This is a genomic window from Rhodococcus sp. PBTS 1, assembly GCF_001620025.1.
GTDB lineage: Bacteria > Actinomycetota > Actinomycetes > Mycobacteriales > Mycobacteriaceae > Rhodococcoides > Rhodococcoides kroppenstedtii.
Window position 1 is genome coordinate 1 of sequence record NZ_CP015219.1, and the last position, 115,343, is coordinate 115,343.

Genomic DNA, 115,343 nt, shown 5'->3' on the forward strand with positions numbered 1-115,343 from the left:
CATGCGCATCAACGCCGTTCGACGATCGACCACCGCGGTCGTCGCCCTCACCGCCGCCGTCGCTCTGACAGCCTGCTCCGCCGACACCTCGACCACGTCGGACGCTGCGACCACGTCCGACGGCGCCACCGCCGAGCCCGGACCCCGCGTCGTCGTGTCCTACGCGGGCGGGCTTCGCGTCCTCGACGCCGAGACGCTCGCCGACGTCGCCGACTTCACGTCCGAGGACTACACCCGCCTGAACGCCGCCGGCGACGGGCGTCACGTCATGGTCACCACCAGTGCCGGATTCCAGGTGCTCGACACCGCGGCGGGCACGGCGGACACCCCGGAACTCACCGACACCGTGTTCCCCGCGAGAAGCCGGGCCACGTGGTCCACCACGCCGGGCGCACCGTGCTCTACGCCGACGGCACCAGCGACACCACCATCCTCGACACCGCCGCTCTGGGTACGACCGACGGCATGCCCGAGACGGAGACCGTCCCCGGCACGGAGGCTCATCACGGCGTCTCCGTGGTCCTGTCCGACGGCACTCTGCTGACTACCGTCGGAAACGCCAACGGGCGCACCGGTATCGAAGCCCGGTCCGAGAACGGGGACGTCGTTGCTCGAGCGACCGCTGCCCGGGCATCCACGGCGAGGGCACAGCGCAGGACGAACGGGTCGTGTTCGGGTGCGAGAACGGCGCCCTGGTCTACGACAGGGGCGAGGTCACCAAGCTCGACGCACCGGACCAGCCGTACGGCCGGATGGGCAACACGTACGTGAGCGAGACCAGCCCCCTCGTCGTCGGCGACTACAAGGACGACCCCGACGCGGAAGGTCTGCTGCTGGACCGGGTGACCGTCGTCGACACCGAGGCCAAGACGCTCGACGTGGTCGACCTCCCCGCCGGAGTCGAGTACACCTGGCGCGGCGTCACCCGCGGCCCGAACGATCTGGCCTACCTGATCGGCACCGACGGCGCGGTCCACGTCTTCGACCCGACCACCCGCACGGTCACGGCGTCCTACCCGGTCATCGGAGAATGGGACGGCCCCGCTCGGTACCAGGACGCGCACCCGGGGATCTCCGTGGTGGGCGACACCGCGTACGTCACCGAGCCCGCCACGAACACCGTCCACGCCCTCGATCTGACGACCGGCGAACGTCGTCGCCACCGCGAACCCTGGACGTCACGCCCAACGAGTTCGTCGCCGTCGCCGGCTGACGACGGTTATCGACGGAACCGCCCTCGGAGTCGATGACCTGCCCGGTGATCCACGCGGCGTCGTCGGTGCAGAGCCAGGCGATCAGCCGGGCGGCGTCGTCGGGTGATCCGATGCGCCCCGTCGGAAAGCGCGCCGCTACTGCGGCGCGGTCGGCCGGGGACAGGTACCCGGTGTCGGTGGGGCCGGGGTTGACGGTGTTGACGCGGATTCCGACGTCGGCCAGCTGGTCGGCGACGGTCACCGTCACCCCGGCCAGCGCCGCTTTGGCCGCGGCGTAGGCGATCTCACCGGGCATCGGGCCGAGGTGTTGGCCGGAGGTGAGGAAGACGATCGATCCGGGACGGCCCGGGACGTGGCGAGCCGAGAAGCCCTGGGCCAGCAGGATCGACGTGCGCGCGTTCACGGCGAAATGTCGGTCCAGATCGGCGGCGGTCAGGGCGCCGAGGGGACCGTCGGACCCGGACAGAGCCTGGTTGCAGACGAGGACGTCGACCGCGCCGAATTCCGCTGCGGCGCGGTCGACGATCGCCTCGGGCGCACCGGGGTCCGTGAGATCGCCGGACACCTCCATCACGCGAGCGCCCGCCACCAGTCGGGAGCGCACGCTGTCCACGACCGCCGCGACGTCGTCGCCGCCCCAGGGTTGCTCCGCGTCGTGCGGCGAGTGGTGATGGCACACCACGTTCGCCCCGAATGCCGCGAGCCGACAGGCGACGGCGTGGCCGATCCCCACCCGCCGGCTCACCCCGGTGACCACGGCGGTGCGACCGAGCAGGGGGTACGGATCGCGCACGCTCACGCCGGCCAGTACACCAGACCGCGCGAGGATCGCCACACGATCGGCGCGGAGTCCGCGGATTCGCGGATCGGCGCGCGATCGTGTGGCAGAACTCGCGGCGACTCCTACGCCCCGATCCGATCTCCCGTCTCCGGGTGGAACAGGTGGGCCGAACCCTCGCGCTTGCGCAGCGTCACGGTCTCACCGATCCGCGCCGGGGCCCGCTGCGGGGACCGCGCGACGATGGTGGCCGAGGTGCCGTCGATCGCGCGGATCTCCCGGTCGGGGAAGCTCGCGTAGAGGTAGCTCTCGTTGCCCAGCTCTTCCACCAGGTCCACTTGCACCAGCAGGCCGTCGTCTTCCGCGCTCCCGATCTCGAGCTGCTCGGGACGCAGGCCCAGGGTCACCTCGTCGAGGCCCGCCGCCGCGATGGCGGTCAGCTGATCGCGCTCCAGAGCCACGAGACGCTCACCCACCCGGACCCCGCCGGACGCGACGGGCACCGTGAACAGGTTCATCGCGGGTGAGCCGATGAAGCCGGCCACGAACGCGTTCACCGGGTGGTCGTAGAGCTCGGTGGGCGAGGCGAACTGTTGCAGGCGGCCGTCTTTCAGGATCGCCACGCGATCACCCATCGTCATGGCCTCGACCTGGTCGTGCGTGACGTACACCGTGGTAGTGCCGAGGCGACGCTGCAGAGCGGCGATCTGCGTGCGGGTCTGCACGCGGAGCTTGGCGTCGAGGTTCGACAACGGCTCGTCCATGCAGAACACCTGCGGCTCGCGCACGATCGCGCGGCCCATGGCGACACGCTGACGCTGACCACCGGAGAGCTTGCCGGGCTTGCGGTCCAGGTACTCGGTGAGGTCGAGCAGCTTCGCTGCTTCCTGCACCTTGCGGTTCCGCTCCTCCAGTCCGACGCCGCGCATCTTGAGCGCGAACCCCATGTTCTCCCCGACGGTCTTGTTCGGGTAGAGCGCGTAGTTCTGGAACACCATCGCGATGTCGCGGTCCTTGGACGGCACGCCGACCATGTTCTTCCCACCGATCTCGATGGCACCGCCGTCGATCTCCTCGAGGCCGGCGAGCATGCGCAGCGCGGTGGACTTCCCGGACCCCGACGGTCCCACCAGGACGACGAATTCGCCGTCCTGGATGTCGAGATCGAGCGAGTCGACGGCGAGCTTATCGGCGCCCTCGTAGATGCAGGACGCGTTCTTGTACGAGATTGCAGCCATGATCGTTTCTCCTACTTGATGGCGCCGAAGGACAGGCCGCGCACGAGCTTGTTCTGCGCGAACCATCCGGCGAGGACGACGGGGAGGGCTGCGAACGTCGCAGCGGCGGAGAGCTGGGCCCAGTAGAGGCCCTGACCGGTGATGAAGCCGACCAGGTAGACCGGAATGGTCTGCGCCTGAACGGCGGTGAGGTTCACGGCGAAGAAGAACTCGTTCCAGGAGAAGATCACGCAGATGAGCGACGTCGCCGCGATCCCGGGCGAGACCAGCGGCAGGATGACCTCCCGCACCGACGTCAACAGCGAGGCGCCGTCCATGCTCGCGGCCTCGAGCAACTCGCTCGGCACCTCGAGGAAGAACGAGCGCATCATCCACACCGCGATCGGCAGGTTCATCGCCGTGTAGAGAACGATCAGCGCCCAGATGTTGTCCAGCAGACCGATGTCGCCAACGATGACGTACAGCGGCACGATCGCCGCCACGACGGGAAGCATCTTGGTCGAGATGAAGAAGAACAGCACGTCCTGCGTCTTCTTCACCGGGCGCAGCGACAGTGCGAACGCGGCCGGAACCCCCAGCAGCAGAACGAGAAGCGTCGAGACCACGGTGGCGAACGCCGAGTTCGCGAGGGTGGTACCGATCCCGCTCTCGAGCACCCGCGGTACTGATCGAGGGTGGGCGTGAAGAAGATCTTCGGGGTGGAGGTGTAGGCGTCCGCCTCCTGCTTGAACCCGGTGATCACCATCCACAGCACGGAAGAAGAAGACGATGCCTGCGATCCAGGCGACGAGGGACCAGATCGACCCCGGTCCCCACGACCGCTTCCGGGACACCGGGGCGGTCGTGCTCGGGGCGCTCCGATCGGTGCCCCGCTCGGTGGTGGTGCTCATCAGCCGCCCCTTCCGCTGACTCGTAGTCAGCGCGCGCCAAGGTGCTTGACGACGATGGGGCACACGGGCGGCGGCCATGGGCGTCGTCACGTGGTGCACCATCGTCGTCAGCACCTTGGCGCTGCGACTGATCTTCAGAGCTTCAGCGGAAGAGGAGGCGGCCTGATGAGCACCACCACCGACGGGCACCGATCGGAGCGCCCGAGCACGACCGCCCCGGTGTCCCGGAAGCGGTCGTGGGGACCGGGGTCGATCTGGTCCTCGTCGCCTGGATCGCAGGCATCGTCTTCTTCTTCCCGGTGCTGTGGATGGTGATCACCGGGTTCAAGCAGGAGGCGGACGCCTACACCTCCACCCCGAAGATCTTCTTCACGCCCACCCTCGATCAGTACCGCGGGGTGCTCGAGAGCGGATCGGTACCACCCTCGCGAACTCGGCGTTCGCCACCGTGGTCTCGACGCTTCTCGTTCTGCTGCTGGGGGTTCCGGCCGCGTTCGCACTGTCGCTGCGCCCGGTGAAGAAGACGCAGGACGTGCTGTTCTTCTTCATCTCGACCAAGATGCTTCCCGTCGTGGCGGCGATCGTGCCGCTGTACGTCATCGTTGGCGACATCGGTCTGCTGGACAACATCTGGGCGCTGATCGTTCTCTACACGGCGATGAACCTGCCGATCGCGGTGTGGATGATGCGCTCGTTCTTCCTCGAGGTGCCGAGCGAGTTGCTCGAGGCCGCGAGCATGGACGGCGCCTCGCTGTTGACGTCGGTGCGGGAGGTCATCCTGCCGCTGGTCTCGCCCGGGATCGCGGCGACGTCGCTCATCTGCGTGATCTTCTCCTGGAACGAGTTCTTCTTCGCCGTGAACCTCACCGCCGTTCAGGCGCAGACCATTCCGGTCTACCTGGTCGGCTTCATCACCGGTCAGGGCCTCTACTGGGCCCAGCTCTCCGCCGCTGCGACGTTCGCAGCCCTCCCCGTCGTCCTCGCCGGATGGTTCGCGCAGAACAAGCTCGTGCGCGGCCTGTCCTTCGGCGCCATCAAGTAGGAGAAACGATCATGGCTGCAATCTCGTACAAGAACGCGTCCTGCATCTACGAGGGCGCCGATAAGCTCGCCGTCGACTCGCTCGATCTCGACATCCAGGACGGCGAATTCGTCGTCCTGGTGGGACCGTCGGGGTCCGGGAAGTCCACCGCGCTGCGCATGCTCGCCGGCCTCGAGGAGATCGACGGCGGTGCCATCGAGATCGGTGGGAAGAACATGGTCGGCGTGCCGTCCAAGGACCGCGACATCGCGATGGTGTTCCAGAACTACGCGCTCTACCCGAACAAGACCGTCGGGGAGAACATGGGGTTCGCGCTCAAGATGCGCGGCGTCGGACTGGAGGAGCGGAACCGCAAGGTGCAGGAAGCAGCGAAGCTGCTCGACCTCACCGAGTACCTGGACCGCAAGCCCGGCAAGCTCTCCGGTGGTCAGCGTCAGCGTGTCGCCATGGGCCGCGCGATCGTGCGCGAGCCGCAGGTGTTCTGCATGGACGAGCCGTTGTCGAACCTCGACGCCAAGCTCCGCGTGCAGACCCGCACGCAGATCGCCGCTCTGCAGCGTCGCCTCGGCACTACCACGGTGTACGTCACGCACGACCAGGTCGAGGCCATGACGATGGGTGATCGCGTGGCGATCCTGAAAGACGGCCGCCTGCAACAGTTCGCCTCGCCCACCGAGCTCTACGACCACCCGGTGAACGCGTTCGTGGCCGGCTTCATCGGCTCACCCGCGATGAACCTGTTCACGGTGCCCGTCGCGTCCGGCGGGGTCCGGGTGGGTGAGCGTCTCGTGGCTCTGGAGCGCGATCAGCTGACCGCCATCGCGGCGGCGGGCCTCGACGAGGTGACCCTGGGCCTGCGTCCCGAGCAGCTCGAGATCGGGAGCGCGGAAGACGACGGCCTGCTGGTGCAAGTGGACCTGGTGGAAGAGCTGGGCAACGAGAGCTACCTCTACGCGAGCTTCCCCGACCGGGAGATCCGCGCGATCGACGGCACCTCGGCCACCATCGTCGCGCGGTCCCCGCAGCGGGCCCCGGCGCGGATCGGTGAGACCGTGACGCTGCGCAAGCGCGAGGGTTCGGCCCACCTGTTCCACCCGGAGACGGGAGATCGGATCGGGGCGTAGGAGTCGCCGCGAGTTCTGCCACACGATCGCGCGCCGATCCGCGAATCCGCGGACTCCGCGCCGATCGTGTGGCGATCCTCGCGCGGTCTGGTGTACTGGCCGGCGTGAGCGTGCGCGATCCGTACCCCCTGCTCGGTCGCACCGCCGTGGTCACCGGGGTGAGCCGGCGGGTGGGGATCGGCCACGCCGTCGCCTGTCGGCTCGCGGCATTCGGGGCGAACGTGGTGTGCCATCACCACTCGCCGCACGACGCGGAGCAACCCTGGGGCGGCGACGACGTCGCGGCGGTCGTGGACAGCGTGCGCTCCCGACTGGTGGCGGGCGCTCGCGTGATGGAGGTGTCCGGCGATCTCACGGACCCCGGTGCGCCCGAGGCGATCGTCGACCGCGCCGCAGCGGAATTCGGCGCGGTCGACGTCCTCGTCTGCAACCAGGCTCTGTCCGGGTCCGACGGTCCCCTCGGCGCCCTGACCGCCGCCGATCTGGACCGACATTTCGCCGTGAACGCGCGCACGTCGATCCTGCTGGCCCAGGGCTTCTCGGCTCGCCACGTCCCGGGCCGTCCCGGATCGATCGTCTTCCTCACCTCCGGCCAACACCTCGGCCCGATGCCCGGTGAGATCGCCTACGCCGCGGCCAAAGCGGCGCTGGCCGGGGTGACGGTGACCGTCGCCGACCAGCTGGCCGACGTCGGAATCCGCGTCAACACCGTCAACCCCGGCCCCACCGACACCGGGTACCTGTCCCCGGCCGACCGCGCCGCAGTAGCGGCGCGCTTTCCGACGGGGCGCATCGGATCACCCGACGACGCCGCCCGGCTGATCGCCTGGCTCTGCACCGACGACGCCGCGTGGATCACCGGGCAGGTCATCGACTCCGAGGGCGGGTTCCGTCGATAACCGTCGTCAGCCGGCGACGGCGACGAACTCGTTGGGCGTGACGTCCAGGGTCGCGGTGGCGACGACGTCGCCGGTCGTCAGATCGAGGGCGTGGACGGTGTTCGTGGCGGGCTCGGTGACGTACGCGGTGTCGCCCACCACGGAGATCCCCGGGTGCGCGTCCTGGTACCGAGCGGGGCCGTCCCATTCTCCGATGACCGGGTAGGACGCCGTGACCGTGCGGGTGGTCGGGTCGAAGACGTGGACCGCGCCGTCGGTGCCGATCAGGTAGGCCAGATCGTTCGGGCCGCGGGTGACGCCGCGCCAGGTGTACTCGACTCCGGCGGGGAGGTCGACCACGTCGAGCGTCTTGGCCTCGGTGTCGACGACGGTCACCCGGTCCAGCAGCAGACCTTCCGCGTCGGGGTCGTCCTTGTAGTCGCCGACGACGAGGGGGCTGGTCTCGCTCACGTACGTGTTGCCCATCCGGCCGTACGGCTGGTCCGGTGCGTCGAGCTTGGTGACCTCGCCCCTGTCGTAGACCAGGGCGCCGTTCTCGCACCCGAACACGACCCGTTCGTCCTGCGCTGTGCCCTCGCCGTGGATGCCCGGGCAGCGGTCGCTCGAGGCAACGACGTCCCCGTTCTCGGACCGGGCTTCGATACCGGTGCGCCCGTTGGCGTTTCCGACGGTAGTCAGCAGAGTGCCGTCGGACAGGACCACGGAGACGCCGTGATGAGCCTCCGTGCCGGGGACGGTCTCCGTCTCGGGCATGCCGTCGGTCGTACCCAGAGCGGCGGTGTCGAGGATGGTGGTGTCGCTGGTGCCGTCGGCGTAGAGCACGGTGCGCCCGGCGTGGTGGACCACGTGGCCCGGCTTCTCGGCGGGGAACACGGTGTCGGTGAGTTCCGGGGTGTCCGCCGTGCCCGCCGCGGTGTCGAGCACCTGGAATCCGGCACTGGTGGTGACCATGACGTGACGCCCGTCGCCGGCGGCGTTCAGGCGGGTGTAGTCCTCGGACGTGAAGTCGGCGACGTCGGCGAGCGTCTCGGCGTCGAGGACGCGAAGCCCGCCCGCGTAGGACACGACGACGCGGGGTCCGGGCTCGGCGGTGGCGCCGTCGGACGTGGTCGCAGCGTCCGACGTGGTCGAGGTGTCGGCGGAGCAGGCTGTCAGAGCGACGGCGGCGGTGAGGGCGACGACCGCGGTGGTCGATCGTCGAACGGCGTTGATGCGCATGCGGTGATCCATTTCTGTGAGGGTGATTCCGGTCAGGGGGCGAGTCCGTCGGCGATGCGATCGGCGTTGGCGCGCATCATGGTCGGGTAGTCGGGGGCTCCGCCCTCGGGTTCGGTGAGGGACTCCGAGAAAAGTTCGACGACGCGCACCTCGAGATCGGCCTCGTCGGCCAGGGCGCGGACGAGTCGGTCGGGTGCGGAGGATTCGGCGAAGACGGCCGGGACCCCGGTGCGCTCGAGTGCGTCGACGAGATCGGACAGGTCGGACGCCGACGGTGCGGCGAGGGTGGTCCCGCCGGGAATCACGGTGCCGACCACGTCGAAGTCGTAGCGGTCCGCGAGGTAGCCGAACACGTGGTGGTTGGTCACGAGGGCTCGGCGATCGCGCGGAATGGCGTCGAACGTCGTCGCCATCGTGCGGTCGAGCTCGGTCAGGCGCGCGGTGTACTCGGCGGTCTGCGCGGCGATCCTGTCGGGGTCGACCCCGTCCAGGCCGGAGAGCACGGGTTCCAGCGCGGTGACCACGTCGATCATCCGCGTCGGGTCGGTCCAGAAGTGCGAGTCCGGCGTTCCCGCCGCGTCGCCGTCCCGGTAGTCGAGGACGTCGACGGCATCGCCGGCGACGAAGGTCGGAACTCGTTCTGCCGCAGCCGCGTCGAGGTGCTGTTGGAGACCTTCCTCGAGTCCCAGACCGTTGGAGACAACCAGATCGGCGGACCGCAGCAGGGCGCCGTCCTGCGCCGAGATCTCGAAGGAATGCGGGTCGGCGTTCGGCTTCATGAGGGTGACCACGCGCGCCTCGTCTCCGACGACGCTCGACACCACGTCGCCGAGGATGTTGGTGGAGACGACGACGGTGGGTCGGTCGTCGTCCGTCGCGGAACACGCTGCGGCGCCGCAGATCACCAGGGCGACCGCGGCGAGGGACAGTAACCGTCGTGTCATGTCAGCGCCCCGTCCCGGCGGTGAACACGGGTTCGGTCGCCGTGTCGAAGGTCCGGGCGATGCGTGCGTCGTCCGCGAAATCGAGTTCGTACAGGGTCTTCTCGACGGGTCCGCTCAGGTAGGCCCGCTGCTGGTCGGCGACGAGCGTCGGCGTGGCACCGGCAGCGACCGACGCCGCGACGAGGGGCGCGGTCTCGGCCAGGACCGCTCCGTCGGTGCCGCGCAGGACGAGGACGCGACCGTCGCGGGCCACCGCGAGCACGTGGTCGTCGCCGTCGTCGACCGCGGTGACGTGCACCAGCGGGGCCGGAGCCGGCAGCCGGGTCCAGGACCTGTCGCGGGTGTCGAGAAGCAGGATCTCGTCGCCGACCAGGCCGGCGACCGTCGGCCGGCCCTCTCGGTTGTCGAACTCGGCCACGGACACACCGGACAGCCCCTCGGGGTAGGGGATGCGCTGCGTCGTCACGTCGTCGTCGGTGGCCGTGGCGAGGAGGGCGCCGTCGGCGCAGCCGATCACGGCGCCGACCCGCGTGGTCCGGGTACCGCCGGCGTCGGGGCACGAGTCGACGAGTCCGGTGGGTGTCCCGTCGGCGGCACGGCCGACGACGGTGCGCGCCGCGCCGCTCCCCTCGGTGACGAGCGCGAACGAACCGACCGGGACGGTCAGGCCGGGACCCGGAGCGCCGGTGACCCGGAAGAGTTCGCGGATCTCACCGCGAGAGAGTGCCTCGGTGTCGAGCAGGACGGCGTCGCCGGACCCGGCGAAGTACAGCCCCGTCCCGCCGGACGTCGACGAGTTCGTCGTGCTCACGGTGACGTCGCCGTCCCCGGGCACCGTGCCGAGGAGGCGCGGCTGCGCCCGGTAGTAGTGGAAGTGGTCGACGTGGTCCCACGTCCACACACCGCTGTCGACTATTTCGACGCCGGAATCGTTCTGCACGAACAGGTATCGACCGTCGGTGTGCACCGCGCGGGGCGGGTCGACACGGCCGAGCTCGGTCGTCGTCTCGTCGAGAAGGTCGAGGTGGGTGACCGTCCCGGCGGCGTCGACGGACGTGAGACCGAGGCGCGGCTCGGCCAGTTCCTCGGCGCCGTCGATCGCGCCGTGGCCGTCACCGCTCGCGTCGACGGCGGTCTCGTCGGCCGCCCGATCGTCGACCGGTGCGGGCTCGGCGCTGCACCCGGACAGGGCGAGCGTGAGAAGAGCGGGCGCCAGGACGGCGCGGGTCAGTCGGTGGTGCACGGTGACCTTTCGGGGACGGGTGTCGACGCGCGTCGACGGGTGGGGAGAGCCGCGTGCGCCGCGTGCGACAGGGCGGCCGCCGCGATGGCCGTGGCCGCGATCGAGGCGCCGGCCGCGGTGGCTGCGTGCCACGAGACCAGCAGGCCGACAACGACACTGGCGACCCCGATCACGGCCGCCAGGACCATGCGGGTCGGGATGCGGTCGGTCCACGGACCGGCCGCCACGGCCGGGGCGAGCAACAGGCCGACGACCAGCAGCGAGCCGACGGCCTGGTACGACGCCACGACGGCGAGGGTGACGAGGGCGACCAGGACCGCGCGGGCCGAGCGGGGGCCGAGGTCGAGGACGGCGGCGATACGCGGGTCGATCGCGAGCGCCACGAGAGGGCGGTGGAAGGCCGTCGCGGCGGCGATTCCGACCGCCGTGGCCACGGCGAGGAGAACGAGGTCGGTCTCGTCGATCGCCAACACGTCGCCGAACAGGATCGTGGTGGCGTCGGTGGCGAAGCTTCCGGAGTGGGACACGACGATGACGCCGAGTGCGAGCATGGCCACGAACAGCAGGCCGATGCTGGTGTCGTACGACAGTCGGCCGCGACGCTGCAGCGCGGTGATACCGACGCTCATGACCGCGGCGCCGAGGGCTCCGCCCACCAGCACGGGAGCACCCAGCACGGTGGCGAGCGCGACCCCCGGCAGCATGCCGTGCGCGAGCGCTTCACCCAGAAAGGCCATGCCGCGCACCACGACCCAGGTGCCGACGACACCGCAGAGCACGGCCACCAGCGCACCGCCCAGGGCAGCGCGCTGGACGAACCCGTGGGCGAACGGGTCCATCAGCGCACCGAGTGCCGGATTCGTCACGGTCGGGAACGTAACAGTATCGAAAACGATTATCAAAACCGTCTATGGTGTGGTGATGACCCTCGTTTCGGCCCACCTCACCCGACTCCGCGTGGAATACGACGGCACCGTGGCGTTGCGCGACGTCGACCTGGACGTCCGCGCGGGCACGGTGACGGTGATCGCCGGACCCAACGGTTCCGGCAAATCGACTCTGGTGGAGACGATCGCGGGCACCGTGGTGCCGACGGCGGGTCGGCGGGTGGTGTCGGGGACGATCGCATTCGTTCCCCAGCGCACCGCCGTGTCCGACGGCCTGCCGCTCACCGTCCGGGACGTCGTGACGGTGGGTACCTGGGGTCGGCTCGGTCGGTGGCGCCCCGCGCGTGCGGGCACCCGGGCGCTGGTGGACGGCGCGCTGCGCCGCCTCGACATCGCCGATCTCGCCTCGGCGTCGTTCGCGACGGTGTCCGGCGGTCAGCGTCAGCGTGCGTTGCTCGCCCAGGGGCTCGCGCGGCGGGCGGACCTGCTGTTGCTCGACGAGCCGACCACTGGACTCGACGCCGCGAGCGCCGAGCGGATCCGGGCCGCGATGGTCGACGAGGCACGTCGCGGCGCCGCCGTGGTCTGCGTCTCGCACGACCCCGCGGTGATCGCCGCCGCCGACCGGGTGGTCCGGTTGGAGGGCGGCCGCCGGATCGAGTGACCCGGCGACGCGCCCGTCCGCGGCTCAGGCGCGACCGAGGAGGAGTTCCGCCGCGTCGCGGGGGTGGGTCCAGGGCCACCAGTGCTTCGCGTCGACCCGCACGATACGAAGATCGGGGGCCCACCGCTCCACGTCCTCGACGAGGTCGGGGGAGAGGAAACGATCCCGCCTCGGCACGACGATCGTCGTCGGCACCTCGCACCGTGGCTCGGGACCGGAGATCATCCGTCGAACGATGTTGGCGCGGTACAACTCCACCCCGCGTGCCATGTTCTCGGGTGTGGCCGCGGGAGCCGGATCGTTCGGTCCGGCCTTGACGAACGCCGTCGGCACGTACTTCCCGAGCACGGGGACGTGGAAGCCCCAGATGTACCAGGACCGACCCAGCTGGCCGATCAACGACGGCCATTGCCAGGGGCGCAGGCCCCGCCGGCGCGACACTGCCCGCAGGTGGTCGATGCTGGGTCCGGACACCGAGGTGTAGGAGGCGACGTCGACACGAGCGCGACTGTCGCGCAACGGCTCCCACATCTGGACCGATCCCCAGTCGTGCGCGAACACGTGGACCGGACCGTCGCGATCGGGGATGGAGTCGACCACTGCCCAGAAATCCTCGGCCAGTCGCTCGAGGGCGTAGGACGCGGTGCGGTCCGGAGTGTCGAGGAGGGTGTCACCACCGCCGCGGGTGTCGTAGGCGACGACGCGAGCGCGGTCGCCGATAGCGGCGATCAGCGGCTCGTACATGCGGTGATCGTCCGGATATCCGTGCACGAGAACGACGGTCGTCTCCGCGTCGCGTCGGCCGTACTCGAAGACCGCGACGTCCGCTCCGGTGGACCGGACCGTCCACTGCGCGTGCGGCTCGGGTGGTTCCTGCTGGGTCAACTCGCCTCGCTTCGTCGATGCACCGAGTCGCCGCGCAACAACCGGGCCACCAGGTCCAGCCGGAGCTGCTCCTGCTCGGGTTGCGGATGCACGACGGCGGAGAGGGCCTCCCCGTCGAGGAGGAATACCACCGAGAAGAGCACGGTATCCACCTCGGCCGGGGGCAGTGACCCGGCGATGGGCAGAGTTCGGCCGAGCGCGACGATCTCCGCGTGGTACCGCTCGGTGAAGGGCACCAGCCGCTCTCGCAATGCCTGATCGCTGCGCGCCGCGATGAGCAGTTCGTACCAGGCGCCGTTGATCGGTGCCCGGCACGCCGCGCGCAACAGGGTCAGGCAGTGTTCGACCGACGCCGATCCGAACGCCGACAGACCCGTCCGGAACTCCTCGAACTGTCGGCGGCGCACCTCGTCCGCCGCCGCCACCATCAGGTCGAGCCGAGTGGGGAAGTGCCGGAACATCGCCCCCGAGGACAGGCCCGCGCGGGTGACCACCTCGGTGACCGTCGTGGCGGCGTAGCCCTTCTCGCACAGCGAGGCGATGGCGGCGTCGACGAGCTTGCCGACGGTCGCGGTCCGGCGTTCCTCCTGGGTCCGCCTCACACTGCTGCCGGTCGGCGGTCGGCGCCCGCGGCGGCCGATCGGCGGTCTTCGCCCGCAGCGGCCGCGCCCGCGGCGGGCGTGCGCACGCCGGCGCGCAGGAACTGCCCGGCGCGCTCGGAGACGCCGAACCACGAGGCGAAGCGGCCGCCGCGGTAGACCACCCGGCCGCCGACGAGCGTGGCGGTGACCGCGTCGTCGTTGCGGTTCACCATGCGGCTCAGGCCGCCGAACTCCGGCATGGTCTCCTCCCGGTACGCGTCGACCTCGTCGGTCAGGCCGGCCGGGTTCACCACGACGATGTCCGCTCGGTCCCCGATCCGCAGGTGACCGGCGTCGACGCCGTAGAAGTCCGCCAACTCGCCGCTGAGCTTGTGCGCGGCCTGCGCGACGGTGAGGAAGCCCTCCCGCGCGTCGTGCACCCGACGCAGCAGGCGAATGCCGAAGTTGTAGAACGCCATGTTCCGCAGGTGCGCGCCGGCGTCGGAGAAGCCGACCGTGACACCCGGTCGGGTGATCAGCTTGTCCATCTGCTTGCGGCGGTGATTGGCGATGGTGGTGTGCCATCGTAGCTTTCGCCCGTGTTCGACCACCAGATCGAGGAAGGCGTCGACCACGTGAATCCCGCGCTCGTCGGCCACCTCGGCGATGTTCTTGCCCACCACCGACGCGTCGGGGCACTCGGTGATCTCGGCGTCCGCGAAGTCGCGGTGCCACACCCGAGAGGAGAACTTCTTCTCGAAGTCCGCGCGAAACCACCGGCGGTAGGCCTCGTCCTGCAGCAACTCGTTGCGGCCCAGCTCTTCTCGCAGGTGCAGCGCAGCCCGGCCGGAACCGAACTCCTCGAACACCACCAGGTCGATGCCGTCGGAGTAGACGTCGAAGGTGGTGGGCAGGTGCTGCCAGCGGAAGTCGCCCCGGCCGGGTCCGTTCACCAGTGCCGCGAGGGGGCCGAAGATGCGATGGATCCACGGGGACGCCTTGGGATCGGCGGCGGCGAGCAGCGACACCTTGAGTGCTTTCCGGCCGACACCCGTGGCGGCGCCGAGGAAGAAGATCATGTCGTACTTGGTGTTGAGGTTCGGGATCGACTGCAGGAGTCGGCCCCGGCGACGCAGGATGCGGTGCAGCCGGCGGAACTCCGACCACGACGCGTACGACGAGGGCAGGGAGCGCGAGCGGTACCGGTCGCCGTCGAGCTTGTCCCACGGGTTGGTCATGGTCGACAAGCCGAGCAGGCCGGCGTCGAGCGCACGGTCGAGCGCCTCGGCCATCTGCGCGCTCTCCCGGCGGGTGGGCCGCTGGCTCGGATCGGTGGACCGATCGAGGCCCATGACCTTCGCCCGCAGGTCCGAGTGGCCCACGAGCGCAGCGATGTTGGGGCCCAACGGGAGACGTTCGAGTGCGGCGATGTACTCCTCGGGGCTCGACCACGTCTTGTGGGTGTCGACGGCCTTCAGCACGTGGTCACGGGGGAGCGCCTCGACGCGGCTGAAGAGGTCGGCGATGTCGACGGGTGTCGAGTACAGGGTGGACAGCGAGCAGTTGCCCAGCAGCACCGTCGTCACGCCGTGGCGGACGGATTCGGTGAGGCCGGGGCCGACCAGGACCTCGGCGTCGTAGTGCGTGTGCACGTCCACGAAGCCCGGCATCACCCACTGGCCGGCGGCATCGATCACCTCGGTGTCGGGGCCGGGATCGAGCGGGGTCGAGGACACCGCGCGGACCTCCCCGCCGCTGATGCCGACGTCGGCGCGGACGCCGGGCCCGCCGCTGCCGTCGAACACCGTGCCGCCGGACAGGATGACGTCGTAGTCGCTCATGTGACCTCCATCACGTGGGATGGCGTCACCGTACAGAAAGAGAGTGCTCGCTCGCAATGGTTCGGGCCGATCGGCCCCGGCGCCATGCTTGCGTGCACAGAAGTCGCCGCGAACGGCGGGATCCCGTCGATTAGGCGCGCCTGTGTGCTCCGGCGCAGCATCGATCGGCCGGGGGGGTCAGAACAGCGACGGCCGCTCCGACTCCCGCACGTAGGTCCAGGTGGACGACGGCCGCACGAGCCCCAGCGACTCCAGGTCCACCCCGTCCGGACCGATGTCGGCGGTCCGGAAGGTGCGGTCCGACTCGTCCAGAGCCCGCGACTGCACCTCGGCGAACGCGTCGATCGCGATGCGGTGGAACTCGTCGAGCGGATTCTCCCGGCCCAGCGCACGCAGGTGGATGCTCTCCCGGACGTCGGCCAGGTGGGCCAGGTAGTCGCTCCACGCGCGGTCGAGGTGGTGCAGCACGATCCGCCGCGCCGCGACCACCAGCGCGTCGTGCGGCACGTCCTCGGCGAGCTGCTCGGCCCGCTCCGGGTTGCGGCCGGCGAGCAGGTCCCACGCCTCGTCGGTGATGAGGAGGGCGTGACGACGGGTGTCGAGGATGTCGCGGTGCTGCGCGGTCAGGCGGTTGTAGCGCCACGTCGAGGAGTGGGTGGCGAGCATGGCGCCCTCGGCGACGCGCTGGGCGTGGTCGATGCGCGACGCTGCGGACGGTGCGGCGACGAAGCCCGACGCGTCGGGCGTACCCGGCCGGTCCTTCGCGTCGAGGAAGGAGGTGACCAGGGGATCGTCCCAGGAGGCGAAGAACACCGACTCGCCCGGATCGCCCTGCCGCCCCGCGCGCCCGCGCAGCTGGTTGTCGAGGCGTTCGGTGACGAAGCGTCCGGTGCCCACCACCAGGAGTCCGCCGAGCTCGCGCACACCGTCGCCGAGGCGAATGTCGGTGCCGCGCCCCGCGATCTGCGTCGAGACGGTCACCGCCCCGCGTTCCCCCGCCCGGGCGACGATGTCCGCCTCCTCGGCGTCGTTCTTGGCGTTGAGGGTGGTCACCGGAATTCCGTGCGCCGTCAGCCGTTCCGAGAGTGCTTCGGATTCGGCCACGTCGTGCGTGCCCACCAGGACGGGCCGACCCTCGGCGTGGGCCTCCGCCACCGTCGTGACCACCGCCGCGGTCTTCTCGGGGGCCGTCGCGTAGACCCGATCGGGCCGATCGACGCGGATCAACGGCTCGTTCGGCTCCACCACCGACACGCCGAGACCGTAGAACGTCCGAAGTTGTTCTCCCGCAGCGAGAGCCGTGCCCGTCATGCCGCACACCCGACGGTACCGACCGATCACGGCCTGCACGGTGATGCTGTCCAGGATGCGGCCGGTGTCGGTGCGTCGCAGCCCCTCCTTGGCCTCCACCGCCGCCTGCAGCCCGTCGGGCCACCGCTGCAGATCCGCCACCCGTCCACGAGACGCGTCGATCAACTGCACCCGGCCGTCGCGCACGATGTAGTCGACGTCGCGGCGCAGCAACACCTTCGCGTGGAGCGCGAGGTTGACTCGCACCAACGTGGTCCCGACGTGCTCCTCGCTGTAGAGATCGATGCCGCCCAGTGCGACCTCGACCTTCTCGGCCCCCGCGTCGGTGAGGAAGACGTTGCGACGCTCGGCGTCGGTGGCGTGGTCGGTGTCCGGATCGAGCGTGCGCACGGCGGCCAGCACGTCGTCGGCTCCGCCGTCCTGCTCGGTGCCGCCGGCCAGGACCAGCGGTACCAGCGCCTCGTCGACGAGGACCGAATCCGCCTCGTCGACCACGGCGACGTCCGCGGTGGGGGCGACGAGATCGGCGGGATCGTCCACCAGATGGTCACGGAGAACGTCGAATCCGATTTCGTTGACCGACGCGTAGGTCACCGCGCAGGCGTACGCGCTGCGCCGCTCGTCCGCGGTGGACTCCGCCGTGACGGCCCCGACGTCGATGCCCAGGGCGCGGTAGAACGGCTCCATCCACTCCGCGTCGCGCCGGGCGAGGAAGTCGTTGACCGTCACCACGTGCACGGTGCGCCCCTGCAGGACGTACCCGGCCGCGGCGATCGCCCCGGCGAGCGTTTTGCCCTCGCCGGTCCCCATCTCCACCACGTCGCCCTCGAGCAACCGGACGGCGGCGTAGAGCTGGGTGTCGAACGGGCGCAGCCCGATCGCGGTGTCGGCGGTCTCCCGCGCGAGGGCCAAGAACCGCGGGAGGTCGAACTTCTCGCGCAACGCGTCGGCAGTCACCGTGTCGACGTCGACCGACCCGGCGTCCGCCACCGCCCGGCGCGACCGCGCGTGTCCCTTCGCGACCGATCGACCGAGCAGGGACCAGAACCGTGACGCCATGAGGGTCAGGCTACCGACGGTCATGCGCGCCCGAGCCAGTGCTGCGGCGTCGACAGCGATGCCGGCAGCGCCGTGGCCGCGTCTCCGTGTGCCGCGTTCACCTGCGACGGCGTGAGGAACAACGCCCCGGTGAGGTCGGCGCCGTTCAGTCGGGCGTCGCGCAGGTCTGCGCCGAGGAGGTCGGCGGCGGTGAGGTCGGTTCCTCGCAGGTCCGCGCCGATCAGGCACGCACCCCGGAGGTCGGCTCCGCACATGCGTCGCCCCCGTAGCCGCGCGCCGGCCAGGTCCGTGGCGGTGGGCATGCCGGTCGGTCGATCCGGATCGGCCAGGTACGACGCGCGGACCTCGGCACTCACCTCGGCGAGGATATCGCCGACCGCAGCGTGGATCGGGTCGACGTCCGCCGCGAGGATCAGGTCGAGGTCGTCACCGACGAGGCGGGTGACGACGGTGGTCAGCCGGTGGACCGCGTCGGCCGTCCCGTCGTCGCGGGTGCGCTGGGCGGCCTCGTGGAGATGCCACAGCATCTCGTGGCAGTGCCGGACGACGCCGAACACCCCGAAGACGGAGCGGCGCGCGTCGGGACCGGCGGCCAGCTCGGCCGCGAACCGACGGGACACCGCCTGCCCGGCGCCGAGGCAGTCGAAGACGGCGCAGCCGCGGAAGCCGCGACCGCGCAGGGAATCGTGGATGGTGCAGGCGTACGACGAGTCGAGGTTCCGGCAGGGCGTGCCGGCCGGCTTGTCGACGGCGAAATCGATCGAGCGAGTGAAACCGAACGCGGTGCAGCACAGGGCGACACACGATCGGCAGTCGGCACGAAGGGTCGACGGACGGGGACCGAGAGACGGCATGGGTGGGCTCCGAGCAGGTGGGGTGCGGGTGTGGGGTCGCGGACAGGGGAACCCGGAATTCGGGGTTCCCCCGGCGGGGGCACACGGGCATCACCACGCGCGGGCGCGGCTGTCGTGACGGGTCAGGATCGTGCAGATGCGGTGTCGATGCGTCGACGGTATCAGCCGTCGATTCCTCGGGCAGGCCCGTTTATCGCGTCGACCCACGGGAACGCCCCGACGATCCCGACGAAGGAGAGACACCGTGTTCGTCCCCGACGAGGCGCCCGGCATCCATCGACTCTGCCGGGCGGTGACCAACATGTACCTGGTCGAGGTCGACGAGGGCATTCTCGTCGTCGACGCCGGTCTGCCGCGGATGTGGGGTGACCTGCTCTCGGCGCTGTCCCGGCTCGGTCGCGCACCGTCCGACGTCGTCGGCGTGATGCTGACCCACGCGCACTTCGACCACGTCGGGCTCGCGGCACGAATCGGTCACACGTGGGGCGTACCGGTGTGGGTCCACCACGCCGACGAAACGCTGGCACACCACCCCTACACCTACCAGCGCGAGCGGTCGCGAGTCCTGTTCCCGCTTCGCCATCCTCGATCGCTGCCCGTCCTGGGTTCGATGGTCCTCGCCGGTGCGTTGAGAGTGAAGGGTGTGCCGGACGTCGTCCCCGTCGGCGTCGACGCCGCGATTCCCGGCTCCCCCCGCCTGATCGAGACACCCGGCCACACGTTCGGCCATGTCGCACTGCACTTTCCGGACCGCGACGCGATCATCGTCGGCGACGCGCTGGTCACTCACGACCCCTACACCGGGCGCACGGGACCGCGCGTGGTCCCGGGTGCGGCCACGGCGAATGTGCCGCAGGCCCGAGCGTCGTTGGTCACGCTGCGCGAGGTGTCGGCCGCCACGGTGCTGCCGGGGCACGGAGAGGCCTGGACCGGGGGGCTCGACGACGCGGTGACCCTCGCGCTACATGCCGGCTGACGTGACCCGGCCGAGCCAGTCGCGCGTGAGGTCGACGGCCTCGGGGGCCGCCACCGCCGTCGCATGGTCGTACCCCGGCAGTTCGACGTACTCGGCGCCGGGGACCAGCGCGGCCGTGCGGCGGGTGTCCGCGATGCGCTGGACGTCCCGCGAGCCGACCGAGAACAACATCGGGACGCTGAGGGCGCGGACGGCGTCGTCGGGCAGGCCGGGATCGGCGTCCGACGCCCGGAAGTAGGCTGCCAGAGCGTCGGAATCGTTGCGCAGGAACGCCGCTCGCGTTCCCGAGTCGACCGGGAACCGGCGGCGCGCGGCCCACTCGTCGACGAAGCCCGCCATGCCCCGCTCGGCCAGAACGTCGGCGCTGCCGTCGAAGAACAGACTGTCGAGCGCGCCGCGTTGACTCCCGGCCCCGGCGCCGCCGATCAGCGCCGAGGCGACGCGGCCCGGATGCGCCACCGCCAGGTGCAGGCCCGAGCGGCCCCCGAACGAATAGCCGACGTAGTGCACCGTGCGAACGTCGACCGCGTCGAGCACCGCCACCAGATCCGCCGTGACGCGGTCCATCCCATACGCGTCCTCGCTCCGGGGCGCGTCGCTGCGCCCGTGGCCGCGCTGGTCGACCAGGATCACCCGGTAGGTCTCGCGCAGCGCGCGCACGTACCCGAACGTGCGCCAGATCTGGTGCGAGAGCAGGCTGCCGTGCACCAGCAACACGGGGGGTCCGTCGGAGGCGCCGGTCACGGTGTAGGCGATGCGCACGCCGTCGACGGGGTTGATCGCGAAATCCACGGTGTCAGTCTGTCAGGTCGGGGCGAGCCCCTCCGCCTCTCAGGTCGGGGCGAGCCCCTCCGCCGACAGATGCAGCCGCCTCGTCACCTCCAGCTGCTCCAGGAAGTCGACGTCGTGACTCACGACGACCAGCGCACCGCGGAACGAGCGCAGCGCCGAGACCAACTGCTCCCGCGACGCGAGATCGAGATCGTTGGTCGGCTCGTCGAGGATCAACAGCTGGGGTGGGGGCTCCGTCAGCAGGAGGGTGGCCAGCGCGGCCCGCACCCGTTCGCCACCGGAGAGGGTTCGGACGGCGGCCTCGGCCCGGCGACCCCGGAAGAGGAACCGAGCCAACCGCGTGCGGATCTCGGTGACGGTCGCGGTGGGGGCGACGGCCGTGACGTTCTCCACGACCGACAGGTCGTCGTCCAGATCGTCGCGACTCTGCGTCAGGTAGGCCGAGGGCACGTCGGGGCGCAGCGCGCGGAGCAGCGACGTCTTGCCGACGCCGTTGTCACCGGTCACCGCGACGCGTTCCGGGCCGATGACGGTCAACCGCACCGTGCGTCCGGGAAAGCGTCCGCCACAGTTCATCTCGACGTCACCGGTGTCGACGACCGTGCGATCCGAGTGCACCTCGGTACCGGGCAGGTCGACGACGATCTCCGCGTCGTCGCGGATCGCGTCGCGGGCCTCGTCGAGCCGCTCACGTGAGGAGGACAGCCGTTTCTCGTGACCCAACCGGTAGCGCGCCGCAGATTCCTGCGCGGCGCTGCGCCGATTGTGGGCCACGATCTTCGGCACCCGTTTCTCGCGGTCGGCCTTGTCGCCCATCTTGCGTCGGCGGTCGATCGTGGTTCGGGCGTCCTGCAGGTCGCGGTGCTGTCGACGCACGTCCTGCTCGGCCGCCCGTGCCGCGGCCAGGGCGGCGTCCCGCTCGGCCTCGACAGCGGCGCGGTAGTGCGAGAAGTTGCCACCGAACAGGGTGATCGTGGCCGGTTGCTCACGGACCGAACGCATTTCAGCGATACGGTCCATGGTCTCGAGCAGGGCGACGTCGTGGCTCACCACGATCACGGTGCCCGACCAGCCCCCGACGGCGCGGCGCAGTGCCGCTCGCGCACGACCGTCGAGATTGTTCGTCGGCTCGTCGAGCACCAGCACGTCGGGACGACGCAGCATCTGCGCGGCCACCGCCAACTGGGTCGCCTCGCCGCCGGACAGCGACTGGACGGTTCGGTCGAGATACGCTGTGCCGCTGCCACTCACGTCGAGACCGACCGAGCTCAACGTGGCCAGGCTGCGTTCCTCGACGTCCCAGTCGGCCCCGACCGTGTCGAAGTCCGACGGCCGGGTCGATCCACGCTCGATGCGGGCCAGCGCGGCCCGCACCTCGGCGATGCCGAGCCGGTCGGCCACCGTCGGGGACGTTCCGACGTCGGACCGTTGCGGGACGTAACCGAGGCTGCCGCGGACGGTGACGGTGCCCGACGACGGCGTGAGTCGGCCTGCGATCAGTTGCAGCAGAGTCGATTTGCCGGAACCATTGGTGCCCACCAGGCCGGTGGTTCCGGCCGGGAACGTGACGGTCAGGCCGTCGACGACGGTGCGCCCGTCGGGAAAGGAATACGTGAGGTCGGTGACGACGACCGACGACTGCTCGGACGAGAGGGATCGAGACATGAGATACCTCGGAAGGAGTGACGTGGCCACCGCGATGATTCGCCGGTGGGATCCGCACTACTGCGAGGTGATCACTCGATGCTGTCCGTTCGTCGGGAACACGGTCGCGTCCGATGCTAGGGGCGGGTGGAACGCACCGTCAAGGTGATTACCGGTTCTCGTTGTCGCTCAACCCAAGTCGGGACCCTTGGCTCGAAGGTCGTCGACCGTGCGCATGGCGTCGCGGAGCTCGGCGAGCCAGGGATCGATGTGGTCGCCGGTCAGGCGGACCGCCCAGGCGAGCGCATCGGCGCGGGATCGCGCGACTCCGGCGTCGACCAGTGTGTCGAGCACCTTGCGCTCCGGCTGACGCAGTCGCGTCATCACCGGCACCGCCAGATGGGTGAACAGGGTGGTCTCGCCGTCGACGACGACACCCCACGCGACCTTGCGGCCGTAGCGGGCCTCGGCTTCGTCGGCGATGCGCATGCGGTCGCCGCGGGTGTCCTCGCGGAAGCGGGCGATGCGGCCTTCCACCGTGGCGGCGGTGGAGTCCGGCACCGACAGCTCACCGACGACGACGATTTCCTCGCGGTCCACCTCGACGGTGACCGCGCCGTCGTACCAGGTATCGGGCAGGCGCCCGAGGAACCATTGCTCGGCGTCGCCGGCGTCGGGGACGTCCTTCTGCTGCCAGCCGCCGGGACGCCCGATGCGTTCCCCCCGCGGTCGGGGGCCGCCGCGACGTCCGCGGTGGCCTCGGTCGAACGGATGCTCGTGAGGTGACATGGGAACCTCCTCGGTTCGGGGTGTTACTTAATTACACCCACACTTACATGATTACACGCCAACGCCGGGACTGTCGACGACTGGCGCGAGACGGCGGGCCTCGATCCGCGCCCGTTGCCGCGATCCGCTGGTGTTGCAGCCGACGCGGACTGCTGGAAGCCACGCGGATCGGACGGCGCGGCGTGGACGGCGTGTGACCGTCGGACCCGTGGGGCACTATCAGCACGTGCCTGCCGCGATCACTCGTCACCCGGTCCGTCGTTCGGCGTCGTTCGGCGCCGCCGCCCTGGTCCTCGCCCTGGTGGCGTCGGCATGTTCCAGCGAGCCGCCGTCGCAGGTCCGGTCGCTCGCGGATCGGTTCGCCGAGGCCCTGAGCACGCAGAACGTCGCGGCCGCGGCCGAGATCACCTCCGACCCGGCCGCCGCCACCACGGCACTGGACGGCATCTACGCCGGCCTCGGGGGCGTCGGCAGCGCTTCCGGCGTCACCGCCACCCCGCGCTTCACGGTCTCCCGAACCGACGAGGAGCAGCAGACGTTCACGCTGTCGGCGTCGTGGTCCTTCACGCCGACGGACGACGACACGCCGGAGTCGGCCGCCTCGACCACCGACACCCCGGAGTCGACCGCGTCGACCACTGCGGCAGCCACGAGCACGTCGGCCGCCCCCACCGCCACCGAACGGGTCTGGACCTACACCACGGAGGGCTCGGTCGCGGACCGGGGCGCCGGCCTGCAGGTGACCTGGAATCCCGGAACCGTGGTGGCCGGACTGACCCCGGACACCACCGTCCGCTACACGACGCTCGCCGCGGACCGCGTCCCCCGCGTTCTCGACGCCTCGGGCGCCCCGCTGATGTCGCAGCAGGTGGTGACCCTGGTGAACCTCGACGCGTCGGCGAATGCCGGAGCCGTCGCCGCGCTGGTGTCGCCCTTCGCGCCCACCGTCACCGCGGAGTCGCTCGGCGAATCGCTGGCCACGGCGGGTGGGTCCCCGGTGACGGCCGTGACCCTGCGCGACGAGGACATCGCCCCCATCGAGTCGCTGCTCGCCGCGATCCCCGGCGTGACCCTGTCGAAGCAGACGCGGCTCCTCACGGACAACCGAGAGCTCACCTCGCCGGCGCTGAACGACGTCGCCGCCGTCTGGCAGGAGCAGCAGGACGCCACGGCCGGGTGGGCCGTGCAGCTCGTCGGACCGGACGGCGCCCCCACCCAGCGACTGACGGGTGAGGACGCCACGACGGGGGACGACATCCGCGTGTCCCTGGACACGTTGCAGCAGCTCAAGGCGGAGAACGCACTGACCGCGCTGCCGAACGCCGCGGCGATCGTCGCCCTCCGCCCGTCGACCGGGGACGTCGTGGCCGTGGCGCAGAACGCCGCCGCCGACGCGCAGGGTCCGGTGGCCCTCACCGGGCTCTACCCGCCCGGGTCCACCTTCAAGACGGTGACCACCTCGGCCGCGCTCCAGGCCGGCGAGGTGACGCCCGAGACCGTGGTGCCGTGCCCCGGATCGGCGAACATCGAGGGGCGGACCATTCCGAACGACGACAATTTCGATCTCGGGTCCGTCCCGCTCACCACGGCGTTCGCCCGGTCCTGCAACACCACGATGGGTCAGCTCGCCGTCGGGCTTCCGGACACCGCGCTGCGGGACGCCGCCGCGCAGTTCGGCCTCGGCGTCGACTACGTGACACCGGGACTGACCACCGTGACCGGCAGTGTCCCGCCCGCCACCACGCCGGCCGAGCGCGTCGAGTCCGCGATCGGCCAGGGCACCGTGACGGCGTCGCCGTTCGGGATGGCCCTGGTGGCCGCGTCGATCGCCGACGGCAGCACCCCCGCGCCGGTCATGATCGTCGGTCGACCGGGAACCCCGGACAGCACGCCGGAGCCGGCTCCCGCCCAGGTCACGGACGAGATTCGGGCGATGATGCGCGAGACCGTCCAGAACGGCACGGCTTCGGAGCTGCGCGACCTCGACGGGCTGCTCGGCAAGACGGGCACGGCGGAGGTCGCCGGCGGCCCGGCGCACGGATGGTTCGTCGGCATCCGCGGCGATCTCGCGTTCGCGGTCTTCGTCGCGGGCGGCGACTCCTCCGCGCCGGCACTCGCTGCCGCGGGGCGGTACCTGCGCTGACGTCGCGGTCGGCTCGGAACCGGCGGTGACACCGATGCCGAACCGAGCGGTGACCGAACCGTGACCGCTCCGAGCGCTGCCCGTGCTGTGTTACTCGTGTGACTGATGTGAACATTGGGGAATGGCTCTGCGTCCCCGGTACGTCGTCGCGCTGCTCGCAGTGTTCGTCTCGCTCGCGACGATCGCCTCGTTCGTGGTGCACAAGCCGCGCAGCGAGGCCGCCGTTCTGGTGGACCGCTTCGTCGCCGCCCTCGACCAGCGCGACGTGGCCGCGGCCGCCGCGCTGACGTCCTACCCCAACGCCGCGGCCCATACCCTCGAGGAGATGTTCGACGCGATGGGTCCGGGCGTCGCCACCCGCCGCGTGTCGCAGTACATCGGTCTCGACGACGCGTCCGGATTCTTCACCGTCGACACGTCGTGGTCCTTCGGTGCTCCCCGTCCCGGCGACGATCGCACCTGGCACGTCAGTACGCAGGGGACGGCGAAGAAGCTCGGCGTCGGCTGGCGCATCGCGTGGGACCCGGCGGTGGTCATGCCGCACTCCGGCGCCGGCGAGACCGTCCGCTACACCCGCACCGACGCGCCCGCGCCTCGTGTCCTGGACTCCTCTGGTGCGGTCATGATGACCGCGCAGAACGTCGCCTCGGTGCGCCTCGACCCCGCCGCCACGTCCGACCTCGCCGCCAGCGCAGCCCGCCTTGCCGACGTCATCGATGTCGTCGCCCCGCTCATCACCGCAGAGTCGTTGCTCGCCGACGCCGCCGCGGCGCCCGGAGCCGTGATCACCGCGGTCAACCTGCGCGCCGACGACTACGCCGTCCTCGAGGACGACCTGCGCGCGATTCCCGGCGTCGTCCTCTACGCCGAGCCGAAGCTGATCGCGACCGACCGGCGACTGAACTCCCCGGTGCTCGACGCGCTGCGCTCCGTCTGGCAGGCCGACCGCGACGGCACGGCGGGATGGGCCGTGCAGGCCACCGACGCCGACGGCGAGACGACGCAGCTGGCCGGGTACCAGGGGCCCGGAACGCCCGACCTGACGTCCTCGCTGGATCCCGCGCTGCAACTCGCGGCCCTGAACGCGGTGGTCAGTGTGGGGACGCCGGCGTCGATCGTCGTCATGCGGCCGTCCAGCGGCGCCGTCGTGGCCGCCGCGCAGAACAGCTACGCCAACGATCAGGGGACGCCCGCGTTCACCGCCCTGCACCCGGCCGACGCGGTGCGCGACGTGGTCGCGGCCTCGGCGGACCGCCAGGGCATCGATTTCGCCGACGCCGCACGGCAATTCGGACTCGGTGTGTCGTACGACCTCGCCGGGCTCGAGACCGTGACCGCGACTCTGCCCGAGGGACGCACCGCCGTCGACCAGATCCGCGGCGCCTCCCTGGCCTCGACCCGCGGGCAGGCCGGCGACTTCGCCGTCACCCCGTTCGGTCTGACGCAGATGGCCGCGGCGGTGGCGCGCGGGTCCGCCCCGGTGCCGTTCGTGGTGGACGGACGACCGGCGACGGTGTCCGCGGCCGGGTCCCCGGTTTCGGGGGACGTGCTGAGTGGTCTTCGTCGCACGCTCGCCGACGACGCGCGGAAGGCCGGCATCGCCGACCCCGCCGTGATCGGCCTGTCCGGCGACGGCGACGACGGCCGGTGGTTCCTCGGGACCCGCGGCGACCTGGCGTTCGCGGTCCACATCGAGGACGCGGACAGCACCGACGCCGCCGCCCGCATGACCAATCGCCTGCTGCGGGAGATGGCCGCGCCCAGCGAGTGACACCGTCCCCGATACGCTCGGGTCGTGACCGTAGCTCACCTTCTCCTGCTCGTCCTGGCGGGATTCGGGGCGGGTCTGGTCGGCTACGTCACCGGATTGGCGTCCCTCGTGTCGTACCCGGCGTTGCTGGCCGTGGGTCTGAGCCCGGTGTCCGCGAACGTGACCAACACCGTCGCCCTCGTCGGCGCCGGAGTGGGTGCCACGGCGTCGTCGACCAAGGAACTCGCGCGCGGCGGTCGCGCTTTGCTGTGGTCCACGCTGTGGGCGGCGCTGGGCGGCCTCACCGGAGCGGGGATCCTCCTGCTGGCGCCGGGAGAGTCGTTCGAACGGCTGGTGCCGTTCCTCATTCTGGTCGCGTCCGCCGCCGTGCTCGCCCAACCGCGCATCCGGTTGCTCGCGGGATCGCGGACGTTCCCGGTCGCCTACCCGCTGTCGCTGTTCGTCGTGGCCGTCTACGGCGGCTACTTCGGTGCCGGAGCGGGCGTCGTGTTCATGGCGCTCACGCTGATCTGCACGGCCGAACCCGTTTGGCGCGCAGCACTTCTCAAGAGCTACCTGTTGGGTGTGGCCAACCTCGTGGCCGCAATCCTGTTCGCGTTCTCCGGTGAGGTGCACTGGCTCGCGGCCGGGGCGATGGCCCTCGGCGCGATGGGCGGCGGTGCCGTCGGTCCGCGGCTGGTACGCCGCGTGCCCGCCGGCCCGCTGCGCGTGGTGATCGCTCTCAGCGGCGTCGGGCTCGCGCTGTACCTCTGGTTCTGATTCGCGCGATCGCACGCCACCCGAGCAGGAACACCGCCAACGTCACCGACGCCACGATCACGAAGCTGAAGGCCGTCCCCTCGCCGATCAGGCGCCGAATCACCATGCCGCCCACCACCGTCGACACCCACACCAGAACCCCGGTGGGCAGGATGAGCAGCGGCGCCAGCTTGTCCCGGTAGAGCGCGACCGTGGCCGCCCAGCCGACAGCGAGGCCGACCAGGAACGGCCAGGCCGTGCTCAGTGTGCCGCCGACGGTGACACCTTCGGCGTGGCTGCCGCGTCCGATGGCGGCGAAGACGAGCACGAGCACCACGTCGAGCGCGACGGCCGGGGCGAGCACGCGCGTCGTCGACGGGTGGATGGCGGTGGTCATGGGCACCAGGATAGAGATCGCCGAACGCACGTCGCCCCCGCCGGTGACACCGGCGGGGGCGACGAGACGGGAGTCGGATCAGGCCTGCAGGCCGGCCTCGATGTCCAGGTTCAGCGTGATCTTGTCGCCCACCACGGCGCCGCCGCCCTCGAGGGGCATGTCGATGCTGATGCCGAAGTCGCGGCGGTTGATGGTGGTGGTGGCCTCGAAGCCGGCGACCGGGCCGTTGCCCATGCCCGCGTTGACGCCGTTGTACTCGACGGTGAGTTCGACCTGCTTGGTCACGCCGTGCAGCGTGAAGTCGCCGGTGAGGACGTAGCCGTCACCCTGCGGGGCGACCGAGGTGGAGCGGAAGGTGGCGGTGGGGAACTTCTCGACCTCGAAGAAGTCGGCGGTCTTGAGGTGGCCGTCGCGCTGCGCGTTGTCGGTGGTGATGGAGGCGACGTCGATGTCGGCGGAGATGGCGGTGACGCCGCTCTCGTCGACGGTGATCGAGCCGGAGAAGTCCTGGAAGCGTCCGCGGACCTTGCTGACCATGAGGTGGCGAACGGTGAAGCCGATGGTCGAGTGCGTGGGGTCGATGGCCCACGTACCGGCGGTGAGCTGAGGAACGGCGACTGCTGCGGTCATGACGAACTCCTGGTGTGTTGAGGTTTCAACCGACTTGGAACGACACCGTACTCAACCGGACCGTGGTCCGCATCTATTCCCCGGCCGTGGTGCGTTCGCTCTCCTGCTCGAACTCGGCGCGCGCATCCTCGAGGCGGTGCGAGCGGAACAGGGCGAGGAACACGACCCAGCCCACCACCGCGACCAGCACGAAACTGACGACGCGATAGACCAGCGCCGCCGCCACGGCCTGCGAGGCGCTGATGGACGCCGCGGTGGTCAGGGTGGCGATCAACGTGGCGTCGACGATGACCAGGCCGCCCGGAGCGCCGGGGATCGAGCCAACGGTCTTCCCGGCCGAGAACACCAGGAGCAGGCCGTAGATTCGCGGGTCGGCGCCGACGGCGAAGCACGCCAGTCCCAGGCAGGCGACGTCGGCGAGGCGATGAACCGCCGAGAACCCGGCGGCGGCCGCGGCGTCGCGGGGACCGAGCCGCACCGAGGTCACCTGGTCGACGATGGCGTCCAACCGGGCGCGGCCCGCATCCGCCGCATTCCCCCGGAGCGCGTTGTACTTCGCGAGCCCCCAGCGCCCGGCGGCGACGATCGACCGGGGATGGGCGCGGACGTACCGCACCGCCGCGACGAGGGCGATCACGCCGGCGACGGGGAGGATCAACGTCGTGGTGTTGGCGCTTCCGCCGACCAGCAGGGCGCCCGACACCCCGAGCAGGGCGAGTCCGAGGGCGGCGATGACACCCGAGATGGCCAACTGCCACGACGCGACGACGGGACTCGCGCCCCAGCGACGCGTCTCGCGATAGGTGAACGCCGTCGAGAACACCTGTCCGGCCGGCAGGGTCACCGACATCGCGGTGCTGGCGTAGATCACCGACAGGGACCGCCGCTGGGTCACCCGGACACCACCCGCGGCGAGCAGTTGCTTCTGCACCCGGGCGAACGCCGACAGCGACACCGCCTGGGCGACCACGCACGCGAGGGCGATGCCCCAGTGCATCTCCGTCAGCGCACGCCAGGATTCGTGGAGGCGAGGAGCGAGGTAGACGCCCTCCCCGATGAGCAGGGCGAGCAGCGCGACCGCGACCACCCAGCGCAACCACCGCCAGTGGCGTCCCGACCGGGGAGCCCCGGCCTGGCCGTCGTGCTCGGGGGATGCCACGTCGGACAGCGTAACGAACGAGACCGCCCGGCCCGGCCCGTCGGGTCGGGGCGAGGATCGAGTCCGGTCAGTCGGGGTCCGGATAGACGACGGGCGTCGCCAGATGCGTCGCCCGCCGACGGCCGCGCAACTGCACCTTCTCGCCGAGTTCCCAGTGCGACTGCTCGTCCTCGTCCGCGAAGTACAGCGCCGACGTCGATGCCAGGACGCGGCTGGGTTGGAACTTGGCCAGCTCGGTCAGGCGCGACGCCTCATTGACCGGATCGCCGATCACGGTGTACTCGAAGCGCTCCTGCGCCCCGATGTTGCCGGCCACCGCCAGCCCGGCGGAGACGCCGATGCCGATGTCGAGACCGACGATCCCGTGCAGCTCGGAGCGCAGTTCGCGCGCTGCCGACAGCGCCGCCGTCGGCGCGTCCGGCCGGTCGAGCGGCGCACCGAAGATGGCGAGAGCGGCGTCGCCGACGAACTTGTTGACGAACCCGTGGTGTCGGTCGACCACGTCGACGACGACGCGGAAGAAGTCGTTGAGCAGGTCGACCACCTCGCCCGGCGGGCGTTCGGAGGCCGCGGCGGTGGATCCGACCATGTCGACGAACAGCACGGCGACGAAGCGGGTCTCGCCGCCGAGTTCGGTGCCGAACTGCAGTGCTCGACGCGCCACGTCCTCGCCGACGTGTTGACCGAACAGCTCGCGCAGCACCTTGCGTTCCGAGGAGTCCTGCATCATCCGGTTGAACCCGACCTGCAGGCGGCCGATCTCGCTCCCGTCGAACACCTCGACCTGGACCTCGGTGTCGCCCCGCTGGACTCGCTCGATCGCGCGGCGTAGCTGTCGGATGGGGTCGGAGATCTGACTGGCGGTCAGCATGGAGAGGCAGAACGCCTGGACGATGGCGAGGATGCACAGCAACGCGATGGCGATCGCCAGCGCATCCGGGGAGAACACCAGATCGGTGGTGAGCTGCGTGGCGCAGAGCAGGAGAATCCCGGTGACCGGGATCAACGTGCCCAGGCCCCAGGTCATCGCCATGCGGGTGCCCACACCCGGCGTCATGGTGCGGTCGAACCGGCCCTCGCTCAGCGCCTGCGCCGCCACCGGCCGGAGGATGCGCTCGCCCAGCATGTAGGTGAAACCGAATGTGATGGCCGCGGCCATGGCCACGGTGACCGCCACCGCGACAGCCAACGACGGCATCTCCGCCGCGGTGAGCGCCATGAAGAGGATGCCGCCGATGATCCACAGGACCAGATGCACGATGGCCTGGCGCAACGGGGCGTGCAGAGCCGCCATCTGCTCCGCGCGGGTGGGCGGACCGCCGCGCAACTGCCACCGCATGACGCTGCGCAGCATGATGGCCGCGGTGACCAGGCTCACGACGGCGGCGAAGATCAGGTACGCCCCGAAGATGACCACGTTGCGCACGCGGTCGACCACGATCGACTGGTTCTCCGGGATGGGCAGGCCGTACCGCACGAAGGCGAACACCAGAATGGAACCCAGGAGGTTCGCGAGCAGCATCGATGCCAGGTACACCGGCCAGCGACTCCGCAGAGTCCTCTCGACCGCACGCACGGGCACCAGCACGAAGGAAAACTTACCGGGACGGGCCGACACCGGACACCACCCCGCGCAGACCTCCGCGGCGCCGCGACTGAAGGTCGGCGCGTGTCGGTGCCCCGGAAGCGATGCTCGTACCCGCCCGGGGTGGTTACGCTCGCTCGGTGACGGACGACCCGGCAGCTTCCGTGCATCCGGTGGTCCGGGTCGGCGCGGCCTGGACCTGGCGATTGCTGGTGCTCTTCGCCGGGCTGGTCGCGCTCGGAGCCGTGGTGCAACGGCTCGAGAGCGTGGTCGTGCCCGTCGGCCTGGCCCTGCTCGCCTCCGCTCTGCTGCTGCCGTTGGTGGACTGGATGCATCGCCGCGGCATCCCGCGGGTGCTGGCCGTGGTGGTGGCGGTGCTCGGCAGCATCGGGCTTTTGGTCGGCATCCTCACGTTCGTCGTGGAGCAGTTCATCCAGGGACTGCCCGCCCTCACCGACAAGGTCACGGGCAGCATCACCTCGGTCCAGCAGTGGCTCACGGACGGCCCGCTCCACTTCAGCCAGGACCAGATCCGCACCGCGGGCGACTCCGTCGTGAGGTCGTTGCAGTCGAACCAGGAGGCCCTCACCTCCGGCGCCCTCACCACCGCAGCGACCATCGGGGAGATCCTGACGGGGACCCTGCTGCTGCTGTTTACCCTCATCTTCTTCCTCTACGGCGGCCAGCAGATCTGGGAGTTCGTCACCCGGCTCGCGCCGACCCGGGCGCGTCGTCGCGTCCGGGCCGCCGGCAGCCAGGCCTTCGGCTCGCTGGTCGGCTACGTGCGGGCCACTGTCGTCGTCGCGGCCGCGGACGCGGTGGGCATCGGTATCGGTCTGGCCGTGCTCGGGGTGCCGCTCGCCCTCCCGCTCGCCACCCTCGTCTTCATCGGCGCGTTCGTGCCCATTGTCGGCGCGGTCCTCACCGGATTCGTCGCCGTGCTGGTCGCTCTCGTGAGCAAGGGCCTGGTCACGGCACTGATCGCGCTCGCGATCGTGGTGGCCGTCATGCAGTTGGAAGGGCACGTCCTCCAGCCGCTGCTGCTCGGCCGCGCCGTGCGCATCCATCCGCTCGCCGTGGTGCTCGCCATCGCGACCGGCATCGTCTTCGCCGGCATCATCGGCGGTCTGCTGGCCGTGCCGCTGGTCGCGATGGCCAACACCGCGGTGCGATCGCTGCTCGCCGACGACCCCGAGGAGGCGTACGACGCGATCGCCGAGTCCGACCCGTCCCAGCCGATGTTCCCCGCCGACGCCGCCGATCCCGTCCCCGGGACGGCGCGGCTCCGAAAGGGTGAGATCGACGGCGACACCGACGACTGACCCCTCCGGTGCCGACGCGCCGCTCTGGCGCGCGGCAGCGGCGTTCCGGCTGCTCACCGTGATCTACGCGGTGGGATTCCACCTGGTGGTCCACGAGCAGTACGACGCCGAACTCTGGTCCCACGTCCTCGCCGCCGTGGTGGTCTTCTGGTCCGGCGTCTCGGTGGTCGCCGCCGTCACCCCGGCCGTTCGGCCCGCCATCGTCGTGGCGGACCAGCTGGTCACGCTGGGCCTGATCGTCTCGACGGTGGCGGTCGCCGATCCCGACTGGCGACGCGAGCACCAGGTACTCCCCACGACGATCTGGGTGGCGGGCGCCGTCGTCGCCGCCGCGCTGCTCGGCGGTCCGCGCGTCGGAGTCGCCTCCGCCCTGACGATGACCGTCGCGATCGCTCTCGTGCGCGGGACCCTCGACGCCGATCTGTGGCGCGACTCCACCGGGCCGATCCTGGTGTCCGTCGGGCTGGCGCTGGGCCTGGCCGCGCGCATCGCCCGGTCCGCGCGGGCCCGACTCGACGAGGCCGTCGCCCTCGCCGCCGCGACGGCCGAGCGCGAGCGGCTCGCGCGGGAGGTTCACGACGGGGTGTTGCAGGTACTTGCTCTGGTCAACCGGCGCGGTCGAGAGCTCGGCGGTCCGGCCGCGGAGCTCGGCACGCTTGCCGCCGAGCAGGAGCGCGCGCTCCGGGACCTGTTGTCCGGCAGCGTATCCCGCGTCACGGGGGATGGTTCGCGTACCGACCTCACGGCCGACGTGCGGGCGGCGGTGGGACCGACGGTGACCGTCGCGGCACCGTCCGACCCGGTGACCGTCGCGGCCGACGTGGGTCGAGAGGTCGTGGCCGCTGTCGTGGCGGCCGTGGACAACGCCCACCGACACGCACCGGGCGCGGCGGTCTACGTCTCGATCGAGGACGACGCCGGCACGGTGGTGGTCGGCGTGCGGGACGACGGGCCGGGGGTCGACCCCGAGCGTCTGGCGGCCGCTCGCACCGAGGGCAGGCTGGGCGTCGCGGCATCGATCGTCGGCCGCCTCGAGGCGCTCGGGGGACGGGCCGAGATGATCTCGGCGCCCGGGGAAGGAACGGAATGGGAACTGACGGTACCGAATCCGTGATCACGGTCATGGTGGTCGACGACCATCCGCTCTGGCGTGACGGCGTCGCACGCGATCTCACCGCGCGGGGATTCGAGGTGGTGGCGACGGCCGACGGCGAGTCCGCGGCGGCGCGTCGGGCCGCGGTGACGAGCCCCGACGTCGTCCTCATGGACATGAACCTCGCGGAGGGTGACGGGGCGTCGGCGACGGCCGCGGTGCTCGCCGCGTCGCCGCGGAGCCGCGTGCTCGTGTTGTCCGCGTCCGGCGAGCGTGACGACGTCCTCGCGGCCGTGAAGGGCGGAGCCACAGGCTATCTGGTCAAGAGTGCGTCGGCCGAGGAACTCGAGGCCGCGGTGCGCACCACCGCGAACGGCGACGCGGTGTTCACGCCGGGGCTGGCCGGGCTCGTCCTCGGCGAGTACCGACGCGTGGCCGCCGGCCCCGAAACTCCGCCGCCCGAGCACAGCCTGTCCGCGCGGGAGACCGAGGTGCTGCGGATGGTGTCGAAAGGGCTGACCGCCAAGCAGATCGGAGAGCGGTTGCACGTCAGCCACCGCACGGTGGAGAACCACGTGCAGTCGACGCTGCGCAAACTGCACCTGGCCAACCGGGTGGAGCTCACGCGGTGGGCGGTCGAGCGGGGACTCGACTGAGCGTGTCCGACGGTGCTCGACGGCATCGCGGGGAACGGACGGATCGGTATCCTGGCCGCATGGACGACAGGGACCTGCGGGTGAGCGATGCCGAACGGAACCATGTGGGCGAACTGCTGCAGCGGGCCGTGGGCCAGGGGATGCTGTCCCTCGGCGAGTACACCGAGCGGATGGACACCGCCCTGGCCGCGAAGACGCGCGGCGAGCTCAACGCCGTTCTGGTCGACCTGCCGGGTATCCGGATCTCGGGTTCGACTGCCCCGGAGACGATCTCGCGCGGGTCGGTGGTGTCGTCCGTCGGCGGTGCGGACGAAGCCACGGTGAAGGCGACGTTGTCGTCGGTCACCCGGTCCGGCGCGTGGGACGTGCCCCGTCTGCTGCGCGTGCGGTCCCGCCTGGGCTCGGTGACGCTGAACTTCGCCGACGCCACCGTGCACTCGTCGACCGTCGTCATCGAGGTGGACGACTACATGAGCTCCATCTCGATCGTCGTGCCGGAAGGCGTGTCGGTGAACATGGACGGCCTGCAGGCCGTGGCGGGGAGCGCCGACAACAAGGTGCGCGGTCGCCGCGACGACAGCTCCCTGCACCTCGAGATCCGCGGGCGGACCCGCATGGGTTCGGTGACGGCCAAGCACCCGTTCGGCGTCACCATCAAGCGCATGCTCGGCTGACGCTGGCCCGGCCTGACCTGCTCGCTCCCGCAACCCGCGCCGGTGAGAAGAGGAGCACCGTGCGGAAGCCGGAGCAACCTCCCCGGCCCACCCACCCGCGCGGGTTCTGGTCACCTGCACGGGTTGCAACCGGTGAGGATGGCGGAAACCCGAGCAGGTCGACACCTGCGCGGGTTCTGGTCACCTGCACGGGTTGCAACCGCCGAGAGTGGCGGAAACCCGAGCGAGAGCCACTCGAGTAGTCGCCGGGGGGCGACTGCGTAGTTTCCCCCATTCCGGGTGGCGGTGGACCGGGCGAGCATCGAGTCATGACTCCTCACGCTCCCGACCCACGCGCCGTCCAGGCTCTGGCCGGCGAGGTCGCCCTCCTGCATCAGCGTCTCGGCCGCGTCGCCCACGACCTCGCCCGTCTCGCCCAGCCCCCGCAGCCCGTCCCACATGCGCTGCCCGCTCGGCCCGTACCCCAGCCGCCCGCCGGTCCGCCGCCGCAGTACCGGCAGGCGACCCCAACCCGTCCGACTGCTCCGTCCACACCCCCCGCGCCGACCGTTCCCTGGTGGCAGCGCGACGGCGTCGTCAGCCGCCTCCTCGCGATCGCCGGCGCCGCGGTGACCCTCGTCGGCGTCGTGATGCTTGTCGTCCTTGCCGCTCGCGCGGGCTGGTTCGGCCCGCCGCTGCGCGTCGCGTCCGGTGTCGCCGTCTCGGTGGGTCTGCTCGGTGCCGCGTTCCGAGTGGTGAACCGGCCGGGCGGTCGCATCGGCGCCGTCGCCTCGGCCGCAGCCGGTTTCGCCGGTCTCTACCTGTCCGTCGCCGCCGTCACCGCCCTGTACGGGTGGGTGGCCGCTCCCGTCGGCATCGTTCTCGGACTCGGGATCGCCGCGCTCGGCGTCGCCGTGGCGCTGCGATGGTCCTCCGAACTGCTCGCCGTCCTCGTGGTTCTCGGGGTGGCACTCCTCGCGCCGGTCGTCACCGGCGGTCTGTCGGCCGCCCTGCTGGTGGCTCTGGTCGTCGTCCACCTCGCGACCGTGCCGGTCGACGCCACGCGCTCGTGGACGATCCTGCGGGCCGCGCGCACGGCGCCGGTGGTGCTCGCCCTCGCCGCCGCGGCCGGGACCGTCGCGGTCGGCGCGGACGGCCCCCGTGTGCCGATCCTGTTCGTGGCGCTGGCCGCGTTCGGCGGCGCCGTGGCGTCGGCTCGGCTGGTGCTGCAGCGGGTTCCGACCGACGTGACCACGCTGGCCGCCGTCGTGAGCACCGCGGGCACGCTCCTCGCGGCGGCGAGCCTCCTCGACCGCCCGGTCACCACCGTCGTCGCGACCGGAGTGGCGCTGACCACCGGCTGGTTCCTCCTGCAGGGCGAGCGCCCGGCGTGGACGCGTGTCGCCTTCGCGCTGCCGACCGCACTCGCGGCGACGGTGGCCGTCGTGGCCGCCACCCCCGGCGACCTCGCCTTCCCTGCTCTCCTGGCGGTGGCGTGCGTGACGATGATCGCCGCGCATCGTCTCGGATCGCTTCCCCTGTACGGGGTCGGTGTTGCTCTCTCCGTGGCGGGCGTGGCCGGCTACGCCGACGCCTGGTCGCTGGATGCCACGCTCTCGCCCGCCCTCGCCGTCACGTTCGACGGCTGGGCGCTCGTCGGGGCCGTTGCCGCGGTCGCGACGGCGGTCACCGGCAGCGTCGTCGGCCTGCGAGTGCTGCATGACGACGCGGTGCGGGTGATCGTCGTCGGGTGTTTCGCGGTGATCGGCCTGGCAGCAGCGGTGACCACCGCCGTCGTGAGCGGCGCTCTGCTCGCCGGCCGGGCGGGCGCAGTGGCCGGGCACGGCGTCGGCACGGTCGTGTGGACCGGCCTGGCCGTCGCTCTGCTGGCGCGAGGGCTCGCTCGTCCGGCCCGGGCCCGCACGTTGCCGGCGGCCGGGCTCGCCGTGGCGGGTGCGGCGTTGGCCAAGCTCTTCCTCTTCGACCTCGCCGCCACCGGCGGGGTCACCCGCGCGGTCGCCTTCCTGCTGGCCGGCGGCCTGCTCCTCGCGGCGGGAACGCGCTACGCGCGGGTGTTCGCCGAGCGGCTGGGGGCCGGTACGACCGACGGGCCTGCCGGCCCTACTGCCGACGCTGACGCGCAAGCAGCTCGCTCACACTGATCGCACCCGACTGCCCGTGATGCCGACCGCCGGACTCCGACTCCGTCGCACGTCGACCTCCGTTGTCGTCCTCACGGGCACGACGGCGTCCACCGGTCGACGTGGGCGGCTCGGAGTTCGCCGGTTCGGACGTCACCTCGGTCGGCGACGACTCGGTCGGCGACGGCTCGTCGTACGACGAGCCCTCGGGCCGGTCGGTGTCGTCCGGCGCGGGTGTCCGGTCCCGGGTCCGCGGCGCCTCGGCGGGCGGGGTGGCGGGTGTCTCCGGACGGCCGAGTCGCAGGCCGGCGATCCAGGCGTCGATGTCGTCGGTGTCGCGCCGGGGAGTCGTGCTTCCGGACGCACCGTCCGCGGAGCGCCGAGAACCGTTCGAGCCGTTCGACCCGGATCTCTGCGAGGACCCGTTCGAGGCAGACCCGTTCGACGCAGTGCCCGTCGACGCGGAGCCGTTCGAGCCGCTGCCGTTGGAACCGCTGCCGTTGGAGCCGTTCACGCCGGTTGCGTGATCGCTCCGCGCGGACGGCTCGGGACGCGCGGGGGTGCGTCGCTCGACGGCCGGGGAGCGGAGTTCGGCGAGCCAACTCTCGATCGGCCGCGGCGTCTCCGGGCGGGGAGCCGCGTCCGCGCCGGGGGAATCAGCGCCGGCCTGGTCCGCACGAGCGGGCGCCGGCCGGGTGGGCTCGACCCGTGCCGGCTTCGGGCGGTCGGCCGTGGTCTGGTCCTGCACAGCGCGGTCCTGCACAGCGCGGTCCTGCGACGGGCGGTCCTGCCCGGCCCTGGCCGGTTCCGGCCGCGCCGGCGGGGCGACGGTCCGCGGGATCGGCTGGGTGAGCGGTTCGCGGGCCCGGACCGGCTCGCGCACCCGCGCGGGCGGCGGGGCGGACCCGATGGCCACCACCTCGGGGACGTCGGCGGGCATCCGGTCGTCGTCGAGGACCGGCTCGCCGAGCCCCATCTTCTCCTGCAGACGCTTCATCCACTGCGGAGCCCACCAGCAGTCGTCACCGAGCAGCTTCATGGTGGCCGGGACCAGGAACATCCGGATCAGGGTCGCGTCCACGATCAGCGCGAAGATCATGCCGTAGGCGATGTACTTCATCATCACCAGATCGGAGAACGCGAACGCCCCGGTGACCACGATGAGGATGAGCGCGGCCGCGGTGATGATGCGACCGGTGTGGGAGGTGCCCACGCGGATGGCCTCGGAGGTGCTGGCGCCGCGCGCGCGGGCCTCGACCATGCGGGAGAGCAGGAACACCTCGTAGTCGGTCGAGAGACCGAAGATGATCGCGATGATCAACACCAGCACCGGCGCCATGATCGGGCCGGGCGTGAAGTTCAACAGGTCGGCCCCGACGCCGTCGACGAAGATGAACGTCAGGAAGCCCAGGGTCGCGCCGAGCCCCAGCGTGGTCATGAGGATGGCCTTCAGCGGCAGGACCAACGAGCCGAACGTGAGGAACATCAGCAGGGTGGTCACCAGGACCACCAGCGTCGCCATGAGCGGAAGTCGGTCGATCAACGCCGCGATGGAGTCCTGCTCGATGGCGGGAGTGCCGCCCACGGAGAGCCGGACGCCGTCGGGAACGTCGATGGACCGGATGTAGTCGATGGCCGGGGAGGAGACGTTGCGGTCGACCAGGCCCGCCTTGAGCACGGCGACGCCGTTCTCGTTGCGTTCGATGGAGAAGCGTTCCACCAGGCCGGGGGCATTCGACGCCTCCCGGAGCACGGCGCCGAGCTGCGGGCCCTCGGCGTTCTCGAGCACGATCTTCAGCGGTTCGGTCCGATAGGACGGGAAGTTCTCGTCGAAGACGTTCTGCGCCACGCGGGTGGGGTTGTCCGGCGGCAGGTACGTCTCGTTGATGCCGCCGAACTTGATGGACCCGACGGGCAGGGTGATGAGCAGCAGACCCAGCACGATCGGCACGGTCACCTTGATCGGGTTGCGCATCACCCAGCGCGTCAGCCGACCCCACCGGCCGGACTCGATCTCCTCGGTGGTCTTGGTCTTGCGCATGCTCTTCAAACCCAGCATGTCGATGCGCTTGCCCAGCACCGAGAGCATCGCGGGCAGGATCGTGATCGCCGTCAGCGCGGCGAGCGCGACCGTGGAGATCGCACCGAACGCGACCGATTTGAGGAAGCCCTGCGGGAACAGCAGGAGCCCGCCGAGGCTGGCGACGATCATCGTCGCGGAGAACACGACCGTCCGGCCCGCCGTCATCACCGAGCGTTGGACGGCCTGGCCCGTCGTGCGTCCGTCGGCGAGTTCCTCGCGGAACCGACTGACGATGAACAGGGCGTAGTCGATCGCGAGCCCGAGGCCGATCAGCGACACCACGGGCGCGACGAAGCTGTTGACCGGGACGAAGTTGGTGAAGAACCGCACCATGCCGTTGGCGGCGACGACCGTCAGACCGCCGATGACCAGCGGGAGAGCCGCGGCGACGACACCGCCGAACACGAAGAAGAGGAGGACACCGACCACCGGGATGGCGAGCAACTCCATGCGCTTGATGTCGCCCGCCATGGTGTCGTTCAGGGCGCCCGCGATCGGCTGCAGACCGGCCAACTGCACGTCGACGCCGGGAATCTCGAAGGCGTCCTTCACGTCGCGGAAGTTGTTGGTCAGTTCGGTGTCGTTGTCGCCGACGATCGCGAACGTGGCGATCGCCTTGGTCTTGTCCGGCGACGCCAGCGCGGGGAGGCGCTGCTGGAAGTAGCTGACGTTGATCTTGGCGATCTTGTCCGGATGCTCGGCGACCATGGCGTTCTGGGCGTCGGCGATGGTGCGGGTGAAGTCCGGATCGTCCACCGTCGACCCCGCGGGAGCGGTGTAGAGCGCGACGACGTCACCGGAACTGTCCCGGCCGAAGGTGCCGTCCGCGGTGCGCGCGGCGTGCACGGACTCCGACCCCGGATCGTCCCACCCGCTCTGGCTCAGGTGGTCGTTCAGGCTCGCGCCGTACGCGGCGAGACCGAGCAGGAACGCCACCATGACCCCGAGCACGGTGAACCGTGACCGGTGGACCAGGTCCCCCCATCTCGAGAACACTCAGGACACTCCTTGACGCCCGACGAGCAGGGCGGACAGCGGACGGAACGGCTGGAGCCACGCACCCTCGTCGGGTAGGGCGTCCAGGCTGACGCGGGGCAGCGGTTCCCGGAACACCCCGGCGATGTCCTCGAGGTCGACGAACTCGAGGGTCTCGGACGCGACGGCCCAGCTGGCGTGCTCACGGAACCCGAGGACCTGGACCGGCACTCCGGCTGCCGCGATCTCCTCCAAGGGGATGCGGAAGGCCTGACCGTCGGCGGACGCCACCACCACGCCGGCGAGCCCGTGATCGCGGGAGCGGAGCGCGATGTGGTCCAGCATGTCGGAGTCGACGTCGCTGTCCTCGTCGATCTTCGGCTTGGCGAAGACCGCGAACCCCACGTTACGCAAGGCCTCGACCCACGGGCGAACGACATCGGCGCTGCCCTGGGCGATGTTGGTGAAGACCGTCGCCTCGGGTTCGAGGGTCGCGGTCTCGCGGGCGGAGAGCTCGGCCGTCCGGCCGAGCAGCCAACGGCCCAGCGCATCGAAGCGAGGGCGATAGGCGGCGGTGGGCCGCCCGCCGAGGATGGCGCCGAGACCCATGTCGAGATTCGGGGCGTCCCACACCAGCAGGACCCGCTTGGTATGGCGAGAATCACCGCCGTCCGGGAACGCGGCGGCGTCGCCACGCACGTCGTCGACGCTCTGGGAGTCCACGCTCATTCTCGGTTTCTCGCTCTCTGCGGCAGTCGGGGGCCGGGCGTCGGGCCGCGGGAGGTCAGGCGCTGGGGGTCCAGACGAACTCGGTGACGGCGCGGTCGACTCGGTTGGCCTTGTCCTCGAACTTGGTCACGGGACGATCGACCGAGACGGGCGACCCCTCGACGGTACGGGTGTCGACGTCGAACGGCAGGCGGGTCAGGGCCGACTCGGCGTCACCGATCTCCGCGATCCACTCGGCGTAGTCCGCGTGGTCGGTGGCCACGTGCAGGACGCCGCCGGGGAGCAGACGGTCCGCGATCAGCGCGAACGTCGACGCCTTGAGCAACCGCCTCTTGTGATGCCGCGCCTTGGGCCACGGATCGGGGAAGAACACTCGCACGGCGGTCAGAGAACGCGACGCGACCATGTTCTCGAGGACGTCCGCGGCGTCACCGCGCAGAATGCGCAGGTTGGTGAGCCCGGCGCGTTCGATGCCCTGCACCGTCTGTGCGATGCCGGGGCGGTAGACCTCGACGGCCACCAGATTCACGTGCGGCTCGGCGGCCGCCATGGCGAGCGCCGCCGTGCCCGTGCCCGAGCCGATCTCGAGCACCAGCGGTGCGGAGCGGCCGAACCAGGCGTCCGCATCCAGCGGCTCGTCGGCCACGTCGCGGCCGACCGTCGGCCACAGGCGGTCCCACGACGCCTGCTGCGGCTCGGTCAGCGCGCCGCGCCGCGACCGGAAACTGGTGACCCGGGGATAGAGACGGGAGCCGCCGGTCGGGACGTCGCCGACAGGGCGCTCGTCCAGGGCACGGGGTTCTGTCATGGCCACCAGTGTCCCTCATTCGGACGCTCGATCCCAGTCGGGTCTCGACCCGAGGTCGAGACTCCGGCGGGAACCGCGACGATTCGGACGGTGTCACAGTGGCCGTGCGACCGCGGCGAACCCGTCGCGCATGCGAGCATTCGACGCGCAGTCGGTCGACGGGGGGTCGGGCGACGGGTGCAGTGGGCACGGGTCGGTCCGGAGGGGGCGCGATGACCGAGGAGTGGACGTCGGCGACGCGGGCAGCCGTCGCGGCGCTGACGAGCGCGACCGACGACGACGTCGTCTCGGCGGCCGTCGCCCGCGCTCGGGGCGAGATCACGACGGGCGTCACGGGCCGGCCGGGTGCCGGCAAGTCCACGCTCGTGTGCGCGCTGTCCGGCCGGGTCTCGGGCACGCTGCGGGAGATCCACGGCGTGGACGCGCCCGACGTCCCGGATCCGCCGCTCGACGTCGACGTCCTTCTGCACGTCGTCGCGCGCGGGATCACCGACGCCGACCGCGCCGTTCTCGCCGCCCGGCGTTCGGCCCCGACCCTGGTGGTCGCGGGTCGACTCGATCTCGGGACCGACGAGCCCGACACGGTGCGCGCGGACGACGTCGAGGCGATCGTCGGGTGGTGGACCGACGCGTGCGGGACGGCCCGTCGGCGTCGTGACCTGCTGCTGTGCGCGGAGCTCGAGACCGTGGCCGCGGAACGACCGCACACGCGCGCCGCGGTGGAGGCGTTCCTGCGCGACCCGGCGATCATCGCCGTGCGCGGTGCGTCGTGACCGGGCCCTGGCCCACCGACGTGGCGCGCGTGCTGGCGCGGTACGGCCCGGCGGGAGGCGACGGGCCGGCGCGCGACGGGTCGGTGGCGCTCGTGGTCGCGCCCGGACTCGACGACGGGCCGGTGCGGCGGGCGATCACGATTGCGGGACGCACCCTCGTCGCCGTCGAGTCGGCCGGGACCGTCGTCGTCCTGCCCGACCCCGCTCTCCCGGTGGGCCGCGTCCTCGCGGACAGCGTGCGGGCCGTGCCGGCGGACGCCACCGCGCTCGTCGTCGACGACGGGATCGCCGACGCGATTCGACGCGACGTCCTCCGCCGACTGGCCCGGGTTCGTCGGGTCGTGGTGGCGACGACCGACGGGTTGTCGTCCGTGCTGGCCGCGTCCGAGTCGGACGGGTTGTCGAACATGGAGCCGGAGATGCCGGTGGCGGACCACGTGCGCGCTGCCCGCGCCGCCCTGCTGTCGACCGCGCGGACCGATTCGGCCGCGGTCGAGGTGGAGGCCCTGCGCGACCGGCGACGGCGCGTGGCGGCGACCCGCCGCGACGCCGCCCCCGACCCCCGGCGGGCGGCCGCCCGGGTCCGGGTGGAACTCGCTCATCGCCTCGGTGACGCGCGTCGGGCGGTGACCGCCGAGGTCTCGGACGTGATCGACGATGCCCGGCGGGTTCGTCGTCGCGCCGGGGACGCCGGTGTCGCGGCGACGGTGACGACTCTGGTGGACGCCGCGTCCGCCGCTCTGGCCCGCGACACCGACGCCGCGGTGCGGTCCGCGCTCGGCGCGCCCGACGCGCCCGCCGAGCCGGTCCGGTTCGGTCGCACGGACACCACCCGGCCACGCCCGGAGGTGCGGTGGAATGCCGACGACGGCGTGGCCGTCGTCCTCGCCCTGTCCGCCGGCGCGGGCGCAGGGAGGGCGCTGACCTGGGCACTCGGCATCGGGGGTGTCGCCGCCGCCGTGCTCGGGGCAGCCGTGACCGTCGCCCTGACCGTCGTGGTGACGTGGTCCCGCCGCACGTCGGGACGGACGCGGACCGAGCGACGGTGGGCGTTCGAGGTGGTGGCGGACACCGCCGCGGCGTGGGAGCGCGACGTGGCGGTCGCGGTGATGACCGCCGAAGCCGAGGCGGCGGATCGGGCCGCGGCCGCGACGCGGGAGGACGCGGCTCGGCGGGAGGCCCAGCTCGCGGGAATAGACACCGAGATCCGCCGGGTGGGGGCACGGGCGGCAGCCCGGGCCGCGGCGTACGAGCGAGACCTCGCCGTGCTCGACCGGGCGCTGGACGAGTGGGCCGTACCGGGCTCGCTGGCGGCCGGGGAGGTGCTCGACAGGCATCCGGGAACCGAGTCGAGCGCCGCTGCGTCCAACGGCGAGGGCGCAGTGGACGCGAACGGGAAATCCCATGACGAACAGGGGTGAGTGATGGAGTGGGCCGACGGACTGATCGATCCGGGGCGAGCCGAGTCGGGCCCACCCGGATTCGAGTTCGATCCCACCGTCGACGCGGGTGGTGACGGCGTGGTCGACACCATGGTGTTCCGGGCCGATCTCGCCTCGGGGGAGGCCGGTCTGGTGATCGCGGCGGACCTCGACGGTGACGGCACGGTGGATCGGGTGACCACGTTCGAGGACGACGGGGATTTCGTCCGGTGGGAGCCGGGTGAAAACGATTCGGTGTGGACGGTGACGGAGCGGGGATCCTTGTGACGGAGGGGACCTCAAATGTCCTGACATACCCCGCTTTTCGCGGATGTTACTGAATCGGTTCTGTGATAGATCGGACATACCCGAGTGCCCTTCCGGTGTCGTCACGGCGTTAACCTCTAGGTCCAGGACACTCGTGGCCCTGCGCTGACGCGTTCGCAAAACTCGAACGCGCGCAGGGCGCCCGGGATCAGCCCGCGTATTGGAGACAAGATGACCGCGACTCTTCCGCGTCTCGACGGAACCGACGGCACCCCGCCGACCACGCACGCCGGCCTGCTGGCGTGGGTACGCGAGGTCGCCGAGTTGACCGAACCCGACCGGATCGTGTTCGCCGACGGGTCCGACGAGGAGTGGGAGCGGCTCACCGACCAGCTCGTCGAGGCCGGCACCTTCACCCGCCTGAACGCGGAGAAGAAGCCCAACTCCTTCCTCGGCAACTCCGATCCGTCGGACGTCGCCCGCGTGGAGTCCCGCACCTACATCTGTTCCGAGCGCGAGATCGACGCCGGCCCCACCAACAACTGGATGGCGCCGGACGAGATGCGGTCCACGATGACCGAGCTGTACCGCGGCTCGATGCGCGGCCGCACCATGTACGTGATTCCGTTCTGCATGGGCCCCCTCGACGCGGAGGACCCCAAGCTGGGCGTCGAGCTCACCGACTCCGAGTACGTCGTGGTCTCCATGCGTGTGATGACCCGCATGGGCTCGGCGGTGCTCGACAAGCTCGGCGAGGACGGCTTCTTCGTCAAGGCGCTGCACTCGCTGGGCGCGCCGCTGGCCGAGGGCGAGCAGGACGTGCCCTGGCCGTGCAACGACACCAAGTACATCTCGCACTTCCCGGAGTCTCGCGAGATCTGGAGCTTCGGCTCCGGCTACGGCGGCAACGCGCTGCTGGGCAAGAAGTGCTACTCGCTGCGTATCGCCTCCGCCATGGCCCACGACGAGGGCTGGCTGGCCGAGCACATGCTGATCCTCAAGTTGATCTCGCCGGAGGACAAGGCCTACTACATCGCGGCGGCGTTCCCCTCCGCGTGCGGCAAGACCAACCTCGCGATGATCCAGCCCACCGTGCCCGGCTGGCGCGCCGAGACCATCGGTGACGACATCGCCTGGATGCGCTTCGGCAAGGACGGCCGCCTCTACGCGGTCAACCCCGAGTTCGGTTTCTTCGGCGTGGCGCCGGGCACCAACTGGGACTCCAACCCCAACGCGATGCGCACGATCGATCAGGGCAACGCCGTGTTCACCAACGTCGGCCTGACCGACGACGGTGACGTGTGGTGGGAGGGCCTCGAGGGCGAGCCGCAGCACCTCACCGACTGGCTGGGCAACGACTGGACGCCGGAGTCCGGCACCAACGCCGCGCACCCCAACTCGCGCTACTGCGTGCCGATGTCGCAGTGCCCGTCGATGGCTCCGGAGTGGGACGACCCGCAGGGTGTGCCCATCTCGGCCATCCTGTTCGGCGGCCGCCGCAAGACCACCGTGCCGCTGGTGACCGAGGCGCGCGACTGGCAGCACGGCGTGTTCATGGGCGCGACCGTGGGCTCGGAGCAGACCGCCGCGGCCGAGGGCACCGTCGGCGCGATTCGCCGCGACCCGATGGCCATGCTGCCGTTCCTCGGCTACAACGTCGGTGACTACTTCCAGCACTGGATCGACCTCGGCAAGAACGCCGACGAGTCGAAGCTGCCGAAGGTGTTCTACGTCAACTGGTTCCGCCGCGGCGACGACAAGCGCTTCCTGTGGCCCGGATTCGGTGAGAACTCTCGCGTGCTCAAGTGGATCGTCGAGCGCATCGAGCACAAGGCCGCGGGTGTGGAGACTCCCGTCGGTGTCGTGCCGACCGCCGACGCGCTCGACATCAGCGGACTCGACGTCTCCGTGGACGATGTCGCCGAGGCGCTGGCGGTGAACGTCGACGAGTGGAAGCAGGAGATCCCGCTGATCGAGGAGTGGTTCGACTTCGTCGGCGAGAAGCTCCCCACCGGCATCAAGGACGAGTTCGAGGCGCTGAAGCAGCGGCTGAACGCCTGATCTCCCCGGTTACTTCACGAACGCCCCGGCCCTCGCGGTCGGGGCGTTCGTGACGTGGCATGCGCCACTGCACTCGAGTCGACCGAACCGACGGGAACCTGGCGATCCGACCGACTCGTGTGCAGTCGGGCACGCCCGTCCGAGGGTCGGTCGTCTGTGGCCCGGTGCGGTCTAGCCGGCGCTGCGAGCGAGAACCGCTGCGCCGGTGAGGGTTCCGATGCCGCCCAGTTCGGCGGGGACCACCGTGAAGTCGGCGAGGAAGCCCAGGCGCGCGTGCAGCGCCACGGTCTCCCGGAGCGGGTTCCAGAGCGCGTCGCCGGCGGCGCTGAAACCGCCGCCCACCACGGCGACGTCCAGATCCAGCAGCGCCGCCGCGGACGAGATCGCCTGGCCCAGCGCCACACCGGCGCGTTGCAACGCCGCGACGGCGAGGGGGTCGTCCTCGCGCGCGGAGTCCGCCAGGTCCTTGCCGGTTTCGCCGGCCCAGCCGTTCTCGCGTGCCCAGCGCACGGCGTTGGGGCCGCTGGCCACGGTCTCCACGCAGCCGACGCCGCCGCACGTACACGGATCGACCGAGCCGGGGACGACGATGTGGCCCACGTGTCCGGCGTTGCCGCTGCGTCCGGACACCGGACGACCGCCGAGGATCACCCCACCCCCGATGCCGGTGGAGACCACCATGCCCAGCACGCTGTCGTGCCCGCGGGCGGCGCCGAAACGGTGTTCCGCCAGCGCCGCGCACGCCCCGTCGAGAGCGAGTTCGACTGCGGCGGAGGAGAAGACGGCGCGGACCGCGTCGACGATCCCGAAGCCGTCGTACCACTCGGCGATGTTGATCGGACTCACCGTCCCGGCCACGGTGTCCACCGGACCGGCCGAGGCGATGCCGACGGCGGCGACGTCGTCGATCTCGACGTCCGCGTCGGCGACGACGGTGAGCAGCAGTTCCTCGCACGCCGCCCAGACGTTCTCGGTGGGAGTCGGGACGACGACGGGATCCCCCGGACGCCCGTCGTCCCCGACCAGCGCGGCGGAGAACTTGGTCCCGCCGATGTCGAGAGCGAGGACGCGCGATTCTCGCGTGCCCCGAGCGGGGCGACCGGCGGCGGACGTGGGGCGGGTGCGCGGGGCGGTCATCCGAGCCACCCTAACCGTCAGCGCGCGCGCAGCACCAACACCAGATTGCTGACCGCCGCCTCCCGGAACACCGGTACCTGCACGCTCCACCAGGCCCAGCGCGGGTGGTACCGGGGGAACGCGGCGAGCAGCTCCCCGTTCGATGTCGTTCGCGCCCAACGCAATCCGTGCGACGCCCGAATGGGGAACAGTGACGTGCCGAAGCGATTCTTCGGCTCCCGGCCGTGGACGCGGGCGTACCGTCGCGCGGCGTACTCCCCGCCCAGGACGTGCCACGGCCCCGTCTCGTGTCCCCCGAACGGGCCCCACCACAGTGTGTAGGACAGCACGGCGATGCCGCCGGGGCGGGTGACGCGCAGCATCTCCTCCGCCAGGTCCCACGGGCTGGCGACGTGCTCGGCGACGTTCGAGGACAGACAGAGGTCCACGCTGTTCGTGCGGAACGGCAGCGCCGTACCCGAGCCGCGCACGGAACCACGCGCATCGAGACCCGCGGCGTGCATTTCACCGGCGTCGGGTTCGACGGAGACGTATGTCGCGCCCGCGGCCGCGAACGCGTCCGCGAAGTACCCGGGGCCACCACCGACGTCGAGCACGGTGCGTCCGTTCAGCGTGGTGTCGGTGGCGCCGCGCCACAGGTCGTCCACCATGCGCGCGGTGTCGTCGGCCAGGGCGCCGTAGAAGCGGGCGGGGTCCGACTGTTCGTAGCCGAACTGACGGATCAGCGACACCGAGCGGGCCAGCGTGGCGCGGCGGGCGACGGCGGCCGTCACCGAACGTGGGGCGCTGCGGCGGGTCGGCACGGCTGCCGACTGTAACCGTCCGGCCGCACACGGACCGACCGAGCTTGGCATACTCGACCCCCGGACGACCGGGGAGGTGACGGTGTGAGCGAGCTGCGTGAGGTTCTGCTGCTGTGCTGGCGTGACACCGGCCATCCCCAGGGCGGTGGCAGCGAACGCTATCTCGAACACGTCGGCGCCGGCCTGGCCGCGCAGGGCGTGCGGGTCACGCTGCGCACGGCCGCGTATCCCGGCGCGCCGCGGTCGGAGATGCGCGACGGCATTCGTATCAGCCGTGCCGGGGGACGGCTCACCGTCTACCCGCGCGCCCTGGCCGCGATCCTGGCCGGCCGCTGGGGCGTCGGCTCGTTGGCCGGGTTGCGTCCCGACGCCGTCGTCGACACCCAGAACGGCATCCCCTTCTTCGCCCGCCTGGTGACGCGGGCTCCGGTCACGGTCCTGGTCCATCACTGCCACCGCGAGCAGTGGCCCGTCGCCGGCCGCGTCATGGCGCGCCTGGGGTGGTTCCTCGAATCGCGCGTGTCGCCGCGGGTCCACCGATCGGCGCAGTACCTCACCGTCTCCCTGCCGTCGGCGGACGAGCTGGTCGCGCTCGGCGTCGACCGCGACCGGGTGGCGGTGGTCCGCAACGGCGTCGACGACCTGCCCGCGGGCCTCGAGACGGGTGCCGCAGCCATGCGCGCGTCCGATCCCACGCTCGCCGTGCTGTCCCGCCTGGTTCCGCACAAGCAGATCGAGGACGCGATCGACGTCGTCGCCCGCCTCCGAGCCCAGCGGCCCAGCCTGCGACTCGACGTCGTCGGGGGCGGCTGGTGGGAGGACCGGCTGCGGGCGCACGCGCGTAGCCGCGGCGTCGCCGACGCGGTCACCTTCCACGGCCACGTGACCGAGCGTCGCAAGCACGAGATCCTCGCGCGGGCCTGGGTCCACGTCCTGCCCTCGCGCAAGGAAGGCTGGGGCCTCGCCGTCGTCGAGGCCGCGCAGCACGGCGTGCCGACGGTCGGCTATCGCCACTCGCGGGGACTGACCGACTCGGTGGTCGACGGCGTCACCGGCGCGCTCGTCGGCGACGAGTGGCGGGCGCGCGCGAGCGACGTCGACGATCTCGCCGATGCCGTCAGGGACCTGATCGACGACGACGCACGGCGTCGTCAGCTGGGGGAGAAGGCCCGTGATCGCGCCGAGGACTTCTCCTGGGGGCAGTGCGCCGACGCGGTGGCGTCGGTGCTGCGGGACCGGGCCGACGGCACGATGGTCGCGGGTCTGGTCATCGGCGACGCGACCGGACCGTCCCGGCCGCCACGATTGCACCCGCTGCGAGGGTGAGGCCCGCCCACAGCAGGTGGGTGGCGACGGCCGCGGTGCGGTCGGCCGGGGGCGGCGTGACCGCGTCGGGAACGCGGTAGAGGAGCAGGTCCGGGCCGGCGTGGACCGCGTCGAGCGCGCCCAGCGACTCGTCGACGCGACCGAACTCGCCCCGTGAGGTGGCCTCGATCAGGACCCAACCCACGCCGAGGCTCGGGTCGGGAGCCCGTCCGGCCAGCAGCTGGTCCTCCACCTCGCGGGCTCGCTCGCCCTCGCCCGCCACGACCTGCCCGCCGACGGGGAGGTCGCCGGTCTGCAGGACGTCGGCCGCCAGCCACCGCGGGGCCGGGTCGAGCACCGGGACGTCGCCGCTGAACGGGAACACCCGGAAGGTGCCCGACGGCAGCACCGCCACGTCCCGCTCCGACGCGCCGATCGTCGCGGCCACCCGGGTCCAGTCGTCCGGGTACTGCACGGGGCGCAGGGCCCCGCCCACGCCCCACGCGAGATCCGGCAGGGCGGCGACGACGAGAAGCGACGCCACCCCCGCACGCACCGCGGACGACGCCGCGGCAGCCGTCGCCAGGACCAGACCCGGCATCCACAGCGCGACCCACTTCTGGCCGTCGCGCAGCAGGCCCGCACCGGGGACGGACTCGGCGGCCCACCGCCCGACGTCCAGACCGAGCGGTGTCGCCGCGAGGGCCGCGACCAGGACGGCGAGTAGGCCGAGGCCGGTCACGGCGACGATCACGGGCGAGCGCCGCCGCCACAGAGCCGGCACGCCCGCGGCGGCGACCACCAGGAGAAGGGCCGTGCCCACCAGCGCCCACCACGTGGTGCGTGACGACGGCACCGCGTCGCCGTTCCAGATGCCACCCAGGCCGGCGAGAGACCCGACGGTGCCGAGGCCCGGTTCGGCGCGCGCGGCGAACGCGGCCACCCCGGCCGGGTCCGACGCCGCCCCGGCCCCCGACGTCAGCGCGGCCACGGACCACGGCGCCGACAGCAGCGCGGTCGCGGACAGGACGATGCCGGTCGCGAGGCGGCGGGGTGCGCCCGGCGCGAGGACGACCGCCACCGCGAGAAGGGCGTTCATCAGCAGTCCGGTGGGAGTCAGACCGGCGATCCCGAGGCACAGCACGATCGCGGCGACGCTCCGCGGCCCGATCTCGCGGCGCAGGGCTGCGGCGGCGACGACGGTCCACGGGAGCGCGGCGTATCCCACGAGCAGGCTCCAGTGGCCCTGCAGGAGTCGTTCCGCGACGTACGGGTTCCAGATCGCGACGGTGGCCGCGACCATCCGCGGCGCCGCGGCCGTCGTGTCCAGCAGCCGCGCGATCAGAACACCGGCCCCGACGCCGGCGCCCGTCAGGGCGAGCAGCAGGATGCCGACCACCAGCGCGCCGCCGTCGATCACCGACGACGCCACGGCCACTACCGCGTCCTGCGGAACCGCCCGCGCCGCACCCTCGCCGAGGCCGAGCGCCGAGTCGGTGAGGTGGGATCGGGGCGTCGTCACGCCGTCGCGCAGCAACAGATGGCCGCCGCCGGGCAGCAGGGCCCCGAGCAGCGGACCGAGCGCGATCGTCGCCGGCAGGACGGACCAGACGAGGAGACCCACCCGGGCGCGCAGGGTCGTCCCTGCCCGGGCGGGTGCCGTCGTCCCTGCCATCATGAGGGCATGATCCCTGCGCGCGCCTCCGCCGTGGCGGCCGGGGTGAGCATGGTGACGGCGGGATCGATGCTCGCCAACCTCGCGTCGTACGCCCTGCAGGTGGTGGCGGCCGATCTGCTGGGACCGACGGGCTACGGCGAGTTCGGCCCCCTGCTCGCGGCGCAGTTGGTGCTCGCGGTGCCGGCGCTCGCGGTGCAGACGGTGATCGCGCGGGATGCGGTGCGGGGACGGCCGCGAGCGTCGTTGCGGCGAACCGGACGACGGTGCGCGTGGGCGGTGGCCGGGGTGGCGCTCGTGGCGGCGCCGCTGCTGGCCCTGATGCTCGACATCGCCCTTCCCACGGTCGTCGCCGCCGTTGCGAGCGCGCCCGTCCTGGTCCTTCTCGCCGCGGAACAAGGTGTGCTGCAGGGGGGCTCGCGATTCCGGGACCTCGGCCTGGTGCTCGGCGCCGCCGGCGCGGGCAAGGTGGTGCCGGCCGTCGTCGCACTCGCGCTCGGGGCGTCGGCCGGTCCCGCACTGCTCGCGAGCGCCGCCGGGTCGGCAGCGGCGGTGGTCCTCGCGCGCCTGGTCGCCGACCGGCGGGCGGACGTCGCCGCGGGCGCGGCGGTGGGTCGGGTGCGGGACGTCCTCGCGGCGTCACAGGTCCAGCTGGTCATCGTGCTGCTGACGTCGGTGGATCTGCTGCTCGCCCGCCGCGTGCTCGACGCCGATCAGGCCGGGATCTACGCCCTCGGGGCCGTCGCCGCCAAGGGTGCGTTCTGGTTGCCGCAGGCCGTCGGCGTCGTGCTCTATCCCCGGATGGCGGACCCGCGCTCGTCCACCGCCGCGGTGCGCAGCGCGCTGGCCGTGCTGGCCGCGATCGGAACTGTTGTCGTCGCCGGTGCCGCCGTGGCCGCGCCGCTGGTGACCGTCGTCCTCGGGCCGGAGTACGCCGCCGCCGCGCCGCTCCTGTGGATGTTCGCAGCTCAGGGCGCGTTGTTGTCGATGGTGCAGTGCGCGCTCGTCGCGTCCGTCGCGCGCGGTGACACGCGACCGGCGGCGCTGGCGTGGCTGGTCGTCATCGGGCAGGCCGCCGTGATCCTGCTCGTCGCGGACGGTACGACGTCGTTGGTCGTTGTGGCCGTGTGCGGTGCGGCGGTGGCAACCGTTGTGACGACAGCCGTGGCCGCCCTCCCCGGCGGTGTGTTTGGATCGTCGGAGGGGGTGTCTCGATGAGAATTCGACGGGGACGGACCGGAGTCGACGTCCTGCACGAGGCGACCGATCGGTGGTACGACACCGGCGGCGCCGACGACGTGCCGACGACGGTCGTGGAGTTCCTCGCCGGCGGCGAGCGGGTGCGCGATGCGGCACGGACGGCGATCGAGCGGGCCGTGAGCGACGGTGCGCCGTCGACCGAACGCACGGCGTCGACGGCCTTCGAACCGCGGTCGCTGCGGTGCTTCGCCGGGTGGGAGAAGCACTGGAACCAGGCAGCCGAGACCCTGGTCCGGCACAACCTGCCGGCGGTGGTCCCGCTGGCCAAGGCCTACCGCGCGGTGACCCGAAAGACGTTCCCGCCCATGGCTCCCGGACCCGAGTTCGGCCGACACCCGGTGTACTACACGGGCAATCACCTCTCCATCGTCGGTGACGGCGATCCGATGCCCTGGCCGCACTACACCGAGAAGCTCGACTTCGAGCTCGAGTTCGCGGCGATCGTCGCCTCTCCGGTGCGTGATGCGTCCGTCGCCGAGGCGGAGGCCGCCCTGGGGGGCTTCGTGGTGTTCGACGATTTCAGTGCCCGCGACACGCAGTGGGTGGAGCAGCGCCAGGGTTTGTTCGGCCCGGTGATCAAGACCAAGACGTTCGCCAGCTCCATGAGTGCCGAGGTGGTGACCGCCGACGAGATCCTGCCCGTACTGGACGATCTCGGCGGCACCGTCACCGTCAACGGCGAGGTGTGGTCCTCGACCTCCACCGCCGGAGCGCGCTGGTCGATCGCCGAAGCACTCGCCTACGCCAGCCGCGGGGAGTCCGTCGGTCCGGGAGAGGTGCTGTCCTCCGGCACCCTGCCGTCGGGCTGCGGGCTCGAGCTGGACCGGTGGATCCAGCCCGGTGATCGAGTGACGCTCTCGATCGACAGGATCGGGTCGGTCACGAACACGGTGGCCAAGCGGGCCTGAGATCGGCTCAGCGGCGGACGGTGCCGACGTAGTCGAGGTAGGCGGGCGCGCCGATGGTGGTGTACGCCTGCTGCACCGGCTCGGGCAGGTGCGAGAAGAAGACGTCCCAGTTCTCCTCCGGGGTGTCCTCGGCCATCTGCCCCAGCACGATCATCGCCTTCTGCGGCGGCAACAGGCCGAACCCGCGGGCGCCGAGCTCGCCCCACTCCTCCGGGGTGAGCAGCTGGTCCACCAGCGGCAGAATGCGCTCCTCCTCGCGGTCGAGGTGGTCGACCAGCGGGGGCAGCAGGGCGTCGAGCGCCTCGGCCAGCCTGTCACCGTGCGCGCGGTCGGCCGTTCCGGACCAGTCCCGTAGGGCCGACTGCACCGCGTCGATCGAGCTCCCGATGCTGCCGTGATCGGCGTCCATGGAGTCGAACAGATCGGTGAATTCCGCGGCTCGCTCACGCAGCTTCGGCCAGAGCAGCTGGTCCTCGCCCTCGTGGTGGTGATGCAGCAGATCGAGCAGGTCGGTGAGGTGTTCGCTCACCACGCCCGAGCGGGTGGTGTCCCCGTCCGGCACCGCCCGCACCATGTCCGGGGCCAGCCGGAGCTCCCGGCGGAACACGCTGTGGATGATGACCATGTCGCGCGAATCGGTCTTCTCGGCCATGCGAGCTCCCCGGAGTTGCTGCTGATGTTGCGCGGAGCGTACGCCGGGGACGGTTGTCGCGTCGGGTTTCGGGGCTGCTCAGGTTCCCGCCACCCTCACTGGTTGCAGCCTGAGCAGGTGACTGGAACCTGCGCACCCCACCCTCCCGCGCCCCGTGTAGAGAAGGACGCATGCGCGCACTGGTGATCGAGGAGTTCGGCCGGCCCGGAGAGATGCAAGAGGTGCCGCGGCCGGATGCGGCACCCGACGGCGCCGTGATCGCGGTGGCGGCCACCGGGGTGTGCCGCAGCGACTGGCACGCCTGGCAGGGGCACGACGACGGCGTGCCGTTGCCGTTCGTGCCGGGCCACGAGTTCGCGGGCACGGTGGTGTCGGTGGGCAGCGAGGTGGACCGCGCGTGGCTCGGGCAGCGGGTGACCACGCCGTTCGTGTGCGCGTGCGGTCGGTGCGACGAGTGCGCGGCGGGCGAGCAGCAGGTGTGCGCGCGGCAGGAGCAGCCGGGGTTCACGCACGACGGATCGTTCGCCGAGTTCGTCGCGGTGCGCTACGCGGAGACGAATCTGGTGGCGCTGCCCGACGCGGTGTCGTTCGACGTCGCCGCCACCCTCGGCTGCCGCTATGCGACGGCGTGGCGGGCGGTGCATCGGCGGGCGCGGGTGGTCGCGGGTGAGCGGGTGGGGGTGTTCGGGTGCGGTGGTCTGGGCCTGTCGGCGGTGATCGTCGCCGCGCAGGCGGGTGCCCACGTCACGGCGGTGGATCGGTCGCCGGACGCTCTGGAGTTCGCGCGACGGCTGGGTGCGGCCGACGCGGACACCACGATGCCGTCGGAGCTGCACGTGGCGCTGGAGTGTTCGGGCCACCCGGCTCTGGTGAACGCCGCGCTGCGGTCGCTGCGCCGACGCGGCCGACACGTGCAGGTGGGACTGCTGCCCGACGGCGCGCACACCGCAATGGACGTGGTGATCGCCCGCGAGCTGGACGTCATGGGCAGTCACGGCATGCCCGCGCGCGACTACCCGGAGCTGCTGCGCACGCTGCCGATCGACGCGGTCGCCTCGATGATCGCGCGCCGAGAACCACTCGAGGGCGCCCAGCTCGCGCTGGACGCCCTCGGTGAAGCGCCCGGGGTGACGATCCTGCACCCCTGACCGGTCAGTCCTTGCGCAGGTTGGTGCGCGGGATTTCTTCGGTGCGGTCGGTGGTCCAGTCGTGGCCGGGACCGTCGGTGCCGCGCGCGTCGTACGCCTGCGTCGGGGCGTCCGGTGCGGGTCCGGTCGCGGTGGCGGGGCGGCCGGTGCCGCGTCCGCCGCGCAGCAGCAGGACGAGGCCGAGGATCAGGGAGATCAGACCGACGACGCCGGCGACGATCGGGATCGTGCGGCCGATGAGCGCGATCTGGTCCATGCCGTCGCGGGCGCGGCCCAGCTGGTACTCGACGGTGTTGTCGTCGAAGGCGATCGGCGCGCGGATCACGTCCACCTCGGGGGTGCCGGCGCGGCGTGCGTAGTACTGGTGCACGTCCTCCTGGCCCTTGACGATCACGCCGGTGGTGGGTTCGACGTAGATATCGCGGGTGTTCTCGTAGAACCGCGTCATGGTGATGGTCTGGTCGCCACCCTCGACGCCCCACGTGCTGGCCGGCAGAGCGAGTTTGTTGGTCGGCGACGCGACCACCTGCGACAGGTCCTGCGCCGGGATGGTCTGGGTGTAGTGGTAGACGGTCACACCCTCGATCTGCGTCTCCTCGACGAAAGTCATGTCGAAGGACTTCCGCGCCACGGTGTCGAAGAACGGGTACGTCTGCTTCTGCGCGTCGAACGGGAACTTGTACTGCAGACCGGTGTGCGGGACCTCGGTGGCCGGCTGGTCCGCCTGGCTCTGGATGGAGCCGACCGGGTCGACGGGCATGGAGGACACACGGTCGATCGTCACGCGGTCGACGACGGCGGTGAGCAGGCCGGTGTCGCCCTGCCGGTCGGTGCGGCGCAGCGTGGAGCCGGCCTGCACGGTGATGCGGTCGGAGTCCGACGGCTCCTCGGTGGTGACGAAGCGCTGCGAGACCAGGGGAACGTTCTCGTCGACCCGTGCGGGGCCCGCGGAGAGGGACCGGGAGTCGAGGACCGACCCGGTGCCCGTGGCGACGGTGGTGATCTCGAGGTCCAGCGGGGTCTTCTCGAGCCGTCCCACCGTGTAGAGCGGGATGAGGATCGCCACGACCAGCAGGAACACGCCGAGGCCGATGAGGATCGACGGAAGCACGCGCTTCGGAGACTGGGTCGACGCGGGTGCCGACGAACTTCTCGCCATGGACATGAACTCCTGTGGTCAGGTGGTCGAGCGCGGCCGGAACTGCCCGAACCCTAACGTATCGCCCACGAGGGGGCGGGACCTGTGAGGCACACTGGGCAGGACCATGACCAGCGACGCTCCTTCCGTATCGGCGACGACGCCCGACGCGACGCCGGCGCGCGTGCCGACGGGCCCGGTGGCCGGCTTCGTCCCGGCGCTCGAGGGGATGCGCGGTCTGGCGGCGGTGGGCGTCCTGCTCACCCACGTCGCGTTCCAGACGGGCACGTTCTCCGTGCCGGTGGTGGGTCCGCTGCTCGGCCGGCTGGACCTCGCCGTGGCGGTGTTCTTCGCGCTCTCGGGCTTCCTGCTCTGGCGCCCCCATGCGGCGGCGGCGCGGGGACTCGGTCCCGAGCCGTCGGCGCGTCGGTATCTGCTGCACCGCGCGGCACGCATCCTGCCCGTCTACTGGGTGGTGGTGATCCTGGTGCTGGCGCTGCTGCCGGGCGCGGGTGGCGGTCTCGGGCTGTGGCTCGCGAACCTGACGTTGGTGCAGGTCTTCGTCCCGCTCTCGCTCACCCAGGGGCTCACACAGATGTGGTCGCTGTCGGTGGAGGTGGCGTTCTATCTTCTCCTTCCGCTGTTCGGGTGGCTGCTGGTGCGGTTGTCAGGTCCGCGCGCACGGTGGCGGGTGCCCGTGCTCCTGGGTGTCGCAGCGGCGTCGACGGCGTGGACGTTCCTGCCGATCGCGACGGTGGACGGGGTGAACATCGAGAACTGGCTTCCGGGCTACCTGTCCTGGTTCGCCGCGGGCATGGTCGTCGCGGAGACGGCGGCGGAGGTCGCCGCGCGGCCGGTCGGATCGGCGCGTCCTCGATTGGCCCGCATCGCCGATCGACGCTGGGCGTTGCTCGCGGTCGCCGCCGTCGCCTTCGCCGTCGCGGCCACCCCGGTGGCCGGTGAGCAGGACTTGACGACGCCCGCCGCATGGCAGTTCGCCGTCAAGGTCTCGCTCGGCGCCCTCGTCTCCTTCTGCCTGCTGGCTCCGTTGGTCCTGGGCACGTCGGTCCGGACGCGGTGGCTCGGTGGGGAGTTCGCGGTGACGATCGGTCGGTGGTCCTACGGCATCTTCGTGTGGCACCTCGCGGTCCTCGCGGTGGTGTTCCCGGTGTTGGGGATCTCGCCGTTCGCGGGACAGTTCCCGCTGGTGGCCGCCGCGACCCTGGTGTTGACCGTCCCCGTGGCCGCGGCCGGTTACGCCTTGATCGAGGAGCCGGTGCGAGTGTTCGTCCGCGATCGGGAACGGCGCAGACGGGCGGTGCGGCCGGCGAGCGAAGACGACTCCGCAGCCGTGGCCAGCAACACCGAGACCGCCGGTGCCGCCACCGCCAGCACCGCGGCCCCCTGAATCACCGCGGAGTGGCCGACGTAGCCGTCGGCGGCGCGCCAGGGTCCCGTCGAGAGCATCGCCCCGGCCAGCGTGAACCCGACGCCGGCGACGACGACGGCGCTGCGACCGCCGACCACCGGACCGAACCGTGAGCGCACCCCGACGAGCGCGGCGGCGAGGGCCGCGACCAGCCCGAGCCCCGCGAGTCCGCCGATCACCCAGGCCGCACCGGCCAGGCCGAGGGACCCGGCGACGAGGCCGCGCCAGGGGCGGACCGGCGTCGCGGCGTCGTCGACACGCCGAGGTCCGACGAGCAGGAACGCGATCAGCGCGGCCGTCAGCATCAGTCCGGCGACCAGGGCCGTTCGGTAGGTGGTGTCGGCGGGGAACGTCAGAGTGACCTCCCCGGAGACGCAGGCGGGCACCACCCAGCCCTGCTGCCACCCGTTCACCACCACCGGTGTCAGCACGGTGCCGTCGGGAAGCGTCGCGCGCCAGACCGACGTGCTCTCCGGAACCACCAGGATGCGGTCCTTCTCGGCTCCCGCGAGCGTCACGCGTCGGGTGTGTTCGGTCCATTCGCCGGCGGCGACCGCCACGGGGTTCGGCCCGGCGGCGGGGAACGCGCGCAGCGGCGCGCTGCGCAGCGTCACCGAGTCGACGACGAACGCGTCCCCGGGATCGACCGACACCGACTGCGCGCCCGCCGGGAGCGGGATCGGGTTGGAGACGTTCGCGGCGACGGGAACGTCGCCCGCGCACACGGTCGCGGGAACCGGGACGCCCGACGCGAGCGCCGAGGCGGGCGCGGTCACCGCGGTGCGAACGAGCTGCCCGGCGACGGTCAGCGTGGGGCCCTCGCCGCACGGGAGAACGACGGGGGTGTCGGGGTCGGTCCCGGCCGCGGACAGAGACGGATCGTCCGACCGGACGGCGATCTCGGCGAGTCCGGGTGGGCGGATGCGGTCGAAGCCGAGGGCGGTGCGGTCGAGGACGTCGTCCCAGTCGAGCAGGGACAGCACGATGCGGTCGGTCTCGGCGGGCTCGAGGTCGACGTCGGTGGTGCCGTCGGGATCGATCTCGCGCACCTGAGGTCCGGTGCCGAGATCGACGACGACGCGAGTGGGGTGCGCGGGCAGGGTGCCGAGCGACTGCGTGAGCGCGAGGCCGTCGACCCGCGCCCGTCGCGGAAGGGTCAGCGTCACCGTGGGGTACGTGCCGGCGCGGGACTCGACCGCATCCGGCGACGCGGTCCAGCTGGTGCGGTCGTCTCCGTCGGTGAGGGCGAACGCCGAACCGCGGACGTCGGTCACCTCGGAAGCGCCGCGTGCGCGGGGGCGTCCGTCGCGGGCGAGAAGATCCTCGAGCGCGGAGCCGGGCCGTCCGCGGACCCAGACCTCCGGCGTCACCGCCGTGCCTTGCGGAACCGACAATGTTCGCTGGAACGCATCGACCTCTTCGGGGTCGATGCCGACGCCGCCGGCGCAGCGAACTCGATCGGGCGTGTCGATGCACGCCGCGCGGCCCGGAAGCTCCTGCGCGAGTGACCATCCCGTTACGGTCACGCCCGGTGCCGGAGCGGGCAGGTCGGTGCGGTGCTCGATGCGGACCGGCCGGGGCGCCGCGGGATCGGAGAAGTCCGTGAGCCGCAGGTCCGCGATGCCGAACTGGGCTCCGCGCGACCCGTCCTCGGTCTGCGTCGCCGTGATGCGGACGAACGTCGTGCGACCCGCGGGGAGCGAGACCACCACGGGCTCACCCGGTTCGGTGATCCGCGCGGCGGACGTGCCGGTGTCCGTGGCAATCTCCACCCACTTGACCGGGGAGCCGAGCGACCCTGCGGTGGTGCGGAATTCGAGCAGACCCGATGTCAGCGGGGTGTCGGGGCGCAGCTCGAGCCACTGCCCGACGGCGCTCTCGAGGCCGTTGCTGATCCACCCCGTGACGAGGTCGCCGTCGACCGCCGCGGCCGGATTCGCGCCCGGCAACGCTCCGCCGAACTGGGTGGCGTCGGATGCGGAGGAGGACACCGTGATTCGGGCGCCGCGCCAGGATCCCGTGACCGGTGGAGTGGGCCCGGCCGGATAGTCCGGGACGGCGTTCAGGGTGCGCCGCGCGTCGTCGGGGGCACGGACGGAACTGCTGTGGTCGTCGACCGAACCGAAGTCGACCTCGCGCTCGACCGGGGTGTCGGTGACCAGCACGTCGTCCACGGGCAGGCCCGCCGCCCGCGCGTCGCCGTCGAGCAGGATCGGGCCCGCCGGGACCGGGGCGATACCGCCGCGTTCGCGCTCGTCGTCCAGGCGCGCCGCGACCTCCGGCCCGCCCTGCACCCGCGGCACCGACTCGGCCGTCACGGTGTAGGGCCCGGCCGGCGTGTCACCCGCATCGACCTCGAAGATCTCGATCGCCGGGTACGTCGGACGCAGGTCGGAGTCCGACACGATGCCCTCGACATCACCCGGGCCGACGTCGTCACCGAACGTCGCGACGCGGCGCAGACCGGGCGATCCCTCGATCGCCTGGTGGACCGTGGACGTCCGGGTCGACCGCGAGGTCTCGGGGTCGAGATCGTTGCGCAGCACCAGATGTCGCACGTTCATCGTCGTCAGGGTGGCGGCCAGTCCGGCCGACGACCGGCCGTTCGCGAGGAGCCGCTGCACGGCGTCGAGCGCGCGGATCGCGCCCGGCGGCACCAACGGCACGGCGTCGCGCACCGCCCACGGCGACGACGCCAGGGCTTGGATCGGTTCGTCGCGGGTCAGGCCCCAGAGCTGGGACGCCAACGGCGCGCCGGGGACGACGAGGGCGCGTGATCGGGCCGGGTCGTCGCCCGCACGGTCGGTCAACCACTGTGCCGCCTGCGACCACGCGTCGGGCACGGCAGGGTACGCACCCCGCGGGGCGAGGCGTCCCGTCCAGGCCAGCGACGTCGCGACGGTGAGCGCGACGAGGATCAGCGCGGCGAAGGCCAGCAGCGGATTCTGCTCCGGGTGGCGGGCGGCGCGGCGCCACCGCGGCGAGGACACGGTGCCCGGCAGCGGGGCGAATCGGAGCAGGTGGGCGACACCGAGGGCGAGGGGCAGGCGGATCAACGGCTCGAGCTTGTGGATGTTGCGCAGGGGTGCGCCCACCCCGTCGAGGAACGCGCGCACCGGGTCGGACACCGGCGAGGCCAGCCCGCCCACGTACCCGGCGGCCATGCCCACCACACCGATCAGGAGGATCAGCGTGAGCCGTCCGCGCGCGGGCATCGACCGCATCGCGAGGCCGGCGAGCCCGGCGGCGGCGACGACGCAGGAGGCGAGGACGACGGCCGGCTGCGTCACGACGATCGCACCGGCGATGCGTTCCGGCGAGACGAACGGCGTCCAACTGCTGGTGCCGCGGACGGCTTCTGTCAGGGAGGCCCACTGCGTCGTCGTGCCGGCGGATTCGATGTAGTCGAGGAAGGGTGGGCTGACCCCGCCGAGAACGAGGAGCGGCACGATCCACCACAGCGTCGCCGCGAGCAGCGCCGCGATCCACCAGCGCGTGAACTGCCACCACCGCGCGTCGGGTCGGTGCGCGAGCCACCAGACGACGGCGACCAGCGTGGCCGCGGCGGTGGCCACGGCGTTCACCGCACCCATGAGGGCGACCGCGACGGCGGAGGACGCGGCGGCGCGACGGACGTCGATCGCCCGCCCGGAGAAGACGCGCACCAGAGGAATCAGCACCCACGGCGCCAGCATCACCGGAAGCGACTCGGAACTGATCGAGCCCAGGGTGGTGAGGACCCGCGGGGCCAGCACGAACGTCAGCCCGGCCACCACCCGCGATCCGCGGCTGCCGATCTCGAGCGCCTCCGCGAGCCGCACGATGCCCCAGAACCCGGCGAACAGCAGCAGCGCCCACCACAGGCGTTGCGTGACCCAGCCGGGAACGGCGAGGACGTCACCGAGCGCGAAGAACGCCCCGTGCGGAAAGAAGTATCCGTACGCCTGGTTCTGCACCTGACCGAGCGGCGCGTCGGAGGTCCACAGGTGCGAGGCGCGGGAGAGGAACCCGAGCGGATTCTGCGTGAGGTCGTACTTGGTGTCGGCCACGATCAGGCCGGGGGCCTGCAGGAACGACAGGATCAGCGCGCCGAGGGCGGACCAGAGCCGCCACCGAGCGCCGACGGGCGCGACGGAGTGCACCGCCGCGCCGACGGGCGCGACGGAGTGCACCGCCGCGCCGACCGGCTCCCGGGGGCCGTCGGGCGGTGCGGGAGCGGTCAGCGGCTGCCGTATTCGACCTGGTTGAGCAGCGAGGAATCCGCGTTGCCCGACCGGTCGATCTCGGGACGGCTGTTCGACGAGGCGGCGGCGGTGGCGCCGAAGACCACGGCGACGCCCAGCACGGCTCCGACCAGGGCACTCACGGCTGCGGATTTCACGCGCTCAACGTACCAGGACGGCTTGCCGTCCGGGTGTCAGCGGCCGGGCGGAACGATGAGAACGGGGCGATGACTGTGCTTGAGCACGAGATCGGCCACCGACGACTGCAGCAGCGACCGCAGGCCGGTGCGACCGCGGGTACCGGTGACGATGATGTCGGCGTTCACCTCGTCGGCCACCTCGACGATGGTGGTCCAGATGGCGGAGTGCGACTCCTCGCACCGGCCGTCGGCGTTGATCCCGGCGCGCGCCGCGAGCTCGAGTCCCTCGGAATTGGTGGCGCGCGCGTCGGACAGCGCGATGTCCTCGGTGGTCTCGTCCGGCAACCATTCCGGGGCCATGACCCCCGACAGTCCCGACATACGGGCGGCCTGGCGCACCATCGGTTCCCAGGCGGTGACGACGATGGCCCGCTCGGACTGGAGGAAGCGACCGGCGTACTGGACGGCGCGACGGGCGTTGTCCGACCCGTCGTAGGCGATCAACATGACGTCACAGGACATGGCGGTCCTCCCGACGGGGTTGGGGGTCGTGGCCTGCACCTTACCGGCGCACCGCATCACCCGCGCGGCCATCGCGATAACGTTTCGGACATGCCCGGATACCGCCTGACCTGTCTCCTGGCCGTGTCGACCGTCGCGCTGGCGGCCTGTGGCTCGGGGTCGCAGAGCGACGCACCGGAGGCTCCCGCCCCGTCCCCCGCAGCGGCCTCGGAATCGGCGGGTCCGACGTCCTCGGCCGTGTCGTCCGGGTCGGCGGCCGCACCCCCGGCCACCACGGACAGCTGTGCGCAGGCGGTGGCGGCCCTCACCGAACGGCAGCGCCTGGCGCAACTGCTGACCGTCGGCGTCACCGGGACCGACGACGCCCTGGCGGTCGTGCGGGCCGAGCAGGTCGGCGGCGTGTTCGTGGGCAGTTGGACCGAGCCGAGCATGCTCGCCGGCGGCGGCGTCGCGCAGGTTCAGGAGGCCGCGTCGATTCCCGTCATGGTGACCATCGACGAGGAAGGTGGACGCGTCTCGCGGGCAGAGGACCTGCTCGGCTCGATCCCGAGTGCGCGGGAGACCGCGGCGACGATGACGCCGGAGCAGACCTACGCGATGTGGCGCGAGCGCGGGGAGGGGCTCCGGAACCTCGGTATCACCGTCGACTTCGCGCCCGACGTCGACGTCAGCGCGCAAGCGGACGACACCGTGATCGGTGACCGGTCGTACTCGGACGATCCGGCGACTGTCGTCGCTTACGCCGATGCGGCGGCGCGCGGCCTGCGCGACGCGGGCGTGCTGCCCGTGATCAAGCACTTTCCCGGCCACGGTGCGGCGTCGGGTGACTCGCACACCGGCGCCGTCACGACCCCGCCGCTCGGCGACCTGCAGACCCGCGATCTGGTGCCGTTCCGCGAGCTGGCCCGTCCCGGCGTCGGCGCCATGGTGGGTCACCTCGACGTCCCCGGACTGACGGCGCCGGGTGAGCCCGCCAGCATCAGCCCGGCGGCGATGGCGCTGCTGCGCGACGGCACCGGGTACGGCGCGGCACCGTTCGACGGCCCGATCTTCACCGACGATCTGTCCGGCATGGCGGCCATCACCTCCCGCCTGGGCATCGAGGAGGCGGTGGAGGCGGCGCTGGTCGCCGGCGCCGACGTCGCGTTGTGGATCACGACGGACGCCGTCCCGGACGTGCTCGACCGCCTGGAGGACGCGGTGGCGACGGGTCGGCTGACCGATGCGCAGGTGAACGAGAAGGTAGCAACGGTCCTGCGGGCCAAGGCGGCCCCGGGATGCGTGTGAGCGAGCTGACCGTCGAGTAAGGTCGGGGATTGCACCGACGACCGCGGGAGGGCGCATGGCTGGCGGAACCAAGCGGTTGCCGCGCGCCGTCCGCGAACAGCAGATGCTCGACGCGGCCATCGAGGTGTTCTCCGAGAACGGCTTTCACGCCACGTCGATGGATTCGATCGCCGCGCGAGCGCAGATCTCCAAGCCGATGCTGTACCTGTACTACGGCAGCAAGGACGAACTGTTCGCTGCCTGCATCCACCGTGAGGGACTCGAATTCGTCCAGGCCATGACGCCGGCGGCGGACCCGTCGCTCAGCCCGCGTGAGCAGCTTCGCAAGGCCCTGGTGGGGTTCCTGACATTCGTCGACCAGCATCGGTCGTCGTGGATGGTGCTCTACCGTCAGGCGATCGGGCAGCAGGCGTTCGCCGGCCAGGTGCAGAGCAGCCGTGACCGGCTGATCGCCCTCACGGCGTCGTTGCTGGAGATGAGCACCAAGGACCCGGGCCCGGAGCACGACTTCGGGCTCATGGCCGTGGCGCTGGTCGGCGCCGGCGAGGCGGTCGCGGACCGCGTGGCCGGCGGTGAGGTGGACGTCCACCAGGCCACCGAACTCCTCGAGACACTCGCCTGGCGCGGTCTCCGCGCGTCCTGACTGACGCAAGCACGGCCACCTCGAAGGGTGGCCGTGCTCCCGTGTCGATCGGTTCAGCGTCGATCAGGTCAGCGCAGCGTGCCCGTCAGGAAGGGGTAGCCCTTCTTGGGGTGCTTCAGCGCCAGGTCCCACTGCCCGTGCTCGCCCGCCCGGTCCGCGTAGACGTTGACCTTCGCCGGCAACACGATCGGCTTGCCGAACTTCACCGTGTACGTCGTCGATTCGGCGATGCGGCCGTCGACCGCGCCGAGAACGGCCGCGGCGCTCCACATTCCGTGGGCGATGGTGCGCGGGAACCCGAAGGCCTTGGCGCCCAACGACGAGACGTGGATCGGGTTGCGATCACCCGACACGGCGGCGTACTTCGAGATGACCTTCTGGTCCGGCCGCAGCGTGGTGAGCGGCGGCGGTGGAACCTCGTCGGCCGGCGGCGCTTCACGCGGGCCGCCCGACAGGGAGGTCTTCTGCAGCGACAGGAACGTCGAGGTCTGCCGCCACACCGTCTCGCGTCCGACGGCGACGTCGCTGATCAGGTCGATCAGCAGGCCCTTGCGGTGCTCGCGCAGGTTCTCCGCGTGCACGGTGACGTCCAACGGCTCGAGCACGGAGACCGGACGCAGGCTCTCGATCACGTTCTCCGCGTGGACCGACCCCATGGCGGCGAACGGGAAATCCTTCGACACCATCAGCGACATGACGGTCGGGAACACCAGCGTGAACGGGTAGGTGAGGGGGAGCGCATCCGTCAGCCGGAGGCCCGTCACCCGGCAGTACGCCGCCAGGTTGTCCGGATCCACCCGTACCCCGGCCAGTTTCAGCGTCGTGCTCGGCACGGACCGGGTCCGCTTGCCGCCGCCGAGGATCGGCACCGAATCGAGCGCGGCGCGCGCGTAGACGTCGCGGATGCGCGGCGGCGCGTCGAGCGTGATCACGTCACCCACGTCAGGCTCCGATCAGGGACTGACCGCACACGCGCACGATCTGGCCGGTCACGGCGTTGGAGGCGGGGCTCGCGAAGTAGGCGATGGTCTCGGCCACGTCCACGGTCTGGCCGCCCTGCAGCAGCGAGCTCATCCGTCGTCCCGCCTCGCGCGTGGCGAACGGAATGGCCGCCGTCATCGCGGTCTCGATGAAGCCGGGGGCGACGGCGTTGATGGTGATGTTCTTCTTCGCCAGCTCCGGTGCCTCGGCGTGGACCATGCCGATGACGCCGGCCTTCGACGCACCGTAGTTGGTCTGGCCGCGGTTGCCCGCGATGCCGGCGATGGAGGACACGTCGATCACGCGGCCACCCTCGTTCAGCGTGCCGGACTTCACCAGCGACGACGTGATGCGGTGCGGCGCAGCGAGGTTGACCCCGATGACGGAGTTCCACCGAGCGTCGTCCATGTTGGCGAGCAGCTTGTCGCGCGTGATGCCGGCGTTGTGCACCACGATGTCGAGGCCACCGTGACGCTCCTTCACGTGCTTGGCCAGGACGTCGGCGGCGTCGGGCGAGGTGACGTCGAGGGCCAGCGAGGTTCCGCCCACCTTGTTGGCCGTCTCCGACAGCGCCTCACCGGCAGCCGGGATGTCGGCGCAGATGACGTGCGCGCCGTCGCGCGAGAGGACCTCGGCGATGGTGGCGCCGATGCCGCGCGCGGCGCCGGTGACCAGGGCGACCTTGCCCTCCAGGGGCTTGTCCCACGACGCGGGAGCGGTGGACGAGTCCTTGCCGACGGCGATGACCTGGCCGGAGACGAACGCGGACTTGGCCGAGAGGAGGAAGCGGAGGGTCGACTCGACACCGGACAGGTCGGGTGCGGCGTCAGAAGAGACGTAGACCAGCTGCGAGGTGCCGCCGCGGCGCAGTTCCTTGCCGACGCTGCGGGTGAAGCCCTCGAGCGCACGCTGGGCGATGTGCTCGTCGACCGACGACGTCTCCTCGGGCGTGGTGCCGAGCACCACGACGCGGCTCGACGGTCCGAGGCGCTTGATGTTCGGGGAGAAGAACTGGAAGAGCTGCTCGAGTTCCTCGATGGACGCGATTCCGGTGGCGTCGAAGACCAGGGCGCCCAGCTTGTCGTCGTGCGCGCTGGCGACGGGGTAGTCGGACAGCAGGACGCGCAGGGGCTCGGCGAGGCGCCCGCTGCCGCCGATCAGGATCGGTCCGGCGAGCGGCGGCTCACCCGGCTGGTAGCGGCGCAGCGTCTCCGGCTGCGGCAGTCCGGCCTGCTTCGCGAGGAACGCGCCGGGTGCCGAGGACAGGAACTGCGAGTAGAGGTCGGGGGCTCCCTTGGTGGCTGCCATGTCTCACCTTCGTGTCTCGGGGAATGTCGTGTTTCGCGACTTGTCGGGTGGTGTCGACAAGTAACTTACCGGTGAGTAAGAATAGAGTCCACGACGATGCGGCCACAAGGCGGCCGTACCCTCCGCGCACAGGGAGAACGAAGCAGTGACCAGTACAGAGAAGCGCCCCGTCGCGATCCTCGGTGGCAACAGAATTCCGTTCGCCCGCTCGAACAAGGCGTACGCGAACGCGTCCAACCAGGACATGCTGACCGCCGCCGTCGACGGTCTGGTGAGTCGGTTCAACCTCCAGGGCGAGCGGCTGGGCCTGGTCGGCGGTGGCGCCGTCCTCAAGCACCCGCGCGACTTCAACCTCACCCGCGAGGTGGTACTCGGCAGCGCGCTCAGCCCGTACACCCCGGCCTTCGACCTGCAGCAGGCCTGTGGCACCAGCATGCAGACCGTGATCGCAGTCGGTGACGCCATCGCGGCCGGCCGCATCGAGTCCGGCATCGGCAGCGGCGTGGACACCACCTCCGACGCTCCCATCGGCGTGAACAACGAGCTGCGGGAATTCCTGCTCTCGCTCAACCGCGCCAAGAGCACCACCGACCGCCTCAAGCTGCTCGCGAACATGCGCCCGTCCATGCTGGGCATCGAGATTCCGCGCAACGGCGAGCCCCGCACCGGCAAGTCGATGGGCGAGCACGCCGCGGAGACCGCCAAGGAGTTCGGCATCCGCCGCGAGGATCAGGACGCGCTGGCCGCCGCGAGCCACCGCAACATGGCCGCGGCGTACGACTCCGGGTTCTTCGACGACCTGATCACCCCGTACCTCGGCCTCACCCGCGACGACAACCTGCGTCCCGACTCGTCGGAGGAGAAGCTGGCCAAGCTCAAGCCGGTCTTCGGCACCTCGCTGGGCGACGCCACCATGACCGCCGGCAACTCGACCCCGCTCACCGACGGCGCGTCCGCCGTGCTGCTGTCGAGCGACGAGTGGGCCGAGCAACACAACCTTCCCGTGCTGGCCCACCTGGTGGACTCCGAGTTCGCCGCCGTCGACTACGTCCACGGCAACGGCTCGTACAAGGACGGCCTGCTCATGGCCCCCACCTACGCGATCCCGCGTCTGCTCGAGCGCAACGGCCTGACGCTCCAGGACTTCGACTATTACGAGATCCACGAGGCTTTCGCGTCCGTCGTGCTGGCCACGCTGCAGGCCTTCGAGAGCGACGAGTACTGCAAGGAGCGTCTGGGCCTCGACGGCGCACTCGGCTCGATCGACCGGAGCAAGCTCAACGTGCACGGCTCCTCCCTCGCGGCGGGTCACCCGTTCGCCGCGACCGGCGGCCGTGTCGTGGCGACGCTCGCGAAGATGTTGTCGCAGAAGGGGTCCGGCCGCGGCCTGATCTCCATCTGCGCTGCCGGCGGTCAGGGGATCACCGCCATCGTCGAGGCCGCCTGACCGGTTCTCGCGTACACGAAGGGACCCGGCAACGAGGGGTGGCCGGGTCCCTTCGTGCTGTCCGGGGTCTTGTCGAGCCGAGCGTCGTGACGAGCGGCTCCCCGGTTTCGATCCGGCGCCCCCGATCGGAGGTGCCCCGCCGGAACCGGGGAGCCGTTCGCGGGCAGGGCCGCGGCTGTAACGCTTCCCGACCCGCCCCGATAGAGGGGGTGGCTCCGCAGTGCTGCCCGACCCCCGACCCGGCAGCGCTGCGGGGCCTTCTCGGTAGGCTCGGGCCGTGAACCAGCAACACTCGCGCACGTCGCCGGCGTGGAAGCCCGTGGCCGTGGTCGCCGGCGCCGTCGTCGCCGTGGGAGTCGTGCTCTACGCGGCCGACTGGTTCACCTCCACCGGCGACATCCCGCGCGGTGTGACCGTGGCCGGAGTCGACGTGGGCGGTCGGAGCCCCCGGGATGCGGAAGCTCTGCTGCGCGATCGTCTCGGCTCCCGCGCCGACCGGCCCGTCATGGTCCGGGCGGACGACGCCACCGCGGAAATCGTCCCTGCCGCCGCCGGCCTCGGGATCGACTGGGCCGGGACTCTCGACCGGGCCGGTGATCAGCCTCTGTCGCCGATCACGCGGCTGACGTCGTTCTTCGGCTCGCGTGAGATCGGCGTCGTCTCGTCGGTCGACGACGCCGCCCTGACCGCCGCCGTCGAGAACCTCCGTCCCGTCGTGGACCGGGCGCCCGTGGAGGGCGGCGTGGTGTTCGACGCCGCCACACCGGTTCCGGTCCTGCCGGTGACGGGACGGACGCTGGACGTCGACGCGGCCGCCTCCACCCTCGAACGGGACTGGGCGACGGGAAACACCGTCGACCTCCCCTACGACGGGCAGGCCGTGACCGTCACCGAGCAGGGCGTCCGGGATGCCGTCGACGAGGTGGCCACACCGGCCGTGGCCGCTCCCGTCGTCGTCACGGGCCGGGAGAACGCCGTCACCGAGCTGCCGCCCGAGCGGGTGGGCGAGGTGCTGCGCTTCGAGCCGAACGACGACGGCGGACTCGATCCGATCTACGACACCGACGCCGCGATCCGCATCCTGGCGCCGGGACTGGCCGAGACGGAGACGCGCCCGGTGAACGCGCGCTTCGACTTCTCCTCGGGCCGGCCCGTCGTCGTGCCGTCGCAGGAGGGCGTGGCCGTGCAGTGGCCGCAGACGCTCGAGAACCTGCCCGACCTGCTGGCCGGCGATGGCCCCGCGCGATCGGTCGAGGCGCAGTACGGTCCGCAGGCGCCCGCGGTGACCACCGAGCAGGCGAACGGCCTCGGCATCCGAGAAGTGGTGGCCGAGTACACCACCGGCGGGTTCGAGTACGCGTCCGGCGTGAACATCGGGCTGACCGCGGACATCGTGAACGGCGCCGTCGTCGCACCCGGCGAGACGTTCTCGCTCAACGGCTACACCGGGCCGCGCGGGACGGCGCAGGGCTTCGTCGAGTCCGGCATCATCGACAACGGTCGGCCCGATCGCGCCGTCGGCGGCGGCATCAGCCAGTTCGCCACCACGCTCTACAACGCCTCTTACTTCGCCGGCATGGAGGACGTCGAGCACACCGAACACAGCTACTACATCTCCCGCTACCCCGAGGCGCGGGAAGCGACGGTCTTCGAGGGCGCGATCGACCTGAAGTTCCGGAACCCCTTCGAGACCGGCGCGGTGATCGAATCCTTCGCCGACTCGTCGTCCGTCACGGTGCGGATCTGGGGCACCAAGACCGTCGACGTCGAGTCGATCACCGGGTCACGGTCGGCGCCGACCTCACCGGACACGATTCGACTGCCGCGCGGCCCGCAGTGCATCGCGTCGAGCGGCGCCCCGGGCTTCACGACGAGCGACACCCGCGTCGTCACCGACGCCGCCACGGGAGCCGAGCTCTCCCGGACCACTCGCACCGTGAAGTACGACCCGGTGCCCATCGTGAGGTGTGAATAGCGCCGGTACCGCTCACCGTGATCCGAACCCCGGGCCTGTGACCTTGCACGGTCCACCCCCGCGGGTGGTGGCGGCCGGGTGAGCGCGGACCTACCGTGGAGTTCATGAGTCTCGCCTCCACCACCGACCTCGACCAGGACACGTTGCGCCGGGCGTACGGCACGTTTCCCAGCGGGGTCGTGGCGATCGCGGCGGAGATCGACGGCGAGCGCGTGGGGTTGGCGGCAAGCAGTTTCGTCTCGGTGTCGATCGATCCGCCCCTCGTGGCCTTCTGCATCCAGAACACGTCGAGCACCTGGCCGCGCCTGGCGGCCGCGTCGCACCTCGGCATCAGCGTGCTCGGGGAGGCGCACGACGTCGCCGTGCGGACGCTCGCGGCCAAGACCGGCGACCGCTTCGCCGGGCTGACCACCTCGACCAGCGACGACGGTGCCGTCTTCGTCGAAGGGGCGTCGGCCTGGCTGGACACCACCGTCGAGCAGCAGGTTCCCGCCGGCGATCACGCAATCGTGCTCCTGCGCATCCACGGGCTCGACGTCCACAGCGGGGTCGCTCCCATCGTCTTCCAGGGGAGCAGGTTCCGCCGCCTCGTGGAGTGAGTCCGCGCTCGTGGACTTTCGGTTAATCATCGTTTACCGTCTTGGTTAAGGACGATTAACCGAGAGACGGTGGCACATGGCGGTTCGGACAGGTGCGTATCGCGACGCGCACCTCGCGCTGGTCGAGGAGTTGCGGGCGGTCACCGACGCGGCGGCTCGCGGTGGAAGCGAGAAGGCCCGCGCACGGCACGTCGAGCGCGGCAAGCTGCTGCCGCGTGACCGCGTCGACACGCTGCTCGACGACGGCAGCCCGTTCCTCGAGGTCGCCCCGCTGGCGGCGAACGGAATGTACGACGACGCGTGCCCGGGCGCCGGTGTCGTCGCCGGGATCGGGCGCGTGGCCGGCCGCGAGGTGATGGTGGTGGCCAACGACGCGACGGTCAAGGGCGGCACCTACTACCCGATGACGGTCAAGAAGCATCTGCGCGCGCAGGAGATCGCGCTGCAGAACCGGCTGCCCTGCGTCTATCTGGTCGATTCGGGCGGTGCGTTCCTGCCGATGCAGGACGAGGTGTTCCCGGACCGTGAGCACTTCGGCCGGATCTTCTACAACCAGGCGACCATGAGCGCGCAGGGCATCGCACAGATCGCGGCGGTGATGGGCTCGTGCACCGCGGGCGGTGCGTACGTCCCGGCGATGAGCGACGAGGCGGTGATCGTGCGGAATCAGGGCACGATCTTCCTCGGCGGGCCCCCGTTGGTGAAGGCCGCGACGGGTGAGGTGGTCACCGCGGAGGAGCTCGGCGGCGGCGACGTGCACGCGAAGGTCTCCGGGGTGGCCGATCATCTCGCGGCCGACGACCGTGATGCGTTGCGACGCGTCCGGGCCATCGTCGGCACGCTGGGACCGAAGTCCGCGGCGCCGTGGGAGACGATCGCGCCCCGCCCGGCGGCGGACCAGACCGAGTTGTACGACGTCGTGCCGACCGATCCGCGCACGCCGTACGACGTGCACGAGGTCATCACCCGGCTGGTCGACGCGGGCGAGTTCGCGGAGTTCAAGGCCGAGTACGGCACGACGTTGGTGACGGGCTTCGCGCACATCGCGGGACATCCCGTGGGCATCGTCGCCAACAACGGGGTGCTCTTCGGCGAATCCGCCGTCAAGGGAGCGCATTTCATCGAGCTGTGCGACAAGCGCAGCATCCCGCTGCTGTTCCTGCAGAACATCACCGGCTTCATGGTCGGCCGGGAGTACGAGGCCGGCGGCATCGCCAAGCACGGCGCGAAGATGGTCACCGCCGTCGCGTGCGCGCGGGTGCCGAAGCTGACGGTGGTGATCGGTGGCTCCTACGGCGCCGGCAACTACTCGATGTGCGGGCGCGCCTATTCGCCTCGCTTCCTGTGGATGTGGCCGAATGCGCGGATCTCCGTCATGGGCGGCGAGCAGGCGGCGTCGGTGCTCGCCACGGTGCGCAGTGATCAGCAGTCCGCGTCCGGGGAGCCGTGGACCGAGGAGGACCAGGAGCGGTTAAAGGCCCCCATCCGCGCGCAGTACGAGGAGCAGGGTAATCCCTACCACTCGACCGCGCGATTGTGGGACGACGGCATCATCGACCCGGCCGACACCAGAACAACACTGGCGCTGGCACTCTCGGTCTGCGCGGGCGCGCCGCTGCCGCCCGTGTCCTACGGCGTGTTCAGGATGTGACGGTAGCCATGACTGCAGACATCACCACCGTGCTCGTCGCCAACCGCGGCGAGATCGCCGTCCGCGTGTGTCGGACGTTGCGGCGGTTGGGTATTCGCTCCGTCGCGGTGTACAGCGACGCCGACCGCGACGCCCTCCACGTGCGCGCCGCCGACACCGCGGTGCGCCTGGGCCCGGCGTCCGCGCGAGAGAGCTACCTCAGCATCGACGCGGTCATCGACGCCGCGCGCCGGAGCGGCGCCGACGCGATCCACCCGGGGTACGGATTCCTCTCGGAGAACGCCGAATTCGCCGCGGCGTGCGAGCGCGCGGGCATCGTGTTCGTCGGTCCGCCCACCGGGGCGATCCGCACGATGGGCGACAAGATCACCGCGAAGAAGGCCGTGTCCGCGTTCGACGTTCCGGTCGTGCCGGGTATCGCCGAGCCGGGGTTGACGGACGACGAGTTGGTCGCCGCGGCACCGGAGATCGGTTTCCCGGTGCTGATCAAGCCGTCGGCCGGCGGCGGCGGCAAGGGCATGCACGTCGTCGAGTCCGCGGAAGCATTGCGCCCGGCGCTCGAGCGGGCACGTCGGGAGGCCGCGTCGTCGTTCGGGGACGACACGCTGTTCCTCGAGCGATTCGTGCTCTCTCCCCGGCACATCGAGGTGCAGGTGATGGCCGATGCGCACGGCTCGGTGGTGCACCTGGGCGAGCGGGAATGCTCGCTGCAGCGTCGGCACCAGAAGGTGATCGAGGAAGCTCCGTCACCGCTGCTCGACGAGGCCACGCGCGCTCGGATCGGTGAGGCGGCGTGCGCGACGGCGCGCAGCGTCGACTACGTCGGCGCCGGAACCGTGGAGTTCATCGTGTCCGCCGACGCGCCGGACGAGTTCTTCTTCATGGAGATGAACACCCGTCTGCAGGTGGAACATCCGGTGACCGAGGAGGTCACGGGGCTCGACCTGGTCGAGCTGCAACTGCGGGTGGCGGCGGGGGAGCGGTTGCCGATCACGCAGGACGAGGTGACCCTCACCGGTCACGCAGTCGAAGCACGCGTCTACGCCGAGGACCCGGCGCGGGGGTTCCTGCCCACGGGCGGCACCGTCGTCGGGCTCGTGGAACCGACCGGACCCGGGGTCCGCGTGGACTCCTCGCTCACCGTCGGGTCGGTGGTGGGCAGCGACTACGACCCCATGCTGTCGAAGGTGATCGCGCGCGGCCGCGACCGCGCCGACGCGCTGCGCATCCTGACGAGGGCACTGGCGGGCACCGCAGTGCTGGGTGTGGGCAACAACATCGACTTCCTGACCTACCTGCTCGGCACCGACGACGTGGTCGCCGGACGGCTCGACACCGGGCTGCTGGACCGCGTCGTCCCCGACTACACCGCGCCCGACGTGCCCGACGAGGTGCTGATCGCCGCGGCGACGTTCGGGTGGGCGTCGTCGTGGCCCATCGGCGAGGTCGATCCGTGGACCGTCCCGTCGGGATGGCGGGCGGGGGGACGTCGGGCGCCGATCACCGTCGTCGTCGACGACGGCACGACCCGCCGCGTCGTGACCTTCTCCGGCTCCCCGACCGACGCCGTCGTCACCGTCGACGGCGGATCGGACCGCGCGCTCGCGGTGTCGGTGGAGGGCGACGACGTGAGTGTCGTGCTCGACGGTCTGCGGCACACCGTGACGGTGGTATCGGACGCGGATTCCCTCTGGGTCGCCGGTCGCGGCGGCAGCCGTCGCCTCCGGGTCGCCGCCGAGGTGGACCTTGCCGAGGCGGATGCGGCCGCCGCGTCCGACGAGATCCGCAGCCCCACGCCCGGCACCGTGATCGCCACCCCGGTGGCCGACGGCGCCGAGGTCCGCGCCGGCGACGTGGTGGTCGTCGTCGAGGCGATGAAGATGGAACACGCACTCACGGCCCCGGCCGACGGCGTGGCGACCGTGTTCGTCACCCGCGGCGAGCAGGTCGCCGTCGACCAAGTCCTGGCGCAGCTGCGCACCGATACGTCCCCCGACACGTCCCCCGAGGAGAACGCGGCATGACCGACCTGAGTACGGGCTCGTTGCCCGACGAGTACACCCAGCTGGCCAAGACGGTTCGCGACTTCGCCCGCACGGTCGTCGCTCCCGTTGCCGCGCAGCACGATCGGGACCACACGTTCCCGTACGAGGTGGTGCGGGGGATGGCCGACATGGGCCTGTTCGGCCTGCCGTTCCCCGAGGAGTACGGCGGCATGGGTGGCGACTACTTCGCCCTCTGCCTGGCGCTCGAGGAACTGGGCAAGGTGGACCAGAGCGTCGCCATCACCCTCGAAGCCGGGGTGTCTCTGGGTGCGATGCCGGTGTACCGGTTCGGCACCGAGGCGCAGAAGCAGGAGTGGTTGCCGCGCTTGACGTCCGGCCGCGCACTCGGTGCCTTCGGCCTCACCGAGCCCGGAGCGGGCAGTGACGCCGGCGGCACCCGCACCACGGCCGTGCGCGACGGTGACTCCTGGGTGATCAACGGCTCCAAGCAGTTCATCACCAATTCCGGAACCGACATCACCGAGCTGGTCACCGTCACCGCGGTCACCGGCCGAGACGCCTCCGGCAAGGCGCAGATCTCCTCGATCCTCGTGCCCACGAACACACCGGGGTTCGAGGCCGGACCCGCCTACGACAAGGTGGGATGGAACGCCTCCGACACCCACCCGTTGACGTTCACCGACGTCCGGGTGCCCGCGGAGAACTTGCTCGGGGAAGAGGGACGCGGCTACGCCGGGTTCCTGCGGATTCTCGACGAGGGCCGCATCGCGATCGCCGCGCTGGCGGTCGGCGCGGCGCAGGGCTGCGTCGACGAGAGCGTGAAGTACGCCCGCGAGCGCGAGGCGTTCGGCACCGCGATCGGACGCAACCAGGCCATCGCGTTCAAGATCGCCCGCATGGAGGCCCGCGCCTACGCCGCCCGCACCGCCTACTACGACGCCGCCGCACTCATGTTGGCCGGCAAGCCATTCAAGAAGGAAGCGGCGATCGCCAAGCTGGTGGCATCGGAGGCCGCGATGGACAACGCCCGCGACGCCACCCAGATCCACGGCGGCTACGGATTCATGAACGAGTACGCGGTCGCCCGGCACTACCGGGACAGCAAGATTCTCGAGATCGGCGAGGGCACCACCGAAGTCCAGCTGATGCTCATCGCGCGCCAGGTGGGCCTGTGACCGGCGACCCGGTCCGCGTCGTCCAGCGCGGGCTGTGGTTCGACGAGATGGAGATCGGTACCGTCTACGAGCACCGGCCCGGACGCACGATCACCGAGGCCGACAACGTCCTGTTCACCACCCTGACGATGAACACGCAGGCGTTGCACCTCGACGCCGCCTACGCCGCGGACACCACCTTCGGTGAGCGCCTGGTCAATTCGATGTTCACCCTCTCCACGCTGGTCGGACTGTCGGTGGCGCAGCTGACGCAGGGCACGATCGTCGCGAACCTCGGATTCTCCGACATCGCTTTTCCCAAGCCGTTGTTCCACGGTGACACGCTGTACGCCGAGACGCTGATCGCGGCCAAGCGCGAGTCGTCGTCGCGGCCGGGTGAAGGCATCGTGACGTTCGAGCACACCGGGCGCAACCAGCACGGCGTCGTGGTGGCGACGGCGACCCGGAAAACGTTGGTGCGGCGGGAGCCGAGTGCGTGAGTGTCGGTCCCGTGAGCCCTGTCTGGATGTTCTGTCCCGCCGACCGACCCGAGCGGTACGCCAAGGCGGCAGCCGCGGCCGACGTGGTGATCCTCGACCTCGAGGACGCCGTCGCGCCCGCCGACAAGGCCGCCGCCCGGGCGGCGGTGATAAAGAACCCGCTGGACCCGGCTCGGACCGTGGTACGGGTGAACGCTCGCACCACCGACGAGTTCGCCGCCGACCTCGCCGCTCTCGACCGCACGCCGTACCGCCGCGTGATGGTGCCCAAATGTGAATCGGCCGAGGACGTTCGGGCACTGAGCGGCCGTGAGGTGGTCGCCCTGATCGAGACCCCGTTGGGTGTGGTGCGCGCGGCCGAGGTCGCCGCCGCCGACGGGGTCGTGGCCGTGATGTGGGGTGCGGAGGATCTGATCGCCGCACTCGTGGGAGAGTCCTCGCGCTGGGCCGACGGGTCCTACCGGGACGTGGCGCACCACGCGCGGTCGTCGGTGCTGCTCGCGGCGAAGGCCTTCGGGCGGGCGGCCCTGGACTCGGTCTACCTCGACATCGCCGACCTGGACGGGCTGCGTGCGGAGACCGACGACGCCGTCGCCGTGGGATTCGACGCGAAGGTCGCGCTGCACCCGACGCAGGCCGCCGTGATTCGGGATTGCTACACCCCGTCAGAAGCCCGGATCGACTGGGCGCGGCGGGTTCTCGCGGCCGCCGACACGGAACGCGGGGTGTTCACCGTCGACGGCAAGATGGTCGACGCACCCGTGATCCGGCACGCCGAGCGCATCCTCCGGTCGGTGCCGCCCGAGGGGTGAGCCCACCTGCGCAGGTTCCCGCCACCCTCACCGGTTGCAACCTGCGCGGGTGGCGGGAGCCTGAGCAGTTGGCCCGCCTACCTCCGCGGGGTGGCGGTGGTGGCGGTGCGGACCGCGCGCGGCAGGACGAAGCCCAACGCGATCATGCCGACCCCGAGGACCAGGTGCAGCCAGTTGTCGGCGCTGTTGACGGGCACGAAGTTCGCCGAACTGTCGTGGTCGATCACCAGGCCGTACACGAACAGCACGAGGTAGATCACCCCGCCACCGATCAGATACGTCCGTGCGCTCGCCGGAGTGCGGGACATGGCGATCCCCGCGACCCCGAAGAGCAGGTGCACGATGTTGTGCAGGATCGACACCGCGAATATGCCCAGCAGCATCGCGCCGGAGTGGTGCCCGGCGAAACTCAGGCTGTCGTAGTTCGTCGTGATGCCCGGCACGAAGCCGAGAATCCCGACCGCCAGAAACACGATGCCCACCAGAAGGGCACCCCATTGCACCGGTGACCGCCCGTAGCCCGGCCGCGCGGCCACGGGGCCATTGTTTGCTGCCATCGTCGTCCTCCTCGATCGCCGACCGGGCCTGTCCCGGCGGTCCGGGACGGGTTGCCGCACATCGGCTCCACAAACGCCTCGGCCGCACCATTTCGGAGAACGGTGCGGCCGAGGGGTGAGGAGAACGGGCGGATCAGAACGCGGCTTCGTCGAGCTCCATCACGTCGTTGTCGAGATCGCTCAGGATCTGACGGGTGCTGGTCAGACGCGGGAGGATGTTCTTGGCGAAGAACGACGCCACGGCGACCTTGCCCTCGTAGAAAGGCTTGTCCTTGGCGCTGGGTCCGTTGTCGAGCGCGGCGAGGGCGATCTCGGACTGGCGCAGCAGCAACCAGCCGATCATGAGGTCGCCGACGCTCAGCAGCAGACGCACGGAGCCGAGACCCACCTTGTACAGCTCGGTGGGCTGCTCCTGCGCACCCATGAGGTGCTGGGTGAGCGTGGCGACCATGCCCTGGACGTCCTCGAGCGCGGTGTTCAGCAGGGCGCGCTCGCTCTTGAGGCGACCGTTGCCGGCCTCGCTGTCGATCCACGACTTGATCTGCCCGGCAACGTGAGCGAGGGCGACGCCGCGGTCACGGGCGATCTTCCGGAAGAAGAAGTCCTGCGCCTGGATGGCGGTGGTGCCCTCGTACAGCGAGTCGATCTTGGCGTCGCGGATGTACTGCTCGATGGGGTAGTCCTGCAGGAAGCCGGACCCACCCAGGGTCTGCAGGCTCTGCGCGAGCTGCTCGTACGCGACCTCGGACCCGACACCCTTCACGATCGGCAGCAGCAGATCGTTCACGCGGTACGCGGTGTCCTTGTCCGCACCCGAAACGTGCTGCGCCGCAGCCTCGTCCTGGTGGGCGGCGGTGTAGAGGTACACCGCGCGCAGGCCCTCGGCGTAGGCCTTCTGGGTCATGAGCGAACGACGGACGTCGGGGTGGTGCGTGATGGTGACGCGCGGGGCCGTCTTGTCGGTCATCTGCGTCAGGTCGGCACCCTGGACACGCTGCTTGGCGTAGTCCAGCGCGGTGAGGTACCCGGTGGACAGGGTCGAGATGGCCTTGGTGCCCACCATCATTCGGGCGTGCTCGATGACGTCGAACATCTGCGCGATGCCGTTGTGAACGTCGCCGACGAGCCAGCCCTTGGCCGGGATGCCGTGGCCGCCGAGGGTGAGCTCGCACGTGGCGGAGACCTTCAGACCCATCTTGTGCTCGACGTTGGTGACGAAGACGCCGTTGCGCTCGCCCAGTTCACCGGTCTCGGAGTCGAAGTGGAACTTCGGCACGAAGAAGAGGGACAGGCCCTTGGTGCCGGGCTTGCCGCCCTCGGGGCGAGCGAGAACCAGGTGGAAGATGTTCTCGAAGAGGTCGTCCGAGTCGGCCGAGGTGATGAAGCGCTTCACGCCCTCGATGTGCCAGGTGCCGTCCTCCTGCTGGATGGCCTTGGTGCGGCCGGCGCCGACGTCGGATCCGGCGTCGGGCTCGGTGAGCACCATGGTGGCGCCCCAGTTGCGCTCGGAGGCGAGCTGGGCCCAACGCTTCTGCTCGTCGTTGCCGTTGTCGTAGAGAATCTGCGCGAAGCCGGGGCCGGCGGCGTACATGAACGCGGCGGGCTGCGAGCCGAGCAGCATCTCCGCGACGGCCCAGAACACCTGGCGGGGGGCGGGCAGGCCGCCGAGCTCCTCGTCGAGACCGAGGTGGTCCCAGCCGGCCTCCTGCAGCGCGCGGTAGGACTTCTTGAACGACTCCGGCAGCGTGACGGTGTGCGTCTCCGGGTCGAAGGTGGGCGGGTTGCGGTCCGCGTCGGCGAAGGACTCGCCCAGCGGGCCCTCGGCGAGGCGACGGACCTCGACCAGCATCTCCCGTACCGTGTCGACGTCCAGGTCGCCGAACTCCCCGGACGCGAGCGTCTTGTCGAGGGCGTAGAGCTCGAACAAGTTGAACTCGAGGTCTCGCAGATTGCTCTTGTAGTGGCCCATGTGACTGCGTCTCCGTACTAGGTGGTGCGGTCCGCCCTCGTCGGTACCGCCTTCGGTGAGCACCCGGCGCTTGCTACTCGCCAGTAACTTGACGCCATAGTACGCCGACGGTGGGGCCCTGCCAACAGGGGATTACTCGTCGGTAACCGACGCCACCAGAACGGTGTCGAGTGCGGTCGCGTCACCCACTCGGCGCGACGTCGTGTCGGCCCGGACGACGATCGCGGCGGCGGGCAGATCGGCGACGAGATCACTTGGTGTGTACAGGATCTCGACATCCGACGGCCCCGGCGCACCCGTCGTCGGATTGTCCGTGTGGTGACCGATCACGATGAGGATTCCCTCATGTTTCAGGGCTCCGATCGCCGCCTTCAGCACCGTCCGTCGGACGTCCGGCGGCAGGTGCAGATACGACGCGACGACGAGGTCGTACTCACGCGGCGGAACGAGCGTCGTGACGTCCGCGTGGACCCAGCGGATGCGCTCGCGAATGGACCGCGTCGCCGTCGCGGCCACCGACGCCGCCCCCGAGAGCGCAGCGCCACTGAAGTCGACCGCGTCGACCTGCCATCCCCGCGTCGCCAACCACAGCGCGTTGCGACCGTGACCGCAGGCGAGGTCCAGCGCCCGGCCGCGCGGACGCGAGGTGACGAACTCGACCAGCACGTCGTCGGGCGGCGACCCGGGCGACGGGGTGCGTCCGTCGTACTTCGCGTCCCACGCGGCGGCGTCCATCAGGTCCAGATCTCGTCCGGATCCGCCGCGGTACGGGCCGGGCCCTCCGGGCGCGTCGGCACGGTCCGGGAGAAGCGCGGCGCGGGAGCATGCTGGGTGATGCCGTCGACGTCGACGAGGTTCTCGCGCGCCGTCATCTGCGGATGCGACGACGCCTCCCCGAACGTGAGCACCGGCGTCACGCACGCGTCGGTCCCGTCGAAGGTGGCGGCCCACTCGTCGCGGGTGCGGGAGGCGAAGACGTCGGTGAAGGTCTTCCGCAGCTCGGGCCACCGATCGCGGTCCAGCTGGTGCGGTAGCGCGCCCGGGTCGAGGCCGAGACCCTGCAGGAGCGCGGCGTAGAACTGCGGCTCGAGCGCGCCCACCGCGACGTGCTTGCCGTCCGCGGTCTCGTACGTGTCGTAGAAGGGCGCACCGGTGTCGAGGAGGTTCGTGCCGCGCTCGTCGGACCACATGCCGATGCCGCGCCACCCCCAGATCATGTGCGACAGCGCGACCGTGCCGTCGACCATCGCGGCGTCGATCACCTGCCCGCGGCCCGACGACGCCCGCTCCACCAGCGCCGCCAGAATGCCGGTGACCAGGAACATCGAGCCGCCACCGAAGTCGCCCACCATGTTCAGCGGCGGCACCGGGCGCTCGCCCTCGCGGCCGATCGCGTGCAGCACGCCGGTCACGGAGATGTAGTTGATGTCGTGGCCGGCCGTCTGCGCCCACGGACCGTCCTGACCCCACCCCGTCATGCGGCCGTAGATCAGGCGGGGGTTGCGGCCCGTCGTGTCCTCCGGCCCGAGGCCCATGCGCTCCGTGACGCCGGGGCGGAACCCTTCGATGAGCACGTCGGCGCGGTCCACCAGTCGCTGCACGCGGTCCAGGTCGGCGGGATCCTTGAGGTTGGCCTCGACGACGCGGCGGTTCCGGATCAACGGATCACCGGTCGCGCCCTCGCCCGGCAGCGCACCCGCCCGCTGCACTCGCACCACGTCCGCGCCCAGATCGGCGAGGAGCGTCGCGGCATGCGGTCCCGGGCCGATGCCCGCGAGTTCGACGACCTTGATCCCGGCCAGAGGCCCACCTGAAGTCATGCGCCGACCCTAACCACGACGGGGCGCCCGAGCCGTGACCCGATCGTGCGGGTCGGGGGACCGGATGGTCGGTGCTGCGCGGGTTCCGGTCAGGCGCGCGGGTTGCAACCGGTGAAGGTGGCGGGAACCTGCGCGGGTGGGAAGTTGCTCCGGTTTCAGCAGCCTGCTCCGGTTACAACCGAAGCAGGTTGTCGAAAGGGGAGCAGGTTCGGGGAGTCGGCCCCGTCCCGTCGCACCTGCTCGGGTTCCGGTCAGGCGCGCGGGTTGCAACCGGTGAGGGTGGCGGGAACCTGCGCAACTGGAACCCACGATCGTCACCGGAACCGCATGCACGCCCGCGGCCACCGGTCCAACCCGCGCGCACGTTCCTCGTCACGGAGTGCGCGCAGGCCCGGTGTTTCCTCGTCCGGCGACAAGCAGCGGAACCCTCGCACCAGGTAGTACGGCCCGTTCCAGGGCACGTCGACGAAGGTCGTGAGCGTGACAGCAGAGTCGGCGCGCTCGAGCACGTGCGCGAGCAGCGCCGAACCGATCCCGCGGCGGGTCCGGTCGTGGCGCACGGAGAGTTGGTGCAGGTGAACGGCACCGTCCACCGGTCCGTCGAGGGAGTATCCGACCGGCCCGTTGTCGTCGACCGCGACCCAGCATCCGCCGGCATCCGCGAACGAGGCGAGCTCGTCGAGGGACGGCGGGTCGTCGTTCGCGACTTCGGACATGCCGATCTCGGCGAACAGCATCCCCGCGGACCGTTCGATGTCCTGCAGGACAGTGAGCTCCGACGGACGGGCAGGGCGGATGATCACCGATACCTCTCCGCCGCCCCGTCCACCCGCCCGCGGTAGTCGGCCCACCAGTCGAGGTCGCCGTCGGGGAGGTTCGAGTTGCCGGCGCTCATCCCGGCCGAGTCGTCGACGAGTTCCCGCACGATGTCGGCGTGGCCCGCGTGCCGATGGGTCTCGGCGATCAGGTGCACCAGGACGAAGGAGACGGTCACCGGCCCGCGCCCGGGCCACCACGGCACCGACCCCTCCGCGTCGGGACCGAGGAGCCGCACCGTCTCGTCGCCGTGGGCGGACACGCGGCGGTAGAGGTCGACCAGCTCCGCGCGGGACTGGTCGGGGGTGGCCCACATGTCCGCGTTCGCCTCCACGTCCGCACCGGCCCACGGAATCGGCTCCGGGAACGGCCGGTCGAACACGAGTCCCAGATACCCCGACTCCACGGCGGCGAGGTGTTTGACGAGGCCCAGGAGATTGGTGCCGGTGCGGGTGAGGGGCCGCCGGATGTCGTGTTCGGTGGCGCCGTCGAGCTTCCACAGCACCGCGTCGCGGCCGCGTTGGAGGTAGGTCAGCAGGTCGGTGGTGTCCGCCATGCCCGATAGCATGCCTGCTGTGACGACTCTCCGGCTCGGAACTCCGCTGTCCCCGTCCGCGACCAAGGTGATGCTGCTGGGCTCGGGTGAGCTGGGCAAGGAGGTGATCGTCGCGCTGCAGCGGCTCGGGGTCGAGGTGATCGCCGTCGACCGGTACGCCGACGCGCCCGGCCACCAGGTCGCGCACCGCGCGCACACGGTGAACATGAGCGATCCCGACGCGCTGCTGGCCGTGATCGACGCCGAGCAGCCGCATCTGATCGTCCCCGAGATCGAGGCCATCGCCACGGACGCGTTGGCCGTCGTCGAGCAGCGCGGCGTCACCACGGTGGTGCCGACGGCGCGCGCGACGCAGTTGACGATGAACCGGGAGGGCATCCGTCGTCTCGCGGCGGAGGAGCTCGGACTGCCGACGTCCCCCTACGGCTTCGCCGACAGCGTCGACGAGGTGCGAGAGGTGTTGTCGCGCACCGGATTTCCGGCCGTGATCAAGCCGGTGATGTCGTCGTCGGGCAAGGGACAGTCGGTCGTCCGAGGTGACGACGACGTCCAGGCGGCCTGGGACTACGCACAGGCCGGCGGTCGGGTGGCGCTCGGCCGGGTGATCGTCGAGGGGTTCGTCGACTTCGACTACGAGATCACGCAACTCACGGTGCGCGCCTCCGACGAGTCCGGCGAGATCGAGACGTACTTCTGCGAGCCGATCGGGCACCTGCAGGAGTCCGGGGACTACGTCGAGTCGTGGCAGCCGCAGCCGATGTCGCCGGTCGCGCTGGAGGCGTCGCGCGAGGTGGCCCGCACCATCACGACGGCGCTCGGTGGGCGCGGGGTGTTCGGCGTCGAGCTGTTCGTGCAGGGTGACGACGTCTACTTCTCCGAGGTCAGCCCGCGGCCGCACGACACCGGCCTGGTCACGCTGGGGACGCAGCGGCTCTCGGAGTTCGAGCTGCACGCCCGCGCGATCCTCGGCCTGCCCGTGGACACTTCGCTGCGTTCGCCCGGCGCGTCGGCCGTGATCTACGGCGGTCTCGACGAGGTCGGCATCGCGTTCGAGGGTGTCGACGACGCCCTGCGGGTCCCCGAATCCGACGTGCGGTTGTTCGGCAAGCCGGAGAGCTTCGCGCGACGACGGATGGGCGTCGCCTACGCGACGGCCGCGGACGTCGAGACCGCACGGGATCGTGCCCGCACCGCGGCGAGTCGGGTCAGGCCGGTCTCGGCGACGTGAGCGCGGGCGGCGAACTGCTCGTCGGGCTGGCGATCGTCGTCGGCCTGATCGGCATCGTCGTGCCCGTCCTGCCGGGCGTCCTGCTGATTCTCGCCGCGATCGGCGTGTGGGCGTTCGTCACCGCGACGACGACGGCGTGGACGGTGTTCGGCGTGGCCGCGGCGCTGCTGGTGATCTCCGGCGTCGTGAAGTACCTGTGGCCCGGCCGACGCCTGCGGGACGCCGGCGTGCCGACGCGCTCGATCGTCGTCGGCGGTGTGGTCGGCATCGTCGGGTTCTTCGTCGTCCCGGTGGTGGGGTTGTTCCTCGGCTTCCCGCTGGGGGTGTTCCTGGCGGAGCTGCCGCGCAGTCGCACCGCGGGGTCGGCCTGGCGGTCGACGGTCCACGCCACGAAGGCGGTGGGTTTGTCGATCCTCGTCGAACTGTTCGGGGCGCTCCTCGCCGCCGGGACCTGGCTGCTCGCCGTCCTGGTCTGACGCGCGTCGCTACCGCTGCCGGTACCAGGCCCGCGCGTTGCCCACCAGCACCGCCTGTAGATCCCCGCCGACGGCCTCGGCGATGACGTCGAGGTCCGCCGGCTCGAATCGCCGCCGCGCTCGGGTGCCCGGCAGGTCGGAGCCGAACATGAGCGCCTCGGGGCTCACCGCGTGGATGCGGCGCATCGCCGACAGTGGATCGTGGTCGATGCGCCCGAACGCCGATGCCTTGACGCGCGCCCCTCGGTCGACCAGTTGCAGCAGGTAGGGCATGGCGTCCTCGGACATCCCGAGGTGGTCGATGCTCACCGCGGGCAGTTTCGACATCACCGGTTCGAGGGTGCGGAGCAGGCCCGCGTCGACGTAGAACTCGGCGTGCCATCCCGCGACGGAGTGCGCCCGGACGGCCTGGCGGGTCATCGTGGACAGGTCCGACACCCCGCGCCGCAGGTGGAAGCGCAGGGCGCGGACGCCGGCGCGGTCGAGAGCGGCGATGTCGTCGTCGGTGGCGTCGTCGGCGAGATGGACCACCCCCACCCAGCCCGGCCCCAGCTCGTCCAGCGCGGCCTCGAGGAACGTCGTGTCCTTCGACTGGAACGTGCCGGAGACGACAGCGCCACCGGTCACCCCGAGCCCGTCGACGTCCGCGAGGTAGTCCGCCACCGTGTACGACCCCGGCTGGTAGGTCTCGTTGTTCACCAGCGGAAATCGAGGATCTCTGATGTGGACGTGGCTGTCGAACACGTCTGTCAGGATGCCTCACAGAAGCTTACGACGTACGACCCACCGTGGGTGATCGACGAGATTCGAGGAGATTCATGAAGGCCGAACCGAAAGTCGTGCTGGAGGGCTACACCTACTTCGAGTGCCCGCGCTGGCACGACGGCCGGATCTGGGTGTCCGACTTCTACACGGGCCAGGTGCTGTCCGCGACCGAGGACGGAGACGACGTCCGGGTGGAGGCGGAGGTAGCGGAGCAGCCGTCGGGGCTCGGCTGGCTGCCCGACGGCCGACTCCTCGTGGTGTCTATGCGCGACCGGAAGGTTCTGCGCCGCGAGCACGACGGCAGCCTCACCGTGCACGCGGATCTGTCGGCGCACGCCACCGGCCACGCCAACGACATGCACGTCGACGCCGACGGTCGCGCGTACGTCGGCAACTTCGGCTTCGACCTCATGAACATGGCCCCGATCGAGACGGCGTCGCTCCTGCGCGTCGAACCCGACGGCTCGGTTCACGAGGACGCGACGGACCTGCACTTTCCCAACGGGATGGCGGTGACCACCGACGGTGACCTGCTGGTCGACGAGACCCTCGGCAACCGGATCTCCGCGTTCCGCATCGGTGCCGACGGCGCACTCGGCCCGCGTCGGGACTGGGCGGTGCTGGGCCCGATGCCGGAGTCGACCGACATGGCGACGGGAATCGGCGAGGTGGTGGTGGCACCCGACGGGTGCGCGCTGGGACCGGACGGCACGCTGTGGGCGGCCGACGCGCTGAACCAGCGGATCGTGCAGATCCGCGAGGGCGAGGGTGTCGTCGACGAGTTGACCTTCGACACCGGCGTGTTCGCCTGCGGTTTCGGTGGATCCGATGGGCGCACACTGTTCGCGTGCGCCGCACCGGATTTCAACGAGCACGCTCGCAAGGAGGAGCGTGAGGGACGCCTGCTGGCGGTCCGGATCTAGATCTTGTCGGGCTCGCTGGCGCGGAGCATGTCCTCGCGCTCGACGACCTTGACCCGCTCGCGCCCCTGGGGCTCACCCAGGCTGCGCTCGTGGGCGTCGAGCCGGTACCAGCCGTCCCACGTGGTGAACGGGATGTTCTTCGACTCGAGGAACGCCGTCACCGCGTCCTCGGCGGGCTCCTCCGCGCCGGCGAACGACGGCGCGTCGGCCAGAAGGTTGGCGACGGTCTCGTTGGCGTCGCCCTTGGTGTGGCCGATGAGACCCACCGGGCCGCGCTTGATCCAGCCGGTGACGTAGGTGGAGGGGAACGGCGTGCCGTCGTTGTTGAGCACGCGGCCGGCCTCGTTCGGAATGGTGCCCGCGAGCTCGTCGAACGGCAGGTCGGCGATGTTCTGCGACAGGTAGCCGACGGCGCGGTACACGGCCTGGACGTCCCAGTCCGTGTACTTGCCGGTGCCCTTGACGTTGCCGGTGCCGTCGAGCTCGGTGCGCTCGGTCCGCAGGCCGACCACCTTGCCGTCCTCTCCGAGCACCTCGTGCGGGGACTCGAAGAAGTGCAGGAACAGCTTGTGCGGACGGTCGCCCTGGTCCCGGATGGCCCAGTCCTGGAGGGTGTTGGCCACCATGTCGACCTGCTTGGACTCGCGGCGGGCCTTCTCCGAGCCCTCGTCGTAGTCGATGTCCTCCGGCGCGACGATGACCTCGATGTTGGGCGAGTGGTCGAGCTCGCGCAGCTCGAGCGGAGTGAACTTGGCCTGCGCGGGACCGCGGCGGCCGAACACGTGCACCTCGACGGCCTTGTTGGCCTTGAGACCCTCGTACACGTTGGCCGGGATCTCCGTGGGGAGCAGCTCGTCGCCGGTCTTCGCCAGCACGCGCGCGACGTCGAGAGCGACGTTGCCGACGCCGAGCACGGCGACCTTCTCGGCCTCGAGCGGCCAGGTGCGCGGGACGTCGGGATGACCGTCGTACCAGGAGACGAAGTCCGCGGCGCCGTAGCTGCCGTCGAGGTCGATGCCCGGGATCTTCAGGTCACGGTCGGCGTTGGCACCGGTGGAGAAGATGACCGCGTCGTAGAAACGGCGCAGGGTCGGCAGGTCGATGTCCGTGCCGTAGTCGATGTTGCCGAGCAGGCGCACCTGCGGCTTGTCGAGCACCTTGTGCAGCGCGGTGATGATGCCCTTGATGCGCGGGTGGTCCGGCGCGACGCCGTAACGGATCAGCCCGAAGGGGGCGGGCATGCGCTCGTAGAGGTCGATGCTCACGCCGGGACCGGACACGTTGTGGTCCGACTTCATCAGGGCATCGGCGGCGTAGATTCCGGCCGGGCCGGCGCCCACGATGGCCACACGAAGCGGGCGGGTCTGGTCAGTCATCAGCGTGGATCTACCTCACGGTCGAACGGGGCGGACAGCCAAGCATAAATGAACAGGTGGGGGCCTTGGTCCGCCAGGTCAGCGGCAGGGAGCAGGCATCGAACAGTCGCGGCGCCGTTGTGGCGACGAATAGTGATGGTCCGACTAAACCCCCGGAAAGGCCCCACCCGTGACCGAACTCGGCCCCGATTCTCCGATTCTCCAGCCGCTCGACGCGGGGGCGATCGCCACCCGCAACCGTGTGTGGATGGCCCCGCTCACCCGCAACCGCAGCGAGCCCGACGGCACCCCGAACGATCTCAACGTCGAGTACTACCGGCAGCGCGCCGGCGCCGGGCTGATCGTGTCGGAGGGCACCCAGCCGTCCGCCGTCGGCAAGGGCTACCTGAACACCCCCGGCATCCACACCGACGAGCAGCAGGCGGGCTGGGCGCGCATCGCCGACGCCGTCCACGGCGGTGGCGGTCGAATCGTGGTGCAGCTCATGCACGCCGGACGTGTGTCGCACCCGGACAACACCGGAGAGGAGTCGGTGGCCCCGTCGGCGATCGCGCCCGGCATCGACATGGTCACCGCATCCGGGGAGCAACCGATCCCGACGCCGCGCGCGCTGGAGACAGCCGAACTGCCGGGCATCGTGACCGAGTTCGTCGACGCGTCCCGGCGCGCGATCGCGGCCGGTCTGGACGGCGTCGAGATCCACGCCGCCAACGGCTACCTGCTGCATCAGTTCCTCGCCGACGGTGCCAACACCCGCACCGACACCTACGGCGGCAGCCCCGAGAACCGCGCACGTCTGGTCGTCGAGGTGACCCGAGCCGTCGCCGAGGCGATCGGCGCCGGGCACGTGGGCATTCGCATCTCGCCCGGATCCACGGCCAGCGGCATCGCCGAGGACGACACCACCGGTGCCTACGAGGCGCTGCTCGACGGGATCGGCGGCCTCGGCCTGGCCTACCTGCACGTGCTGATCGCACCGGACGACCCGTTCGTCGGCAAGATCCGGTCGGCGTGGTCGGGCGCGCTGGTGCTCAACACCGGTTTCGAGAAGCCCACCACGCGAGACGACGCGGTCTCTCTGGTGACCGACGGCGTGGCGGACGCGGTGACCGTCGGGCGCCCGTTCATCGCCAATCCGGATCTGGTGACGCGCTGGACGCACGACACCGAGCTGAACACGCCCGACGAGAGCACCTTCTACGGCGGCGGCGCCGAGGGCTACACCGACTACCCGACGCTGGAGGGGTGAGAAGATCTCGGGCATGAGCACACCCGAGCCCGAACCCGCCGGCCGCACCACCGCAGCCCCGTTCCTCGCGGCGGCTGCGGTGGTGGCCGTGGTCGCGATCGTCGTCGCGGTGCTCTCGCTGACCCGCTCGCCCGAGGACAACGTGAGCGAGAACCAGCGGGTGGGCACGGTGGTCGCGGAGTACGTCGAGGCCGCCGGGCAGAACGACGGAGACCGGTTGGCGTCCCTGCAGTGCGCGGGCATCACGAACGCCCCGCTCCGCGACGCCGAGTCCGTGGACCTGGACACCATCGACGAGGTGCGGGTGAACGGCGACGCCGCCGAGGTGGACGTCACCGTCACCCTCGACGGGAGCGAGCAGACCCTGACCTGGAACGCCGTGCGTCAGGACGGGGCCTGGAAGATCTGCAGCAGCTGACGCGAGGATGCTCCCCCCCGCACCGGGTCCGGGTCAGGGCTCGGCGAGCTCCGACCGCTGGGCGGCCAGCCCACCCTGCGTGCGCAACGGGATCTCCTTGTGGAACAGGTTGATGACGAAACCGACGGCCAGCAGCACACCGGCGGCGACGAACACCTGATCCATCGCGTCGGAGAAGCCGATTCGGAAGGGGTCACCGAGCGCCGTCGGCAGCTTCTGGATGAACGACGTGTCCTCCAGGACGCCGCCCGCCGCCGACCCGTCGCCCGACGCCAGTCCCTGCGCGAGCCCCGCGACGGTCGGATCGCTGCTCTGCGCCGCCTCGCCGACGGCGGACCGGAACTCGGGCGTCGCGGCGGCCGAGATCAGCGCGTCGCGAATGGTGTCGGTGACGCGGGAGAACAGCAGCGACAGGAACGCCGCGACACCGATGGTCCCGCCGATCTGGCGGAAGAACGTGGCCGACGACGTCGAGACGCCCATGTCCTGCGGCGGTAGCGAGTTCTGGATGGCGAGGGTGAGCGGCTGCATCAGGTTGCCGAGTCCGAAGCCGAACCCGAACATCGCCAGCATGATCGCCCACAGCGGGGTGTCGTAGCGGATGAACGAGAACGCGAACATGCAGACCGTCATCAGGGTGGTGCCGATGATCGGGTAGGGCCGGTAGTGGCCGGTCCGGGAGATCATCTGCCCGGAGAACACCGACGCGATCATGATGCCGAGCACCAACGGCAGCATCTGGAATCCGGCGAGGGTCGGCGACGATCCCTTCACCACCTGCAGGTACTGCGGCAGCAGGGTGATGCCGCCGAACATCGCGGCACCGGTGACCACCGACAGCAGCAGTCCGATGCTGAACGTGGAATTGCGGAAGAAGCGCATGGGGATGAGGGCGTTCGACTTCATCCGGATTTCGACCGCGACGAACGCGGCGATGCCCAGCGCGCCGATCACGTAACAGATCACCGCGCGTCCGGAGCCCCAGCCCCAGACGCGGCCCTGCTCGGCAATGATGAGCAGCGGGACCAGGCCCACCGCGAGCGCGGCGGCGCCGCCCCAGTCGACGACGGCGTTGCCGCGGCGCGGCGGCAGGTTGAGCACCTTGGCAACGACGAACAACGCGACGACGCCGATGGGCACGTTGACGAAGAACACCCACCGCCAGCCGGTGACGGAGAGAATCTCGTCGGCACCGGAGAGCACGCCGCCGATGACCGGACCCAGCACGCTCGACGTGCCGAACACGGCGAGGAAGTATCCCTGGTACTTCGCGCGCTCGCGCGGCGGGACGATGTCGCCGACGATCGTCAGGGCCAGCGAGAACAGGCCGCCGGCGCCGAGACCCTGGACGGCGCGGAACGCCGCCAACTGGTACATCGACGTCGCGAAACCGCAGAGAGCCGACCCGATCACGAAGATCGTGATGGCGGCGAGGAAGAACTGCTTGCGGCCGTAGAGGTCGGACAGCTTGCCGTAGAGCGGGGTCGAGATCGTGGCGGTGATGAGGTACGCCGTGGTGACCCACGCCTGGATCGAGAACCCCTGCAGGTCGTCGGCGATCGTGCGGATCGACGTCGAGACGATCGTCTGATCCAGCGCCGCGAGGAACATTCCGAGCATCAGCCCGGAGATGATGGTCAGGATCTGCTTGTGCGTGAAGTCGGTTCCGGCGGCGCCCTGCGCAGACGCGGTGGCTTCGCTCCCCGGAGCAGCGGTGTCGCTCATCGGAACATCTTGCCCCGATATCGCCCTGCGCTGCGACTATGCGACAAATCGGGCGGGGTCGCGCGCGGGTCCGGTGTGACGGCGTGTGCGAAACTGGGGCCGTGAGCTACGCAGGAGACATCACGCCCGAGCAGGCCTGGGAGATGCTGGCCTCGGATCCGAACGCGTCGTTGGTCGACGTCCGCACGCACGCGGAGTGGACGTACGTCGGCGTGCCGGACACCTCGTCGCTGAACAAGCGCACCGCCTTCGTGGAGTGGGTGAGCTATCCCGACGGCCGGCCGAACGAGCAGTTCGTCGAGCAGCTGCGCGCCTCCGGGGTCGAGTCCGGCCCCGTCGTCTTCCTGTGTCGCTCCGGTCAGCGGTCCATCGGCGCCGCCGAGGCGGCGACGGCTGCCGGGATCACGCCGGCGTACAACGTGCTGGACGGCTTCGAGGGCGCGACGGACGCCGACGGTCACCGCGGCGGCGCCGGGTGGCGTGCGGTCGGCCTCGCGTGGCGGCAGAAGTGATCCCTCGCGGCGGCGGATTCTCCAAGCCCCTTCCCGACGGCGTCGGCCCCGGCACCCTGGGGGTGCGCGGCGGGCTGAACCGGTCCGGGTTCGAGGAGAACGCCGAGGCTCTCTATCTCACCTCCGGCTTCGTCTACGAGAGCGCGGAGGCGGCCGAGCAAGCATTCACCGGCGACGTCGACCACTTCGTCTACTCGCGCTACGGCAATCCGACGGTGTCGATGTTCGAGGAGCGCATCCGTCTGCTCGACGGTGCGGAGGCGGCGTTCGCGACGTCCTCCGGTATGTCGGCGGTGTTCACCGCGCTCGGTGCGCTGCTGAAGGCCGGGGACCGTCTGGTGGCGGCGCGCAGCCTGTTCGGGTCGTGCTTCGTGGTGTGCAACGAAATTCTGCCGCGCTGGGGTGTGGAGACCGTCTTCGTCGACGGCGAGGATCTCGACCAGTGGGAGCAGGCCCTGTCGGTGCCCACCACGGCGGTGTTCTTCGAGACGCCGTCGAACCCCATGCAGTCGCTGGTGGACGTGCGGCGGGTGGTCGAGTTGGCGCACGCCGCGGGCGCACAAGTGGTGCTGGACAACGTCTTCGCGACGCCGATCCTGCAGCGCAGCTTCGATCTCGGGGCCGATGTGGTGGTCTACTCCGGTACCAAGCACATCGACGGCCAGGGCCGCGTGCTCGGCGGTGCGATCCTGGGCTCGCGGGAGTACATCGACGGACCGGTGCAGACGCTCATGCGGCACACGGGTCCGGCGCTGAGTCCGTTCAACGCGTGGACCCTGCTCAAGGGACTCGAGACGATGGCTCTGCGGGTGCAGCGGATGACCGCGTCCGCGCTGGCCGTGGCGGAGTTCCTCGAGACGCAGTCGGGGATCTCCTGGGTGCGGTACCCGTACCTCGAGTCGCACCCGCAGCACGAGCTGGCGATGTCCCAGATGTCCGGCGGCGGCACGGTGGTGACGTTCGAGCTCGAGGGCGGCAAGGAGCGGGCGTTCCGGTTCCTCGACGGCCTGAAGATCGTCGACATCTCGAACAACCTCGGCGACGCCAAGACCATGACCACCCACCCGGCCACGACGACGCACCGCTCGATGGGTCCGGAAGGCCGTGCTGCCGTAGGAATCTCGGACGGAGTGGTCCGTATCTCCGTCGGCCTCGAGGACGTGGCCGACCTGCTCGGCGACATCGAGGGTGCGCTGACGAGCGGGGCCTGACGGGTCGGTGGTCCGGCGTCAGGCGAGTCCGAAAGGCGCGAGGACCGTCGCGAACTTCGCCGTGGTCTCGTCGAGTTCGGCGTCGGGATCGGAGTCGGCGACGATGCCCCCGCCGGCCGTCGCGACGCCGCTGCGACCGTCGGCGGCGATGTCGAGGCAGCGGATGGCCACCATCCATTCGCCGTCACCGGACGCGTCGCACCACCCGACGGCGCCGGCGTAGAAGTCGCGGCTGCGGCCGGACTCGACCAGGTCGATCGTGCGCAGGGCCAGGTCGGTGGGGCTGCCCGCGACCGCGGGCGTCGGATGCAGGGCCAGCGCGAGGTCCAGTGCGGTGGTGGCGGAGTCGCGCAGGGTGCCGGTGATGGGCGTCGCGAGGTGCCACACCGCGGGGGTACCGATCAGCGTCGGCTCGGCGGGCACGTCGAGGTCGTCGCACAGGGGAGCGAGCGCGGCGGCGATCGCGTCGACCACGTACCGATGCTCGGCGAGGTTCTTCGCACTGGCCAGCAACGTCTCGCCGGCCGCGCGGTCGGCGTCGGGATCGGCACCTCGCGGAGCGGTCCCGGCGAACGGCCGGCACACCACTTCCCGCCCGGTGCGGCGGACCAACAGTTCCGGCGACGCGCCGACGAGGTGGCGACCGAAGTACGGCCCGCCCGCGGCGGTGAGGTCGACGCAGAACCCGTTGTGTCCCGGATTCGCGGCGATGAGACTGTTCGCCAACGTGATCGGGTCCAGCGTGCGGTCGAAGACCAGGGTGATCGAGCGGGCCAGCACCACCTTGCGCAGCGCTCCGCCCGGGTGCCGCAGGATGGTCAGCGCGCGGCGTACTCGGTCCACGTGCTTCTCCGGCGGCGGATTGCGCGAGGCGATCACCGCCCCCGGAAGGTCGAGGCCGCCGGCCGGGACGCGGGGCTCGTCGTACCGATCGAACGTGACCGGCTCGACCAGGGCGCACAGCGTGGCGGCGTCGAACCCGAACGCGCCCACCAGAATCGACGCATCCCCGTCGGCCAGCGCCTCGCGCGCGTCGTCGACGTGATCGAACGACTGTCGCGCTCCCGACGCCACCACGCTGCGATCGGGACGGGAGTAGAGGAAGGTCATCCGAACGGAGTCTCCGTGTGGCCCACCAGGTCCGCGACCGACTCGATTACTCGCGTCGGACGGAACGGATACATCTCCACCGACGCCCGCGTCGAGATGCCGGTGAGCACCAGGATGGTCTGCAGTCCCGCCTCGAGCCCGGACACCACGTCGGTGTCCATGCGGTCGCCGATCATGAGCGTGTTCTCCGAGTGCGCGCCGATGGCCCGCAGCGCCGACCGCATCATGAGCGCGTTCGGCTTGCCCACGTAGTACGGCTCGCGACCGGTGGCCCGGGTGATGAGGGCCGCCACGGAACCCGTTGCGGGCAGCGACCCGTCGCGTGACGGGCCGGTGGCGTCGGGGTTGGTGGCGATGAAGCGGGCGCCGCGCTCGACCAGTCGGATCGCCGTCGTGATCGCCTCGAACGAGTACGTGCGCGTCTCGCCGAGCACGACGTAGTCCGGGTCGATGTCGGTGATGATGTAGCCGATGTCGTGCAGTGCCGTCGTCAAGCCCGATTCGCCGACCACGTAGGCGGTGCCGCCCGGCCGCTGGTTGTGCAGGAACGTCGCGGTGGCCAGCGCGGAGGTCCAGATGGACTCCTCGGGGATCTCCAGGCCCGTGCGGCGCAGGCGCGCCTGCAGGTCGCGACGCGTGCGAATGGAGTTGTTGGTCAGCACGATGAACGGCGTGCCGGTGTCCTGCAACTCCTGCAGGAAGCGGTCGGCTCCCGGGACGAGGTGCTCCTCGTGGACCAGGACGCCGTCCATGTCCATGAGGTACGTCCACCGGTGGTCGGCTGGTTTCGCGGTCACGGTGACCATTCTGCCGTCCACGACGGGATCGGGACACCGCGGTGGCGAAGCACCGGACATTGGGTGGCGGTGCGCCGCGCATTCGAGTGGCGATCACCGTGAGCGCAACCGTCCCGACGTGTCGGAGGCCGGACCTACAGTGGGTCGGTGACGTGCAGCTCGCCGACCGTGACGGCCGTTCATCCGCTCGACGATCCGGTGCGATCGTCCCTCGCCGGCGCCCACGCGCCGTTCGCCCGCTGGGTCGGCCGGGTTGCGCGCTACGACCCCGAGGTCTCCGGTTTCGTCGGGCATCCCCCGCAGCTGGACGAGCAGGACTGGGCCGACCTGGCCGTCCTGCTCGGCCCCGGTGAGGAAGTCGCGTTGCGCGGCGGTCCCCACACCCCGCCGCCCGGGTGGGCGGTGCCGTCCACGATCGGCCTGGTGCAGTTCGACGGAACCGGCCTCGAGGTCGCCCCCGATCCCGATGCTCTCGTGCTCGGGCCGGCGGACGTCCCCGAGATGCTCGACCTCGTCGAGTGCACGCGCCCCGGCCCGTTTCGCGTCCGCACCCTGGAGATGGGCACCTACCTGGGTCTGCGCGACGGGGGACGCCTGATCGCCATGGCCGGCGAGCGGTTGCACCCCCGCGGGTGGACCGAGATCAGCGCGGTCTGCACCGACCCCGATTTTCGCGGCCTCGGTCTCGCCACGCGCCTGATCCGCGCGGTCGGACACGGCATCCGGGCGCGCGGTGACGTGCCGTTCCTGCACACCAGCGCGGCCAATCACAGCGCCATTCGTCTCTACGACGCATTGGGCTTCCACCTCCGGCAACGCTCCACGCTCACGCTGGTGCGCACGCCGGTAGGGTCCTGAGGAATGGTCGAGATACGCGTTCTGCGCACCCCCGACGAGCTGCTCGCGTCCCAGCAGGTGTTCCGCGCCGCAATGGTGGGCCTGCCGTCGCTGCCGGTCACGCGGGACGTCGTGAGCACCCTCCGCGAGCCGGGCCTGACCTACGGCGCGTACGACGGGTCGACCCTCGTCGGGACCACGGACGGTGGCGTCGGCGCCCTCACCCTCCCCGGCGGCGCCGCCGTCTCCCACCTCGCCGTCACCCACGTCGGCGTCCTGCCGACCCACACCCGCCGCGGCATCGTCTCGGCCCTGTTGCGACGCCAGCTGCGCGACGCGCGGGACGCCGGCCACGTCGTCGCCACGCTGCGAGCATCGGAGGCGGTCATCTACGGCCGCTACGGCTACGGCGTCGCGACGTCGTCGGTTCGTGCCGAGGTGATCACCGCCCGCGCCCGTCTACGGGACGGGGTGGCGACGTCGGGAACCACCCGCCTGGTCGACCGCGAGGGGTCGCTCGATCGGCAGGCCGCCATCCTCGACGAGAACCCCTCGGCCCGTCCGGGTTTCGTCTCGCGGTTGTCGATCTGGTGGGCGGCGCATCGGCTGCGCGAGGACGACAAGCCGGTGTGGGTCGCGGTGCACTCCACCGATGGTCGCGACGACGGGTACGTGCGCTACCGGCCGACGGACCCGTCGCAGTGGTGGTCGGGTGCGGACCGTCGCGTCGTCGTCGAGGACCTGCACGCGCCCACGGATGCCGTCTTCGCTGATCTTCTCCGGTTCCTGCTCCGACTCGACCTCGTGGATCGCATCACGTTCCCCGCGCTGCCCGTCGACACCGTGCTGCCGCTGCTGGTGCACGACCGCCGGGCGGTGCGGCTGCAGTCGACCTCGGACGAGACGTGGCTGCGCATCCTCGACATCCACGCGGCGCTCGCCGCGCGAACCTACGGTTCCGGGTCGCCGGTCACCGTCACCGTCGACGACGACGAGCTGCCCGAGAACGCTGGGACGGTCGAGGTGGGACCGGACGGAGTCCGCCGCGTCGACGGGCCCGGCGCGGTCCGAGTGCACGTCCGCGAACTCGCGGCGGTGCTGCTCGGCGGCACGTCGTGGCGCGCGCTCGCGACGGCGGGCCTGGTCACGGCGGACGCGGACGCGCTCGCCGCGGCCGACGCGCTGTTCGCAACCGACCGCGCTCCGTTCGCCGGCGTCGGGTTCTGACCCGCCCGCATTCCCTCCCGATCACGCTGATTCCAACCGGTGTGGTGCGCGCCCGTCCCGTCTAGCGTCGTCCGCTCGGGGGCAGTCGAGAACGGGAGAGCGCGATGAGTTCCACGGTGTCGATCGGCATCGACGTCGGATCGGGGTCGGTCGATCCCGCCGAGATCAGGTCGGTGGCGAGGGCCGCCGAGAACGCCGGGTTCACGTACGTCTCGTTCGGCGACGGGGACCCCACCCGCGGACTCGACCCCGTCTCGCGCGCGGCGTTCGTCGTCGGCGTCACCAGCACCATCGGGCTCGTCGCCCCGGCGGACACCACCTACGCCGAGCCGTTTCACGTCTCGTCCCAACTCGCGTCGCTCGACCACGCCTCGCGTGGCCGGGCGGGATGGATCGCCGTGCGCAACGACGCCGCCGCCGTCGCGTCGGCCTGGGGCCGACCGCATCTCACCGACGACGCGGATCTCCGACGCGAGCAGCGCGACGCCGTCACCGTCGCGCGTGATCTGTGGGATTCGTGGGAGGGCGACGCCGTGATCCGACACGCCGCGTCCGGACGCTATCTCGACCGAGACCGGTTGCACTACGTGGACTTTCGCGGCGAGACCTATTCGGTGAAGGGGCCGGCCATCGTGCCGCGTCCGCCCCAGGGGCAGGTGGTGGTGTTCGGGCGCGCCGGGGAGCTCGACGACGATCTGCTCGACGTCGTGCTGGTGGAGAGTCAGGGTGACACCGGCACCGCGACGCCGACGGTTCTCGATGTCGAGGCGCCCACCGATCGAGCGGGTGCCGAGGCGCTCGCCGACCGGATCGTTCGCGACCGCCTCTCGGTCCGTCTGCGGACGGACGACCCGACCGCCGTGCTGGCCGTCGCGACCCGGTTCCTGCTTCCCGCGGTGATCGCCGCCGGCGTCGTGCACCGCCCCCGCGTCGGCGCGACGCTCCGCGACCATCTGGGCCTGGCTCGGCCCGTCAATCGATTCGAGGCAGCCTCGTGAGCGAACGATTTCCCGATGCCACAGTGCATTTCGGCGTCTTCCTGCAGGGTGTGAACCACACGACCATCTGGTCCGCGCCGGACAGCGGGTCGCAGATCGACGCCGAGACGTTCCGGCGCGTCGCGACCACCGCGGAGCGCGGACTGTTCGACGCGTTCTTCCTGGGCGAGGGCCTGCGGCTGCGGGAGCAGGACGGGAAGATTCTCGACCTGGACATCGCGGGGCGGCCGGACGCCATCACCGAACTCGCGGCGCTCGCCGGACTCACCGACCGCATCGGCCTGGTCGCCACCCAGAACACCACCTACAACGAGCCGGTCGACCTCGCGCGACGGCTCGCGTCGCTCGACGTCCTCTCCGGCGGGCGCGCCGGATGGAACGTGGTGACCACGGACAACGCGTGGACCGGCGAGAATTTCCGGCGCGGCGGGTATCTCGATCACGCGGACCGGTACGTGCGGGCCCGCCAGTTCCTCGACGCGGCCCGCGCCCTGTGGGACGGGACCGGGTCGCCGGTGCAGGTGCGGACGTCGCAGTTCGACATCGCCGCCACCCCGTCGATCCCACGCAGCCCGCAGGGGCATCCGGTGATTTTCCAGGCGGGCGACTCCGCGGAGGGTCGCGACTTCGCCGCGGCCGGTGCCGATGTCATCTTCTCCCGCCACGGCACCCACATCGAGGATGCCGCCGCGTTCGCCGACGACATCCGCGCTCGGCTCGTCGCGCACGGTCGACCCGAGGACGACGTCCGGATCCTGCCGGGAACGCAGATCGTCCTCGCCGACTCCGCTCGCGAGGTCGAGGAGAAGGTGCGCTGGGTCAAGGACGGTCAGTTCACCGGACCCACCGCGCTCTCGCTCGCCGGTCACGTCTGGGGACGCGACCTGTCCCACCTCGATCCCGACGGCCCGCTGCCGGCGGACGATCCGGAGCCGCAACCGATCACGGGGACGCGGGGGACGCCGCGGCACGGCAACGACCCCGTCGCCGTCGCGCGGGAATGGCGCTCCCTGGCCGAGGCGAAGAACCTCTCTCTCCGCCAGGTGGTTATCGAGACCTCGGCCCGAACGGGTTTCGCCGGAACGCCGTCGTCGGTGGCGGACGAGCTCACGCGGTGGGTGCGATCGGGTGCGAGTCACGGCTTCAACATCACGCCGTACCTGGTGCCGACGGGGCTGGACGACATCGTCGACAAGCTGGTGCCGGAGCTGCAGGATCGTGGCGCGTACCGCACGGCCTACGAGGGAACGACGTTGCGCGAGCATCTGAATCTGCGGCCACGGCAGTGACTTCCGCACCGCCGCTTCCCCTCTCGGTCCTCGACCTCTCACCGGTGGCGGCGGGATCGACGCCGGGTGCCGCGCTGCGTCGGTCCCTGGATCTCGCGCGCCGCGTGGAGGAGTGGGGGTACGCACGGTACTGGGTGGCCGAGCACCACTTCGCGGCCGTGGCGGGCTCGTCGCCCGACGTCCTGGTCGGGCTGATCGCCGCCGGGACCAACACGATTCGGGTCGGCTCCGCCGCGATCCTCGTCGGGCACCGCACGCCGATCTCGGTCGTCGAGGCGGCGGGGACCGTCGACGCTCTCTACCCGGGACGCGTCGACGTGGGGCTCGGGAGATCCGCGCACCGCGTCGTGGACCCGGGGAGCCGACGGGCCGCGAACCTGGCCGCGACGTCGTTCCCCGGCGCGGACCCCCCGCCGTTCGCGTCCTTCGTCGACGACGTGCGGGCGCTGCTGACCGGCACGTACGAGCGCGACGGCCACGTCCTGACCGCGACGCCCGGCGCGGGCGCCGACGTGGACCTGTGGGTCCTCGGCAGCAGCGGCGGCGAGAGCGCCCGCGTCGCCGGTGAACGGGGCCTGCCGTTCGCGGCGAACTATCACGTCAGCCCCACCACGACGGACGACGCAGTGGCGGCCTACCGCGCGGCGTTCCGGCCGTCGGAGCGGCCCGACGGGCCGTACGTCGTCGTCTCGGCGGACGTCGTTGTCGCGGAGGACGACGAGGCGGCCCGTCGTCTCGCCGCCGGATACGGCCGGTGGGTGCACGGCATCCTCGCCGGCGACGGTGCGCAGCCCTATCTCGCCGAGCCCGATCCCCTCACCGACGACGAGGCCGCGGTCGTGGAGACGCGCGTCGCCACCCAGATCGTCGGGTCACCCGCCACGGCCGCCGCCCGGCTGCGTGAGTTGGCCGAGCGGACCGGCGCGGACGAACTGCTGGTCACCACCCTCACCCACGATCAGGAGGACCGGTGTCGGTCCTACCGCCTGCTGGCCCGAGAATGGGGTCTGCCTGCACTACGCCCCTGAACCCGTGAGCGAGGAGGCGCGTTGCGCCACCACGGCATCACGTCTCGACGAGGCGGGTACCGCGAAGTTCGTAGGACTTCAGCGCCCAGTACCCGCCGAAGGTGACCACGGCGACGGCCTCGACCACCAGCACCGCCAGCGCACCCTGCCCGGAGAGCAGGACGATGGCCAGCGCGGTCAGCGGAGCGATCACCACGACGAACGCCACCACGCGGTAGGCGGTGCGGTAGCGGCGGATGCGGCGGGCGGGATCGTCGGAGGAGCCCAGGGTGTCGTCGGCGCACCACCACACGGACGCGGCGAAGGTGACGAAGAAGCCCACCGCCGCGGCGGCGTGCACTGCCATCCGGAGTCCGAACGCTTCGTCTCCGGGCGGGTCCGTCGGTACCAGCGCGACGACCACGAGGAGCGTCCCGGCGACGTTGAGCAGCCGGTTCTCGAGTGGGCTGTAGCCGCGATAGCAGATCAGGGTGATGCCGGTGCCGACGAGCGCGCCGACGAAGACGTCCCGCGCCGGGCTCCAGTAGTACTCGCTGATCGAACCGAGGACCGGGAGTGCGGAACCGAGCAGCGACCAGCCGATCAGCACCACCGGCAGGCCCACGGCGAGGATCGTCATGGCCGCGCGCAGCGCGAAGTAGGTGCCGACGATCTGTTCGGCCAGCTCGTCGGTGCGGGCGGGGCCGGGCGGGGTAGCCATGGCTCGACCCTAGGCGCGCGCCCATGCTGCGGGAGTGCACACTAGGGCGCCCGATAGGCGGGAACCCGTCGCGTCTACGGAGTTGTGTGCAGCCAGGCACGGTCCCTCCTGCCGGGTCGGACGCCCCAGCGCCTACATTCGAGGGCGGCAGTGGTGGTCGACGAGCGAGGAGCGCGGCGTGGCACGGGAACTGAAGTTGGGATACAAGGCGTCCGCCGAGCAGTTCGGCCCGCGTGAGCTGGTGGAGCTCGGAGTCGCGGCGGAGGCCGCCGGCATGGACTCCGCCACGGTCAGCGACCACTTCCAGCCGTGGCGCCACGAGGGCGGGCACGCGCCGTTCTCCCTCGCCTGGATGACGGCGGTGGGCGAGCGCACCGAACGCCTGCAGCTCGGCACCTCGGTGATGACCCCGACCTTCCGCTACAACCCCGCCGTGATCGCGCAGGCGTTCGCCACGATGGCGTGTCTGTACCCGAACCGCATCTTCCTCGGCGTCGGCACCGGCGAAGCCCTCAACGAGATCGCCACCGGCTTCTCCGGCGAGTGGCCCGAGTTCAAGGAGCGGTTCGCGCGGCTGCGGGAAGCGGTCTCGCTCATGCGCGAGCTCTGGCTCGGCGACCGCGTGGACTTCGACGGCGAGTACTACCGCACCTCCGGCGCGTCGATCTACGACGTGCCCGACGGCGGCGTCCCCGTGTACGTGGCAGCCGGCGGTCCGGTGGTGGCTCGTTACGCCGGCCGGGCGGGCGACGGGTTCATCTGCACCTCGGGCAAGGGCATGGAGCTCTACACCGACAAGCTGCTGCCCGCGGTGGCCGAGGGTGCGGAGAAGAAGGAGCGGTCCGTCGACGAGATCGACCACATGATCGAGATCAAGATCTCCTACGACACCGATCCCGACGCGGCGCTCGAGAACACGCGATTCTGGGCGCCGCTGTCGCTGACGCCGGAGCAGAAGCATTCCATCGACGATCCGATCGAGATGGAGAAGGCGGCCGACGAGTTGCCGATCGAGCAGGTGGCCAAGCGGTGGATCGTCGCGTCCGACCCGGACGAGGCCGTCGAAAAGGTGAAGCAGTACGTCGACGCCGGTCTGAACCACCTGGTCTTCCACGCCCCGGGGCACGATCAGCGCCGATTCCTGGAGTTGTTCCGGACCGATCTCGAGCCCCGACTGCGCCGACTCGGCTGAACTAGGGTGGTCGGCATGGCCGACACCGAGTCCAGCGGCGCAGTTCGTGGCGTCTACATCGCGTCGCCGGAGGGCGACACCGGCAAGTCCACCATCGCGCTCGGTCTGCTGACGATGCTCGGGGCGTCGACGGCGCGGGTGGGGGTGTTCCGCCCCATCGCGCGGTCGTCGTCGGAGACCGACTACATCCTCGAGTTGATGATCGACCACACCACGGCCGACACGACCTACGACCAGTCGCTGGGGGTGACGTACGACGAGGTCCACGCCGACCCCGACGCCGCGTTGGCCGAGATCGTTCGCCGCTACCACGAGGTGGCGGCCCAGTGCGATGCCGTCGTCGTGATCGGCAGCGACTACACCGACGTCGCCAGTCCCAGCGAGTTGGGTTTCAACGCCCGCATCGCCGTCAACCTCGGCCTGCCGGTCCTGCTGGCGCTGCGCGGCTCGGAGCGGACGCCGGACGAGATCGCCCAGCTCGCGGACCTGTGCCGGTCCGAACTGTCCACGCACCGAGCCCATTTGGCGGGAATCGTCGCCAACCGCTGCGATCCGGACGCCCTGGACGAGGTCATCGGCCGCCTCGCCACCGACGACGTCCCGGCCTGGGCTCTGCCCGAGGTGCCGTTGCTCGTCGCGCCCACCATGGACGAGCTGCTCACCGCAGTCGACGGGGAGCTCTACAGCGGCGATCCCGAACTGCTGCAACGGGAAGCGCTGCGGGTGATGGTGGGCGGCATGACGGCCGAGCACATCCTCGAGCGGCTCACCGAGGCCGTCGTCGTGATCGCTCCCGCCGACCGCTCGGAGGTCCTGCTCGCCCTGGTGAACGCGCACGAGGCCGACGGGTTCCCCTCGCTCGCGGGCATCGTCATGAACGGTGGGTTGGAACCGCATCCGATGATCGCGAAGCTCATTGCGGGGCTGCAGCCTCGGCTCCCGATCCTCACCACCGAGCTCGGCACCTTCGACACCGCCAGCGTGGCCGCGAACACCCGCGGCCGTGTGGCCGTCGGATCGCAGCGCAAGGTCGACACCGCGCTGGCGGTGGTGGAGCAGCACATCAAGGCCGAGGACATCCTGGGTCGGCTCGACGTCGCGATGCCGTCGGTGGTGACACCGCAGATGTTCGAGTACCGGCTGATCGACCGTGCCCGCGCCGACCGCCGGCACATCGTTCTCCCGGAAGGCGGCGACGACCGCATCCTGCGCGCGGCGGGACGTCTGCTGCAGCGGCAGGTCGCCGACCTGACCATCCTCGGTGACGAGACGGCAGTGACCCGGCGGGCGGGCGAGCTGGGTGTCGACCTCTCCGCGGCCACCGTGCTCGACCCGACGTCCTCGGAGTACTTCGACGACTTCGTGGCCGAGTACGCCGAACTCCGCAAGCACAAAGGCATGACCCCGGAGAAGGCGCGCGAGGTGATGGCGGACATCTCGTACTTCGGAACGATGATGGTGCACAAGGGAATCGCGGACGGCATGGTGTCCGGGGCCGCGCACACCACGGCGCACACCATCAGGCCGTCCTTCGAGATCGTCAAGACGCGCGAGGGGGTGTCGACGGTGTCGTCGATCTTCCTCATGTGCCTCGCCGATCGCGTTCTCGCGTACGGTGATTGCGCCGTCGTCCCCGATCCCACCGCCGAGCAGCTCGCCGACATCGCCGTCTCGTCCGCCCAGACCGCGTCGATGTTCGGCATCGAGCCGCGGGTGGCCATGCTGAGTTACTCGACGGGTGATTCCGGTTCCGGTGCGGACGTCGAGAAGGTGCGGGAGGCCACGGAGCTGGTCCGCGACCGGGCGCCGGATCTGTTGGTGGAGGGGCCGATTCAGTACGACGCCGCCATCGACCCGTCGGTCGCGAAATCCAAGCTGCCGGACTCGGACGTCGCCGGGCAGGCCACCGTCTTCGTCTTCCCCGACCTCAACACCGGCAACAACACGTACAAGGCCGTGCAACGCAGTGCGGGCGCGGTCGCGGTGGGACCGGTGCTGCAGGGACTGAAGAAGCCGGTCAACGATCTCTCCCGCGGTGCGTTGGTCCAGGACATCGTGAACACCGTGGCCATCACGGCCATTCAGGCGCAGGGGGCCGACCAGTGACCGTTCTGGTGATCAACTCCGGGTCCAGCTCGGTGAAGTTCCAGGTGGTCGACGTCGACCGGGCCGACGGTGTGCTGCACGGCATCGTCGAGCGCATCGGCGAGTCCGACGCGACGGTGGCGGTCACCTACCGGGGCGAGACCACCGAGCGGACACTCGAGATCGCCGATCACGACGAGGCTCTGAAGACCGCCTTCGCGACCATGGCGGAGGCCGGGCTGTCGCTCGCCGACGCCGGCGTGACGGCCGTCGGCCACCGGGTGGTCCACGGCGGCACCGTGTTCAGCGAGCCGACGCTGATCGACGACGACGTCATGGCCACCGTCGATCGACTCAGTGCGCTCGCGCCCCTGCACAATCCGGCGAACGTGAAGGGCATCGAGGTGGCCCGTCGGGAACTGCCCGACGTACCGCAGGTCGCCGTCTTCGACACCGCCTTCTTCCACGCCCTGCCCGCGGCGGCGTCGACCTACGCGATCGACCGCGACGTCGCCCGCGATCACGACATCAAGCGCTACGGCATGCACGGCACCTCCCACGAGTACGTGAGCGGCCGGGTGGCGGAGTTCCTGGAGCGGGATCCGCAGTCGCTCAACCAGATCGTGCTCCACCTCGGCAACGGGGCGTCCGCGTCGGCGGTGCGCGGCGGCGCAGCCGTGGACACCTCGATGGGCCTGACCCCGCTCGAAGGGCTGGTCATGGGCACCCGCAGCGGGGACATCGATCCGGGCATCGTCATGCACCTGCGCCGCAGCGCCGACCTCGATGTCGACGGCATCGACACGCTGCTGAACCGGCGCTCCGGCATCAAGGGCCTGTCGGGCGTCACCGACTTCCGTGAGCTCCGCCGACTGGTCGACGAGGGTGACGACGACGCCCGGCTCGCCTTCGACGTCTACATCCACCGGCTACGAAAGTACCTCGGGGCGTACATGATCGGCCTCGGACGCGTCGACGTCGTCACCTTCACCGCCGGCGTCGGCGAGAACTCACCCGAGGTCCGCGCCGCGGCCCTGGCCGACCTGGAGAACTACGGCATCGTGGTCGACGAGGAGCGGAACGCCGTGCGCAGCAAGGACGCACGGGTGATCTCCGCCGACTCCAGCGCGGTCACCGTGCTGGTCGTGCCCACGAACGAGGAGCTGGCCATCGCCCGCGCTGCCCTGGCGCTGACCTCGTAGGCCCTACGGTGTGAAACGGTGCATGATTGCGTGCGCCGCCTGGGTGACCGTCGCGCGGTCGTAGGTCTGCACGAAGTCGAAGGTGCGCTCGAGGTCGGGGCCGTTGTCGTGCCGGTCCCGCGCCGAGAGCAATGCCGCGTGATGCGGCCCGAGCACGACGACGGTCCACTCGTTCACCATGTCGTCGGCCGGATCCAGCGGCGCGTGCTGGGTGTTGCCGTCGAGCATCTGCGTCAGACCGACGCCGTAGACGCCGGCGAACCCGATGGTGTCCGCCAGGTGACGCCAGCGCTGCGCCGTCCGCTCAGTGAAGTGCGTGGCGTGTTGGAACGTCCCCAGCGCCAGCATGGCGGACCCGGCCGCCACCGCCTGCTTCTCGAGCGACTTGCTCATCTGCACCAGAACGCGCTTGGTGCCGCGCCGCGGCGTCGCGTGCTCGGAGGCGATCGCGTACGGCGTCGTCTCGGCCGGAATGGGCGTGGTCCATACCGGTGCGTGGGGCATGGGGACGACGTCCTCGGTGAGCAGACCCGCCGGGTCGTCGACCGGTGGGTAGAGGGCTCCGATGCCGTACGTCGCGCCGACGGTCTGGGCGGCGAGCCGCGCGGCGTCGTCGTCGATTCCCTCCGCGACGATCACGGCGTGACTGCGCTCGACGTAGGCGCTGAGCGCGTGGGCGGTGGCGCCGATGTCCGTCCTCGCGGAGCCCGAGTGGAGCTCGGCCGCGGTGACCACGATGTCCGGCTCGATCAGCGAGAGCAGCGTCGCGGCCTGGACGTCGACTCCAACGCCGTCGAGAGCGACCAGGCGGCCCGACGCCCGCGCCGACACCACCCGGGCCAGCGCGCGATGCGGATTGCGCAGCACGTCGGTGGCGTCGACGGTGACGATGGTGCGCTCGAGGCCCTCGGTGGCCGGCTCCGCAGCCAGCGGCGACTCGGAGTCGATGGTCACCAGCAGCGGCAGGTGGTCGGCGACGGTCCGCGCGAGCGGCGTGCGGGCGTGGCGGTGCTTGTACTCGTCCAGATCGGCGCGCTGGCCCATCAGTTGCGCGGCGTGGCGCAGTGCGGAGGCAGTACCGAGAGCGGTACCGCTGGGACCTCGGACCTGGAGCTCCGCCCCGGCCAACGCTCCGTCCTCGAGACGGCGTACCGGCGCGAACTGCATCTGGACCTCCACCCCGAGCAAGTCGGGAACGTGGGTTCGCGTCAACGAACTCCCCTCACGTACGAACGACAACGATCGACGCCGGGGTCTCGACGTTCCCTCCACCGTACGGAAGATGGGGGCGTGGCGTCCACGGGACCGCCCCCAGGGGTGGGGGCGGGGCGCGGGTTGCGGGGCGCTGCGCAGGTTTCGGTCACCTTCACCGGTTGCAACCAGTGCAGTTGGCGGGAACCTGCGCAACTGGCGGGAACCTGCGCGGGTCACCGTGCGCTGCGCAGCGGGAGCGGGGTCAGAGCAGCGACTGGGGCCGCACGGCGTTGGCGAGGTCGACCAGGGCGAAGCGGTGGGAGCGGCTCCGGGCGGTCCGGGCCAGGGCGCGCAGAGCCGACTCGGCGCCCGTTCGGAGACCGTCACGGGTGAAGGGCACGCCGAGGATCCGCCGGGAGGTCTCCGGCTCCCGCCCGGACTCCATCCAGTCGAGGGCGGTCCCGAGGACGACGGTACGGAGCTGCAGCGCGCGGGGCTCGCGGGCGGGGAGTGCCTCGATGCGGCGGGCGGCTTCGGCGAGAGCCCCTTCGGTCATGTCCTCGACGGGACCCGAGAGCAGGGTGAGCACACTGGTCATGCGCGCCATCGAGTAGTGCCGCGACGTCGGCGGCACCTGATCGAGGGTGAAGATCGCGTCGAGGACGGCGCCGCGCTCGGTCATCCGACGGGCCACCCCGAACGCTGCGCTGACGATGGTGCGGTCGGTACGCCAGACGGAGGTGTACATGGTTTCGGCAGTGGCGCACCAAGTGTCGTGGTCCTCGTCGCCCGTCTGCTGGGCGAGCAGCTCCGCGGTGGCGGCCATCGCGAGTTTCGGTGCGATCTCCCCGGGCACCGCCGACAGGACGGCGTCGAATCGCCGTGCAGCGTCGACGAAGCTCCGGCCGAGCAGGGCCGCCGTGCCCCGGTGCCAGTCGACGCGCCAGTTGCCCGTCACCGCGTCGAGCCGCGCGAGCACTTCGGCCGCGGCGTCGCCCTCGCCCAGGTCGAGATAGGCGCGCGCTTCGGTGAGCACGGCCTCGACGGAGCCGAGCGCCTCGTCGCCGACGACGCGGTCCACCCCGTTCTCCCGAGCGAGGCGCAGCGAATCGAGGGTCTGGTGCGGTTCGCTGTGCACCGCGGCGGCGATGAGCTGGGCACTGGGGTCCGACGTGTCGATCAGCGGAACCGGGAGCGCCGCAACGACATCACGCGGATCCAGCCGGGCCACGCGGTGCCGCCCGTCGATGTAGACGTCGGTGACGGCGACCTGCTCGTCGGTGCCGAACGTGGTGCGTTGCGGGGAGAAGACGGTGGACAGTCCGGGATGGGTCTTGCCGGTCTGCTGCGACAGGATCTCGCGCAGGATGCCACTGAGCTGGCTCGCGAGCTCGTCGGCGGAGCGGAACCGCGCGCTCGGATCGAGATGCACGGCCCGGCGCAGCAACCGGTCGTAGAACTCGTACTCCTGCAGTACGGGCGCGTCGTCGGGCAACCCGTCGACGTAACGGCCCTTCTCCGAGGCGATGTCGAGGGTGAGGACGGCGAGGGTGCGGCCGACCGTGTAGATCTCCGAGGCCACCGTCGGGCCGGTCCGGACGATCTCCGGCGCCTGGTACCCCGCCGTCCCGTAGAGGTACCCGTAGCCCTCGAGGGGACTGACCGCCCCGAGGTCGATCAGCTTGATCTGATCCTGCGAGACCATGATGTTCTCGGGCTTGAGATCGTTGTACGCCAGCCCGATCGAGTGCAGGTACGCCATCGCGGGCATCACCTCGAGCAGGTACGCGATGGCCTGCTCGACGGGCAGCTTGGTGCGCGACGGGTCGTCGGTCATGATCTGCCGCAGCGTTCGACCGCCGACGTACTCCATGACGATGTATCCGGTGGTGTCCGCCGGATCACCGGATGTGCTGCCCGCGGGCGCCTTTCGCGGGTGCTCGACGAAGTTGTAGATCTTGACGATGCCGGGGTGCGTGACCTCCGCCAGGAACTGGCGCTCCGCCATGGCGACGGCGTGGGCCTCGGCGTTGCCGAAGTGCAGCAGTCCCTTCAACACCACCCAGCGGTCGCTGACGTTGCGGTCGATCGCGAGGTAGATCCACCCCAGTCCGCCGTGGGCGATGCACCCCTGCACCTCGTACTGTCCGGCCACCATCTCTCCGGGATCGAGCAAGGGCGCGAAGTCGAAATGTGTTCCGCACCGGGTGCAGTCACCGGTCGGGTTCGCCGGCCGTCCGTCGACGCTGCGTCCCACCGGCGCCGCGCACTTCCAGCAGAACCGCTTGCTCTCCGGAACCCGCGGGTCGGACATGATGGCCGTCGCCGGATCGACCTCGGGGATGCGTGGCAGTTCCACCAGTCCGCCGCCGAGCCGACGACGCGACCCGGTGCGCACCCGACGGGACGGGCGCGGCGCGGTGGTGCGGCGGGACGAGTCGGTGTCCGGCGCGGCGGCCCGGGTGCCCTCGAAGTCGGGCACGGCGGCGCGGGTGCCCTCGAAGTCCGGCGCGGCGGCGCGGGTGCCCTCGAAGTCGGGCGCGGCGGCGCGGGTGCCCTCGAAGTCCGGTGCGGCAGCGCGCGTCTCGGCGGCCTCGCCCTCGCCCTCCACCCGGGTCACGACGCACCACCGTAGACCGGGAACGGCGCGCCGGGGGAGGGACCGAGCACGCTCAACCAGCGGGCGTAGAGGGCGTTCCACGTGCCGTCGTTCCGCAGGCGTTCGAGGACGCGGTTGACGAACCGCACGACGTCGTCGTGGCCCTTGGTGACGCCGATGCCGTAGGGCTCGGCGGCGATGGACCCCCCGACGATCTGCAGATACGGGTCCTGCGCGGCGAGGCCGGCCAGGATCGCGTCGTCGGTGCTGACCGCGTCGACCGCGCCCTGCTGCAGCACCACCAGGCAGTCGGCCCAGCTGGGGACGCTGACCACCTGTGCGGTGGGCTGGAGACGCTGGATCCGCTGCAGGGACGTGGTTCCCGCGGCCGCGCACACCCGTCGCCCGGCGAGGTCGTCGATACCGCGGATGCCCGAACCGGCCACCGCCAGCACCCGTTGATCGGCCCGGAAGTACTCCGAGGAGAAGTCGACCCGCTCGCGGCGTGCGCACGTGATGGTCATGGTCTTGACGACGATGTCGACCTCGTTGGCCGCGAGCGCGTCGAGTCGCTGAGCGGACGAGAGGATGCGGTACTCGATGCGGTTCGGATCACCGAGAAGATCGCGGGCGACCTCGCGGGCGATGTCGACGTCGAAGCCGGCCATCTCGCCGGTGACCGGGTCGCGGAAGCTGAACAGGTTGCTGCCCGTGTCGAGTCCGACGATCAGGCGGCCGCGGGCACGGATGGCGTCGACGTTCGGCGACGGTCGACCGGCGCCGTCGGGTGTGGCGTAGTCCGGCTGCAGGCTCGCCCGCGGGTCGCCGCAGTCCGGTGCCGGTGCGGTGGTGGTCGGCGTGGGATTCGTGGTGGCGCCGTCGGGAAGCGGTTGCGCGACCGTCGCGGTCGCCGGTGCGGCGGGCACCGGCGTGTTGTCGGCGCACCCGGTCAGCAGTGCCGCCAGCGTCGCCACCGCCGCCGACGCGGTGCGCGCCCGCCGCATCACAGGTACTCCCGGATGCGCGACCACATGCCGGCGACGACGGCGAGCGCGGCCAGTCCGCACGTCACGGCCGCGCCGACGGTCAGTCCGGTCAGCACGCCCGACGCGCGCTGGACGTTGTCGCGCAGCGCCGTTCGAGACGCATCGATCTCCTCGACCAACGCCGCGTCGAGCCGACCGAATGCGTCGGCAGCGTCGCCCGGCGCCGACCCCGTCGCGATCGCGACGGCGGCGTCGAAGTCCCCGACGTCCAGTGCCGCGTTCAGGCGGTCGTGCGCCGAGGACCAGATCGCGACCAGCGTGCGGGTCTCGTCGATACGCGCGGTGCGCGTGGTCTCGTCGTGGGAGAGGGAGGCGAGAGTGTCCGACAGGGCGGCCACGGACTCGGTGTAGGACTTCTCGTAGTCGTCGCTCGCGGTGCGGCGGGTCATGCCGATGGTTTCGTCGGTCCGGGCCTGCTGCGCCAGAATTCGACTCGACGTCAGCAGATCGAGGGGTTCGGCACCGCGCTCCAACGCGCGGTCGGTCGCGGTCGAGGACACCAGTCCCGCCACCAGCATCCATCCCAGCAGCACCACCACGGCCGCCGCCGCGGCACTGAACCCGAGGTTGATCGTGCGCCGGGTCCGACGCCCCAGATACACCTGCGCCCCGAGCAGCACCACGAGCGAGACGACGAGGAAGAGCAGGGCCGTCCACGGCGGTGTGGCGAACCGTCGCTGGACGGCGGACACGTCGTCGGACTTCCCGGAATGCAGGCTCTCCGCCCACGGCAGGACCGTCGACTGCATCAGAGTCGACGCCTCGGCGAGGTAGGCGGCGCCCACTGGATTGCCGATGCGGTTGTTGGTGCGGGCCGTCTCGATCAGTCCGGCGTACGTCGGCAGGTTGGTCGAGATCGAGGACAGCAGACTCCGCGACGCCGCGTCTTCGGCGGCGAGACCCGTCGACGCCCGCACCACTTCGCCGGCGGCGGCGCCGAGCGCCTCGGTGTAGCGGTCCCGGACGTCGCCGGTGTCGAGGCCGCCCGCGAGGAACGCGGTGGCCGCGGTGGCGTCGGCGACCGAGAGCTGGACGTAGAGGTTCTGGGCGGCGTCGGACAAGGGCTCGGTGCGGGCGAGCAGCTGATCGAGGGTCCGCTCACGATCGGACACGGACACGCTGGTGACCAACGCCGTCGTGATCAGCGTGGCCACGACCAGCAGGCCCACCAGGAGAAACCGAACAGGGGTCGAGCGGAGGAACTCGGTGCGTTCGGAGCGCGTGTCGACCGGCGCGCGGAGGGTGAGCGCACTCGACTGCACGGTGAGTCTCGCCTCCTCGCCCTCGCGGGGCCCGCGCGCCACGGACCCGGCCTCGAGCATAGGCCCCTCGCCGTCTCCCCACCGGTGTCCTGCGTGGCCGCGCCCCGAGCCGTCCGCGCCATAAGCTGTCCGGGAGGAGTGCCGACGTCCGGAGGGTGAGCGATGCGTGGTGACGGGGACGGCTGGGTCTTCGCCAGTGACGGCAGTCGGCGGTGGGGTCGCCACGGCGCGGCGGGGTTGCTGCTGCGGGCGCCGGGGCCGTCGGGGCACGCGACGGTCCTGCTGCAACACCGAGCCGGGTGGAGCCATCACGGGGGGACCTGGGCGTTGCCGGGCGGCGCGATCGACAGTCACGAGTCGCCCGCGGGCGCCGCGGTGCGCGAGGCCGGTGAGGAAGCCGGCATCGCCGGGGAGTCGCTGACGGTGCGCGGCGAGCGGGTCACGTGGACCGAGGACTCCGGCTGGTCCTACACGACGGTGGTGGCCGACGCGGCCGCGCAGCTCGACACGGTGCCGAACGGGGAGAGCACCGAGCTGCGGTGGGTGGCCGAGGACGACGTCGAGTCCCTGCCGCTGCACCCGAGTTTCGCCGAGAGCTGGCCGGCCCTGCGGTCGGTCCCGGTGCGGGCGGTGCTGGGCCCGGACGTCGACGAGGTGCCGCCGCGCACCGTCGACCTCGGTGAGCGCGGCTTCGGCTGGATCGTGGCGGTGGTGACGACGGACCGGGTGGAGGAGACGGTCGACGCCTCGCGGGCGGCCGAGTCGGCCGTCGGGACGACGGTGGTGATCACCGCGGACGAGTCCGTCCGGCGGGCGGTGAGTCCGGCTCTAGCCGCCGAGCTGTGAGACCAGCTCGCGGGCGGCGGCTTCCGGATCGCGCGCGCGGGTGATCGCCCGGACGACGGCGATGCGCGACGCGCCCGCGGCCAGCGTCTCGCGCGTGTTCTCGGCGTCGACGCCGCCGATGACGAACCACGGCCGCGAGGGGTGCGAGTCCGCCACCTCGCGGACCACGTCGAGACCGGCGGCCGATCGGCCCGGCTTGGTGGGCGTCGCCCACACCGGACCGACCGCGAAGTAGTCGACACCGTCCTCGATGTCGGCCAGCGTCGCCTGCGCCCGGTTCTGGGTGGATCGCCCGATGACGACGTCCGGACCGAGGATCTGCCGCGCGTAGTGCGTCGGGAGGTCGTTCTGACCGAGGTGGAGCACGTCGGCACCGGCGGCGAGGGCGAGATCGGCCCGGTCGTTGACGGCCAGGAGTGCACCGTGCCGTCGGCAGGCGGCGCCGATGACGGCCAACGCCGCCAGCTCGTCCTTGGCCTCGAGCGGGCCGTACTGCGCCTCGCCGGCCGAGCCCTTGTCGCGCAACTGGACGATGTCGACGCCGCCGGTGAGGGCCGCGTCGACGAACTTCGCCAGATCACCGGTCTCGCGGCGGGCGTCGGTGCACAGGTACAACCGCGCGGTGGCGAGCCGTTCGCGGGCGGAGGGCCGTGTGGTGGTCACAGGGTCGACGGTAGTCTGTCGCCGAGAGAACGAGACCGCACGGGAGTCCCGCAGGGGGCTGAGAGTGGGCCGTCCGCCCCGGGGCGGAAGCGCCCAGACCGTAATCACCTGACCCGGATCATGCCGGCGCAGGGAGGGGATGGCACCAGTGAACCCGACTCCGACTCCGACTCCGACTCCGACTCCGACTCGGACCCCGGCGCCGTTCCCGCCCGTCGCGACGCCGGCGCGCGAATCGGTGGCCGTGATCGGTGGCGGCGTCGTGGGTCTCACCGTCGCCCGCGCCGCGGCCCTCGCCGGTCATCCGGTCCACCTGCTCGACCGCGGCGAGCCGGGCCGTCCCGACGGCGCCAGCTGGGTCGCCGGCGGCATGCTCGCCCCGTTCTCCGAGGGCTGGCCGGGCGAGGACGACTTGCTGGCGCTCGGGGCCGCGTCGCTGGAGCGCTGGCGCGGTCTGGCCGCGGAGCTGGGTGAGCACGTGGTCACCGCGCGGGGGACCCTCACCGTGGCCTTCGATTCAGCCGACGTGGCCGATCTGACGACGATCGCGGAGTGGGTCGGGGCGCGCGGCCACGCTGTGGAGATGCTGTCGCGGTCGGCGCTGCGGGCCCTCGAGCCGGGTGTCGGGGGCCGCGCGGCGCTGTCGTGTCCGACGGAGCTGTCCGTCGACAACCGGGCGGTGCTGGCGGCGTTGGCCGACTCGTGCCGAGCCCTCGGCGTGCGCGTGACGACGACGGACGTGGTCGATCCCGCGGCGGTGGCGGAGGATCGCGTGGTGGTCGCCGCGGGGTGGGCGAGTTCCGTTCTGCTGCCGGGTGTGTCGGTACGGCCGGTCAAGGGCGAGATCCTGCGCCTGCGTCGCCGCGCCGGGTCGGTGCCGACGCCCGCGCGCACCGTGCGAGCGACGGTCAACGGCCGCGCCGTGTATCTGGTTCCGCGTACGGACGGGCTGGTGGTCGGGGCCACGCAGTACGAGCACGGTGACGACACCGCGGTCACCGTGGCCGGGGTGCGCGATCTGCTGGCCGACGCCGAGCGGGTCCTGCCCGGCATCGCGGACTACGAATTCGCCGAGGCTGCAGCGGGATTGCGTCCCGGCAGCCTCGACAACCTGCCGCTCGTGGGCGCGGTGGACGACCGCACGATCGTCGCCACCGGACACGGCCGGAACGGCATGCTGCTCGCCCCCGTCACCGCCGACGCGGTGGTGGCCGAGCTGCAGGGCGAGCCGCTGCCCGTGGCCGCCTGCTGCGCGCTCACCCGACGGTCCGGCGGGTCCGGACCGTCCCCCGTCCTCGGACCATCGAACCTCCCCAGAACAGGAGCACTGTCGTGATCCCACTCGGTGTCACCGTCAACGGCCAGGACCACGAGTTCGACCCCGGCACGTCCGTCCGGACCATGCTCGGGGTCCTCGGGCTGCCCGACACCGGCATCGCCGTCGCGGTGGACGGTGCGGTGCTGCCGAAGTCGCGGTGGGACGACGAACTCGGACGCGGGTGGACCGTCGAGGTGCTCACGGCGGTCCAGGGTGGCTGACCCCCTCGTCGTCGACGGCCGGTCCTTCGACTCCCGCCTGATCATGGGCACGGGCGGCGCCGCCAACCTGGCGGTGCTCGAGGCCGCGCTGGTGGCGTCGGGAACCGAACTCACCACCGTCGCGATGCGCCGCGTCGACGCCGCCGGGGGTACCGGTGTGCTCGATCTGTTGCGTCGGTTGAACATCGCGGTGCTGCCCAACACGGCCGGGTGCCGCGGCGCCGACGAGGCCGTGCTCACCGCCCAGCTGGCCCGCGAGGCGCTCGAGACGAACTGGGTGAAGCTCGAGGTGGTGGCGGACGAACGGACGCTGCTGCCCGACGCCGTCGAACTGGTCCGCGCGGCCGAGCGATTGGTCGACGACGGGTTCGTCGTCCTGCCGTACACGACGGACGATCCGATTCTCGCCCGTCGCCTCGAGGACGTCGGGTGCGCGGCCGTCATGCCGCTGGGGTCGCCGATCGGCACCGGGCTGGGCATCGGCAATCCCCACAACATCGCCATGATCACCGAGGCGGCCGGGGTGCCGGTGGTGCTCGACGCCGGCATCGGGACGGCCAGCGACGCGGCGCTCGCCATGGAACTCGGGTGCGACGCGGTGCTGTTGGCGACGGCCGTCACGCGGGCCCGCGACCCCGAGCTCATGGCGTCGGCGATGGCGGACGCGGTCCGGGCGGGCCGGGCGGCGCGGACGGCCGGTCGGATCCCGAAACGCTTCTGGGCACAGGCGTCCTCGCCCGATCTCCCCTGACCGACCCCGATCGACCCCGATCGACCCCGAGTGCCCCCGATACCTTCGGCGCCCGGGGTCATCCTTTCGGACGACTCGAAATGGGGACCGGGGCCTGATGCGCGCGCGGTGGTGCGCGCGGCAGGGTGGTCACCATGATCGAAGTGACGGGATTGACCAAACAGTTCGGGGCCAAGAAGGCGGTCGACGACCTCACCTTCACGGTCCGGCCGGGCATCGTGACCGGGTTCCTCGGACCCAACGGCGCCGGCAAGTCCACCACCATGCGGATGATCCTCGGGCTCGACCAGCCGACCGCCGGGACCGCGCTGATCGAGGGTCGGCCCTACCGGGAGCTGACCAACCCGCTGCAGACCGTCGGGGCGCTGCTCGACGCGAAGTGGGTGCACCCCAACC

At 71.1% G+C, this 115,343-nt stretch carries 99 protein-coding genes and 4 pseudogenes (1 of these 103 running past the window's edge); 54 read left to right on the forward strand and 49 right to left on the reverse strand.

Annotation, left to right across the window (positions count from 1 at the left end; translation table 11 throughout):
• The first annotated feature begins 1 nt into the window (after position 1).
• The gene (locus tag A3Q40_RS20555) at positions 2-544 is read left to right on the forward strand and encodes a hypothetical protein (RefSeq protein WP_201132899.1); all 543 of its coding nucleotides are present in this window, start codon (positions 2-4) and stop codon (positions 542-544) included.
• A gap of 554 nt (positions 545-1,098) precedes the next feature.
• On the opposite strand, the gene A3Q40_RS19620 is transcribed toward A3Q40_RS20555, so the two are convergent.
• From A3Q40_RS19620 to A3Q40_RS00020, 3 genes and pseudogenes are all read right to left on the reverse strand, one after another.
• Positions 1,099-2,013: an SDR family oxidoreductase gene (locus A3Q40_RS19620; RefSeq protein ID WP_235606378.1), complete on the reverse strand. Its 915-nt coding sequence runs from the start codon at positions 2,011-2,013 to the stop codon at positions 1,099-1,101.
• A 104-nt stretch (positions 2,014-2,117) separates the two neighbouring features.
• Complete coding sequence (locus tag A3Q40_RS00015) at positions 2,118-3,230, reverse strand: ABC transporter ATP-binding protein (RefSeq protein ID WP_068099271.1); 1,113 nt, start codon at positions 3,228-3,230, stop codon at positions 2,118-2,120.
• Between the two features lie 11 nt (positions 3,231-3,241).
• Positions 3,242-4,063, reverse strand: a pseudogene (locus A3Q40_RS00020) (carbohydrate ABC transporter permease).
• Between A3Q40_RS00020 and A3Q40_RS20670 the strand changes: the two are divergent.
• The 4 genes and pseudogenes from A3Q40_RS20670 to A3Q40_RS00035 all read left to right on the forward strand — a co-directional run bounded on the left by A3Q40_RS20670 (position 3,999) and on the right by A3Q40_RS00035 (position 7,185).
• Positions 3,999-4,139, forward strand: a complete 141-nt coding sequence (locus A3Q40_RS20670) for a hypothetical protein (protein WP_235606626.1) — start codon at positions 3,999-4,001, stop codon at positions 4,137-4,139. The pseudogene A3Q40_RS00020 and the gene A3Q40_RS20670 overlap by 65 nt on opposite strands.
• 146 nt (positions 4,140-4,285) lie before the next feature.
• A pseudogene (locus tag A3Q40_RS00025) lies at positions 4,286-5,162 on the forward strand (carbohydrate ABC transporter permease).
• An 11-nt stretch (positions 5,163-5,173) separates the two neighbouring features.
• Positions 5,174-6,286: an ABC transporter ATP-binding protein gene (locus A3Q40_RS00030; RefSeq protein ID WP_068099271.1), complete on the forward strand. Its 1,113-nt coding sequence runs from the start codon at positions 5,174-5,176 to the stop codon at positions 6,284-6,286.
• Between the two features lie 104 nt (positions 6,287-6,390).
• Positions 6,391-7,185, forward strand: coding sequence for an SDR family oxidoreductase (locus A3Q40_RS00035; protein WP_235606375.1), 795 nt, complete (start codon positions 6,391-6,393; stop codon positions 7,183-7,185).
• Between the two features lie 6 nt (positions 7,186-7,191).
• Here the strand turns inward: A3Q40_RS00035 and aztD are convergent, their stop codons facing one another.
• The 4 genes from aztD to aztB are packed head-to-tail and all read right to left on the reverse strand — an operon-like array spanning position 7,192 to position 11,456.
• Positions 7,192-8,415: a zinc metallochaperone AztD gene (gene aztD, locus A3Q40_RS00040; protein ID WP_235606376.1), complete on the reverse strand. Its 1,224-nt coding sequence runs from the start codon at positions 8,413-8,415 to the stop codon at positions 7,192-7,194.
• 20 nt (positions 8,416-8,435) lie between these two features.
• The gene (aztC, locus tag A3Q40_RS00045) at positions 8,436-9,347 is read right to left on the reverse strand and encodes a zinc ABC transporter substrate-binding protein AztC (protein ID WP_068099272.1); all 912 of its coding nucleotides are present in this window, start codon (positions 9,345-9,347) and stop codon (positions 8,436-8,438) included.
• A gap of 1 nt (position 9,348) precedes the next feature.
• Positions 9,349-10,590, reverse strand: coding sequence for an ABC transporter (locus tag A3Q40_RS00050; protein WP_068099273.1), 1,242 nt, complete (start codon positions 10,588-10,590; stop codon positions 9,349-9,351).
• The gene (aztB, locus tag A3Q40_RS00055) at positions 10,575-11,456 is read right to left on the reverse strand and encodes a zinc ABC transporter permease AztB (protein ID WP_235606377.1); all 882 of its coding nucleotides are present in this window, start codon (positions 11,454-11,456) and stop codon (positions 10,575-10,577) included. The genes A3Q40_RS00050 and aztB overlap by 16 nt, the downstream gene beginning before the upstream one ends.
• 55 nt (positions 11,457-11,511) lie before the next feature.
• On the opposite strand from aztB, the gene aztA reads away from it, so the two are divergent.
• Positions 11,512-12,141, forward strand: coding sequence for a zinc ABC transporter ATP-binding protein AztA (gene aztA / locus A3Q40_RS00060; protein WP_068104738.1), 630 nt, complete (start codon positions 11,512-11,514; stop codon positions 12,139-12,141).
• Positions 12,142-12,165: 24 nt separating this feature from the next.
• Here aztA and A3Q40_RS00065 read toward each other — a convergent pair whose 3' ends face one another.
• The 5 genes and pseudogenes from A3Q40_RS00065 to A3Q40_RS21055 form a co-directional block, all read right to left on the reverse strand.
• Complete coding sequence (locus A3Q40_RS00065; protein WP_068099274.1) at positions 12,166-13,026, reverse strand: alpha/beta fold hydrolase; 861 nt, start codon at positions 13,024-13,026, stop codon at positions 12,166-12,168.
• A complete protein-coding gene (locus A3Q40_RS00070; protein WP_235606379.1) occupies positions 13,023-13,628 on the reverse strand; it encodes a TetR/AcrR family transcriptional regulator in 606 nt (201 codons plus the stop codon). Before A3Q40_RS00070 ends, A3Q40_RS00065 begins: the two co-directional genes overlap by 4 nt.
• A complete protein-coding gene (locus tag A3Q40_RS00075; protein ID WP_068099275.1) occupies positions 13,625-15,448 on the reverse strand; it encodes an N-acyl-D-amino-acid deacylase family protein in 1,824 nt (607 codons plus the stop codon). The genes A3Q40_RS00070 and A3Q40_RS00075 overlap by 4 nt, the downstream gene beginning before the upstream one ends.
• A gap of 207 nt (positions 15,449-15,655) precedes the next feature.
• Positions 15,656-17,842: pseudogene (secA2, locus tag A3Q40_RS00080) on the reverse strand (accessory Sec system translocase SecA2); the annotation flags it as partial.
• Entirely contained in the window at positions 17,839-18,672 is an 834-nt protein-coding gene (locus A3Q40_RS21055) for a pentapeptide repeat-containing protein (protein WP_068099277.1), read from the reverse strand. The gene A3Q40_RS21055 and the pseudogene secA2, both read right to left, overlap by 4 nt.
• Positions 18,673-18,916: 244 nt before the next feature.
• Here A3Q40_RS21055 and A3Q40_RS00090 point away from each other — a divergent pair, with 244 nt between their 5' ends.
• Positions 18,917-19,648, forward strand: coding sequence for an MBL fold metallo-hydrolase (locus tag A3Q40_RS00090; protein ID WP_157889449.1), 732 nt, complete (start codon positions 18,917-18,919; stop codon positions 19,646-19,648).
• Here the strand turns inward: A3Q40_RS00090 and A3Q40_RS00095 are convergent.
• From A3Q40_RS00095 to A3Q40_RS00105, 3 genes are all read right to left on the reverse strand, one after another.
• Positions 19,634-20,440, reverse strand: a complete 807-nt coding sequence (locus tag A3Q40_RS00095; RefSeq protein ID WP_068099278.1) for an alpha/beta fold hydrolase — start codon at positions 20,438-20,440, stop codon at positions 19,634-19,636. The two genes, A3Q40_RS00090 and A3Q40_RS00095, sit on opposite strands and share 15 nt — an antisense overlap.
• Before the next feature lie 39 nt (positions 20,441-20,479).
• Positions 20,480-22,105: an ABC-F family ATP-binding cassette domain-containing protein gene (locus A3Q40_RS00100; RefSeq protein WP_068099279.1), complete on the reverse strand. Its 1,626-nt coding sequence runs from the start codon at positions 22,103-22,105 to the stop codon at positions 20,480-20,482.
• 168 nt (positions 22,106-22,273) lie between these two features.
• The gene (locus A3Q40_RS00105) at positions 22,274-22,873 is read right to left on the reverse strand and encodes a hypothetical protein (protein WP_235606380.1); all 600 of its coding nucleotides are present in this window, start codon (positions 22,871-22,873) and stop codon (positions 22,274-22,276) included.
• Positions 22,874-23,099: 226 nt separating this feature from the next.
• Between A3Q40_RS00105 and A3Q40_RS00110 the strand changes: the two genes are divergently transcribed.
• The 3 genes from A3Q40_RS00110 to A3Q40_RS00120 all read left to right on the forward strand — a co-directional run bounded on the left by A3Q40_RS00110 (position 23,100) and on the right by A3Q40_RS00120 (position 27,546).
• A complete protein-coding gene (locus A3Q40_RS00110; RefSeq protein WP_371831475.1) occupies positions 23,100-25,016 on the forward strand; it encodes a penicillin-binding transpeptidase domain-containing protein in 1,917 nt (638 codons plus the stop codon).
• 121 nt (positions 25,017-25,137) lie between these two features.
• Positions 25,138-26,787, forward strand: coding sequence for a hypothetical protein (locus tag A3Q40_RS00115; protein WP_068099280.1), 1,650 nt, complete (start codon positions 25,138-25,140; stop codon positions 26,785-26,787).
• Positions 26,788-26,811: 24 nt separating this feature from the next.
• The gene (locus tag A3Q40_RS00120; RefSeq protein ID WP_068099281.1) at positions 26,812-27,546 is read left to right on the forward strand and encodes a sulfite exporter TauE/SafE family protein; all 735 of its coding nucleotides are present in this window, start codon (positions 26,812-26,814) and stop codon (positions 27,544-27,546) included.
• On the opposite strand, the gene A3Q40_RS00125 is transcribed toward A3Q40_RS00120, so the two are convergent.
• The 4 genes from A3Q40_RS00125 to A3Q40_RS00140 all read right to left on the reverse strand — a co-directional run bounded on the left by A3Q40_RS00125 (position 27,509) and on the right by A3Q40_RS00140 (position 31,242).
• Complete coding sequence (locus A3Q40_RS00125) at positions 27,509-27,922, reverse strand: DUF3054 domain-containing protein (protein ID WP_068099282.1); 414 nt, start codon at positions 27,920-27,922, stop codon at positions 27,509-27,511. The genes A3Q40_RS00120 and A3Q40_RS00125 overlap by 38 nt on opposite strands.
• A gap of 78 nt (positions 27,923-28,000) precedes the next feature.
• On the reverse strand, positions 28,001-28,552 hold the full coding sequence (locus tag A3Q40_RS00130; RefSeq protein WP_068099283.1) for a YceI family protein: 552 nt from the start codon (positions 28,550-28,552) through the stop codon (positions 28,001-28,003).
• A gap of 73 nt (positions 28,553-28,625) precedes the next feature.
• Entirely contained in the window at positions 28,626-29,711 is a 1,086-nt protein-coding gene (locus A3Q40_RS00135; protein ID WP_068099284.1) for a lysylphosphatidylglycerol synthase transmembrane domain-containing protein, read from the reverse strand.
• Positions 29,712-29,778: 67 nt separating this feature from the next.
• Positions 29,779-31,242: an adenylate/guanylate cyclase domain-containing protein gene (locus A3Q40_RS00140; protein WP_068104750.1), complete on the reverse strand. Its 1,464-nt coding sequence runs from the start codon at positions 31,240-31,242 to the stop codon at positions 29,779-29,781.
• Positions 31,243-31,436: 194 nt separating this feature from the next.
• Here A3Q40_RS00140 and A3Q40_RS00145 point away from each other — a divergent pair, with 194 nt between their 5' ends.
• The 5 genes from A3Q40_RS00145 to A3Q40_RS00165 all read left to right on the forward strand — a co-directional run bounded on the left by A3Q40_RS00145 (position 31,437) and on the right by A3Q40_RS00165 (position 37,182).
• Complete coding sequence (locus tag A3Q40_RS00145) at positions 31,437-32,618, forward strand: AI-2E family transporter (RefSeq protein WP_371831474.1); 1,182 nt, start codon at positions 31,437-31,439, stop codon at positions 32,616-32,618.
• Entirely contained in the window at positions 32,590-33,732 is a 1,143-nt protein-coding gene (gene macS, locus A3Q40_RS00150) for a MacS family sensor histidine kinase (protein ID WP_068099286.1), read from the forward strand. The genes A3Q40_RS00145 and macS overlap by 29 nt, the downstream gene beginning before the upstream one ends.
• Positions 33,705-34,367, forward strand: a complete 663-nt coding sequence (locus A3Q40_RS00155) for a response regulator (RefSeq protein WP_068099287.1) — start codon at positions 33,705-33,707, stop codon at positions 34,365-34,367. Before macS ends, A3Q40_RS00155 begins: the two co-directional genes overlap by 28 nt.
• Before the next feature lie 59 nt (positions 34,368-34,426).
• Positions 34,427-35,041 carry a DUF1707 SHOCT-like domain-containing protein gene (locus A3Q40_RS00160; RefSeq protein WP_068099288.1) on the forward strand — a complete coding sequence of 205 codons (615 nt, stop codon included), beginning with the start codon at positions 34,427-34,429 and terminating at the stop codon, positions 35,039-35,041.
• A 308-nt stretch (positions 35,042-35,349) separates the two neighbouring features.
• On the forward strand, positions 35,350-37,182 hold the full coding sequence (locus tag A3Q40_RS00165) for a DUF2339 domain-containing protein (RefSeq protein WP_068099289.1): 1,833 nt from the start codon (positions 35,350-35,352) through the stop codon (positions 37,180-37,182).
• On the opposite strand, the gene A3Q40_RS00170 is transcribed toward A3Q40_RS00165, so the two are convergent.
• The 3 genes from A3Q40_RS00170 to trmB are packed head-to-tail and all read right to left on the reverse strand — an operon-like array spanning position 37,142 to position 41,756.
• Positions 37,142-40,240, reverse strand: coding sequence for an MMPL family transporter (locus A3Q40_RS00170; RefSeq protein ID WP_068099290.1), 3,099 nt, complete (start codon positions 40,238-40,240; stop codon positions 37,142-37,144). The genes A3Q40_RS00165 and A3Q40_RS00170 overlap by 41 nt on opposite strands.
• Positions 40,241-40,948, reverse strand: a complete 708-nt coding sequence (locus A3Q40_RS00175) for an NYN domain-containing protein (protein ID WP_068099291.1) — start codon at positions 40,946-40,948, stop codon at positions 40,241-40,243. It abuts the gene before it with no gap.
• A 55-nt stretch (positions 40,949-41,003) separates the two neighbouring features.
• Entirely contained in the window at positions 41,004-41,756 is a 753-nt protein-coding gene (trmB, locus tag A3Q40_RS00180) for a tRNA (guanosine(46)-N7)-methyltransferase TrmB (RefSeq protein WP_068099292.1), read from the reverse strand.
• Between the two features lie 212 nt (positions 41,757-41,968).
• On the opposite strand from trmB, the gene A3Q40_RS00185 reads away from it, so the two are divergent.
• The 4 genes from A3Q40_RS00185 (at position 41,969) to A3Q40_RS00200 (ending at position 46,278) form a co-directional block, all read left to right on the forward strand.
• Positions 41,969-42,529, forward strand: coding sequence for an ATP-binding cassette domain-containing protein (locus tag A3Q40_RS00185; protein WP_157889450.1), 561 nt, complete (start codon positions 41,969-41,971; stop codon positions 42,527-42,529).
• Positions 42,526-43,950, forward strand: a complete 1,425-nt coding sequence (locus A3Q40_RS00190; RefSeq protein WP_157889451.1) for a hypothetical protein — start codon at positions 42,526-42,528, stop codon at positions 43,948-43,950. Before A3Q40_RS00185 ends, A3Q40_RS00190 begins: the two co-directional genes overlap by 4 nt.
• 3 nt (positions 43,951-43,953) lie before the next feature.
• Positions 43,954-44,238, forward strand: a complete 285-nt coding sequence (locus tag A3Q40_RS00195; protein ID WP_068099295.1) for a DUF6802 family protein — start codon at positions 43,954-43,956, stop codon at positions 44,236-44,238.
• Positions 44,239-44,448: 210 nt separating this feature from the next.
• Positions 44,449-46,278, forward strand: coding sequence for a phosphoenolpyruvate carboxykinase (GTP) (locus A3Q40_RS00200; RefSeq protein WP_068099296.1), 1,830 nt, complete (start codon positions 44,449-44,451; stop codon positions 46,276-46,278).
• Between the two features lie 171 nt (positions 46,279-46,449).
• On the opposite strand, the gene A3Q40_RS00205 is transcribed toward A3Q40_RS00200, so the two are convergent.
• Positions 46,450-47,415, reverse strand: a complete 966-nt coding sequence (locus tag A3Q40_RS00205; protein ID WP_082833681.1) for an ROK family protein — start codon at positions 47,413-47,415, stop codon at positions 46,450-46,452.
• Positions 47,416-47,432: 17 nt separating this feature from the next.
• Positions 47,433-48,188: a class I SAM-dependent methyltransferase gene (locus tag A3Q40_RS00210; RefSeq protein WP_068099297.1), complete on the reverse strand. Its 756-nt coding sequence runs from the start codon at positions 48,186-48,188 to the stop codon at positions 47,433-47,435.
• A 123-nt stretch (positions 48,189-48,311) separates the two neighbouring features.
• On the opposite strand from A3Q40_RS00210, the gene A3Q40_RS00215 reads away from it, so the two are divergent.
• A complete protein-coding gene (locus A3Q40_RS00215; protein ID WP_068104758.1) occupies positions 48,312-49,544 on the forward strand; it encodes a glycosyltransferase family 4 protein in 1,233 nt (410 codons plus the stop codon).
• On the opposite strand, the gene A3Q40_RS00220 is transcribed toward A3Q40_RS00215, so the two are convergent.
• A complete protein-coding gene (locus tag A3Q40_RS00220) occupies positions 49,486-51,201 on the reverse strand; it encodes a hypothetical protein (protein WP_235606381.1) in 1,716 nt (571 codons plus the stop codon). The genes A3Q40_RS00215 and A3Q40_RS00220 overlap by 59 nt on opposite strands.
• Positions 51,202-51,207: 6 nt before the next feature.
• Here A3Q40_RS00220 and A3Q40_RS00225 point away from each other — a divergent pair, with 6 nt between their 5' ends.
• Both A3Q40_RS00225 and A3Q40_RS00230 read left to right on the forward strand, forming a co-directional pair.
• Positions 51,208-52,416 (forward strand): polysaccharide biosynthesis protein, encoded by a 1,209-nt coding sequence (locus tag A3Q40_RS00225; protein ID WP_157889452.1) that lies wholly within the window; start codon positions 51,208-51,210, stop codon positions 52,414-52,416.
• Positions 52,413-53,366 (forward strand): fumarylacetoacetate hydrolase family protein, encoded by a 954-nt coding sequence (locus tag A3Q40_RS00230; protein ID WP_068099298.1) that lies wholly within the window; start codon positions 52,413-52,415, stop codon positions 53,364-53,366. The genes A3Q40_RS00225 and A3Q40_RS00230 overlap by 4 nt, the downstream gene beginning before the upstream one ends.
• Positions 53,367-53,373: 7 nt before the next feature.
• Here A3Q40_RS00230 and A3Q40_RS00235 read toward each other — a convergent pair whose 3' ends face one another.
• A complete protein-coding gene (locus tag A3Q40_RS00235) occupies positions 53,374-54,018 on the reverse strand; it encodes a hemerythrin domain-containing protein (RefSeq protein WP_068099299.1) in 645 nt (214 codons plus the stop codon).
• Between the two features lie 170 nt (positions 54,019-54,188).
• Here A3Q40_RS00235 and A3Q40_RS00240 point away from each other — a divergent pair, with 170 nt between their 5' ends.
• Entirely contained in the window at positions 54,189-55,166 is a 978-nt protein-coding gene (locus A3Q40_RS00240; RefSeq protein WP_068099300.1) for an alcohol dehydrogenase catalytic domain-containing protein, read from the forward strand.
• Positions 55,167-55,170: 4 nt separating this feature from the next.
• On the opposite strand, the gene A3Q40_RS00245 is transcribed toward A3Q40_RS00240, so the two are convergent.
• Positions 55,171-56,325, reverse strand: a complete 1,155-nt coding sequence (locus tag A3Q40_RS00245; protein WP_068104767.1) for a DUF3068 domain-containing protein — start codon at positions 56,323-56,325, stop codon at positions 55,171-55,173.
• Between the two features lie 106 nt (positions 56,326-56,431).
• Here A3Q40_RS00245 and A3Q40_RS19625 point away from each other — a divergent pair.
• Positions 56,432-57,655, forward strand: a pseudogene (locus tag A3Q40_RS19625) (acyltransferase family protein); the annotation flags it as partial.
• Here A3Q40_RS19625 and A3Q40_RS21090 read toward each other — a convergent pair.
• From A3Q40_RS21090 to A3Q40_RS00255, 3 genes are read right to left on the reverse strand one after another with little or no spacing between them, the layout of a single operon-like run.
• The gene (locus A3Q40_RS21090; RefSeq protein WP_068099301.1) at positions 57,559-61,905 is read right to left on the reverse strand and encodes a DUF3367 domain-containing protein; all 4,347 of its coding nucleotides are present in this window, start codon (positions 61,903-61,905) and stop codon (positions 57,559-57,561) included. The pseudogene A3Q40_RS19625 and the gene A3Q40_RS21090 sit on opposite strands and share 97 nt — an antisense overlap.
• Positions 61,906-61,952: 47 nt before the next feature.
• Positions 61,953-62,114 (reverse strand): DUF2613 domain-containing protein, encoded by a 162-nt coding sequence (locus A3Q40_RS19630; RefSeq protein ID WP_072681274.1) that lies wholly within the window; start codon positions 62,112-62,114, stop codon positions 61,953-61,955.
• 36 nt (positions 62,115-62,150) lie between these two features.
• Positions 62,151-62,618 (reverse strand): universal stress protein, encoded by a 468-nt coding sequence (locus A3Q40_RS00255; RefSeq protein ID WP_068104768.1) that lies wholly within the window; start codon positions 62,616-62,618, stop codon positions 62,151-62,153.
• Between the two features lie 90 nt (positions 62,619-62,708).
• On the opposite strand from A3Q40_RS00255, the gene A3Q40_RS00260 reads away from it, so the two are divergent.
• Both A3Q40_RS00260 and A3Q40_RS00265 read left to right on the forward strand, forming a co-directional pair.
• The gene (locus tag A3Q40_RS00260) at positions 62,709-63,905 is read left to right on the forward strand and encodes a glycoside hydrolase family 3 N-terminal domain-containing protein (RefSeq protein ID WP_068099302.1); all 1,197 of its coding nucleotides are present in this window, start codon (positions 62,709-62,711) and stop codon (positions 63,903-63,905) included.
• Between the two features lie 55 nt (positions 63,906-63,960).
• Positions 63,961-64,548, forward strand: coding sequence for a TetR/AcrR family transcriptional regulator (locus A3Q40_RS00265; RefSeq protein ID WP_068099303.1), 588 nt, complete (start codon positions 63,961-63,963; stop codon positions 64,546-64,548).
• Positions 64,549-64,616: 68 nt separating this feature from the next.
• Here the strand turns inward: A3Q40_RS00265 and A3Q40_RS00270 are convergent, their stop codons facing one another.
• Positions 64,617-65,489, reverse strand: coding sequence for a MaoC/PaaZ C-terminal domain-containing protein (locus tag A3Q40_RS00270; protein WP_068099304.1), 873 nt, complete (start codon positions 65,487-65,489; stop codon positions 64,617-64,619).
• A gap of 1 nt (position 65,490) precedes the next feature.
• Positions 65,491-66,837 (reverse strand): 3-oxoacyl-ACP reductase, encoded by a 1,347-nt coding sequence (locus A3Q40_RS00275; RefSeq protein ID WP_068099305.1) that lies wholly within the window; start codon positions 66,835-66,837, stop codon positions 65,491-65,493.
• Between the two features lie 145 nt (positions 66,838-66,982).
• Between A3Q40_RS00275 and A3Q40_RS00280 the strand changes: the two genes are divergently transcribed.
• From A3Q40_RS00280 to A3Q40_RS00315, 8 genes are all read left to right on the forward strand, one after another.
• A complete protein-coding gene (locus A3Q40_RS00280) occupies positions 66,983-68,284 on the forward strand; it encodes an acetyl-CoA C-acetyltransferase (RefSeq protein WP_068099306.1) in 1,302 nt (433 codons plus the stop codon).
• A 277-nt stretch (positions 68,285-68,561) separates the two neighbouring features.
• Complete coding sequence (locus A3Q40_RS00285; protein ID WP_068099307.1) at positions 68,562-70,259, forward strand: VanW family protein; 1,698 nt, start codon at positions 68,562-68,564, stop codon at positions 70,257-70,259.
• Positions 70,260-70,363: 104 nt separating this feature from the next.
• Complete coding sequence (locus tag A3Q40_RS00290) at positions 70,364-70,858, forward strand: flavin reductase family protein (RefSeq protein ID WP_068104769.1); 495 nt, start codon at positions 70,364-70,366, stop codon at positions 70,856-70,858.
• Positions 70,859-70,934: 76 nt separating this feature from the next.
• A complete protein-coding gene (locus A3Q40_RS00295) occupies positions 70,935-72,509 on the forward strand; it encodes a carboxyl transferase domain-containing protein (RefSeq protein WP_068099308.1) in 1,575 nt (524 codons plus the stop codon).
• An 8-nt stretch (positions 72,510-72,517) separates the two neighbouring features.
• On the forward strand, positions 72,518-74,533 hold the full coding sequence (locus A3Q40_RS00300) for an acetyl-CoA carboxylase biotin carboxylase subunit (RefSeq protein WP_068099309.1): 2,016 nt from the start codon (positions 72,518-72,520) through the stop codon (positions 74,531-74,533).
• Positions 74,530-75,690, forward strand: a complete 1,161-nt coding sequence (locus A3Q40_RS00305; protein WP_068099310.1) for an acyl-CoA dehydrogenase family protein — start codon at positions 74,530-74,532, stop codon at positions 75,688-75,690. Before A3Q40_RS00300 ends, A3Q40_RS00305 begins: the two co-directional genes overlap by 4 nt.
• A 47-nt stretch (positions 75,691-75,737) precedes the next feature.
• On the forward strand, positions 75,738-76,169 hold the full coding sequence (locus A3Q40_RS00310; protein ID WP_068104771.1) for a MaoC family dehydratase: 432 nt from the start codon (positions 75,738-75,740) through the stop codon (positions 76,167-76,169).
• Complete coding sequence (locus tag A3Q40_RS00315; protein ID WP_068099311.1) at positions 76,166-76,981, forward strand: HpcH/HpaI aldolase/citrate lyase family protein; 816 nt, start codon at positions 76,166-76,168, stop codon at positions 76,979-76,981. Before A3Q40_RS00310 ends, A3Q40_RS00315 begins: the two co-directional genes overlap by 4 nt.
• Positions 76,982-77,058: 77 nt before the next feature.
• Here the strand turns inward: A3Q40_RS00315 and A3Q40_RS00320 are convergent, their stop codons facing one another.
• The 6 genes from A3Q40_RS00320 to A3Q40_RS00345 all read right to left on the reverse strand — a co-directional run bounded on the left by A3Q40_RS00320 (position 77,059) and on the right by A3Q40_RS00345 (position 82,699).
• Positions 77,059-77,538 carry a DUF4383 domain-containing protein gene (locus A3Q40_RS00320; protein ID WP_068099312.1) on the reverse strand — a complete coding sequence of 160 codons (480 nt, stop codon included), beginning with the start codon at positions 77,536-77,538 and terminating at the stop codon, positions 77,059-77,061.
• A 133-nt stretch (positions 77,539-77,671) separates the two neighbouring features.
• Entirely contained in the window at positions 77,672-79,507 is a 1,836-nt protein-coding gene (locus A3Q40_RS00325; protein WP_068099313.1) for an acyl-CoA dehydrogenase, read from the reverse strand.
• A gap of 132 nt (positions 79,508-79,639) precedes the next feature.
• Complete coding sequence (locus A3Q40_RS00330; protein ID WP_068099314.1) at positions 79,640-80,242, reverse strand: class I SAM-dependent methyltransferase; 603 nt, start codon at positions 80,240-80,242, stop codon at positions 79,640-79,642.
• Positions 80,242-81,327, reverse strand: coding sequence for a CaiB/BaiF CoA transferase family protein (locus A3Q40_RS00335; RefSeq protein ID WP_068099315.1), 1,086 nt, complete (start codon positions 81,325-81,327; stop codon positions 80,242-80,244). Before A3Q40_RS00335 ends, A3Q40_RS00330 begins: the two co-directional genes overlap by 1 nt.
• Positions 81,328-81,641: 314 nt before the next feature.
• A complete protein-coding gene (locus tag A3Q40_RS00340; RefSeq protein ID WP_068099316.1) occupies positions 81,642-82,130 on the reverse strand; it encodes a GNAT family N-acetyltransferase in 489 nt (162 codons plus the stop codon).
• On the reverse strand, positions 82,127-82,699 hold the full coding sequence (locus A3Q40_RS00345) for a DinB family protein (RefSeq protein ID WP_068099317.1): 573 nt from the start codon (positions 82,697-82,699) through the stop codon (positions 82,127-82,129). The genes A3Q40_RS00340 and A3Q40_RS00345 overlap by 4 nt, the downstream gene beginning before the upstream one ends.
• A 70-nt stretch (positions 82,700-82,769) precedes the next feature.
• Between A3Q40_RS00345 and purT the strand changes: the two genes are divergently transcribed.
• Both purT and A3Q40_RS00355 read left to right on the forward strand, forming a co-directional pair.
• On the forward strand, positions 82,770-83,927 hold the full coding sequence (gene purT, locus A3Q40_RS00350; RefSeq protein WP_235606622.1) for a formate-dependent phosphoribosylglycinamide formyltransferase: 1,158 nt from the start codon (positions 82,770-82,772) through the stop codon (positions 83,925-83,927).
• The gene (locus A3Q40_RS00355) at positions 83,924-84,403 is read left to right on the forward strand and encodes a DUF456 domain-containing protein (protein WP_068099319.1); all 480 of its coding nucleotides are present in this window, start codon (positions 83,924-83,926) and stop codon (positions 84,401-84,403) included. The genes purT and A3Q40_RS00355 overlap by 4 nt, the downstream gene beginning before the upstream one ends.
• A gap of 9 nt (positions 84,404-84,412) precedes the next feature.
• Here A3Q40_RS00355 and A3Q40_RS00360 read toward each other — a convergent pair whose 3' ends face one another.
• Positions 84,413-85,147 (reverse strand): amidohydrolase family protein, encoded by a 735-nt coding sequence (locus tag A3Q40_RS00360; RefSeq protein ID WP_068099320.1) that lies wholly within the window; start codon positions 85,145-85,147, stop codon positions 84,413-84,415.
• A gap of 74 nt (positions 85,148-85,221) precedes the next feature.
• On the opposite strand from A3Q40_RS00360, the gene A3Q40_RS00365 reads away from it, so the two are divergent.
• The gene (locus A3Q40_RS00365; protein WP_068099321.1) at positions 85,222-86,091 is read left to right on the forward strand and encodes an SMP-30/gluconolactonase/LRE family protein; all 870 of its coding nucleotides are present in this window, start codon (positions 85,222-85,224) and stop codon (positions 86,089-86,091) included.
• Here the strand turns inward: A3Q40_RS00365 and A3Q40_RS00370 are convergent.
• Positions 86,088-87,467, reverse strand: a complete 1,380-nt coding sequence (locus tag A3Q40_RS00370; protein ID WP_068099322.1) for an FAD-dependent oxidoreductase — start codon at positions 87,465-87,467, stop codon at positions 86,088-86,090. The two genes, A3Q40_RS00365 and A3Q40_RS00370, sit on opposite strands and share 4 nt — an antisense overlap.
• A 247-nt stretch (positions 87,468-87,714) precedes the next feature.
• On the opposite strand from A3Q40_RS00370, the gene A3Q40_RS00375 reads away from it, so the two are divergent.
• Positions 87,715-88,716, forward strand: a complete 1,002-nt coding sequence (locus A3Q40_RS00375) for an alkene reductase (protein ID WP_235606623.1) — start codon at positions 87,715-87,717, stop codon at positions 88,714-88,716.
• A gap of 13 nt (positions 88,717-88,729) precedes the next feature.
• Positions 88,730-89,134 (forward strand): Rv0361 family membrane protein, encoded by a 405-nt coding sequence (locus A3Q40_RS00380; protein ID WP_068099323.1) that lies wholly within the window; start codon positions 88,730-88,732, stop codon positions 89,132-89,134.
• Positions 89,135-89,167: 33 nt separating this feature from the next.
• Here the strand turns inward: A3Q40_RS00380 and A3Q40_RS00385 are convergent, their stop codons facing one another.
• On the reverse strand, positions 89,168-90,859 hold the full coding sequence (locus A3Q40_RS00385; RefSeq protein WP_068099324.1) for an MDR family MFS transporter: 1,692 nt from the start codon (positions 90,857-90,859) through the stop codon (positions 89,168-89,170).
• Positions 90,860-90,960: 101 nt separating this feature from the next.
• Here A3Q40_RS00385 and A3Q40_RS00390 point away from each other — a divergent pair, with 101 nt between their 5' ends.
• Together A3Q40_RS00390 and A3Q40_RS00395 are read left to right on the forward strand one after the other, a co-directional pair.
• A complete protein-coding gene (locus A3Q40_RS00390) occupies positions 90,961-91,371 on the forward strand; it encodes a rhodanese-like domain-containing protein (protein ID WP_068099325.1) in 411 nt (136 codons plus the stop codon).
• Complete coding sequence (locus A3Q40_RS00395; protein ID WP_068104774.1) at positions 91,371-92,582, forward strand: O-succinylhomoserine sulfhydrylase; 1,212 nt, start codon at positions 91,371-91,373, stop codon at positions 92,580-92,582. The genes A3Q40_RS00390 and A3Q40_RS00395 overlap by 1 nt, the downstream gene beginning before the upstream one ends.
• A gap of 18 nt (positions 92,583-92,600) precedes the next feature.
• Here the strand turns inward: A3Q40_RS00395 and A3Q40_RS00400 are convergent, their stop codons facing one another.
• Together A3Q40_RS00400 and A3Q40_RS00405 are read right to left on the reverse strand one after the other, a co-directional pair.
• On the reverse strand, positions 92,601-93,692 hold the full coding sequence (locus A3Q40_RS00400; protein WP_068099326.1) for an isochorismate synthase: 1,092 nt from the start codon (positions 93,690-93,692) through the stop codon (positions 92,601-92,603).
• Entirely contained in the window at positions 93,689-94,450 is a 762-nt protein-coding gene (locus A3Q40_RS00405) for an HAD-IIA family hydrolase (RefSeq protein ID WP_068104775.1), read from the reverse strand. The genes A3Q40_RS00400 and A3Q40_RS00405 overlap by 4 nt, the downstream gene beginning before the upstream one ends.
• Positions 94,451-94,636: 186 nt before the next feature.
• Between A3Q40_RS00405 and A3Q40_RS00410 the strand changes: the two genes are divergently transcribed.
• From A3Q40_RS00410 to A3Q40_RS00430, 5 genes are all read left to right on the forward strand, one after another.
• Positions 94,637-95,347 (forward strand): GNAT family N-acetyltransferase, encoded by a 711-nt coding sequence (locus A3Q40_RS00410; protein ID WP_068099327.1) that lies wholly within the window; start codon positions 94,637-94,639, stop codon positions 95,345-95,347.
• A gap of 3 nt (positions 95,348-95,350) precedes the next feature.
• The gene (locus A3Q40_RS00415; protein ID WP_068099328.1) at positions 95,351-96,553 is read left to right on the forward strand and encodes a GNAT family N-acetyltransferase; all 1,203 of its coding nucleotides are present in this window, start codon (positions 95,351-95,353) and stop codon (positions 96,551-96,553) included.
• 104 nt (positions 96,554-96,657) lie between these two features.
• Entirely contained in the window at positions 96,658-97,551 is an 894-nt protein-coding gene (locus A3Q40_RS00420; RefSeq protein ID WP_068099329.1) for an LLM class flavin-dependent oxidoreductase, read from the forward strand.
• Positions 97,548-98,840 carry an LLM class flavin-dependent oxidoreductase gene (locus A3Q40_RS20685; protein WP_068099330.1) on the forward strand — a complete coding sequence of 431 codons (1,293 nt, stop codon included), beginning with the start codon at positions 97,548-97,550 and terminating at the stop codon, positions 98,838-98,840. The genes A3Q40_RS00420 and A3Q40_RS20685 overlap by 4 nt, the downstream gene beginning before the upstream one ends.
• Positions 98,837-99,868 (forward strand): MsnO8 family LLM class oxidoreductase, encoded by a 1,032-nt coding sequence (locus tag A3Q40_RS00430; RefSeq protein WP_068099331.1) that lies wholly within the window; start codon positions 98,837-98,839, stop codon positions 99,866-99,868. Before A3Q40_RS20685 ends, A3Q40_RS00430 begins: the two co-directional genes overlap by 4 nt.
• Positions 99,869-99,905: 37 nt before the next feature.
• On the opposite strand, the gene A3Q40_RS00435 is transcribed toward A3Q40_RS00430, so the two are convergent.
• The gene (locus A3Q40_RS00435; protein WP_068099332.1) at positions 99,906-100,568 is read right to left on the reverse strand and encodes a hypothetical protein; all 663 of its coding nucleotides are present in this window, start codon (positions 100,566-100,568) and stop codon (positions 99,906-99,908) included.
• 178 nt (positions 100,569-100,746) lie between these two features.
• Between A3Q40_RS00435 and fgd the strand changes: the two genes are divergently transcribed.
• From fgd to A3Q40_RS00450, 3 genes are read left to right on the forward strand one after another with little or no spacing between them, the layout of a single operon-like run.
• Positions 100,747-101,760, forward strand: a complete 1,014-nt coding sequence (fgd, locus tag A3Q40_RS00440; RefSeq protein WP_068099333.1) for a glucose-6-phosphate dehydrogenase (coenzyme-F420) — start codon at positions 100,747-100,749, stop codon at positions 101,758-101,760.
• 15 nt (positions 101,761-101,775) lie between these two features.
• Positions 101,776-103,866 (forward strand): phosphate acetyltransferase, encoded by a 2,091-nt coding sequence (gene pta / locus A3Q40_RS00445; protein WP_068104776.1) that lies wholly within the window; start codon positions 101,776-101,778, stop codon positions 103,864-103,866.
• Positions 103,863-105,047 (forward strand): acetate kinase, encoded by a 1,185-nt coding sequence (locus A3Q40_RS00450; protein ID WP_068099334.1) that lies wholly within the window; start codon positions 103,863-103,865, stop codon positions 105,045-105,047. The genes pta and A3Q40_RS00450 overlap by 4 nt, the downstream gene beginning before the upstream one ends.
• Positions 105,048-105,050: 3 nt before the next feature.
• On the opposite strand, the gene A3Q40_RS00455 is transcribed toward A3Q40_RS00450, so the two are convergent.
• The 4 genes from A3Q40_RS00455 to A3Q40_RS00470 form a co-directional block, all read right to left on the reverse strand.
• The gene (locus A3Q40_RS00455; protein ID WP_308124913.1) at positions 105,051-106,259 is read right to left on the reverse strand and encodes a DICT sensory domain-containing protein; all 1,209 of its coding nucleotides are present in this window, start codon (positions 106,257-106,259) and stop codon (positions 105,051-105,053) included.
• A 244-nt stretch (positions 106,260-106,503) separates the two neighbouring features.
• Complete coding sequence (locus tag A3Q40_RS00460; RefSeq protein ID WP_068099335.1) at positions 106,504-108,861, reverse strand: serine/threonine-protein kinase; 2,358 nt, start codon at positions 108,859-108,861, stop codon at positions 106,504-106,506.
• Positions 108,858-109,844, reverse strand: a complete 987-nt coding sequence (locus A3Q40_RS00465) for a glutamate ABC transporter substrate-binding protein (protein WP_068104782.1) — start codon at positions 109,842-109,844, stop codon at positions 108,858-108,860. The genes A3Q40_RS00460 and A3Q40_RS00465 overlap by 4 nt, the downstream gene beginning before the upstream one ends.
• Positions 109,844-111,208: a hypothetical protein gene (locus A3Q40_RS00470; RefSeq protein WP_235606382.1), complete on the reverse strand. Its 1,365-nt coding sequence runs from the start codon at positions 111,206-111,208 to the stop codon at positions 109,844-109,846. The genes A3Q40_RS00465 and A3Q40_RS00470 overlap by 1 nt, the downstream gene beginning before the upstream one ends.
• Positions 111,209-111,310: 102 nt before the next feature.
• Between A3Q40_RS00470 and A3Q40_RS00475 the strand changes: the two genes are divergently transcribed.
• Positions 111,311-111,994 carry an NUDIX hydrolase gene (locus A3Q40_RS00475; RefSeq protein WP_068099336.1) on the forward strand — a complete coding sequence of 228 codons (684 nt, stop codon included), beginning with the start codon at positions 111,311-111,313 and terminating at the stop codon, positions 111,992-111,994.
• Here A3Q40_RS00475 and thiE read toward each other — a convergent pair.
• Positions 111,977-112,657 carry a thiamine phosphate synthase gene (gene thiE, locus A3Q40_RS00480; RefSeq protein ID WP_068099337.1) on the reverse strand — a complete coding sequence of 227 codons (681 nt, stop codon included), beginning with the start codon at positions 112,655-112,657 and terminating at the stop codon, positions 111,977-111,979. The two genes, A3Q40_RS00475 and thiE, sit on opposite strands and share 18 nt — an antisense overlap.
• 139 nt (positions 112,658-112,796) lie before the next feature.
• On the opposite strand from thiE, the gene thiO reads away from it, so the two are divergent.
• The 4 genes from thiO to A3Q40_RS00500 form a co-directional block, all read left to right on the forward strand.
• Positions 112,797-113,993: a glycine oxidase ThiO gene (gene thiO / locus A3Q40_RS00485; protein ID WP_082833684.1), complete on the forward strand. Its 1,197-nt coding sequence runs from the start codon at positions 112,797-112,799 to the stop codon at positions 113,991-113,993.
• Positions 113,990-114,196, forward strand: coding sequence for a sulfur carrier protein ThiS (thiS, locus tag A3Q40_RS00490; RefSeq protein WP_068099338.1), 207 nt, complete (start codon positions 113,990-113,992; stop codon positions 114,194-114,196). The genes thiO and thiS overlap by 4 nt, the downstream gene beginning before the upstream one ends.
• 43 nt (positions 114,197-114,239) lie before the next feature.
• Positions 114,240-114,947 carry a thiazole synthase gene (locus tag A3Q40_RS00495; protein ID WP_235606543.1) on the forward strand — a complete coding sequence of 236 codons (708 nt, stop codon included), beginning with the start codon at positions 114,240-114,242 and terminating at the stop codon, positions 114,945-114,947.
• 134 nt (positions 114,948-115,081) lie between these two features.
• A protein-coding gene (locus tag A3Q40_RS00500) for an ABC transporter ATP-binding protein (protein WP_068104786.1) crosses the window boundary here: on the forward strand, positions 115,082-115,343 show its beginning. It continues 710 nt past the right edge of the window; 262 of the gene's 972 nt are visible here — the first part of the coding sequence; its start codon is at positions 115,082-115,084; its stop codon lies off the right edge, out of view.

Bases quoted from the DNA above. Each gene is read 5' to 3' on its own strand.
- A3Q40_RS20555 (WP_201132899.1), top strand. From the start codon at position 2: ATGCGCATCAACGCCGTTCGACGATCGACCACCGCGGTCGTCGCCCTC.
- A3Q40_RS00015 (WP_068099271.1), bottom strand. From the start codon at position 3,230: ATGGCTGCAATCTCGTACAAGAACGCGTCCTGCATCTACGAGGGCGCC.
- A3Q40_RS20670 (WP_235606626.1), top strand. From the start codon at position 3,999: ATGCCTGCGATCCAGGCGACGAGGGACCAGATCGACCCCGGTCCCCAC.
- A3Q40_RS00030 (WP_068099271.1), top strand. From the start codon at position 5,174: ATGGCTGCAATCTCGTACAAGAACGCGTCCTGCATCTACGAGGGCGCC.
- aztD (WP_235606376.1), bottom strand. From the start codon at position 8,415: ATGGATCACCGCATGCGCATCAACGCCGTTCGACGATCGACCACCGCG.
- aztC (WP_068099272.1), bottom strand. From the start codon at position 9,347: ATGACACGACGGTTACTGTCCCTCGCCGCGGTCGCCCTGGTGATCTGC.
- aztA (WP_068104738.1), top strand. From the start codon at position 11,512: ATGACCCTCGTTTCGGCCCACCTCACCCGACTCCGCGTGGAATACGAC.
- A3Q40_RS00075 (WP_068099275.1), bottom strand. From the start codon at position 15,448: ATGAGCGACTACGACGTCATCCTGTCCGGCGGCACGGTGTTCGACGGC.
- A3Q40_RS21055 (WP_068099277.1), bottom strand. From the start codon at position 18,672: ATGCCGTCTCTCGGTCCCCGTCCGTCGACCCTTCGTGCCGACTGCCGA.
- A3Q40_RS00100 (WP_068099279.1), bottom strand. From the start codon at position 22,105: ATGTCTCGATCCCTCTCGTCCGAGCAGTCGTCGGTCGTCGTCACCGAC.
- A3Q40_RS00105 (WP_235606380.1), bottom strand. From the start codon at position 22,873: ATGTCACCTCACGAGCATCCGTTCGACCGAGGCCACCGCGGACGTCGC.
- A3Q40_RS00115 (WP_068099280.1), top strand. From the start codon at position 25,138: ATGGCTCTGCGTCCCCGGTACGTCGTCGCGCTGCTCGCAGTGTTCGTC.
- A3Q40_RS00125 (WP_068099282.1), bottom strand. From the start codon at position 27,922: ATGACCACCGCCATCCACCCGTCGACGACGCGCGTGCTCGCCCCGGCC.
- A3Q40_RS00130 (WP_068099283.1), bottom strand. From the start codon at position 28,552: ATGACCGCAGCAGTCGCCGTTCCTCAGCTCACCGCCGGTACGTGGGCC.
- A3Q40_RS00155 (WP_068099287.1), top strand. From the start codon at position 33,705: ATGGGAACTGACGGTACCGAATCCGTGATCACGGTCATGGTGGTCGAC.
- A3Q40_RS00160 (WP_068099288.1), top strand. From the start codon at position 34,427: ATGGACGACAGGGACCTGCGGGTGAGCGATGCCGAACGGAACCATGTG.
- A3Q40_RS00165 (WP_068099289.1), top strand. From the start codon at position 35,350: ATGACTCCTCACGCTCCCGACCCACGCGCCGTCCAGGCTCTGGCCGGC.
- A3Q40_RS00175 (WP_068099291.1), bottom strand. From the start codon at position 40,948: ATGAGCGTGGACTCCCAGAGCGTCGACGACGTGCGTGGCGACGCCGCC.
- trmB (WP_068099292.1), bottom strand. From the start codon at position 41,756: ATGACAGAACCCCGTGCCCTGGACGAGCGCCCTGTCGGCGACGTCCCG.
- A3Q40_RS00185 (WP_157889450.1), top strand. From the start codon at position 41,969: ATGACCGAGGAGTGGACGTCGGCGACGCGGGCAGCCGTCGCGGCGCTG.
- A3Q40_RS00195 (WP_068099295.1), top strand. From the start codon at position 43,954: ATGGAGTGGGCCGACGGACTGATCGATCCGGGGCGAGCCGAGTCGGGC.
- A3Q40_RS00200 (WP_068099296.1), top strand. From the start codon at position 44,449: ATGACCGCGACTCTTCCGCGTCTCGACGGAACCGACGGCACCCCGCCG.
- A3Q40_RS00205 (WP_082833681.1), bottom strand. From the start codon at position 47,415: ATGACCGCCCCGCGCACCCGCCCCACGTCCGCCGCCGGTCGCCCCGCT.
- A3Q40_RS00220 (WP_235606381.1), bottom strand. From the start codon at position 51,201: ATGATGGCAGGGACGACGGCACCCGCCCGGGCAGGGACGACCCTGCGC.
- A3Q40_RS00225 (WP_157889452.1), top strand. From the start codon at position 51,208: ATGATCCCTGCGCGCGCCTCCGCCGTGGCGGCCGGGGTGAGCATGGTG.
- A3Q40_RS00230 (WP_068099298.1), top strand. From the start codon at position 52,413: ATGAGAATTCGACGGGGACGGACCGGAGTCGACGTCCTGCACGAGGCG.
- A3Q40_RS00235 (WP_068099299.1), bottom strand. From the start codon at position 54,018: ATGGCCGAGAAGACCGATTCGCGCGACATGGTCATCATCCACAGCGTG.
- A3Q40_RS00240 (WP_068099300.1), top strand. From the start codon at position 54,189: ATGCGCGCACTGGTGATCGAGGAGTTCGGCCGGCCCGGAGAGATGCAA.
- A3Q40_RS00245 (WP_068104767.1), bottom strand. From the start codon at position 56,325: ATGGCGAGAAGTTCGTCGGCACCCGCGTCGACCCAGTCTCCGAAGCGC.
- A3Q40_RS00255 (WP_068104768.1), bottom strand. From the start codon at position 62,618: ATGTCCTGTGACGTCATGTTGATCGCCTACGACGGGTCGGACAACGCC.
- A3Q40_RS00260 (WP_068099302.1), top strand. From the start codon at position 62,709: ATGCCCGGATACCGCCTGACCTGTCTCCTGGCCGTGTCGACCGTCGCG.
- A3Q40_RS00265 (WP_068099303.1), top strand. From the start codon at position 63,961: ATGGCTGGCGGAACCAAGCGGTTGCCGCGCGCCGTCCGCGAACAGCAG.
- A3Q40_RS00275 (WP_068099305.1), bottom strand. From the start codon at position 66,837: ATGGCAGCCACCAAGGGAGCCCCCGACCTCTACTCGCAGTTCCTGTCC.
- A3Q40_RS00290 (WP_068104769.1), top strand. From the start codon at position 70,364: ATGAGTCTCGCCTCCACCACCGACCTCGACCAGGACACGTTGCGCCGG.
- A3Q40_RS00295 (WP_068099308.1), top strand. From the start codon at position 70,935: ATGGCGGTTCGGACAGGTGCGTATCGCGACGCGCACCTCGCGCTGGTC.
- A3Q40_RS00300 (WP_068099309.1), top strand. From the start codon at position 72,518: ATGACTGCAGACATCACCACCGTGCTCGTCGCCAACCGCGGCGAGATC.
- A3Q40_RS00305 (WP_068099310.1), top strand. From the start codon at position 74,530: ATGACCGACCTGAGTACGGGCTCGTTGCCCGACGAGTACACCCAGCTG.
- A3Q40_RS00310 (WP_068104771.1), top strand. From the start codon at position 75,738: ATGGAGATCGGTACCGTCTACGAGCACCGGCCCGGACGCACGATCACC.
- A3Q40_RS00320 (WP_068099312.1), bottom strand. From the start codon at position 77,538: ATGGCAGCAAACAATGGCCCCGTGGCCGCGCGGCCGGGCTACGGGCGG.
- A3Q40_RS00325 (WP_068099313.1), bottom strand. From the start codon at position 79,507: ATGGGCCACTACAAGAGCAATCTGCGAGACCTCGAGTTCAACTTGTTC.
- A3Q40_RS00330 (WP_068099314.1), bottom strand. From the start codon at position 80,242: ATGGACGCCGCCGCGTGGGACGCGAAGTACGACGGACGCACCCCGTCG.
- A3Q40_RS00335 (WP_068099315.1), bottom strand. From the start codon at position 81,327: ATGACTTCAGGTGGGCCTCTGGCCGGGATCAAGGTCGTCGAACTCGCG.
- A3Q40_RS00345 (WP_068099317.1), bottom strand. From the start codon at position 82,699: ATGGCGGACACCACCGACCTGCTGACCTACCTCCAACGCGGCCGCGAC.
- purT (WP_235606622.1), top strand. From the start codon at position 82,770: ATGCTGCTGGGCTCGGGTGAGCTGGGCAAGGAGGTGATCGTCGCGCTG.
- A3Q40_RS00365 (WP_068099321.1), top strand. From the start codon at position 85,222: ATGAAGGCCGAACCGAAAGTCGTGCTGGAGGGCTACACCTACTTCGAG.
- A3Q40_RS00370 (WP_068099322.1), bottom strand. From the start codon at position 87,467: ATGACTGACCAGACCCGCCCGCTTCGTGTGGCCATCGTGGGCGCCGGC.
- A3Q40_RS00375 (WP_235606623.1), top strand. From the start codon at position 87,715: ATGGCCCCGCTCACCCGCAACCGCAGCGAGCCCGACGGCACCCCGAAC.
- A3Q40_RS00380 (WP_068099323.1), top strand. From the start codon at position 88,730: ATGAGCACACCCGAGCCCGAACCCGCCGGCCGCACCACCGCAGCCCCG.
- A3Q40_RS00385 (WP_068099324.1), bottom strand. From the start codon at position 90,859: ATGAGCGACACCGCTGCTCCGGGGAGCGAAGCCACCGCGTCTGCGCAG.
- A3Q40_RS00400 (WP_068099326.1), bottom strand. From the start codon at position 93,692: ATGACCTTCCTCTACTCCCGTCCCGATCGCAGCGTGGTGGCGTCGGGA.
- A3Q40_RS00405 (WP_068104775.1), bottom strand. From the start codon at position 94,450: ATGGACATGGACGGCGTCCTGGTCCACGAGGAGCACCTCGTCCCGGGA.
- A3Q40_RS00415 (WP_068099328.1), top strand. From the start codon at position 95,351: ATGGTCGAGATACGCGTTCTGCGCACCCCCGACGAGCTGCTCGCGTCC.
- A3Q40_RS00420 (WP_068099329.1), top strand. From the start codon at position 96,658: ATGAGTTCCACGGTGTCGATCGGCATCGACGTCGGATCGGGGTCGGTC.
- A3Q40_RS00435 (WP_068099332.1), bottom strand. From the start codon at position 100,568: ATGGCTACCCCGCCCGGCCCCGCCCGCACCGACGAGCTGGCCGAACAG.
- pta (WP_068104776.1), top strand. From the start codon at position 101,776: ATGGCCGACACCGAGTCCAGCGGCGCAGTTCGTGGCGTCTACATCGCG.
- A3Q40_RS00465 (WP_068104782.1), bottom strand. From the start codon at position 109,844: ATGCGGCGGGCGCGCACCGCGTCGGCGGCGGTGGCGACGCTGGCGGCA.
- A3Q40_RS00470 (WP_235606382.1), bottom strand. From the start codon at position 111,208: ATGCTCGAGGCCGGGTCCGTGGCGCGCGGGCCCCGCGAGGGCGAGGAG.
- A3Q40_RS00475 (WP_068099336.1), top strand. From the start codon at position 111,311: ATGCGTGGTGACGGGGACGGCTGGGTCTTCGCCAGTGACGGCAGTCGG.
- thiO (WP_082833684.1), top strand. From the start codon at position 112,797: ATGGCACCAGTGAACCCGACTCCGACTCCGACTCCGACTCCGACTCCG.
- A3Q40_RS00495 (WP_235606543.1), top strand. From the start codon at position 114,240: ATGGGCACGGGCGGCGCCGCCAACCTGGCGGTGCTCGAGGCCGCGCTG.